This window comes from Asticcacaulis currens, from assembly GCF_028550395.1.
GTDB classification, from domain to species: Bacteria; Pseudomonadota; Alphaproteobacteria; order Caulobacterales; family Caulobacteraceae; genus Asticcacaulis; species Asticcacaulis currens.
Window position 1 is genome coordinate 288,357 of sequence record NZ_JAQQKW010000002.1, and the last position, 111,698, is coordinate 400,054.

Annotated in this window: 117 protein-coding genes, 4 tRNA genes and 1 riboswitch (1 of these 122 only partly in view); of the genes, 53 read left to right on the forward strand and 68 right to left on the reverse strand. The window is 61.0% G+C overall.

What is annotated here, in order from left to right; genetic code table 11:
* Positions 1-2: 2 nt before the first annotated feature.
* Complete coding sequence (locus PQU94_RS04420; RefSeq protein WP_272740285.1) at positions 3-242, forward strand: helix-turn-helix domain-containing protein; 240 nt, start codon at positions 3-5, stop codon at positions 240-242.
* 76 nt (positions 243-318) lie between these two features.
* Complete coding sequence (locus tag PQU94_RS04425) at positions 319-588, forward strand: helix-turn-helix domain-containing protein (protein WP_272740286.1); 270 nt, start codon at positions 319-321, stop codon at positions 586-588.
* 143 nt (positions 589-731) lie between these two features.
* Here PQU94_RS04425 and PQU94_RS04430 read toward each other — a convergent pair whose 3' ends face one another.
* The 16 genes from PQU94_RS04430 to PQU94_RS04505 all read right to left on the reverse strand — a co-directional run bounded on the left by PQU94_RS04430 (position 732) and on the right by PQU94_RS04505 (position 12,944).
* Positions 732-2,492, reverse strand: a complete 1,761-nt coding sequence (locus PQU94_RS04430; protein ID WP_272740287.1) for an ATP-binding cassette domain-containing protein — start codon at positions 2,490-2,492, stop codon at positions 732-734.
* Positions 2,464-2,922, reverse strand: a complete 459-nt coding sequence (locus tag PQU94_RS18150) for a DUF2285 domain-containing protein (protein WP_272740288.1) — start codon at positions 2,920-2,922, stop codon at positions 2,464-2,466. The genes PQU94_RS04430 and PQU94_RS18150 overlap by 29 nt, the downstream gene beginning before the upstream one ends.
* A 433-nt stretch (positions 2,923-3,355) precedes the next feature.
* The gene (locus tag PQU94_RS04440; protein ID WP_272740289.1) at positions 3,356-3,490 is read right to left on the reverse strand and encodes a hypothetical protein; all 135 of its coding nucleotides are present in this window, start codon (positions 3,488-3,490) and stop codon (positions 3,356-3,358) included.
* Positions 3,491-3,572: 82 nt separating this feature from the next.
* Positions 3,573-4,205: an acyl-homoserine-lactone synthase gene (locus tag PQU94_RS04445; protein ID WP_272740290.1), complete on the reverse strand. Its 633-nt coding sequence runs from the start codon at positions 4,203-4,205 to the stop codon at positions 3,573-3,575.
* Positions 4,206-4,326: 121 nt separating this feature from the next.
* Entirely contained in the window at positions 4,327-5,073 is a 747-nt protein-coding gene (locus PQU94_RS04450; RefSeq protein ID WP_272740291.1) for a helix-turn-helix transcriptional regulator, read from the reverse strand.
* Between the two features lie 660 nt (positions 5,074-5,733).
* Complete coding sequence (locus PQU94_RS04455; protein WP_272740292.1) at positions 5,734-6,948, reverse strand: tyrosine-type recombinase/integrase; 1,215 nt, start codon at positions 6,946-6,948, stop codon at positions 5,734-5,736.
* A 163-nt stretch (positions 6,949-7,111) separates the two neighbouring features.
* A tRNA-Phe gene (locus PQU94_RS04460) sits at positions 7,112-7,187 on the reverse strand.
* A 109-nt stretch (positions 7,188-7,296) separates the two neighbouring features.
* Positions 7,297-7,545: a DNA gyrase inhibitor YacG gene (locus tag PQU94_RS04465; protein ID WP_272740293.1), complete on the reverse strand. Its 249-nt coding sequence runs from the start codon at positions 7,543-7,545 to the stop codon at positions 7,297-7,299.
* Between the two features lie 18 nt (positions 7,546-7,563).
* On the reverse strand, positions 7,564-8,574 hold the full coding sequence (locus tag PQU94_RS04470) for a ribonuclease E/G (protein WP_272740294.1): 1,011 nt from the start codon (positions 8,572-8,574) through the stop codon (positions 7,564-7,566).
* Positions 8,571-9,143: a Maf family nucleotide pyrophosphatase gene (locus PQU94_RS04475; RefSeq protein ID WP_272740295.1), complete on the reverse strand. Its 573-nt coding sequence runs from the start codon at positions 9,141-9,143 to the stop codon at positions 8,571-8,573. Before PQU94_RS04475 ends, PQU94_RS04470 begins: the two co-directional genes overlap by 4 nt.
* A gap of 32 nt (positions 9,144-9,175) precedes the next feature.
* Positions 9,176-9,397: a translation initiation factor IF-1 gene (gene infA / locus PQU94_RS04480; RefSeq protein ID WP_041658556.1), complete on the reverse strand. Its 222-nt coding sequence runs from the start codon at positions 9,395-9,397 to the stop codon at positions 9,176-9,178.
* Between the two features lie 243 nt (positions 9,398-9,640).
* The gene (locus PQU94_RS04485) at positions 9,641-10,168 is read right to left on the reverse strand and encodes a porin family protein (RefSeq protein ID WP_272740296.1); all 528 of its coding nucleotides are present in this window, start codon (positions 10,166-10,168) and stop codon (positions 9,641-9,643) included.
* Positions 10,169-10,460: 292 nt separating this feature from the next.
* Positions 10,461-10,916 carry a UPF0262 family protein gene (locus PQU94_RS04490; protein ID WP_272740297.1) on the reverse strand — a complete coding sequence of 152 codons (456 nt, stop codon included), beginning with the start codon at positions 10,914-10,916 and terminating at the stop codon, positions 10,461-10,463.
* 2 nt (positions 10,917-10,918) lie between these two features.
* The gene (locus PQU94_RS04495; RefSeq protein WP_272740298.1) at positions 10,919-11,371 is read right to left on the reverse strand and encodes a DUF2948 family protein; all 453 of its coding nucleotides are present in this window, start codon (positions 11,369-11,371) and stop codon (positions 10,919-10,921) included.
* A gap of 5 nt (positions 11,372-11,376) precedes the next feature.
* The gene (murA, locus tag PQU94_RS04500) at positions 11,377-12,678 is read right to left on the reverse strand and encodes a UDP-N-acetylglucosamine 1-carboxyvinyltransferase (protein WP_272740299.1); all 1,302 of its coding nucleotides are present in this window, start codon (positions 12,676-12,678) and stop codon (positions 11,377-11,379) included.
* 122 nt (positions 12,679-12,800) lie between these two features.
* Positions 12,801-12,944, reverse strand: coding sequence for a hypothetical protein (locus tag PQU94_RS04505; protein WP_272740300.1), 144 nt, complete (start codon positions 12,942-12,944; stop codon positions 12,801-12,803).
* A 117-nt stretch (positions 12,945-13,061) separates the two neighbouring features.
* Here PQU94_RS04505 and PQU94_RS04510 point away from each other — a divergent pair.
* A tRNA-Thr gene (locus PQU94_RS04510) sits at positions 13,062-13,136 on the forward strand.
* A 44-nt stretch (positions 13,137-13,180) separates the two neighbouring features.
* On the opposite strand, the gene PQU94_RS04515 is transcribed toward PQU94_RS04510, so the two are convergent.
* Both PQU94_RS04515 and PQU94_RS04520 read right to left on the reverse strand, forming a co-directional pair.
* Positions 13,181-13,645 (reverse strand): hypothetical protein, encoded by a 465-nt coding sequence (locus tag PQU94_RS04515; protein ID WP_272740301.1) that lies wholly within the window; start codon positions 13,643-13,645, stop codon positions 13,181-13,183.
* 61 nt (positions 13,646-13,706) lie between these two features.
* Positions 13,707-14,195 carry a DUF4112 domain-containing protein gene (locus tag PQU94_RS04520; protein ID WP_272740302.1) on the reverse strand — a complete coding sequence of 163 codons (489 nt, stop codon included), beginning with the start codon at positions 14,193-14,195 and terminating at the stop codon, positions 13,707-13,709.
* Positions 14,196-14,282: 87 nt separating this feature from the next.
* On the opposite strand from PQU94_RS04520, the gene PQU94_RS04525 reads away from it, so the two are divergent.
* Both PQU94_RS04525 and PQU94_RS04530 read left to right on the forward strand, forming a co-directional pair.
* Positions 14,283-14,600, forward strand: a complete 318-nt coding sequence (locus PQU94_RS04525) for a heavy metal-binding domain-containing protein (protein WP_272740303.1) — start codon at positions 14,283-14,285, stop codon at positions 14,598-14,600.
* A gap of 3 nt (positions 14,601-14,603) precedes the next feature.
* On the forward strand, positions 14,604-15,527 hold the full coding sequence (locus tag PQU94_RS04530) for an endonuclease/exonuclease/phosphatase family protein (protein ID WP_272740304.1): 924 nt from the start codon (positions 14,604-14,606) through the stop codon (positions 15,525-15,527).
* A 37-nt stretch (positions 15,528-15,564) separates the two neighbouring features.
* On the opposite strand, the gene PQU94_RS04535 is transcribed toward PQU94_RS04530, so the two are convergent.
* The 4 genes from PQU94_RS04535 to PQU94_RS04550 all read right to left on the reverse strand — a co-directional run bounded on the left by PQU94_RS04535 (position 15,565) and on the right by PQU94_RS04550 (position 19,162).
* The gene (locus PQU94_RS04535) at positions 15,565-16,104 is read right to left on the reverse strand and encodes a hypothetical protein (protein WP_272740305.1); all 540 of its coding nucleotides are present in this window, start codon (positions 16,102-16,104) and stop codon (positions 15,565-15,567) included.
* A gap of 121 nt (positions 16,105-16,225) precedes the next feature.
* Positions 16,226-17,080, reverse strand: coding sequence for a 23S rRNA (adenine(2030)-N(6))-methyltransferase RlmJ (gene rlmJ / locus PQU94_RS04540; RefSeq protein WP_272740306.1), 855 nt, complete (start codon positions 17,078-17,080; stop codon positions 16,226-16,228).
* A complete protein-coding gene (locus PQU94_RS04545; protein ID WP_272740307.1) occupies positions 17,077-17,433 on the reverse strand; it encodes an MmcQ/YjbR family DNA-binding protein in 357 nt (118 codons plus the stop codon). The genes rlmJ and PQU94_RS04545 overlap by 4 nt, the downstream gene beginning before the upstream one ends.
* Before the next feature lie 49 nt (positions 17,434-17,482).
* Positions 17,483-19,162: an amino acid kinase family protein gene (locus tag PQU94_RS04550; RefSeq protein ID WP_272740308.1), complete on the reverse strand. Its 1,680-nt coding sequence runs from the start codon at positions 19,160-19,162 to the stop codon at positions 17,483-17,485.
* A 163-nt stretch (positions 19,163-19,325) separates the two neighbouring features.
* Here PQU94_RS04550 and PQU94_RS04555 point away from each other — a divergent pair, with 163 nt between their 5' ends.
* Positions 19,326-20,222 (forward strand): DMT family transporter, encoded by an 897-nt coding sequence (locus tag PQU94_RS04555; RefSeq protein WP_272740309.1) that lies wholly within the window; start codon positions 19,326-19,328, stop codon positions 20,220-20,222.
* On the opposite strand, the gene PQU94_RS04560 is transcribed toward PQU94_RS04555, so the two are convergent.
* A complete protein-coding gene (locus PQU94_RS04560; RefSeq protein WP_272740310.1) occupies positions 20,219-20,968 on the reverse strand; it encodes an SDR family NAD(P)-dependent oxidoreductase in 750 nt (249 codons plus the stop codon). The two genes, PQU94_RS04555 and PQU94_RS04560, sit on opposite strands and share 4 nt — an antisense overlap.
* Positions 20,965-21,495, reverse strand: a complete 531-nt coding sequence (locus tag PQU94_RS04565; protein WP_272740311.1) for a chalcone isomerase family protein — start codon at positions 21,493-21,495, stop codon at positions 20,965-20,967. The genes PQU94_RS04560 and PQU94_RS04565 overlap by 4 nt, the downstream gene beginning before the upstream one ends.
* Before the next feature lie 118 nt (positions 21,496-21,613).
* Positions 21,614-21,719: riboswitch (SAM riboswitch) on the forward strand.
* A gap of 86 nt (positions 21,720-21,805) precedes the next feature.
* Here PQU94_RS04565 and metX point away from each other — a divergent pair.
* Positions 21,806-22,789, forward strand: a complete 984-nt coding sequence (metX, locus tag PQU94_RS04570; RefSeq protein ID WP_272740312.1) for a homoserine O-succinyltransferase MetX — start codon at positions 21,806-21,808, stop codon at positions 22,787-22,789.
* Positions 22,790-22,825: 36 nt separating this feature from the next.
* Entirely contained in the window at positions 22,826-23,992 is a 1,167-nt protein-coding gene (gene metB, locus PQU94_RS04575; RefSeq protein WP_272740313.1) for a cystathionine gamma-synthase, read from the forward strand.
* Between the two features lie 4 nt (positions 23,993-23,996).
* Here metB and sigJ read toward each other — a convergent pair whose 3' ends face one another.
* From sigJ to PQU94_RS04590, 3 genes are all read right to left on the reverse strand, one after another.
* Positions 23,997-24,875 (reverse strand): RNA polymerase sigma factor SigJ, encoded by an 879-nt coding sequence (gene sigJ / locus PQU94_RS04580; protein WP_272740314.1) that lies wholly within the window; start codon positions 24,873-24,875, stop codon positions 23,997-23,999.
* A 9-nt stretch (positions 24,876-24,884) separates the two neighbouring features.
* Positions 24,885-25,337: a carboxymuconolactone decarboxylase family protein gene (locus PQU94_RS04585; RefSeq protein WP_272740315.1), complete on the reverse strand. Its 453-nt coding sequence runs from the start codon at positions 25,335-25,337 to the stop codon at positions 24,885-24,887.
* An 84-nt stretch (positions 25,338-25,421) separates the two neighbouring features.
* Positions 25,422-26,081 (reverse strand): GNAT family N-acetyltransferase, encoded by a 660-nt coding sequence (locus tag PQU94_RS04590; RefSeq protein WP_272740316.1) that lies wholly within the window; start codon positions 26,079-26,081, stop codon positions 25,422-25,424.
* A gap of 70 nt (positions 26,082-26,151) precedes the next feature.
* Between PQU94_RS04590 and mgrA the strand changes: the two genes are divergently transcribed.
* The gene (gene mgrA, locus PQU94_RS04595; protein WP_272740317.1) at positions 26,152-27,216 is read left to right on the forward strand and encodes an L-glyceraldehyde 3-phosphate reductase; all 1,065 of its coding nucleotides are present in this window, start codon (positions 26,152-26,154) and stop codon (positions 27,214-27,216) included.
* A 61-nt stretch (positions 27,217-27,277) separates the two neighbouring features.
* Here the strand turns inward: mgrA and PQU94_RS04600 are convergent, their stop codons facing one another.
* Positions 27,278-27,736, reverse strand: a complete 459-nt coding sequence (locus PQU94_RS04600) for an organic hydroperoxide resistance protein (RefSeq protein WP_272740318.1) — start codon at positions 27,734-27,736, stop codon at positions 27,278-27,280.
* 159 nt (positions 27,737-27,895) lie between these two features.
* Between PQU94_RS04600 and PQU94_RS04605 the strand changes: the two genes are divergently transcribed.
* Together PQU94_RS04605 and PQU94_RS04610 are read left to right on the forward strand one after the other, a co-directional pair.
* Positions 27,896-28,345: a MarR family winged helix-turn-helix transcriptional regulator gene (locus PQU94_RS04605; RefSeq protein ID WP_272740319.1), complete on the forward strand. Its 450-nt coding sequence runs from the start codon at positions 27,896-27,898 to the stop codon at positions 28,343-28,345.
* Between the two features lie 205 nt (positions 28,346-28,550).
* Entirely contained in the window at positions 28,551-29,426 is an 876-nt protein-coding gene (locus PQU94_RS04610; protein ID WP_272740320.1) for a DUF4349 domain-containing protein, read from the forward strand.
* A gap of 90 nt (positions 29,427-29,516) precedes the next feature.
* On the opposite strand, the gene PQU94_RS04615 is transcribed toward PQU94_RS04610, so the two are convergent.
* Positions 29,517-32,279: a TonB-dependent receptor gene (locus tag PQU94_RS04615; protein WP_272740321.1), complete on the reverse strand. Its 2,763-nt coding sequence runs from the start codon at positions 32,277-32,279 to the stop codon at positions 29,517-29,519.
* Between the two features lie 326 nt (positions 32,280-32,605).
* Between PQU94_RS04615 and PQU94_RS04620 the strand changes: the two genes are divergently transcribed.
* Positions 32,606-33,703 carry a phytase gene (locus PQU94_RS04620; protein WP_272740322.1) on the forward strand — a complete coding sequence of 366 codons (1,098 nt, stop codon included), beginning with the start codon at positions 32,606-32,608 and terminating at the stop codon, positions 33,701-33,703.
* Positions 33,704-33,817: 114 nt separating this feature from the next.
* Here PQU94_RS04620 and proC read toward each other — a convergent pair whose 3' ends face one another.
* The 3 genes from proC to PQU94_RS04635 all read right to left on the reverse strand — a co-directional run bounded on the left by proC (position 33,818) and on the right by PQU94_RS04635 (position 35,546).
* A complete protein-coding gene (gene proC / locus PQU94_RS04625; RefSeq protein ID WP_272740323.1) occupies positions 33,818-34,618 on the reverse strand; it encodes a pyrroline-5-carboxylate reductase in 801 nt (266 codons plus the stop codon).
* Between the two features lie 117 nt (positions 34,619-34,735).
* A complete protein-coding gene (locus PQU94_RS04630; RefSeq protein WP_126419956.1) occupies positions 34,736-35,269 on the reverse strand; it encodes a type III secretion system chaperone family protein in 534 nt (177 codons plus the stop codon).
* A 40-nt stretch (positions 35,270-35,309) separates the two neighbouring features.
* On the reverse strand, positions 35,310-35,546 hold the full coding sequence (locus PQU94_RS04635; RefSeq protein ID WP_013478665.1) for an accessory factor UbiK family protein: 237 nt from the start codon (positions 35,544-35,546) through the stop codon (positions 35,310-35,312).
* Between the two features lie 160 nt (positions 35,547-35,706).
* Here PQU94_RS04635 and lgt point away from each other — a divergent pair, with 160 nt between their 5' ends.
* The 8 genes from lgt (at position 35,707) to PQU94_RS04675 (ending at position 44,350) form a co-directional block, all read left to right on the forward strand.
* Positions 35,707-36,603 (forward strand): prolipoprotein diacylglyceryl transferase, encoded by an 897-nt coding sequence (gene lgt, locus PQU94_RS04640; protein WP_272740324.1) that lies wholly within the window; start codon positions 35,707-35,709, stop codon positions 36,601-36,603.
* Positions 36,590-37,663 carry a class I SAM-dependent methyltransferase gene (locus tag PQU94_RS04645; RefSeq protein WP_272740325.1) on the forward strand — a complete coding sequence of 358 codons (1,074 nt, stop codon included), beginning with the start codon at positions 36,590-36,592 and terminating at the stop codon, positions 37,661-37,663. The genes lgt and PQU94_RS04645 overlap by 14 nt, the downstream gene beginning before the upstream one ends.
* Before the next feature lie 101 nt (positions 37,664-37,764).
* Positions 37,765-38,541, forward strand: a complete 777-nt coding sequence (pgeF, locus tag PQU94_RS04650) for a peptidoglycan editing factor PgeF (RefSeq protein ID WP_272740326.1) — start codon at positions 37,765-37,767, stop codon at positions 38,539-38,541.
* A 191-nt stretch (positions 38,542-38,732) separates the two neighbouring features.
* The gene (locus tag PQU94_RS04655) at positions 38,733-39,668 is read left to right on the forward strand and encodes a ribose-phosphate pyrophosphokinase (RefSeq protein WP_272740327.1); all 936 of its coding nucleotides are present in this window, start codon (positions 38,733-38,735) and stop codon (positions 39,666-39,668) included.
* A gap of 414 nt (positions 39,669-40,082) precedes the next feature.
* Positions 40,083-41,333 carry a hypothetical protein gene (locus PQU94_RS04660; protein ID WP_272740328.1) on the forward strand — a complete coding sequence of 417 codons (1,251 nt, stop codon included), beginning with the start codon at positions 40,083-40,085 and terminating at the stop codon, positions 41,331-41,333.
* Positions 41,334-41,656: 323 nt separating this feature from the next.
* On the forward strand, positions 41,657-42,250 hold the full coding sequence (locus tag PQU94_RS04665; protein WP_272740329.1) for a 50S ribosomal protein L25/general stress protein Ctc: 594 nt from the start codon (positions 41,657-41,659) through the stop codon (positions 42,248-42,250).
* A gap of 183 nt (positions 42,251-42,433) precedes the next feature.
* Positions 42,434-43,042, forward strand: a complete 609-nt coding sequence (gene pth / locus PQU94_RS04670) for an aminoacyl-tRNA hydrolase (protein WP_272740330.1) — start codon at positions 42,434-42,436, stop codon at positions 43,040-43,042.
* An 18-nt stretch (positions 43,043-43,060) separates the two neighbouring features.
* The gene (locus PQU94_RS04675; RefSeq protein ID WP_272740331.1) at positions 43,061-44,350 is read left to right on the forward strand and encodes a glycosyltransferase; all 1,290 of its coding nucleotides are present in this window, start codon (positions 43,061-43,063) and stop codon (positions 44,348-44,350) included.
* Positions 44,351-44,447: 97 nt separating this feature from the next.
* On the opposite strand, the gene PQU94_RS04680 is transcribed toward PQU94_RS04675, so the two are convergent.
* A complete protein-coding gene (locus PQU94_RS04680; protein ID WP_272740332.1) occupies positions 44,448-46,019 on the reverse strand; it encodes a serine hydrolase in 1,572 nt (523 codons plus the stop codon).
* A gap of 141 nt (positions 46,020-46,160) precedes the next feature.
* Between PQU94_RS04680 and ychF the strand changes: the two genes are divergently transcribed.
* Positions 46,161-47,273 carry a redox-regulated ATPase YchF gene (ychF, locus tag PQU94_RS04685; protein WP_126419933.1) on the forward strand — a complete coding sequence of 371 codons (1,113 nt, stop codon included), beginning with the start codon at positions 46,161-46,163 and terminating at the stop codon, positions 47,271-47,273.
* A gap of 87 nt (positions 47,274-47,360) precedes the next feature.
* Here the strand turns inward: ychF and PQU94_RS04690 are convergent, their stop codons facing one another.
* The 4 genes from PQU94_RS04690 to petA all read right to left on the reverse strand — a co-directional run bounded on the left by PQU94_RS04690 (position 47,361) and on the right by petA (position 51,068).
* Positions 47,361-48,086, reverse strand: coding sequence for an HD domain-containing protein (locus tag PQU94_RS04690; RefSeq protein WP_272740333.1), 726 nt, complete (start codon positions 48,084-48,086; stop codon positions 47,361-47,363).
* 261 nt (positions 48,087-48,347) lie between these two features.
* Positions 48,348-49,217: a cytochrome c1 gene (locus tag PQU94_RS04695; RefSeq protein ID WP_272740334.1), complete on the reverse strand. Its 870-nt coding sequence runs from the start codon at positions 49,215-49,217 to the stop codon at positions 48,348-48,350.
* 5 nt (positions 49,218-49,222) lie between these two features.
* Complete coding sequence (locus tag PQU94_RS04700) at positions 49,223-50,518, reverse strand: cytochrome b (protein ID WP_272740335.1); 1,296 nt, start codon at positions 50,516-50,518, stop codon at positions 49,223-49,225.
* Positions 50,519-50,528: 10 nt separating this feature from the next.
* Complete coding sequence (gene petA, locus PQU94_RS04705) at positions 50,529-51,068, reverse strand: ubiquinol-cytochrome c reductase iron-sulfur subunit (protein WP_272740336.1); 540 nt, start codon at positions 51,066-51,068, stop codon at positions 50,529-50,531.
* A 227-nt stretch (positions 51,069-51,295) separates the two neighbouring features.
* On the opposite strand from petA, the gene PQU94_RS04710 reads away from it, so the two are divergent.
* Both PQU94_RS04710 and hemF read left to right on the forward strand, forming a co-directional pair.
* Entirely contained in the window at positions 51,296-51,775 is a 480-nt protein-coding gene (locus PQU94_RS04710; protein ID WP_272740337.1) for a tRNA (cytidine(34)-2'-O)-methyltransferase, read from the forward strand.
* Between the two features lie 9 nt (positions 51,776-51,784).
* Positions 51,785-52,699: an oxygen-dependent coproporphyrinogen oxidase gene (gene hemF / locus PQU94_RS04715; RefSeq protein WP_272740338.1), complete on the forward strand. Its 915-nt coding sequence runs from the start codon at positions 51,785-51,787 to the stop codon at positions 52,697-52,699.
* A 29-nt stretch (positions 52,700-52,728) separates the two neighbouring features.
* On the opposite strand, the gene PQU94_RS04720 is transcribed toward hemF, so the two are convergent.
* The 6 genes from PQU94_RS04720 to PQU94_RS04745 form a co-directional block, all read right to left on the reverse strand.
* The gene (locus PQU94_RS04720; RefSeq protein WP_272740339.1) at positions 52,729-53,112 is read right to left on the reverse strand and encodes a hypothetical protein; all 384 of its coding nucleotides are present in this window, start codon (positions 53,110-53,112) and stop codon (positions 52,729-52,731) included.
* On the reverse strand, positions 53,109-53,819 hold the full coding sequence (locus tag PQU94_RS04725; protein WP_272740340.1) for a type 1 glutamine amidotransferase: 711 nt from the start codon (positions 53,817-53,819) through the stop codon (positions 53,109-53,111). Before PQU94_RS04725 ends, PQU94_RS04720 begins: the two co-directional genes overlap by 4 nt.
* 22 nt (positions 53,820-53,841) lie before the next feature.
* Positions 53,842-55,032, reverse strand: a complete 1,191-nt coding sequence (locus tag PQU94_RS04730; protein ID WP_272740341.1) for a CCA tRNA nucleotidyltransferase — start codon at positions 55,030-55,032, stop codon at positions 53,842-53,844.
* Positions 55,033-55,106: 74 nt separating this feature from the next.
* Positions 55,107-55,613, reverse strand: a complete 507-nt coding sequence (locus tag PQU94_RS04735; RefSeq protein WP_272740342.1) for a DUF1285 domain-containing protein — start codon at positions 55,611-55,613, stop codon at positions 55,107-55,109.
* Positions 55,610-56,155 (reverse strand): GNAT family N-acetyltransferase, encoded by a 546-nt coding sequence (locus PQU94_RS04740; protein WP_272740343.1) that lies wholly within the window; start codon positions 56,153-56,155, stop codon positions 55,610-55,612. Before PQU94_RS04740 ends, PQU94_RS04735 begins: the two co-directional genes overlap by 4 nt.
* Positions 56,156-56,254: 99 nt before the next feature.
* On the reverse strand, positions 56,255-56,983 hold the full coding sequence (locus PQU94_RS04745; protein WP_272740344.1) for an enoyl-CoA hydratase-related protein: 729 nt from the start codon (positions 56,981-56,983) through the stop codon (positions 56,255-56,257).
* 351 nt (positions 56,984-57,334) lie between these two features.
* Here PQU94_RS04745 and PQU94_RS04750 point away from each other — a divergent pair, with 351 nt between their 5' ends.
* Complete coding sequence (locus tag PQU94_RS04750; protein ID WP_272740345.1) at positions 57,335-58,720, forward strand: hypothetical protein; 1,386 nt, start codon at positions 57,335-57,337, stop codon at positions 58,718-58,720.
* A gap of 174 nt (positions 58,721-58,894) precedes the next feature.
* On the opposite strand, the gene PQU94_RS04755 is transcribed toward PQU94_RS04750, so the two are convergent.
* Positions 58,895-60,220, reverse strand: a complete 1,326-nt coding sequence (locus tag PQU94_RS04755) for a dihydroorotase (protein WP_272740346.1) — start codon at positions 60,218-60,220, stop codon at positions 58,895-58,897.
* Between the two features lie 171 nt (positions 60,221-60,391).
* Complete coding sequence (locus PQU94_RS04760) at positions 60,392-61,357, reverse strand: glycosyltransferase family 9 protein (protein WP_272740347.1); 966 nt, start codon at positions 61,355-61,357, stop codon at positions 60,392-60,394.
* A 39-nt stretch (positions 61,358-61,396) separates the two neighbouring features.
* On the opposite strand from PQU94_RS04760, the gene ygfZ reads away from it, so the two are divergent.
* From ygfZ to PQU94_RS04785, 5 genes are all read left to right on the forward strand, one after another.
* Entirely contained in the window at positions 61,397-62,206 is an 810-nt protein-coding gene (gene ygfZ, locus PQU94_RS04765; protein ID WP_272740348.1) for a CAF17-like 4Fe-4S cluster assembly/insertion protein YgfZ, read from the forward strand.
* Positions 62,207-62,491: 285 nt separating this feature from the next.
* Complete coding sequence (locus tag PQU94_RS04770; protein ID WP_272740349.1) at positions 62,492-63,262, forward strand: DUF805 domain-containing protein; 771 nt, start codon at positions 62,492-62,494, stop codon at positions 63,260-63,262.
* A 28-nt stretch (positions 63,263-63,290) separates the two neighbouring features.
* On the forward strand, positions 63,291-63,914 hold the full coding sequence (gene rnhB, locus PQU94_RS04775; protein ID WP_272740350.1) for a ribonuclease HII: 624 nt from the start codon (positions 63,291-63,293) through the stop codon (positions 63,912-63,914).
* 168 nt (positions 63,915-64,082) lie between these two features.
* Entirely contained in the window at positions 64,083-65,198 is a 1,116-nt protein-coding gene (locus PQU94_RS04780) for a site-specific DNA-methyltransferase (RefSeq protein WP_272740351.1), read from the forward strand.
* Between the two features lie 196 nt (positions 65,199-65,394).
* The gene (locus tag PQU94_RS04785) at positions 65,395-66,813 is read left to right on the forward strand and encodes a hypothetical protein (protein ID WP_272740352.1); all 1,419 of its coding nucleotides are present in this window, start codon (positions 65,395-65,397) and stop codon (positions 66,811-66,813) included.
* A 69-nt stretch (positions 66,814-66,882) separates the two neighbouring features.
* On the opposite strand, the gene mutY is transcribed toward PQU94_RS04785, so the two are convergent.
* Positions 66,883-67,977 carry an A/G-specific adenine glycosylase gene (gene mutY / locus PQU94_RS04790; RefSeq protein ID WP_272740353.1) on the reverse strand — a complete coding sequence of 365 codons (1,095 nt, stop codon included), beginning with the start codon at positions 67,975-67,977 and terminating at the stop codon, positions 66,883-66,885.
* A 43-nt stretch (positions 67,978-68,020) separates the two neighbouring features.
* Between mutY and PQU94_RS04795 the strand changes: the two genes are divergently transcribed.
* From PQU94_RS04795 to PQU94_RS04835, 9 genes are all read left to right on the forward strand, one after another.
* On the forward strand, positions 68,021-68,581 hold the full coding sequence (locus PQU94_RS04795) for a DUF721 domain-containing protein (protein WP_272740354.1): 561 nt from the start codon (positions 68,021-68,023) through the stop codon (positions 68,579-68,581).
* Between the two features lie 87 nt (positions 68,582-68,668).
* Positions 68,669-69,304 carry a DsbA family protein gene (locus PQU94_RS04800; protein ID WP_272740355.1) on the forward strand — a complete coding sequence of 212 codons (636 nt, stop codon included), beginning with the start codon at positions 68,669-68,671 and terminating at the stop codon, positions 69,302-69,304.
* A gap of 31 nt (positions 69,305-69,335) precedes the next feature.
* Positions 69,336-70,031, forward strand: a complete 696-nt coding sequence (locus PQU94_RS04805) for a thioredoxin domain-containing protein (protein ID WP_272740356.1) — start codon at positions 69,336-69,338, stop codon at positions 70,029-70,031.
* A gap of 73 nt (positions 70,032-70,104) precedes the next feature.
* Complete coding sequence (gene smc, locus PQU94_RS04810; RefSeq protein ID WP_272740357.1) at positions 70,105-73,569, forward strand: chromosome segregation protein SMC; 3,465 nt, start codon at positions 70,105-70,107, stop codon at positions 73,567-73,569.
* 253 nt (positions 73,570-73,822) lie between these two features.
* A complete protein-coding gene (locus tag PQU94_RS04815) occupies positions 73,823-74,116 on the forward strand; it encodes an AtpZ/AtpI family protein (protein WP_272740358.1) in 294 nt (97 codons plus the stop codon).
* A 52-nt stretch (positions 74,117-74,168) separates the two neighbouring features.
* Positions 74,169-74,930, forward strand: coding sequence for a F0F1 ATP synthase subunit A (locus PQU94_RS04820; RefSeq protein ID WP_272740359.1), 762 nt, complete (start codon positions 74,169-74,171; stop codon positions 74,928-74,930).
* A 51-nt stretch (positions 74,931-74,981) separates the two neighbouring features.
* The gene (locus PQU94_RS04825) at positions 74,982-75,206 is read left to right on the forward strand and encodes a F0F1 ATP synthase subunit C (protein ID WP_013478623.1); all 225 of its coding nucleotides are present in this window, start codon (positions 74,982-74,984) and stop codon (positions 75,204-75,206) included.
* Between the two features lie 178 nt (positions 75,207-75,384).
* A complete protein-coding gene (locus tag PQU94_RS04830) occupies positions 75,385-76,029 on the forward strand; it encodes a F0F1 ATP synthase subunit B family protein (RefSeq protein WP_272740360.1) in 645 nt (214 codons plus the stop codon).
* Between the two features lie 10 nt (positions 76,030-76,039).
* The gene (locus PQU94_RS04835; RefSeq protein ID WP_272740361.1) at positions 76,040-76,546 is read left to right on the forward strand and encodes a F0F1 ATP synthase subunit B family protein; all 507 of its coding nucleotides are present in this window, start codon (positions 76,040-76,042) and stop codon (positions 76,544-76,546) included.
* A 93-nt stretch (positions 76,547-76,639) separates the two neighbouring features.
* Here PQU94_RS04835 and PQU94_RS04840 read toward each other — a convergent pair whose 3' ends face one another.
* The 12 genes from PQU94_RS04840 to PQU94_RS04895 form a co-directional block, all read right to left on the reverse strand.
* Entirely contained in the window at positions 76,640-79,174 is a 2,535-nt protein-coding gene (locus PQU94_RS04840) for a lysozyme (protein WP_272740362.1), read from the reverse strand.
* Between the two features lie 178 nt (positions 79,175-79,352).
* Positions 79,353-80,777, reverse strand: coding sequence for a magnesium transporter (gene mgtE / locus PQU94_RS04845; RefSeq protein ID WP_409646797.1), 1,425 nt, complete (start codon positions 80,775-80,777; stop codon positions 79,353-79,355).
* A gap of 247 nt (positions 80,778-81,024) precedes the next feature.
* Positions 81,025-81,109: transfer RNA gene (locus PQU94_RS04850), tRNA-Leu, on the reverse strand.
* Positions 81,110-81,227: 118 nt separating this feature from the next.
* Complete coding sequence (locus PQU94_RS04855; RefSeq protein ID WP_272740364.1) at positions 81,228-81,401, reverse strand: hypothetical protein; 174 nt, start codon at positions 81,399-81,401, stop codon at positions 81,228-81,230.
* A 15-nt stretch (positions 81,402-81,416) separates the two neighbouring features.
* Positions 81,417-81,824 (reverse strand): hypothetical protein, encoded by a 408-nt coding sequence (locus PQU94_RS04860; protein WP_272740365.1) that lies wholly within the window; start codon positions 81,822-81,824, stop codon positions 81,417-81,419.
* A 167-nt stretch (positions 81,825-81,991) separates the two neighbouring features.
* Positions 81,992-82,672 (reverse strand): response regulator, encoded by a 681-nt coding sequence (locus PQU94_RS04865; protein ID WP_272740366.1) that lies wholly within the window; start codon positions 82,670-82,672, stop codon positions 81,992-81,994.
* The gene (locus tag PQU94_RS04870; protein ID WP_272740367.1) at positions 82,669-85,359 is read right to left on the reverse strand and encodes a DUF4118 domain-containing protein; all 2,691 of its coding nucleotides are present in this window, start codon (positions 85,357-85,359) and stop codon (positions 82,669-82,671) included. The genes PQU94_RS04865 and PQU94_RS04870 overlap by 4 nt, the downstream gene beginning before the upstream one ends.
* On the reverse strand, positions 85,356-85,922 hold the full coding sequence (gene kdpC / locus PQU94_RS04875) for a potassium-transporting ATPase subunit KdpC (RefSeq protein ID WP_272740368.1): 567 nt from the start codon (positions 85,920-85,922) through the stop codon (positions 85,356-85,358). The genes PQU94_RS04870 and kdpC overlap by 4 nt, the downstream gene beginning before the upstream one ends.
* A gap of 26 nt (positions 85,923-85,948) precedes the next feature.
* Entirely contained in the window at positions 85,949-88,018 is a 2,070-nt protein-coding gene (kdpB, locus tag PQU94_RS04880; RefSeq protein ID WP_272740369.1) for a potassium-transporting ATPase subunit KdpB, read from the reverse strand.
* A 5-nt stretch (positions 88,019-88,023) separates the two neighbouring features.
* Positions 88,024-89,781: a potassium-transporting ATPase subunit KdpA gene (gene kdpA, locus PQU94_RS04885; protein WP_272740370.1), complete on the reverse strand. Its 1,758-nt coding sequence runs from the start codon at positions 89,779-89,781 to the stop codon at positions 88,024-88,026.
* Positions 89,782-89,800: 19 nt separating this feature from the next.
* Positions 89,801-89,893, reverse strand: a complete 93-nt coding sequence (locus PQU94_RS04890) for a potassium-transporting ATPase subunit F (protein ID WP_272740371.1) — start codon at positions 89,891-89,893, stop codon at positions 89,801-89,803.
* Positions 89,894-90,098: 205 nt separating this feature from the next.
* Positions 90,099-90,175, reverse strand: a tRNA-Arg gene (locus tag PQU94_RS04895).
* 324 nt (positions 90,176-90,499) lie between these two features.
* Between PQU94_RS04895 and PQU94_RS04900 the strand changes: the two genes are divergently transcribed.
* The 3 genes from PQU94_RS04900 to PQU94_RS04910 are packed head-to-tail and all read left to right on the forward strand — an operon-like array spanning position 90,500 to position 93,525.
* Positions 90,500-92,935 (forward strand): helicase-related protein, encoded by a 2,436-nt coding sequence (locus PQU94_RS04900; RefSeq protein WP_272740372.1) that lies wholly within the window; start codon positions 90,500-90,502, stop codon positions 92,933-92,935.
* Between the two features lie 45 nt (positions 92,936-92,980).
* Entirely contained in the window at positions 92,981-93,238 is a 258-nt protein-coding gene (locus PQU94_RS04905) for a type II toxin-antitoxin system ParD family antitoxin (RefSeq protein ID WP_272740373.1), read from the forward strand.
* Complete coding sequence (locus PQU94_RS04910; RefSeq protein ID WP_272740374.1) at positions 93,235-93,525, forward strand: type II toxin-antitoxin system RelE/ParE family toxin; 291 nt, start codon at positions 93,235-93,237, stop codon at positions 93,523-93,525. The genes PQU94_RS04905 and PQU94_RS04910 overlap by 4 nt, the downstream gene beginning before the upstream one ends.
* On the opposite strand, the gene PQU94_RS04915 is transcribed toward PQU94_RS04910, so the two are convergent.
* Positions 93,526-94,602, reverse strand: coding sequence for a calcium:cation antiporter (locus tag PQU94_RS04915; RefSeq protein ID WP_272740375.1), 1,077 nt, complete (start codon positions 94,600-94,602; stop codon positions 93,526-93,528).
* Between the two features lie 223 nt (positions 94,603-94,825).
* Between PQU94_RS04915 and PQU94_RS04920 the strand changes: the two genes are divergently transcribed.
* The 8 genes from PQU94_RS04920 to PQU94_RS04955 all read left to right on the forward strand — a co-directional run bounded on the left by PQU94_RS04920 (position 94,826) and on the right by PQU94_RS04955 (position 99,515).
* Positions 94,826-95,107: an RNA-binding S4 domain-containing protein gene (locus tag PQU94_RS04920; protein WP_272740376.1), complete on the forward strand. Its 282-nt coding sequence runs from the start codon at positions 94,826-94,828 to the stop codon at positions 95,105-95,107.
* A 187-nt stretch (positions 95,108-95,294) separates the two neighbouring features.
* Entirely contained in the window at positions 95,295-95,636 is a 342-nt protein-coding gene (fdxA, locus tag PQU94_RS04925) for a ferredoxin FdxA (protein WP_013478606.1), read from the forward strand.
* A gap of 94 nt (positions 95,637-95,730) precedes the next feature.
* On the forward strand, positions 95,731-96,063 hold the full coding sequence (locus PQU94_RS04930) for an ArsR/SmtB family transcription factor (RefSeq protein WP_272740377.1): 333 nt from the start codon (positions 95,731-95,733) through the stop codon (positions 96,061-96,063).
* Positions 96,064-96,079: 16 nt separating this feature from the next.
* Positions 96,080-96,784: an aquaporin gene (locus tag PQU94_RS04935; RefSeq protein ID WP_272740378.1), complete on the forward strand. Its 705-nt coding sequence runs from the start codon at positions 96,080-96,082 to the stop codon at positions 96,782-96,784.
* Entirely contained in the window at positions 96,781-97,206 is a 426-nt protein-coding gene (arsC, locus tag PQU94_RS04940) for an arsenate reductase (glutaredoxin) (RefSeq protein ID WP_272740379.1), read from the forward strand. The genes PQU94_RS04935 and arsC overlap by 4 nt, the downstream gene beginning before the upstream one ends.
* 19 nt (positions 97,207-97,225) lie before the next feature.
* Positions 97,226-97,918, forward strand: coding sequence for a trimeric intracellular cation channel family protein (locus PQU94_RS04945; RefSeq protein WP_272740380.1), 693 nt, complete (start codon positions 97,226-97,228; stop codon positions 97,916-97,918).
* 648 nt (positions 97,919-98,566) lie between these two features.
* Complete coding sequence (locus PQU94_RS04950; protein ID WP_013478601.1) at positions 98,567-99,076, forward strand: CarD family transcriptional regulator; 510 nt, start codon at positions 98,567-98,569, stop codon at positions 99,074-99,076.
* A gap of 70 nt (positions 99,077-99,146) precedes the next feature.
* Complete coding sequence (locus PQU94_RS04955; RefSeq protein WP_272740381.1) at positions 99,147-99,515, forward strand: hypothetical protein; 369 nt, start codon at positions 99,147-99,149, stop codon at positions 99,513-99,515.
* Between the two features lie 6 nt (positions 99,516-99,521).
* Here PQU94_RS04955 and PQU94_RS04960 read toward each other — a convergent pair whose 3' ends face one another.
* On the reverse strand, positions 99,522-101,615 hold the full coding sequence (locus PQU94_RS04960) for a catalase (protein ID WP_272740468.1): 2,094 nt from the start codon (positions 101,613-101,615) through the stop codon (positions 99,522-99,524).
* A gap of 319 nt (positions 101,616-101,934) precedes the next feature.
* Here PQU94_RS04960 and PQU94_RS04965 point away from each other — a divergent pair, with 319 nt between their 5' ends.
* Together PQU94_RS04965 and rpmB are read left to right on the forward strand one after the other, a co-directional pair.
* Positions 101,935-102,339: a hypothetical protein gene (locus PQU94_RS04965; RefSeq protein WP_272740382.1), complete on the forward strand. Its 405-nt coding sequence runs from the start codon at positions 101,935-101,937 to the stop codon at positions 102,337-102,339.
* Between the two features lie 112 nt (positions 102,340-102,451).
* Entirely contained in the window at positions 102,452-102,748 is a 297-nt protein-coding gene (rpmB, locus tag PQU94_RS04970) for a 50S ribosomal protein L28 (protein ID WP_013478599.1), read from the forward strand.
* 74 nt (positions 102,749-102,822) lie between these two features.
* Here the strand turns inward: rpmB and PQU94_RS04975 are convergent, their stop codons facing one another.
* The 3 genes from PQU94_RS04975 to cobS form a co-directional block, all read right to left on the reverse strand.
* Positions 102,823-103,770: an esterase-like activity of phytase family protein gene (locus PQU94_RS04975; RefSeq protein WP_272740383.1), complete on the reverse strand. Its 948-nt coding sequence runs from the start codon at positions 103,768-103,770 to the stop codon at positions 102,823-102,825.
* Positions 103,771-103,816: 46 nt separating this feature from the next.
* Complete coding sequence (gene cobT, locus PQU94_RS04980) at positions 103,817-105,679, reverse strand: cobaltochelatase subunit CobT (protein WP_272740384.1); 1,863 nt, start codon at positions 105,677-105,679, stop codon at positions 103,817-103,819.
* A 132-nt stretch (positions 105,680-105,811) separates the two neighbouring features.
* Positions 105,812-106,819, reverse strand: coding sequence for a cobaltochelatase subunit CobS (cobS, locus tag PQU94_RS04985; RefSeq protein ID WP_272740385.1), 1,008 nt, complete (start codon positions 106,817-106,819; stop codon positions 105,812-105,814).
* Positions 106,820-106,981: 162 nt separating this feature from the next.
* Here cobS and PQU94_RS04990 point away from each other — a divergent pair, with 162 nt between their 5' ends.
* Positions 106,982-107,281: a hypothetical protein gene (locus PQU94_RS04990; RefSeq protein WP_272740386.1), complete on the forward strand. Its 300-nt coding sequence runs from the start codon at positions 106,982-106,984 to the stop codon at positions 107,279-107,281.
* On the opposite strand, the gene PQU94_RS04995 is transcribed toward PQU94_RS04990, so the two are convergent.
* Positions 107,278-107,727 (reverse strand): GFA family protein, encoded by a 450-nt coding sequence (locus PQU94_RS04995; protein ID WP_272740387.1) that lies wholly within the window; start codon positions 107,725-107,727, stop codon positions 107,278-107,280. The two genes, PQU94_RS04990 and PQU94_RS04995, sit on opposite strands and share 4 nt — an antisense overlap.
* A gap of 157 nt (positions 107,728-107,884) precedes the next feature.
* A complete protein-coding gene (locus PQU94_RS05000) occupies positions 107,885-108,553 on the reverse strand; it encodes a J domain-containing protein (protein WP_126420606.1) in 669 nt (222 codons plus the stop codon).
* 87 nt (positions 108,554-108,640) lie between these two features.
* Between PQU94_RS05000 and PQU94_RS05005 the strand changes: the two genes are divergently transcribed.
* On the forward strand, positions 108,641-108,913 hold the full coding sequence (locus PQU94_RS05005) for a BolA family protein (RefSeq protein WP_126420608.1): 273 nt from the start codon (positions 108,641-108,643) through the stop codon (positions 108,911-108,913).
* Here the strand turns inward: PQU94_RS05005 and PQU94_RS05010 are convergent.
* The 3 genes from PQU94_RS05010 to PQU94_RS05020 all read right to left on the reverse strand — a co-directional run.
* Positions 108,910-110,544, reverse strand: a complete 1,635-nt coding sequence (locus PQU94_RS05010) for a hypothetical protein (RefSeq protein WP_272740388.1) — start codon at positions 110,542-110,544, stop codon at positions 108,910-108,912. The two genes, PQU94_RS05005 and PQU94_RS05010, sit on opposite strands and share 4 nt — an antisense overlap.
* A 75-nt stretch (positions 110,545-110,619) precedes the next feature.
* Positions 110,620-111,228 (reverse strand): alpha/beta hydrolase, encoded by a 609-nt coding sequence (locus PQU94_RS05015; RefSeq protein WP_272740389.1) that lies wholly within the window; start codon positions 111,226-111,228, stop codon positions 110,620-110,622.
* 175 nt (positions 111,229-111,403) lie between these two features.
* Positions 111,404-111,698 carry the end of an FAD-dependent oxidoreductase gene (locus PQU94_RS05020; RefSeq protein ID WP_272740390.1) on the reverse strand. The gene runs 1,928 nt beyond the window's last position, so 295 of the gene's 2,223 nt are visible here — the last part of the coding sequence; the start codon falls outside the window, past its right edge; it ends in the stop codon at positions 111,404-111,406.

Below are 111,698 nucleotides of genomic sequence, written 5' to 3' on the forward strand. Positions count from 1 at the left end.
CTATGGATCACGACCTTTACTCCGCCCCACAACAGAAGATGAGGCTGTTGTTAAAAAGAGCACGCATTCGGAAAGGTCAAACTCAGAAATCGCTTGCCGCTGAATTGGGTGAACATCAATCCTTTATCTCGAAATATGAAAGAGGAGAACGGACTCTAAACTCGACTGAGTGGATTGAAATCCTGTTGACGCTCGGTGGCGACCCTATGAAAGTCTCGAAAATCATCTCAGAAATGTTCTAAGGACAGCGCTCATCCCAATACGGGATTATCCCGCATTGGGATTAGCTCTTTTTGCTCACTTTTACGAAGTCGAGCGATGAAGAAGATACTGCGTTCTCCTGAACAATTGGCGCTTCAAGAATTACTGAAAGCGTCCCGCCACTCGGCGCAACTGACGCAGGAGAGCCTTGCTGGCAAACTCGGGAAGCCCCAGTCATTCGTGGCAAAATATGAAGCCGGCGAACGCTTATTAAATGTCATTGAGTTCATTTATGTGGTCGAAGCTCTCGGGAAGAGCCCCACTGAGTTTATGGGGGAGCTTCATCAACGGATAGCGGGTATTCAGGCTACCGAGAATGGCAAGTGACCTCTTGCGCATCTTCGCAATGATCGTGGCCGCGTCAGGGACTTAGGCCAAAGGCTGGAGACCCGCAGGGGCTCCATTTACGACAGGCCCGGTTCGCGCGGACGCGCGAAGACGCCCTTCCCCTAACCTCAAACCCAAGCCCCTCACTCCGCCCCCTGCGCCCAGAGCTGGGCATAGGCGGGTACGCTCTCCACGAGATCGAGGTGACGTCCGAATGCTTCCAACCTCCCCCCTTTCATAAACAGCACGTGGTCAGCCGTTTGCGCCAACCGCAGACGGTGGGTGACCATGACGAGGGTTGTGCGCCCTTCAAAGCTTTGGCGCAGGTCGGACAGGATGCGCGCTTCACTCGCTGGATCGAGCGCTGAGGTGCTTTCATCGAGGATCAGAACGGGAACCTTTATGCCGGCAACGCGCGCCAGTTCCAGCTTCTGGATCTGACCGCCTGAGAGGCGCTCCCCCAGTTCGCCTACGGGGGTGGCGAGATCCAACTTGCGCCCGGCCTCATAGAAGCACCACTGGGCCAGAAGCGCAACGAGATCGGCTTCGGTGGTGGTGGTCGGCGGATAAAGCGCATTGTCGCGCAGGGTGCGGTTTAAGAAGGTGATGAATTGAGGGACGTAGAGGACGTGGCGATAGCGGGCGCCGGCATCGACCTCAGCCAGATCGACTTCGCCTATACGCACCTGGCCTTGTGAGGGTGCAAACACCCCGGCCATGATCTGTGCCAGGGTCGATTTTCCGGAGCCATTTGGCCCGACGATCACGGCGAAGGCCCCGGCGGGGATACGCACCGACACATCTTCGACGCCTGCGGTCGTGTCGGCATAACGGAAAGACACGTCTCGCAGTTCAATCCCGGCCGCGCCCGACGGAACGGGTCCGGCCTCAACCGTACCTGCACCGCTCCGACGCAAGGTCAGCACATCGCGAATATTGGCGATCGCCCCGGCCGACTGACTGAGCAGGAAGCCGATCCCGCTCAAGGGCAGAGCCAGACGCAGGGCATAGGTTTCGAGCATGATGAAATCCCCCACGCTCAGGCGTCCCGCCCATACATCTCCTGCGCCGGCTACGAGGAGCCCCACGAGCCCCATGCCCAGCCAGCCGTATTGAGCAAGAGCTGTATGAACAAGCGACCCGGTCATCTTCTGATTGGCGAGGGCTTTCTGGCCGATCCCAGCGCGAATGCCGCCGACTTCTGCACTCAGGGTGCCATTGAGGACGATGCGGCGGGCATTGCGTAAGACGTCGCCTAAGCCTTGCGAGACGGCGGTGGCGGCCAGATTGGCGAGACTGGCGTGCGGACGATGACGCACCGCGCCCCACCAGGACAGGACGGCATACCCGGCCAGGGTGAGAAAGAGCCCGATGGCGTAGGACGCGGGGATGACGCCTGCAATCACCCACAGACTGGCGGCGATTTGCAAGGCGAGTGGCAGGCTTCGCCAGATCAGACCATCGACGACGATCAGCAGGCTGAAGGGCAACCGCTCGATCAGGCCAAGGGTGCGCCCGCTGTCACCGTCGCGGCTGGCCGCAACGCGCGGCAATTCACCGGCGAGCGCGGCGGCGGCCAGATCGGCGCTCAGGGTGTCAATCACCCGCGTCGATGGCACCAGACGCCACGTGGAGAGGATACCCCCACCCGCCCAGGCGCCCACAAAGACCAGACCGAGGCCCAACACCAGAGACGAGGCGCCGGGGGAACGGCTCAGGGCATCAATGAGAGATTTGAGGGCGAAGGGTCCGATGACGCCGAGAGCCACGGCCACGCCTTCCAAAAAGAGCCCCCAGAGCAGGTCACGACGCACGCCGGGACCCAACGCAAAAAGACGGCGCACCAGGGCCCAGACGACGGCCGGGTCGGACGTGTCATTGCAGGAGGGATTTGTAGCCGCCATCGACCATTTTCCTTGCATAAATGAGGAGCCGGCGTACCTGGGAGTGAAGATAGTCGGAGCGGCCGTTCCATTCTTCGCGCACGCGCTTTTCACCAAAGAGCGCGGCACCGATCTCACGATGACTGGCACCGGCGCACATGCCGTCATAGGCTTGCAGGGCGCGCGCCCATTTGGCAGTGCCGGTCTCGGGTGGAAACAGGGCGCGCGGGAAGCGGCCGATACGGTGCAGGGCTTCGAGACGCGCCAAGGTTTTCAGCTTGGCTGAAAAGGTCCGAAACCCGGTGAGGTCGAAGTGCAGGAGGACGGGCCCTTCGGTCAGGGTGCCCTGGGTTATGTCCAACTGCACCTGACCGACCTCATCGGCGAGGATCAGCCATTCATGACCGAAGGCGTCGCGAAGCAGATCGCGCTTTGCGGACACCTCATTCACGTCGAAGGCACCGACGGTGGCGCGGGATACCCGTTCGGCCTGAACCTGAACGATGGAGGCGTCGAGGTCCGGGGCCCAGAAGAGCCATTCGTGCTGTGGCGTGTCGGAGGCCGGCTCAGCATGAACAAATACCCCATGAGAAAAAGGTCATTTAACTCCCCTCGGAGGAGGGTGTGTGCCCCCTGCCCTTGCGTTGCCCAGTGATCCCCCGTTGCCCACGAACCCATGGCCTGCAGCCCCGGTTTGCGCTGTAGCCACAGCCAGGCCCAGCGGCGTTTGTCGTAGGAGAGATACGGCTGATAGGCGGCCGTATCTCTCCAGACCTCATCCGATAGGGTGAGGCTTTCCACATGTCCGTTTTTCATCGGCACGCTCCCCGCGAGCCTTCTGCTCGCGACACAGGTTGGGCTTCAGCGACAAAGGCCAGAGATCCCTACTCGGCCTGGCCCTGAGGCTCATCATCAACATGGGGTCGCACCCGCCCCCAGCGTTCGACATAGGCCTTGAGACAGGTCACAAAGGCCTCATCGAGCAGTTCGGCGCATTCGATCAGTCCTGCGCGGCGCATATCTTTGCGAAGGCGGTCAAGGCTATCAATGCCATCCGCAATCGTCTGATCGTGTCTATCGGCGCATGCATGACCCCACCGCTCACGCGACATGCTCTTCCACGGACCGAAAGTTGGCCGTCAGAAGATCGCGCAGGCCTGTGGCCTCATAGACCCGATCACGCTGCCACGGTCGGATGGGAATGGCGGCGGCCTGTATGCGGGCGTGTGCGCCAATCGCGCGGGGCGACCCTAGTCGGTCAAGGGTGAGCCCCGCGCGCTCGAAGACTGAGCGCAGGATCAGGGTCGGCATCAGCCCGATGATCTGGTCGACGCCGTGCGCGAGCCCAAACTCGATATAGCCGACAGCCAGAGACTGGCAGATCAACCGTCGCCTCTCGGACGGCAACCGGCTATCGATGCAAAAGCGCGTCCCTTCCCACACGCGCGGTGCGGTGAAGATCGATTTGTCCTCGACAAGATCGGGAAAGTGGTCGGCGAGCATACAGCCGAGATCAATGGGCGTGAGGCGACTGCAGCCCAGGACGGTGCGTCCGTCTTCGGTAAAGACGAGGTACTGGGCTGCCAGAGAGTCGTATTCATCGAACTCCATGCCGTCGATCGATTTCACCGCATAGCTCTGACGCTCGATGAACTCGCGATGACGCAGCTGAAACTGGTTGAAAAACAGGTCACTGTGCGTGGATATGTCTTTATAGGAAATGAGCTTTAGCATCCCCAAACCCTCCTTCTACGGATGGTTAACAGTTATCCACAGCCTTCCACAGGTTACCACTAGGCGGATTCCTAGGGTTTCGCGAAATTGAAGAAAATCCACCCCTCTCCGCCCAGAAAAATCAAAGCTCGATATACCCCCCCATCAGCCCCTTCGTGGCGGCTGCGGTCCGGTTGTTGACCCTCAATTTGCGGAAGATGTTCTGCACATGAAAGTCGACCGATCCGGCCTTGATGCCCAGACGGTCAGCGATGACTTCATTCGACAGGCCGTGGGCGATGCGCATCAGTACGTCCTGCTCGGTGCGGGTCAGTGCGGCAGCGGCCGGAGACAGCCTGAGCCCAGGCGGGACGAGGCGCTTATAGACGACGTAAAACTGATGGCAGTAGGCGGCGAGCACATCGAGGTTTTCCATCTGTCTCGCCCGCCTGACGGACGTCGCCAGGGCGATACCCCCCCGAAGGGTCCTCGGTCCCGGGAATGGCACCCCGATCCCATTGTACAATCCGCCCTCTTCGGCCTCGCGCAGGAAATGTCTTTGCCGACGGGTGAGTTCAGTTTGGTGTTCGATGTCATTCCAGCGGAAGGGGCGGACTGAACCCACGGCCCATTTAACGACCGGATCGATGCGCGCGAGCCCATTATGTGCATAGTAGTCCTGCCAGACGGCGGGATAGGTGCTGATCAGCCCGAAGCCCTGCGCGGACGCGTCGAGATCGAGGTCGCGCATGACTGAGAAGTTCACCCGGTCAAAACCGAGGTTGGCCATAGCCTCGATAAACACCTCGAACAAACGCTCAACGGATCTGACACGGCTGGTGTCTTCAATGAACTGCTCAAGGGAATACTCACCGTTTGCATAAAGCATGACCGTCTCCGTAGCCATTGGATGTCCAACGCAACTGTCCGGAGTGGCTTGTTCGGTCTCCCACGCCCCGGCGCACTACCGGCGGTATCAACGAGAGCGTACGCGCTTTGATTGAAAATGAGAAGCGCGATCAAAAATAAACGCAAGGATTGTGAAAGGTGTGCGGTATTCAGGATACACAAAAGAGATGGGTCTGGTCGCCCAGCTACCCTCTCGCCGTCGACCTTAAGACGTTCTGCATTGCGAACGTTTCGCCAGCAACGACAAAATCGACAAGCCTCTATGGGAAACTATGTCCGTTTATTCTGTTCTATTTGTGGTCATGGGTGCCGTCATATCACTGACCCCATGGCTGCCCTTGGTCCTGCGCCGACGGTCTCTCAACCTCGCTATCTTCTGCACAGCTTTCGGTGTTCTCTTCTCATGGTGGGCCAGTCATACAGCACCCGATTAATTCCACGCAAATCTTGCGAGTGCGTTACACGTTGCGAGGTTTTATCAACGGCGTCCGGATTGAGCGCGCGCGGAAAATCACTCGGCGTCAATACCGTTCCCAACGGGGCCTGATTCACGACATCTATGACAGTCCGCTTCAAATTCAGATTCTTCACGTCCGAAATTTGTATGATTTTTTTCGGACAGCCGAAACAGATCGACCAGTCAAGCTACCCGACGCTCCCGATCACCTTTGGATACCTTCAACTGGTCGAGGTAATCGGACCACCATTGGGCCATCTCGACCCGTTCATCCCAGTATCGCCCACGGTTATATGTACCCCGAACCTTGTTCTTATCCTTGTGAGCCAAGGCGACCTCGATAGCGTCTGGTTGCCAGAGACGGCTTTCGTTTAGGAGCGTGCTTGCCGTGCTCCTGAACCCATGGCCGGTCATTTCATCGGAACCATATCCTAGGCGGCGCAGGGCGACATTCACCGCGTTCTCGGACATCGGTCGCTGCCATGTCCGTATCGAAGGGAAGAGATAGGCGTGGTTGCCGGTAATCTCGTTCAATTCTCGCAGAAGAGTGACTGACTGGCGAGATAGCGGCACCCAGTGCTCACGCCCCATCTTCATTCTATTTGCGGGAATGCGCCAGTAGGCCTCCTCCAGATTGAACTCCGTCCATTCCGCTCTGCGCAGTTCTGACGGACGCACAAAGACGTGGGGTGAGAGCTTGAGTGCGTATCCGATGGGCTTGTAGCCTTCAAAGCCATCGATAGCCCTTAGGAGCCCGCCCAATGGCTTCTCTTCCACGATCGCGGCGTGATTAGTCACCTTCGGGGTGCGAAGAGCGCCGGCCAGCATAGCCGTCGGATCTGTTTTGGCGCGGCTCGTCCAGATGGCATACCTGAAGACCCGCCCAGCAAAGGAACGAAGCCTGTGGGCGGTCTCCAGATTGCCTTTCTTCTCCACCTTCCTAAGCACATGCAGAACTTCGAATGGCTCTATGTCGGAGATCGGGCGCGGGCCAAGGTTGTCAGCGAATTGCTTCAGGAGCCAAAGAGTTTTCTTTTCCGTTGCGGGAGCCATGCCATCGTCCCGCAGTTTCTGAATGTATTCCTCGGCGACGATGTTGAACGTGCTCGCTGCAGCGATTGAGGCGGCCACCGCCTGGCGCTTCTTTTCTGTGCCAGGGTCACCACCTTTTTCTAGGAGCTCTTTAGCTTCGTCACGCGCCTTACGCGCCGCCTTGAGACTGGTTGCAGGATAGCTTCCGAGTGCTAAAGCGCGGTCCTTGCCGTGGATGCGATATTTGAACCGCCAAAGCTTCGATCCCGAGGGCTTAATCAGCAGGTAAAGCCCGCCCTCATCGAACAGTTTGAATTCCTGATTTTTGCTTTTAACACAACGGATTGCGGCGTCCGAAAGTGACATTTGGGGGTCTCGTTTTTGAGGTTCGTCGCGAGACCCCAAAAAAGACCCCCAAAACGCCCGGATGCGGGCGGAACTGGTCGGACTTCGGCGGACCTCACTGAGGCCCTAAACTATCAATTTTAAAGGATTTTCTCAATGCGACGTACGCCGCCGGAAGGTGCAATGGTGCCTGGAGCCGGAATCGAACCAGCGACACGCGGATTTTCAATCCGCTGCTCTACCAACTGAGCTATCCAGGCACTCATAACATCGGAACGACCTTGGTGCGCCGCGCCGGGAGGCCGCTCTAATAAGCGAGCCATTCGGGCTTGGCAAGCGCGCAAAGCCTGAATTTCGCAAAAAACCCGCCTAAACCGCGTCTTTATCGTCAAAAGGTGAGGATAAGTCCGTGGGCGGCGCAATCCCCTCCTCCTCCTGAGCTTCGGCGGCCAGAGCGCCTGTGCCGCCGATGACGTATTCGCCTTTCAGCCAGTGCATGAGGTCGGTATCGGCGCAGCGTTTGGAACAAAAGGGAGAATAGTCCTTCGCCGCATTGGGAAGGCTTTGGTCAGCCACCTGATAGGGCTGCCGGCAATAGGCGCATTTGCGTTCGGTCATGGGGCCCATATAGGACGACTATCGCAGCGGAACAACCTCGCTGAGAGACGCCGTTTCGACGCTGAGGCGCGGTGTCAGCGGATCGAGACTGTCTTTCAGGCACTGCCGTACCTGATCAGCCACCGGCCCTGGGGCGCGCAGGATCAGCCGCCCCCCCGCATCCGATCGGGCCTCGGCCACGGCGCGCCACAGGAGTTGCCGGGCCGCCCTCAGTGGCGTATCTTCGGTGTGCGGCCGGGCGCCCCACGGCCGGCTGAATTCCAGCGTGCCGAAGCGCGTGATCGGCCCGCAGGCAATGGCGCGGCCTTCCGCCGCAAAGGCCGACTGCACCAGCCCGGTCAGCTTCTCGCCATTGTGCTTGTTGCCGATCAGATCGACCACCACCAGCCCCGCCAGATTGGACAGGCGCAGGCGGCGCACCACCTCTTCCACCGCCACCTCGTTGAGGCGCTTGGCGGCCTGACGCGGCGTGTGGATCATCCCCTCCCCCGCACGACCCATGTCGATGTCGCAGGCGATCAGGGCACGGGTCGGCTCGATAGACAGATAGCCACCGCCGGGCAGGTCAAAGCTGGGCTGGGTCGCCTGCGCCTCGGCGATATCGAGGGCGTCGGGGTCTTCGCAAGGCTCAAACCGGAGCTGTGGGTTGATCAGACGCCGCGCCTGTTGCTTCAGGCGTTCGATGAGCGTCAGCGTGTCCGACAGGCGACGTGGCGGCCCTTCGCTGACACCCAACAGGCGGGCGCGCGCCAATTTATCGGCACGGGCTTCGGCGGCGATTTCGACCTCCACTGCCGTGCCTTCGTTCAACGCATCCGGATCGCTGAGGTCGGCCATGGAGTCTTGCCCATCGGCCAGCCTGAGAAAGCCGATGCGCCCCGACTTTGCGGTCAGTCGCGCCACCGAGCGCGTCCCCCACAGGGTCAGCGAGGGATCGAGCACCGGGCCTTCGGCATAGAGCAGCGGCTGACCCTCACGCGCCACACAGGCGCGCACCAGACCAAACCGCTGTTCACTATACAGTTTCAACCCGCGTAACCCGCGCCGCGCAGCAATTGCAGGGTCTCATAGGTGGGCAGCCCCACCACCGACGGGAAGGAGCCGATCAGGTGGATGACAAAGGCGCTGGCGCGACCCTGAATGCCGTAGCCACCGGCCTTGCCCAGACCTTCGCCGGAAGCCATATAGGCGTCAATCTCTTCGGCGCTCAGCCGTTTGAATTGCAGGCGCGTTTCCACCACGCGCGCCGACAGGCCCTTAGGCGAGACCAGCGCGACGCCGGTATAGACGCGGTGGCTGCGGCCGGACATCAGCTCCAGGCAGGCGCGCACTTCGGCATCCGTTTCAGCCTTGGGGAGGATGCGCCTGCCCACACCGACCACCGTATCGGCGGCCAGAATATAGGCAGGGTCTTCGACCAGTGCCGCCACGGCTTCGGCCTTGGCGCGCGACAAACGCCCTGCCAATTCGCGCGGCGTCTCACCTTTCAGTGGCGTTTCATCAATGTCGGAGGGGAGGATACGATCGGGTTTCAGACCGATCTGGGCCAGCAGGTCCACACGGCGGGGACTGGCACTGGCCAGAATAAGGGGCAGCATCAGGCACGCCCCTTACGTAAAGCGGCCAACACTTATTTGAACCGGTAAGTGATGCGGCCCTTGGTCAGGTCATAGGGCGTCATTTCGACCATGATACGGTCACCGGCCAGCACGCGGATGCGGTTCTTGCGCATCTTGCCCGCGGTGTGCGCGATGATTTCATGACCCGAGTCTTCGAGCGTCACGCGGAATGTCGCGTTCGGCAAAAGCTCGACAACGGTACCCGCAAACTCCAACAGTTCTTCTTTTGCCATTCGGCCCCACAGGGAAAGGGAAAAGGGCGAATCGTCATGCGATGTCGCCCATGAAAATCAGTGGCGCTCCCTTTATACCCAAACGGGTTCAGAGGAAAGAGGGAAAGCGCGCGTGAAAAGGCGGAGCCCCTTTCGGAACTCCGCCGATCCAGTACACACTCCCGGAGCGAAGCGACTAGCGACCGAGCGGGAGCGCAGGTTGCGCGCCGCTAAGAGGCCAAGCCTCTGAGCGCAAGTTAAGGATTAAAACTTGCGTACCACGCTGACCGACAGGTTGTCGGCATTACCCCGGTCATCCTTGAAGGCCGAGCGGGTATAGTCGCCGCGGATGGTATAGGCGTCATTGAGCTTCATCTGCGCGCCCACACCGACATCCAGCGCCGTGCCGTCTTCGGCGATCGGCGAGTTGTTATAATTCTTCAACTGAGTGTCCGAGACACCCACGCGGCCGATCAGTTCCACGCGATCCGACACCGGCAGGAAGCCCACAGCATAGGCGGCCTTCTTGTTGGTCAGCTTATAGCGGCCATTATTGGTCGTATCGCCATTGGTGCCGGCGGCCAGTTCACCTTCGACACCGAAGTGCGGGGTCAGCTTGGCGCCGAGGCGCGCATTCATCGAGTTGAGGCTGGAATCAGACTTGTTGTTATTCGTAGCGGTCGCACCGATCGAGCCATACACTTCGGGCTGCGACAGGGACTGCGCGGAAGCCGTGGACGCGCCGAAAGCCGCAGCGGCCAGAGCGGCGGTAGCCATGAGCATGGTCTTCATAGTGAACTCCTATTGTCTTCGTGTGCCGTGCGGTTTTCGTGAACCGCACTCATTGTTACTCGCCGGAGCTGATGCCCCAGCGACCAGACAACAATCGCTCTGCAAAGGGGCCGCAATGGGCCGCCTCAAAGGCCATTTCTGGGCGTTTTTACAAGAAAAACATCAATTTAGGTAGAGATTGCGGCAAAACCGCCATCTTGATGAACTCAAAATGAACGACCATTCATTTCGGGAAAAATACGCATAAAGCGGCTTTTGCGCCACACCTGCATTTTATCCCCACACGGAGCAATTAACCCCGCAGGTGCAGGGCGTGGATCAGGGTGAACAGACGCCGCGCCGTTTCATGATCAATTTCGATCTTGCCGGTCAGACGCTCGGTCAGGAGGTCCGCACCGTCATTGTGAATACCGCGACGCCCCATGTCGATGGACTCGATCTGCCCCACCGTGGCGTTTTTCAACGCCTCGTAATAGCTTTCGCAGATCATGGCATAGTCCTTCATGATCGGCTTGAGCGGTGTGAAGGACAGCATGAACTTCTTGGCATAGCCGTCGCCCGACACGTCAAACACCAGACGCCCGTCTTCATAGGCCAGTCGCAGATCGTATTTTTCCGCTGTGCCGCCTTCGGGTTTGAAGCTGTTTTTTTCGATCAGGTCGAACATGGCGACCTGACGCTCATGCTCCACCTCCGGCGACGGCGAAGCCAGGCTGTCGGAGTCGATGTCGATACGGGCCAGTTTCATAATTACACCGGGTGGCTGGGGGTCGAACGGGCGCGATGCGGCGCGGCGAGGTCCATAAGCAGAAGATCGACGGCCTCAACCTCGATCTTCAGTTCGGCGGCGGCCTTGCCCGCAAAGCGCAGATAGAGGTGGCAGGCCGGGGCTTCGAGCGGTTCGGTGGCCAGATGCAGGATGGTCATGCCTTGCGGCGGCCGATGCACGTCGAAGCCACGCGACTGAAGGCCGGTGATCGAGCCGATCTGCAAGGCACAGGCGGCGCGCAACGGCGTGCGGCTCTTGTGTTCATGGCAAAAGCGATTGAAGCGCAGAGTCAGGGCACGGGCACGGGCATCATAACGCACGTCTTCGCCGCGCAGGGCCGCATCCTGCAGCAGCGCGCTCAGCGGCACCACGTCCTCTTCGCTCTGGGCGAGAAGACGGAGCGGTTTCGGCTTATTTTGAAACCACCCAAACATGAGGCTTATTCTTCCTCAATCGGGTCATTGCCCTTGATACGGCGAATATTGGCGCCGCAGGCCGACAGCTTGCCTTCAAGGTTTTCAAAGCCGCGATCCAGATGATAGACGCGATTGACGATGGTTTCGCCGCGCGCCGCCAGACCGGCAATGATCAGACAGGCCGAAGCGCGCAGATCGGTGGCCATGACCTGTGCCCCGCGCAGTTCCTCAACGCCCGTTACTTTCGCTTCGCCGCCGTGCTGGACCGAGATACTGGCCCCCAGACGCCCCAGTTCCGGCACGTGCATAAAGCGATTTTCAAAAATCGTCTCGCGCACCGTGGACTCGCCTTCGGCCAGCGTCATCAGCGCCATGAACTGCGCCTGAAGGTCGGTGGCAAAGCCCGGATAGACTTCGGTGGTGATATCGACCGCTTTCAGGCGGCCCTGACCGCGACGGATGGTCACCGTATCGGCGGTCGTTTCGATCTCGCAACCCGCCTCACGCATCTTGTCGAGCAGAATACCGATCAGTTCCGGGCGCACCTTGGTGAGGCGCACCTCGCTGCCCGGCATGGCCGCCCCGGCCAGCGCGTAGGTGCCGGCTTCGATACGGTCGCAGATCACCGCCCAGTCGGTGCCCTTCAACGAGGTGACGCCATCGACGACGATGGTCGGCGTCCCCGCCCCGCTGATCTTTGCGCCCATGGCGTTCAGACATTCGGCCAGATCGACGATTTCGGGTTCACAGGCCGCGTTTTTGAACACCGTCGTACCCTGCGCCAGAGCGGCCGCCATCAGGGCGTGCTCGGTCGCGCCAACCGAAACGAAGGGGAACTCGATCTCCGTCCCCTTAAGGCCGCGCGGTGCCTGAGCGAAAACATAGCCTTCGTGCATGTCAATATGAGCCCCCAGCGCCTCCAGCGCCTTGAGGTGCAGATCGACCGGACGTGCGCCGATGGTGCAGCCGCCGGGCAGCGACACCTTGGCATGACCCGTGCGCGCCAGAAGCGGCCCCAGCACGTTGAACGAGGCGCGCATCTGACGCACCAGATCATAGGGGGCAAAGGCCGAGGTGATTTCCGGCGTATGCAGGAGGGTTTCCTGATGCCCGTCCGGTCCGTTGGCCTCAGTGATCTGCGTACCGAAGCGTTGCAGCAGACGCCCCAGCAGGCGCGTATCGGCCAGACGCGGCATATTGGTCAGGCGCACCGGGTCTGAGGTCAGCAGGGACGCCGCCATCAGTTTGATCGCGGAATTTTTGGCTCCGCTGACGGGAATATCCCCCTTGAGCGGCACGCCGCCTTCCAACGCAATACGATCCATTGAGTACGCCTGATCCAGATGTTCTTGAGCTTTCGTTTCATGCCCGGTCCGGGCGCGCCGACTCCGGCGGATGAAACAAAATGGATTTGGCGTTCTACATCACCGGGCCGCAGGTGCAACAGCTAGTTTTTCGTCTCGTCTTGCGGCGCTGGCGTCGGTTCGGGGCGGCGTGCGGCGGCCTTGCGGCGCTGGAGATTGGCGCGCAGGGCGGCATTGAGGCGCTCGGCCTTCTCATCCCTGGGGTTTTTATTCGGAGAGTCGCTCATAAGGCGGTGATTTAGCGTTCCATCCACAAAAAGCGAGCGAAAAATGCACTTTTCGCTTTGCGTTTCGCGCCGGTTTGGGTATTAGCCCCGTCCTCAGCCGGTGTTAACACCGGTTCAGCCGTATTAGCTCAGTGGTAGAGCGCATCCTTGGTAAGGCTGAGGTCGGCAGTTCAATCCTGCCATACGGCACCATGAAGGCCCGGTTCGGAAACGACCGGGCCTTCGCCATTTTCAGCCTACCATGCGCCGAACGTACCTGGCACCGCCCGTCCTCTCGTTGAACGGATGTCCCTTTGCGCCCGGATCGCCGAAGTGGTCGTGGTGTAATAGCCGATACTGCCGGAAGGCATGTTGAAACTGACTATATCGGTCCAGATGTGCGCCGTGTCGTAGGCACCGATGGCAATGGTATCCACCCCGTCGCCGCTCAACTTATCCCCCGTATCGCCTTCGACGTGGGTGGCCGCCAGAAGCTGCTCAGAGGTGTCGATATTACGAACCGGGCCGCCCTTACCGTTAAAATAATGTAGGCGTCGCCCCGCTGTGGGGTTGCCGGTTGCGCGGTGACCGCACGGGTCTTGCCCTTCGCCTGACTGAGGGCGTCGAGCCGCCAGAGACTTTAATTCAATGAGATATGTTTTGTGCCTGTCCCGCTTGCAGCAGGGGCAGCCCGAGCGCAGGTGTGTTTTGCAGCGACACATTCGGGCCTCATCAGGCTGACGCCAGTCAGTGTCCGCTCAAAAAAGAGACCGGGGACGAAAGTCAGGGCAAAAGATAGACGAGACGCTTCTTGCCCCTGGTAGACTTCAGGGTAGCCAAATGGTCTTTATGGCGGCCCGATGCATAGGCCTCACGGCCACTCTCTTCGATATAAAGGGTTTTTTCGATTTCCTTTTGCACGATGTGCGCGGCGTAGAGGTGCCCCTGAAACAGTGTGTCCGCCAGACCGGATACCGGCAGAAGGGGGATAATGCCGTCAAAACCGCTAATTCCCGCATCAATCGAAAGAACGATCAGGGTCTGCACAAAGGTGATAGGGCTGATGCGCACCCGCACCGCGTTAATCAGGATAAACAGGCTGGCGATGATTGAGTAACCGGCGGCAACGCCCGGCACGGGCACCCACGACAACAATCCGTCCAGACCGATGATATTGATGGGGCCGATACCGACGATACGATCCGAGAGGCGTTTAATCGTGCCTATGGAGTCATAGGTCTTCTGAACCTCGTATGCCGATCTGACGAACATGTCACTTGCTCCCCTTCGCCCGTTATGGCTACAGAGATTGCCTGTAGCGGGGTTATGCGTCAATCAGATGAGCGAGGGGAATTAACCATGATCGTCACAACCACACCGAATGTCGAAGGCCGCAGCATCGACACCTATATCGGCGTCGTTACCGGTGAGGCTATTCTGGGGGCAAATATCTTCCGTGACCTGTTTGCGGGTATCCGCGACATTATCGGCGGCCGTTCGGGCTCTTACGAAAAAGTGCTGCGCGCCGCACGCGAAGCCGCCTTGAAGGAAATGCAGGAAGAAGCCGCGCAACACGGCGCCAATGCCATTGTCGGCGTCGATCTCGATTATGAAACCGTCTCTCAGGGCACCATGCTGATGGTGACCTGCTCCGGCACCGCTGTCATCCTGCGCTGATCCGTGCTGGTTCTGCGTGTGTTTTCGTTTCTGGGCTTTGTGCTCAGCCTGGCGCTGCTGGGCATGGGGGCCGTGTGCCTGCTCGATCCGCATGAAGCGCGTGGGTACCTGATCGACATCTTCACGGCCCCCCTCCTCACTGTGGCGGTGGCGGCGAGCTTTGTGCTGATCCAGTTGCGGCAGCGGGCCTCGGCGCTGATGAGCCTTATGGCAGCTGGTCTTTTGGGGGTGAGTTTCTGGTCGCAGATCAGCCCGCCCCACCCGCCAACGGAAACGAAGGCGACCCCGGTGCGGCTCATGTTCGCCAACCTGTACGCCAAGAACGAGACGCCGGAGCGACTGCTTGAGTGGGTCAGAGCAGAAAACCCCGATGTCGTGGCCATGGTCGAAGCCGGGCCTCTGGCCGAAGCAACCTTGGCGGCAAAATTACGCCAGACCTATCCCCACGTGGCTCGCCGCTATGACACTTTCGTCTTTTCGCGCTACCCCCTGACGCGGCCGCGCGCCCGCCCCATTGGTTACAGCCTGCTAACCGTAGAGGTCGCGGCACCTGCGGGAGCGTTTCATCTGGCCGTGGCGCATCTGACGCGTCCATGGCCATTCAGTGCACCGGGCGACCAACCGCGCCAACTGGAGCGGCTTGGCGCGGACCTGCGCGACGAACAGCCGGAGCGCACGGTGCTGGTCGGGGATTTCAACACCACCCCCTCAGCCTCAGGCCTTATGGATATCAGTCGCCACCTGCACCTGTTCGCTGCCCCGGCCCCGGTCGGCACATGGCCGGCGGTGCTGCCCGCGCCTTTGCGCATTGGCATAGACAACGGCTTTGCGGGTAAGGACCTGACCCTGCGCAATCGCAAGTCCGGGCCCTATTACGGTTCCGACCACCGACCGATTGTTTTCGACATCTATCCGGCGAAGTCATGACGGCTGGATGCGGTTCGCGCATCCGGCCGTTCCATAATTACTTACGCGGCGCCGGACGGCGCTTGGGAGCGGCCTTGACCGCCGACAGGGGCTCAAACACCGGGGTGACCACCGGCTCTGACTCTACCTCTTCACTGACCCCGGTCTCGACGGTAGGGGCCTCAAATGTCGGCAAGGGTTCGATGTGCACCGGTGCCGATACCTCCGTCAAGGCGTCCACAACCGCGTCTTCAACCTCGATCGCGGCTATGACGGGGGCAACGGCGGCTTCGCGCACCGCCTCATTGACCTCTTCCAGCACATGCGCCGCGTCTTCGCTGGCCTTGAACCAACTCTGTCGCAGGCTCATCATATCGACAAAGCCGTGCGGCAGGTCCTTATAGAGGTCACTGCCGCCCGCGCGGCGGGCCGTCGCTCCGGACAACATCCAGGCGGAGACACCAAAGCTGGTAGCCGCAAAAAACGGCACCCACATGGGCGAGCAGGCCCCGATCCAGAAATGGGTCAGGCGCTCCGTCGCGCTCTTCATCTCTTCGGAGGTGGGCAGCGAAAAGGGGGGCAGATCGGATTGCGTCATGGTCAACATCTCGGGGCCTCGTGCGCTCGAAAAATATTGCAGCGCACAAAATCTAACACAGAAATCCACAGCCGCCTATGCGACCCATCGCCCTAAGCAGGCAAATTCGCGTGATCGGCGATTAATCCAACCTCCACACCGAGGCCTTACCCCCCGGCTCGGCAAAGACCTGAGCCAGATCGCCGGCAATGTCGCGCATGGCCCCGACCACCGACGCCGGCGCATTGACCGTCACCAGCGCGCAGCCGTTCATCTTCAACGGATGGGTCAGCGGGCGCAGGCGCAGTTCGGCCACGGCAATGTCCGGCCCGCCCTCGCCCGTCTGGTCCTCCAGAAGCTCGCATTCCATATGGCGCAGGAAGCGATCGAAGGTTTCAAGGTCTTTCAGCGGCAACCACACCAGCGCCTTGGCGGCGGGCTGTTTTTTCAGCACGTCACGCAGGCACAGATTGATGCGTTCATAATCCTCGAACTGCTCGAACGGCGGGTCGATCAGCAGAAAGAAATCCTTGTCCGGTTCGGCCATTTCGACCGCCGCCTCATAGCCATCCGTATGGCGGGCCTTGCCGCGCGGCGTCACCGTCTCCCTCAAGCGCTCGTAATCGTCCTTGCGCAACTCGCAGCCCATATAGCGGCCTTCCGCCGTCAGATGGTCAAGTACCAGAAGCGGCGAGCCGGGATAGAGGCCGATGCGCGTTTTGAACCCGGCCGCGCGGTTCTTGGCCCACACATAGTCCGACAAGGGGATTAGACTTGGCGGCACGTCACGCCCCAGCAGATAGCCGATCCCGGCCTCGGCCTCCTTGGAGCGCGAAAAGGTCGGATCGGACAGGTCGTATTGACCGGCTCCGGCGTGGCTGTCCACCACCTGAAGCGGTTGCCCCGTCTCGCGCAGGGCGCGCAGAAAGTTCAGCAGGACCGCGTGCTTGAACAGGTCGGCGAAGTTCCCGGCGTGGAAGCCGTGGCGATAGTTCAAAGCCCTAATTCCTTCTGTTTCTTTTTCGACAGGCCATCCGCGACCAGACGATGCGAGTCAGCAATCAAGCCACGCAGTTCGTCGTCGGACATCTGGTGGCCGGTATAATACTGTATCCAGCTCATGCCGCGTGAGGCCAGATAGGGGGCCGGGCGGCAATCGGGATGATCGCGCAGGATTTCAAAGGTCATGGGTGTCACCTTGACGCTGAACGACAGGTGCCCGTCGGGTTGCGTGCCCGCAACGACGAAGACCTTACCACCGACCTTCCACACATCGGACTGCCCCCACTGCACCACATGGGTGGTGGCGGGGAGCGACCGGCAGAAGGCATTGAGGTCGTCGAGGGTCATGGCGTTACCTATAGCACCTACCCGTAAATGGGGGGAGGCACCTGAGATGTCACCCCTTCAGACCGCGGGCGATCTCCAGCGTGTCGGCCAGCAGCGATTCCGACGTCGGCCAGGCCCCGGCCCCCTTGCCCGTCACATACCAGAAGTCTCCGTTTTCCAGCTCGATAATGGCGCGGTTCTGCTCGCCCTTGGCCCCCACCAGATAGTGATCGGCGGGAAGCTCCTCCAGCTTCATCGACACCTCAAGACCCTTAGACGTCATCATGGCGCGCGCCACGTAGCGCAAGCCCTTGCCCTTGGGGATGACCAGCGATTCCGCCGTGATGGCCCCGACCTCAACGTGCACGGGCGTCACGCCGGGGAAGGCGATTTCGCGCAGCAGGCGCAGCTTGGCCCCCACATCCGTGCCATCAAGATCGGCCGTAGAATCTGGCTCGGCAAAGCCCAGACGGCGCGCCTCATCCATGGCCGCATCGAAGGTCTTACCCGCTTCGACCTGGTCAATCACGAAGTTGGAGGTGCCGTTGACCACCCCGGCAATGCTCTTGATCTTGTGCGACTTGACGGCGCGCAGCAGGGCTTCGATGACCGGGGCCCCGCCTCCGACCGAAGCCGAATAGGTCAGCGCCGCGCCCGACGCTTTCGCCGCGTCCTTCAGCTTGCCCTGAACAGCGGCCACCGCCTGCTTATTGGCAGAGGTGACGCCGACGCCCAGTTTGAGAAACTGCTCCAGCAGTTCCGCCGAGGGCGACACGCCGGTGCCGATATCGACGAACACATCGACATCAGCGCGGGCAAAGTTACGTGCATCCGAGGTAAACTTACCCGCCAGCGGATGGTCGCGGCGCTTCGACGGATCACGCACCAGTACGCGATCGACCTCGATCAGGTCCGACCATTCAAGGCAGCGTTGCAGGAACATCGAGCCGACGCCCCCCGCCCCCATCACCGCTACACGGATCTTGCGCGCAAAGCCCGGCGTCCTGCGTTCCGCCGTCTTGGCCCCCAGCACGGTCTCATACCCGCGCGCCATGCCCGCGACCTCGACCTCCAGCCCGTGCTCGTGGGCGTATTTCATGGCCTTGGCCTGCACGACGGGGAAGGCGATCTTTTCGGCCTCCTCCCACGACAGGGCGGCGTAGGGCTTGGCTGTATCGGGATAGGTATTGGGGTCGATATCATAGACCGCATCGACGTCCTTATTGAGACGCACGCGCGCCTCGACACCGGCCACGCGCAGGGCCTTGCCGATAAAGACGGCGGTCAGGTCCGAGCCGCCCCGCCCCAGAAGCACAGGCTCACCGGCGGCGTTTTCAGCCACATACCCCGGCACCACCACCAGATCGGAGGCTTTCAGGTCGTTGATCAGCACTTCGGTCTTCAGGCTGACCGGCTGAGCATTGAAATGATCCCCTTCAGCGGTCAGACCGATTTCGGCCACCGAACGAAAGCGCGTCACGATCCCCGACCGCTCGCAGGCCATGGCGAACAGGGTCGAGGCCTTCATTTCACCGGTCGCCAGCAGGTGCGGCGTCGCCGAAGAGGCCGAGGCCTGCGTATAGCCAACGGCCAGACGCATAAGCTGGTCTGTCTCACCCTTGAAGGCCGAAATAACGGCAATCACCTTGTGCGCGTCGCGCACATAGCGATAAACCTCGGACACGGCGCGGTGCAGGGCCGCTTCGGAGGTCAGAACCGAACCACCGAATTTCACGACAAGGGTAGACATGTTTTTCAGATCCTTATTCCGATCGCCCTTACGGCAGGCGGGTAAGCATGGCGTTATAAGTCTTTTCAACGAATTCAAAGAAAAAAGATAAGGCGCGCTCCGTTTTTCGTGTTAAGCGCGCGACGACGGAGAGAAGTCGTTGCAACAGTATCTAAAATCATCCGTGAGCCTGAAGGCCTATGCCTGCCTGCTGATCGCCTCGATACTGTGGGCGGGCAATATGGTGTCGGGCAAGCTGGCCGTGGGGCACATCAGCCCGGCCATGCTGTCGGCCGCACGCTGGATACTGGCGGCGCTGGTGATCTTTGCCCTCTCTGTCAAGCCTTTGCGCCGCGACTGGCCCGTCATCCGTCAGCACCTGCCGCTCCTTCTGGCCTATGGCTTCTTCGGTTTCGCGTCGTTCAATATCCTGCTCTACACCGCGCTTGAGCACACCAGCGCCATCAATGTGGTGATCGAAGACGCCGGTATTCCTCTGGTGATTATGGGGCTGAACTACGCGCTTTATCGCATCACAGCGTCGTGGGCGCAGGTCGCGGGCTTTGGCGTTACCGCCATCGGCGTCATGCTGACGGCCACGCATGGCGATCTGCGCAATATTGTGCGGCTGGACCTCAATCTCGGCGATGCTCTGATGCTGCTGGCCGTCATCAATTACGGGGCCTATACGATCGCCCTGCGCTATAAGCCGGCGATCCACTGGCAAAGCCTGATGGCCATTCCGACCATTGGGGCCATAGGGGCCGCCCTGCCCTATCTGCTGTGGATGTCGCGCGATACCGGTATCGTCTGGCCCGATACCACCGGCTGGCAGATCGTGCTCTATACCGGCCTTCTGCCATCATTGGTGGCACAGGTCTGCTATGTGTGGGGCGTCGAGCTGATCGGGGCCAACCGGGCCGGCCTGTTCATCAACACCATCCCGCTGTTCGGGGTGATCCTGTCGGTGCTGATCCTGCGCGAGCCTTTGCACGGGTTTCACTTCTGGGCACTGGCTCTGGTCATTGCCGGTATCGTGCTGGCCGAATGGGGCCGGCCTAAAGCCTCACAACCTACCTAACGCATCCCTTTGACGGCGTTGAAATAAAGTCCGTCGGGCAGCAAGGCCAGAAGTTTGACCATCCGCGTAAAGCCCTTGGGAAAGTGGATTTCGAAGCGTTTGCTGTCCAGTTCGCGGGCAATGGCGCGGGCGGCCTTTTCCGGCGTAATCATCATCGGCATCTCAAAACCGTTCTTGTCCGTCAGGCGCGTTTTGACAAAGCCCGGATTGATGACCTTTATATCCAGGCGGTCGCCATGTTCGGCGCGCAAAGAGGTCGCCAGAGAAATCACCCCCGCCTTGGTGGCCGCATAGGGCTGACCATTCGGCAGGCCGCGATAACCCGCCACAGACGCGCAAAGGGCGATCTGCCCCTTTTCCGCCATGACCGGCAGGGCGGCCTCCACGACATAGAAGGCCCCTTTGAGGTTGGTATCTATAATGCGGCCCATGTCACCGAGGTCGATCTGCCCCAGCTTCATCGGCGTGTAGGCCCCGGCAAAAAACAGCACACGATCAAGCGGCCCCACCGTGTCCCTCAACCATATGGCTGAGCGCGCCACCGCCGGACCGTCCGATACATCCAGCGGCAGGACGCGATGCCCGCGGCCCTTCAGACGTTTGCAGATCGTGTCCAGCGCCTCGGTATTGCGCGCCGACAGGATGATTTCCTCACCCCGCGCCGCCAGCCGTTCGGCCAGTGCCTCACCAATGCCGCTCGAGGCCCCGATGATCCAGGTACGTTTGGGTGTCTTTCGCGGGCTCATGCTTCCCCCAGGAGTTTGGCGCGCAGTGCTTTCGAGGAGGTCCGGCTGCCCAGCCAGATATCGAAGAACAGGCGCGTAAATTGCTTATCGCGGATAGTGCCGATGGAACGGCCATTGTGAATGAACTGGGCGTAACCATCGGCGTTGCGCACACCCGCAATATAGGCCCCCGAAAGGATGTCCGGAAAGATAGCGCTCATTTGCTGCCGCCACTCTTCCAGCCTGGCCCTGTCCGAAAAGCCCTGTTTGCGGATTTCGGCCACCGAATGATCGACGATATGCTTCGCGGTGATGTTTCGGAGGTAGTCCAGCCGCAGGGCAAACGGCTTTTGCGGGTCATAGCGGCCATTGGGCGCGTAGAGGCTGGCGTCAAAAATCGACAGGCCCAGCACACTGTAGCGGCCCTTACCGACCAGCTTGCCGTCAGGCACGCCTGCTGGAACCTCGGCATACACGGCAAAGGAAGTAATCGAGAGGGGCAGAGCACCCAGAGAGGCCAGAACGGCGCGACGTTTGATTTGGGTCATAACGTCATTACGCACCAAGGTCGCAGCCGGATGACCTGTTTATGCGCGTCTTATGCGATACGCGTCATCTCTATCCCCCTCTTGACGACAAAGCCGGCTTGGGCGCATAAGCGCACGTAACTCATCGAGACCAGCCGAGGGACAGGCCCGACGACGCTGGGGCAACCGCCGAATCTTCGGAATGGTGCCAACTCCTGCGGAAGTGCGCTTCCGACAGATGAGAGAAGCGACAGCGGCTGTGTGGCCGTGCCTTCTCCCGACTGGTCCGTTGAGCCCCTGTTTCGCACCGGACCACTGAGCTTTTACCGATATGAGCTTTCTCCAACCCTTGTCCATGCCCGATCTGACCGGTACCGATATCCGCGTCGATATTCCGGACGAATTCCGTTTGCAAAGCGGACAGAAACTCGAACAGACCGACGTGGTCGCACGTCTTTATGGCCCCGCCGATGGCCGCGTCGTGGTGGCTGCCGGCGGCATTTCGGCCGGGCGTATCCTGTTTGCCAAGGAAGATTCCACCGACACTGCCCCCGGCTGGTGGGAGGGCGTGGCGGGCCCCGGTGAGGCGCTGGATCTCAACAGGTTTCGCGTCCTGTCTATTGAATTTGCCCCGCGCCTGCCCGCCTCTCAGGTCTATACCATCACCACGCACGATCAGGCACGTTTGGTGAAGCTGATCCTCGATCACCTTGAGGTCGCTCATGTTTTTGCCTTTATCGGCGCGTCTTACGGGGCGATGATCGGGCTGGCCTTTGCCGAGCTTTATCCCGACTATATCGACCGCGTCTGCTGCATTTCGGCGGCGCACAGGGCGCACCCGATGGCCACAGCGATGCGCGGCCTGCAACGCCGCCTGCTGAAGTTCGGTCTCGATACAGGCCGTGAGCAGGAAGGGATTTCACTGGCGCGGCAACTGGCCATGACCACCTATCGTTCCGAAGCCGAATTTTCCGAGCGTTTTGATGGCCCGGCCCCCGACTGGGCCGGCGAAAACTACACGGTTTGCGGCTATCTGCGGGCGCGCGGCGATGCCTATGCGTCGAACGCCAATCGCTGGATATCCATGTCGGACTCGCTGGATCGTCACCGCGTTGACCCGGCAAAGATCAAAGCGAAGGTGTTTCTGGCCGCCGTCCCGACCGACCGGCTGGTGCCCTATTCCGACATGCAGACCCTACATGAGACGCTGAGAGACAGCGTCTTTATCGACTTCCCCTCACTTTACGGACACGACGCTTTCCTCAAAGAAATCCGTCTGGTGTCCGATATTGTTCGCACATCCCTCAACGATTAGCCCGTCTCCCTTTAGGGAGAACGGGCAGGAATGAACATGTCCAGAAAAGACTATCTCAAAGACGCCAAACCCGGCACCAAGGTCATCAATATCGGCATCGACACGGACCGCGCGCATGGGGCGGTCATGCCGCCGATCTACCTGTCGTCCAACTATTCCTTCGCCGGTTTCGGGCAAAAGCGCGGTTATGACTACGCCCGTTCCGGCAATCCGACGCGTGACATCATCGCCGATGTGATCGCCGACCTGGAAGGTGGCGCAGGTGCGGTGATGACCGCGTCCGGCCTCGCGGCGCTGGACCTTCTGTGGCAGGACCTGCCCAACAAACGTGTTATCGTCCCCCACGACTGTTATGGTGGTACGCAACGACTGCTCAACGCACGCCGTCGTCAAGGATTGATCGAAGTCGTCTATGTCGATCAGGGCGACGATGCGGCTATGGAGTCTGCTCTGTCGCAGCCGGCGGGTCTGTTGCTGCTGGAGACGCCGTCCAACCCGCTGATGCGCGTTATCGACCTCGAAAAGCTGATCGCGCTCGGCCACGCGGCCGGGGCGAAGGTCGCCGTGGATAATACCTTCCTGTCACCTGCCCTGCAAAACCCCATCGCGTTCGGGGCCGATTTCGTCATCCATTCGACGACCAAATATATCAATGGCCATTCGGACGTTATAGGCGGGGCGCTGGTCTGCACCACGGCAGAGGACGTCACCACCTATCGCTGGTGGGCCAATTGCCTCGGTTCGACACCGGGCGCGTTTGACTCCTATATGACGCTGCGCGGCGTGCGCACGCTTCTGGTGCGGGTAAAGCAGCAGCAGGAGTCAGCGCAGGCCATTGCCGAATTCCTCGACGCTCACCCAGCCGTATCGCGCGTCTTCTATCCCGGCCTGCCGTCACACCCGCAGCACGCACTGGCGAAACGTCAGCAAAAGGGGTTCGGAGCCATGATGAGTTTCGAACTGTCGGGCGGACTTGAGGCCGTCAAGCGCGTGCTCGAAGTCGTTGACCTGTTCAGCCTAGCCGAAAGTCTGGGCGGGGTCGAAAGCCTGATCGTGCATCCGGGGTCGATGACCCATGCGGCCATGTCGCCGGAAGCGCAGGCTACGGCGGGGATTACCGAGGGCCTGCTGCGTTTGTCGATTGGCCTCGAAGACCCGACGGACCTGATCGCTGCGCTCGACCGGGCCTTGCAGGTGGCCTGACCCTTCAGCGACCCAGACCCTGAAACCGCTTCAGCTTGTCCGGGTTGCGCACGAAATAGATGGCCCTGGCGCGCCCGTCGTGAGTTTCGATAGTGAGCAGATCGCGGGTGCCATCGGTGTGGTGACTGAGCACCGAAAGGGCCCCATTGGCCTGTACATACTCGACCCGCACCACCGTGTGTTGGCGGAATTTCTGGTAGATACCGACCATGAATTTCAGCACCCGGTCGCGGCCTTCCAGCACATTGAGGGCGGCCGACACCTTGCCACCGCCATCGGAATGGAGCGTCACGTCGCGCGTCAGCAGGGCTTCCAGAGCGCTTACGTCTCCGGACTGCGACGCCTCCAGAAAGGCCTCAAGGAAGGCGCGTTCATCATCGGGCGTAACCGCAAACCGTGCGGCAGGTGTTTTGTCGCGCCGCACCGCCTTGCGCGCCCTTGCCGCCAATTGCCGACAGGCGGCGTCGGAGCGCTCCAAAGTGGCCGCTATGTCGGCAAACCCCACGCCGAACACGTCGTGCAGTAGGAAGGCCGCACGCTCCAGGGGGCTAAGCCTTTCCAGCGCGTAAAGCAGCCCGATTGACAGGTCGTCCGACAGTCCCTCTACGGCCCTTGCGCCCGTGAAATCGCTGATATCGTGCAGAGGCTCGGGGAGCCACGGTCCGACATAGGTCACGCGCTGACGATGCGCCGATTTGAGGACATCGAGGCTGAGCCGCGTCACCACCCGCGTCAGGAAGGCCCGTGGATGTACGACGGTTTCGGTATCGCGGGTACGGATATAGGCCTCCTGCACCACGTCCTCAGCCTCAGCGACGGTGCCCAACATGCGGTAGGCGACGCCGATCAGATAGCGGCGATGACTCTCGAAATCGGCGATCATCCCGCGCTCCTATCTGGCCCGGTCCTGCGGATGGACCTGCCGCAATGGCACAGCGATGCGGTTCCAGCCATTGATCTGCGCGATCAGAAAGGTCAGGTCAACCGCGTCCTTTTCGTTAAATTCAAACCGCATGGCCTCATAATCGGCGTCCGGCGCTTCGGTGGTCGAGATCAAGGTCACGCTCTCAGCCCAGGCCAGGGCGGCGCGTTCACGGGGGGTGAACAGGCCCGACTCGCGCCACGCATCGAGCAGCAGGAGCCGCTTTTCCGTATCGCCATCCTTGAGCGCCTCTTCGCGGTGCATGTGCAGACAGTAGGCGCAATGATTGATTTGCGACACCCGCACCTTGATCAGGTGCATCAGCGACGGCTCGATAGCGGTAGTTTTGAAATAGTCTTCGAGCGCCGCTTTGGCCTTATAGGCTTCGGGGGCGACGGCATAGCCATTGATCCGTTGCGACATAACACGTCTCCTTTTCACCGCCGCTTGGGTGCGGCCTTGAAGGCAAGACGAGCCAGCCGAAGCGGTTGTGACAGGACGCCGAAATTATCTGGTCTTCAGGCGGAAAATCTGACGGCCCGTGCCATCGAAATTAGCCGGGTCGAGCCAAGCCTCATAGGCGGAGCGGATGCGCGGCCACTCAGAATCAACTATTGAAAACCATGCCGTGTCGCGGTTTTCGCCCTTCATCACCATGTCCTGGCGAAAGGTGCCCTCGTAAGTAAAACCGAAGCGTTCCGCCGCCCGCACCGAGGCCAGATTGGCCGCGTTGCACTTCCATTCAAAACGGCGATAGCCCAGTTCGTCAAACAGATAGCACCCCATCAGAAACACAGCTTCGGTGGCCAGTGCCGTGCGTTGCAACGCGCGCCCAAACAGCACGGCGCCGATTTCAGCGCTTCCCTGCGCCTCGCGGATACGCATGAAAGAGGCCATGCCCATGACCACCCCGTGGGCATTGAGGATAACCTGTGTTTCCCAGCCTTCCTGCGCGCGCTTGGCTTCGAAGTCGCGCTCAAAGGCCGCTTCGCCCATATAGGGACCGAGCGGCATATAGCGCCACAAATCGCCATTCCCCTCACCACCGGCGACCGCATAGAGCCCCGCCCGATGACGCGCCCATTCGAGCGGTTCCAGACGGCCATACCGGCCCACAATCGTCTTCGCCGCCGGTCGGGGACGCGGCGTCCAGTTTTCAAGACTCATGGCTTATCCCTACTTCCCTTGCCGCCTAAATCATTTTAGCCATATCGACAACGAAAACCGGGAGCGTTTCATGACCTATTCTGCCGCCACTAAGCGTTACGACGCCATGCCCTATCGCCGCTGCGGGGCTTCGGGCCTGAAACTGCCGGCGATTTCGCTGGGCCTGTGGCATAATTTCGGAGATATTGACGCTCTGGCAACGCAACGCGCCCTGCTGCGCGCGGCTTTTGATCGCGGCGTCACCCATTTCGACCTGGCCAATAATTACGGTCCGCCACCGGGCTCAGCCGAGGTAAACTTCGGGCGCATTTTCGCCGAAGATTTCAAGGCTTATCGTGATGAGCTGATCATTTCATCAAAGGCCGGCTGGCAGATGTGGGACGGCCCCTACGGCTCCATGACCGGTACGCGCAAGCACCTGATCGCGTCCTGCGACCAGAGCCTGAAGCGCATGGGTCTCGACTATGTCGATATTTTCTATTCGCACCGCCCGGACCCGCATACGCCGCTGGAAGAAACCATGGGCGCGCTGGCGACGCTGGTCCAGCAGGGCAAGGCGCTCTATGTCGGTATTTCCAACTACGGCCCGGACCTGACGCAAAAGGCCGCCGATATTCTCAAATCACTGGGGGTGCCCCTGCTGATCAGCCAGCCGAACTACAGCCTGCTGGATCGCTGGATCGAACCGGCACTGCTGGAGACTAACGCGCGCAACGGTGTCGGCACCATCGTCTTTTCACCTCTGGCGCAGGGTTTTCTGAGCGACAAATACCTGAGCGGTCTGCCCGAAGACTCGCGCGCCGCCCGCCTCGACTGGGTGCGCGCCGGACTGACCGACGCCAAGCTGGCCCTGATCCGTCAGCTCAATGAGCTGGCAAAGGCGCGCGGGCAATCTCTAGCGCGCCTGGCTCTGGCCTGGACGCTGAAGGATGAGCGCGTCACCTCGACCCTGATCGGGGCACGTACTGTCGAGCAACTGACCGACAGCCTTGGCGCGCTGGACAACCTCGCTTTCAGTGATGACGAACTGGTGCGGTTGGACCAACTGACGCGCGACGCCCTGCCCGGCATTTTCACGGCTCCGCCGAAGTCCACGGGTCAGGATCTGATCGACAATCCGCATTTCAGAGCCTGAAAAAAAGCGCCGGAGATTCGTTCCGGCGCTCCCTTGTTTTCAATCGGTTAGGCACAAAAATCTATTGCGCGACGATGACTTCGCCCGAAGTGGCCTTGTGGATCAGGGTGACGTTGATATTGCCGCGCGTTGCGTTCGAATAGGGGCAGACGACGTGTGCGGCTTCGATCAGGTCGCGCGCCGCTTCGTCCGGGACGCCCGGCAGGTTGACCTTCAGCGTCACTTCGAGGCCGAAACCGTTAGGGATCTGCCCGATACCGACCGATGCGTCGATCGAGGCGTCGGCGGGAACGGCGACCTTCTTCTGACCGCCGACAAATTTCAGGGCACCGATAAAGCAGGCGGCGTAGCCAGAGGCAAACAGTTGCTCCGGATTGGTGCCTTCCCCGCCGCCACCGCCCAATTCCTTCGGCGTCGAAAGCTTGACCGACAGACGGCCATCGTTGGTGGAGGCGGTACCTTCGCGGCCGCCGGTGGCCGTAGCGTGAGCGGTGTAGAGCGCGGTGATCGAGGTGGTCATGGTCAGGTTTCCTTTGCGGTTGAGGTCGATGAAGAACAGCCAGCGGCGTGTCTGAAACCTAGATAGATTGCGCACAATCTTTTGCCAATTGCATTGCGCGCAATTTAATTGATTTTAAGCGATTATTGTGTTATCCCTTTGCCAAGTCAGGAGAAAATCATGTCCTCGCCTCTCATCCCTGCGGAAATGCGGCTTGAAAATCAAATCTGCTTTGCCGTCCACAGCGCCGCCCACGCCTTTGCACAGGCCTATAAGCCCCTGCTGGAACCCTTGGGCCTGACCTATCCGCAGTATCTGGTCATGCTGCTGCTGTGGGAGAAGGACGACCGGTCGGTGAGTGAACTGGGGACGCCGCTGTTTCTGGATTCCGGCACGCTGACGCCGCTGCTGAAACGCCTTCAGACGCAAGGGCTAATCGACCGCACCCGCGACCCAAAGGATGAGCGCGTCACCCGCATCACCCTGACGGATAAGGGCAAGGCACTGGCTAAACAAGGGCAATCCATTCCGCAGGCCATGCTGTGCGCCATGGGCAATATGGACCTGCCGCACCTGATCGCCCTGCGTGATCAGGTTAAGGCCTTGGGCCAGACCCTGCGCGCCGCCTGACGGAGATTTGGCCGCATTGGCGACACAATGCGACCTGTGGGCAAGCCTCCCTTTTCGACAAACCCGAAACAGATCAATGTAATCACGGTCTAATCACGCAACTATCACGGAACCGTGATTACGCCGTGAAAATGACGTGATTTCAGCGCGACATGAAGGCCGCCGCACTCGACTGCGGCGTCAACCTTCGTTTGGGGAGCCCCTCATGTCACCGCGTTGTTCCGGCCGTCTGGCCGTCGTTTTGCTGTTTGCGTCACTGCTCACTCTGTCGGCCTGTTCCAAACCCGCAGAGGAAGCCGCTCTTACCGAAGAAGCCGCCCCCGCTGACGCCGGTGGCGATATAGCCAAATCAACGCGCGTCGATCCGGCCTCTGTTCCGCAACTGGCCTATGATTATCGCTTTGATCTCAGCGCGCCCGACAAAACGGTCAGCGGCATGATGGAGGGCCATCGTGAGGCCTGCGCCGTGGCCGGCCTTACCACCTGTCAGCTTCTCTCACTGAGCAGTCAGAATACGGGTAAGGAGGGGCAGCTTCACACGCTGACCCTGCGCGCCACGCCGCAATGGATCGGCCTCTTCCGCAAAAATCTCAACAACGAACTGAAGGCCACCGGCGCGAAAATCGAGAGCCAGAGCATTGCCACCGAAGACGTCAGCCTGAGCCTCATTGACGCTGAGGCCCATATCAAAAACCAGATGGCCTTACGCGACAATCTTCAAGCGACGCTGCGCAGCCATAAGGGAAAGATGAGCGAAGTCATCGAGTTAAAGCAGCAACTGGCCACGATTCAGTCGGATATCGACAGCGCGCAAACCGCCGTGGCTACAATGAAAAAGCGCGTGGCCATGTCAAAGCTGACCCTGACCTATCGCCCGGCCTCGGCGGTGGCCGTCGATGGCACTTGGGCGCCTCTGAAATCCGCGCTGTCGGATGTGGGGCCTAACATGATCTCGGTGCTGACCGTGATGGTCGCCGTGGCGGGTTACCTGCTGCCTCTAGGGCTTATCGCCGCGCCGGTCATCTGGTGGATGCGGCGCGACCGTAAAGCGGCGAAACCCACGCGCCCCGAACAGATCTGATTTTGAAAAAAAGCACCGCATCGAAACCGATGCGGTGCCTTTCTTTCCGGGATCGAGACTGCGGCCACCCGCAGCCTCCCCTCCCCCCGATTAGAAGTTGAAGCGCAGACCGGCGACGTAGCGCGGGCCGAACTTTTCGAACTCGATAGGATAGATGGACGTGCCACCGTAACGACGGGCCCCCTGATTGCGCAGGTTCGAACCGTCGAAGAACCATTCGAGATTGTTGTTGATCTGATAACGCACCGACAGATCGACTTCTTCGTCTTCATCCCAGTAGATGTCGCCGTTGTCGGCCGGCATGGCCACACCGTTGACAATTGTGCTGCTGCCGATGTCCTGAATCCAGGCCGTGCGGTACTGATAGGCCAGACGCACGGTCAGACCGTACTTTTCATAGATCAGTTGCAGGTTGTAAACGCCGTCCGAGGTGCCCGGCAGGTCGGCCTTGCGCTCAGGCACGATCACCGGAACTGCCTTGGTGCCGATATTGTAGGCCGGGATGGTGATTTCGGAGTCCGCCAGCGTGGCCGAGGCCTTCACACCGAAACCGCCCATCCATTCCGGCCAGCCCAGACCTTCGACCAGCTTTTCGGCGCTTTGCGACGCGAACAGTTCAACGCCCGACAGCTTGCCCTTACCGCCGTTACGCAGGGTGGTGAGAATGTAGGATGAACGATCCGTGTTGCCGGAGTTCAGGATGTCAGAGCCGAAAGTGCCCGATTGGTTGAACAGCACGTCTTCCAGATCCTTGTGGAAGAAGCCCGCCGACAGGAAACCCGTCTCGCCGTAATATTCGAGATAGGCGTCAAAGCCGGTCTGCTTTTCCGGTTTGGCGTTCGGGTTACCGCCCGAGATCGTCTGATCGCCATCCTTATAGGTAAAGCTCGGACGCAGATCGTCATAGTCCGGACGAGAGGCGGTGCGGTTCAGCGAGAAGCGCGCCTTCAGACGGTCAGTGACGTTCCAGTTCAGGTGCACGCTCGGATAGACAAGCGTGTTATCGCTCGACGTATTCACAAACTTCGACAGGGCGCTGGAATAGGCCTGGCCCTTGTTCTCAATGGACTCGACGCGGGTACCATAGACGATATTACCCCAGTCGAACTGGGTGGTGGCCATGATGTAACCGGCGGTCAGGAACTCCTTGACCATCCAGTAGTTATCCGCCGAGTAACCAGCCTGACGGGTGGCCGCACCTTTGTTGATATAGCTGTCCATCAGCGCGTTGGTGTACGGCTGGTTGGTGTAGCGGAAGGTATAGCCCAGCGGCTGACGGCCCTTATAGGGATCGTCGATGGCCAGATCCCCCCACGACGGGATGGCGATGCCGTTGGCGCAGAAGGAGTTGGCGGGGGCACCCGAGGCCGGGCAGACGCCCGAAGAGTTGAGGCCCGACACGATTTCGTAGCGCTCGACATTGTTCTTCTTGGTGCGCGACGTCGTCAGGGCACCGAACTCCAGCTTGGTGCTGTGACCGAAGACATCCGTTTGACGATCAAAGTCGATCTTGGCGGTCAGGGCCTGCGTATCCTCGCCGCCGGTGTCGCGACGGAACTGCTGAAGCAGCATGGGAAACTGTTCAGCGCTAAGAATGCGCTCGCCCTGGGTGCGAGCGGAGGTCGTGCCCGTGGTGCGGAACAGGCGCACCATGTTCTGATCACCGTTGCGGAAGTCATAAACGGCGGTCGGACGATCGGTGAAGGTCGAGGGGCTCTGATAGGCCGCCGACACCGGGGTGTCGCCACCGTTCTTGCCCAGCGTGTAGTTCAGGCGCCACGACACGTCGAAGCCGTACCAGTCGCGGTGCTCGCCGCCGATGGTCGAGGTAGCCAGGATTTCTTCGGAGTCACGATAGTCGATACGTGAGTTCAGACGCGCGCCGTAGGAGATGCCCGACTTGGGATCGGACGCGTTCTGAACCGCGGCCGTGTCGTAACGCACGCCGGCAGCATTGGTGCCCTGATCGAGACGCACGATCCAGTTGTCGCGCAGTTCGTCATCCTTGAACACAGTGGCGATCAGCGAGGCGAAGATGGTGTTCTTGTCGTCGAACCTGTAGTCGGCGCGGGTCGAGAAGGACGAGTTGTAGCGGGTCAGGCGATAGTTCTTGTATTCGAACTCACGCGCGAAACGGCGGCCCTGATCCGCAACCACCGCCGGCAGGTAGGGATCGGTTTCCCAGTTTTCCGTCGCCATGTTGCGGCGATAGTAGGACCCCTGAGCCACGATGCCCAGCTTGCCGCCCAGGAAGATGTTGGAATAGACGAGGTTGGAGTCGATCTCTTCCCCCCCGCCCAGCGTCACATGGCCGAGCCCCAGCTTTCCGGTGATCTTCTGACCCTTATAGTCGAAGGCGCGGCGCGTGCGGATGTCGATATTGCCGGCGACGGTATCGCCCGGCATGGACGGCACGATGGCCTTCTGGATCGTTACCTGAGAGGCGATAGCCGACGGGATGTTATCGAAACGCGAGTCGCGGCCTTCGGCGGACACAACCGACAGACCGTCGAAAGAGATGGTCGCCCAGCGGCGCGGCATGCCGCGCAGGTTGACGTAACGGGCCTGACCCTGATCGCGCTCCAGACCGACGCCCGGCAGACGGCCGATGGCGAAAGCAATATTCTGATCCGGCAGGTTACCGGCATCGTCCGCCGACAGAACGCTGACCAGCGAGTCCGACTGACGCTGCGCCTTCAAAGCGGCCGCATCGGATTCCGCCAGCGGCTTGCGGGCCTTAACGACGACTTCGGTGACCTCTTCAGCTTCAGCGGCCTGCACGACGACCGGAACGGCCACAGCGGCGATCGGCGCCATGGCAGCCGTCAGCGCGAGAAACTTTTCCAATTTCATAATCTATCCCCAGATTGTCCGCACGACATAGATGTATCGCGCCCGTGACGCAGCCAGTAGGCGCCGGGGATGACGAATGAGATACAGTTTTGCAAAGGTTTTGCGACACCGTCACATTCGTGGCTGAAGTGTGGCATTCCTGCATAGCCCATAGGACGGCATGTATTACATCAGCCCTTTGGGTTTAAAAGAGCAATCCCATCTGAACTCGCATTGACGACCCTCAATGCAATCGTTTTAATTCTTGAAACAGACCTAAAAACGGGCTGCGCTTTTTCAAAAATCGGCTACAAGGCAGCGCATGAATTGTTAAAGGGGATAACTGTATGCTGCCGACCCGGAAATTTAAACTTTTTGCGACAATCTCAACGCTTTGTCTTTTATCCACCGGGTTGTCGGCCTGCCTGCACCCTGAACTGATCTCCGACTCCACCAAGATGACGCAGGGCACGGGGACCCCCGTTCTGGCGGCCGCGGAAACCACTGCGGTCGGCACCGTCAATCTGGACTCGGCGGACGATCCCGAAATCTGGGTCGATCCGTCCGACTCCAACCGCGTTGTGATCTATGGCACCGACAAGAAGGCGGGGCTTTATAGCTACGACCTGAATGGCAAGGTGATCGACTTCCTGACCGTGGGCCCGATGAACAATGTCGATCTGCGTAATAACGCATTGGGCCTGCCGGTTGTCGTCGCCGCCTCTGACCGCGTCGGCAATGGCGTGCGTTTCTTCAAGCTCGATCCGGCCACGCTGAAAACGACGGACTGGGGCTTTGCGCCGCTGGCTACGTCTGAGGCCTATGGTTTCTGCCTCGGCAAAACGACGGCGGGCGATCTGGTCGCCATCATGGTGGGCAAGAACGGCGACGTGGCTCAGGCCACGGTTGGCGTCGCTGCGGGCAAGCCGGTCCTGAGCGAAACCCGCCGCTTCAATGTCGGCACGCAATCCGAAGGCTGCGTGGTCGATGATGCCACACAGACGCTTTACATCGCCGAAGAAAACACGGCCATCTGGATGTACAGCCTCGATCCGGCAACGGGGGCTCAACGCAAGGCCCTGATCAGCCTGCCGTCGGACGTGCTCAAAGCCGATATCGAAGGCCTGACCCTGCTGCGTGACGGCCAAAAAACCTATCTGATCGCTTCGTCGCAGGGCGACTCGGCCTTTGCCGTCTGGCGCGTAGAGGGTGAACCCGCCTATCAGGGCCGCTTCTCGGTCTTCCCCGGTAATGGCATCGACGCCGTGACGGGTACGGATGGCGTCGCGGCCTTGGGCGGGCAGGTCGGTCCCTATGCCAAGGGTATCGTCGTCATGCAGGACGACATGGACACCGAAGGCGAAGCGCTTTCGACCCAGCGTTCACGTCAGAATTTCAAGATCGTGGACTGGAAAGAGATCGAAGCGAAACTCGGCCTGAAATAAAACACAAAGCCCCGCCAACCGGCGGGGCTTTTCTTATACCAACGGCCGAAGATGCTGACCGCATCCGGCCGTTGAAGGAACGATACCAAGAGTCATTTTCAATGACCCTTGGTATTATCCGAGTTCTTTGGAGCGTTTTTGTGCCGCCATCACCGCAGCCGTGACAAGTTCGGTCAGCCCCTGCCCCTCCCGCCGCAGTACCTTCAGCGCCGCTTCGGTGGTGCCGCCGGGTGAGGCGACCTTGCGGATCAGGTCTTCGGGGTCTTCGCCCGTCTGATCGAGCAGATTGGCCGCCGAAATCAGGGTGGCGCGTGCCAGTGTTTTGGCATCCGCCGCCGTCAGACCGGTTTCCAGCGCCGCCTGCTCCAGCGCCGCGACAAAGGCATAGACATAGGCCGGCCCCGAACCGGAAACGGCGGTCGCCGCGTCGATCAGGTCTTCGTTGTCCAGCACCACCGTCGCCGCCATCGGTGAGAAGAGATCGGAGGCCGCCTGCAAGGCCACGCCCTCCGACGCATAGAGGCTTGCTACGCCCTTACCGGTCGCGACACCGGTGGTCGGCATAACGCGCGCGACTTTCAGCGGCGCAAACACGCTGCTGAGGTCTTCGGTCCGCACCCCGGCCATCACCGAAATCAACGTCGCATTCGGGTTGAGGTTGCCGTCAAGAATTTGCGCCGCCCCGCGCCAGCTTTGCGGCTTGACGGCGATGATGACGGTGAAGGCGTCGCGCCACACTTCCGGCGACGGGTTAAGCCGCGCCCCCAGACCCGCATAGGCGTGGGCTTCTTCGCCGGGATTGAGGTCGAGAATGATCAGGTCGGACGGCGCGATATGCCCGGCCGCACGCATCCCCTTGAGCATGGCCGACCCCAGCGCCCCCGCGCCAATTAGAAGTATGGGTTTCGCCAGCATTGATGGACCTCAATAAATCTTGAATAAAATGCGAAAAATGCCGACGGGCCGCCCCGAGGCATTTTTCACCGTACAGACCACACAAAAGTACCCGAAGGGCAACTTTTGTGTGAGCGATTAGGCCTCTCCGATTGTCTCAAACAAGCAGGCTTCCAGCGCCGCTTCGGCCGTGGGCGCGCCCTTGAACAGGAAGTCGAAGGCCGGATAAAAGCGATCCACGGCTTCGGCGGCAACATTGATCATGTGCGCCGTCTGCACCTGACCGGGGCGTTCCATCGGGCTCGACAACAGGGTATGGCGGAAGACGATATCGGCGGGCAGACGCCCCGCTTCGCGCATTCCTTCTTCGTCCTCATAGATTTCAAAGTGGCCGAACCAGACACGCTGATTAACCAGCGACAGCAACTGATGGATCGGCGCCACCTTTGCCGGATCGAAGCGCAGGTCGAGCGACGAACACAGTTGCAGGCACTCCCCTTCCGGACGGCAGGAGAACCACATGTCGTGCGACTTCCACAAGCCCGCCAGCGAGAACAGCACCTCGCCATCGGGCGTCCGCTCAAAGGTCAGGCCTTCGTCGGTGAGGATGGCTTCGACCAGTTCGAGCGGGTCGGAAGTCGTGTCGGTATAATCAGCCTGAGGCAGGTCCATGAGAGATACGGGTGTCCTGAGAGAGGTCCAGAGGGCGGGATTACTCGGCCTTGGATTTGAGGCTCTGGATTTCCAGCTTCAATGCGGCGATTTCGGCCAGCATGACCTCCTTCATCGCCTCGAATTCATCGCGGCGGATAAGGTCCATATCGGCGACGAAGCGGTCGCCCTGGGCGCGGAAGGCGGCCTTGGCCTCGTCACCGGCGGCCTGAGCCAGAGACATGGCGCTGGTCGAGAGCTTGGCGAATTCGTCGAGGAAGGGGTTTTTCGACTGCATGGGAAAATCCTTGCGGATAAAGGCCCGGAAAGAGCCTCAAATGAGTTGTCACACTGTGCGCATATAGTGCGAATGGCGACTGAAAGAAAGTTTTTCACGATTCTTGCCCCCCTTCGATGATTCCTTTAGGTCATTGAATACAGTTCACAGGTTTCTGAGCATGACCCTGCCCGACATTGATCCCGTCCTTTTGCACATAGGGCCGCTGGCCCTGCGCTGGTACGCTCTGGCCTATGTTGCGGGTATAGCGGTGGGCTGGTGGTACCTGACGCAACTGATCCGCAAGGAGTCTTTGTGGGCGCCCTACCCCGCGCCCCTGTCGCGCGAAAACCTCGAAGACCTGATTATCTGGATGGCGCTCGGTATCATTCTGGGCGGTCGCATTGGCTATGTGCTGTTCTACGATCTGGCGCCCATCCTGAAAAACCCGCTGCAATTCTTCAAGGTATGGGAAGGCGGCATGTCCTTCCACGGTGGCTTTATCGGGGTCTGTATCGCGGGCGTGCTTTATAGTCGGCGTCACCGCATCAACCCGTGGACCCTGGGCGATCTTCTCTCCTGCGCCGCGCCCATCGGTCTGTTCTTTGGCCGCATTGCCAATTTTATCAATGGCGAACTGTGGGGCCGTACCACAGACGCCCCATGGGGTATGGTCTTCTGTAACAAATATCTCCTTCAGCAATATGGCGGTGTCTGCCCGGCTGGCTATCTGCCGCGCCACCCCAGCCAGCTATACGAGGCCGTACTGGAAGGGATCGTGCTGTTTGTCGTCGGCTATCTGCTGGTGCACGTCTGGCGCAGGCTGCGTCAGCCCGGCCTGATCATGGGCGTATTCGTTGCGGGTTACGGCCTTGCCCGCGTGCTCGTCGAATTTGTGCGCGAACCCGACGCCCAGATGCTGCCCTTCTTCAAACACGTCATCACCATGGGGCAGACCTTGTCGCTGCTGATGATCATTGGCGGCGGCATCGCCATCTGGCTGGCCCTGCGCGGCAAGACCCTGCCCGCCGGATTTACGGCGACACTTGAGACGAAAGCGCCTGATGGCCTCGCTTAAGACACGCCTGATCGAGCAGATAAGGCTCGAAGGCCCGCTGACCATCGCCGACTATATGTGGGCCTGCCTGTTCGATCCGCAGGAAGGCTATTACGCCACGCGCCCGGCTCTGGGTGAAGAGGGCGACTTTATCACCGCGCCCCTGGTGTCGCAGATGTTCGGTGAACGCCTCGCCCTGTGGGCCATGCAGGCGTGGCAGGATATGGGCGCGCCCGCCAAGATTCGCGTCCTTGAAATCGGCCCTGGCGACGGCACGCTGATGAGCGACCTGCTGAGGACTTTTCGCGCCCTGCCCGCCTTTGCGCAGGCCGTCGAGATCGGTCTGATCGAGCCTTCGCAGCCTCTGCGCGCCGTACAGACGGCCAGACTGGGTGAGGTGCGCCACTACGACAGCCTCGACCAAGTGCCGACCGACGCGCCTCTGCTGATCATCGCTAATGAGGTGCTCGACTGCCTGCCGGCGCGGCAATTTCAATTGACGCCCGACGGCTGGTATGAGCGCTGCGTTGGCCTGCACGAGGGCGAGCTGGTCATCGGCCTTGTCCCCGCACCGCAGGATTTCACCGCCCCCTTCGCCGCCGAAGTGGGTCAGGTCTGCGAAGTCTCTCTGGCACAAAACCGCCTGATCGAGGCGGTGGGCGCGCTGATCCACGAGGCGACCGGAGCAGCGCTGTTTATCGACTACGGCCGCGACCGCCCCGAACCCGGCGACACGCTTCAGGCCCTCTATCGCCACCAAAAGACCGATCCGCTGGCCGACCCCGGCGCGCACGACCTGACCCAGTGGGCGGATTTTCCGTCACTGGCGGTGACGGCGCTGAATATGGGACTGGGGGTCAGCCAGATCACACCTCAGGGTGTTTTCCTGCAACGCCTCGGCATTATCGAGCGCTTTGACGAATTGCGCGCAAAAAACCCGGAAGACACCGACCGGCTGGCGCGGCAGGTGCATCGCCTGATCGCGGCGGAGGAGATGGGCGAACTGTTCAAGGTGCTGGCCATCCATTACCCCCGCGACCTGCCGCTGGCAGGCCTTGCGCCCATTCACGCCGAGGCCTAGTACAGCTTAGCCTTCATACCTCCCCAGTTTACTGGGGAGGGGACCGCACGAAACGAAGCGGAGATGCGGTGGTGGGGGCTCTTAATTTCACAGGCACTATAATGACCCTGCCCCGTATCCTGCACCCGCTCCTTGACCTGCCGAATATCCAGCACGGCTTTTTCACGCGGCTGGGCGGCGTTTCACCCTTCCCCTACGAGTCGCTGAATGTCGGGCAAGGCTCCAAGGACACTCGCGACAATATCCTTGAGAACCGCCGTCGCGTCGCCGCCAGCTTTGGCCAGCCGGAGGCGCGTCTGCTCAACTGTTATCAGGTGCACTCCAAAATCGCCGTGACGGTCGATGGCCCGTGGCCAACGGAAGACCGTCCGGAAGCCGATGGTCTGGTCACCACCACCCCCGGCCTGATTTTGGGGGCTTTGTCAGCCGATTGCGCCCCCATCCTGTGGGCCGATCCGGTCAATGGCGTCGTCGGAGCCTGCCACGCGGGCTGGAAGGGCGCGCTGGGCGGCATGATCGAAGCCGAATACGCAGCACTTCTGGCAAAAGGGGCCGAAGCCCGGCACCTGCGCGCCGTCATCGGCCCCTGCATCGCGCAGGCCTCCTATGAGGTGTCGGCCGATTACGAAGAGACCTTCTGCGCACAAGACGCCGACAGTGCCGCCTTCTTTATTGCGGGTAAGACCGCCGACAAGCGCTATTTCGACCTGCCGGGCTTCTGCATGATGCGGCTGAAGCGGCTGGGCCTGACGCAGGTTGCGACCACGGGCCACGACACCTGCGCCGAAGAGGCCCTGTTCCATTCCAACCGCCGGGGCTTCCTGCGGCAGGAGCCGGACTATGGCCGCCTGATCAGCGCCATCATGCTGCGCCCCTGAGACTATGACCCGAGCCTGTGAAACGATTAAGCGTCGTCGCCCTGTGGACGCAGGACCGCAACCCCGCTCAATCCAGTCAGAATTTTAAGGATTTACGACGAATCGGGCTTGCCCCACGGATCGCACCTGTTAAAAGCCGCCGCATGTAAAACACGCACGTGTTTCCCACCCTGCCGCCCCACAGGTTCCCCATGAAATTGCTATCGGCCAATTCCAACCGACTGCTGGCTCAGGCCATCGGCGACTATCTCGACATGCCCCTGACCAAGGCGCGCATCGAACGCTTCGCCGACAAGGAAATCTTCGTCACCATCGACGAAAACGTGCGCGGTGAGGATGTGTTTGTCATTCAGTCCACCAGCTATCCGGCCAATGACAACCTGATGGAGTTGCTGATCTGCATCGACGCCCTGACGCGGGCTTCGGCCAAGCGCATCACCGCTGTCATCCCCTATTTCGGCTACGCCCGTCAGGACCGCAAGACCGGCGGCCGCACCCCCATTTCGGCCAAGCTGGTGGCCAATCTGATCGTGCGCGCCGGCGCGCACCGCGTCCTGACCATGGACCTGCACGCCGGTCAGATTCAGGGGTTTTTCGACATCCCGACTGATAATCTGGTGGCTATTCCCTTCATGGCCAAGGACATCAAGGCCAACTATCCCAATGCCCATGAAATCATGGTCGTATCGCCGGATGTCGGCGGCGTGGTGCGCGCCCGCGCTCTGGCCGACCGTCTGGGCGGTGATCTGGCTATCGTGGACAAGCGTCGTCCGCGCGCCGGCGAATCCGAAGTGATGAACATCATCGGGGACGTGACCGGCCGCAACTGTATCCTGTTCGACGATATCGTCGATTCCGGCGGCACACTGGTTAATGCGGCCAAGGCGCTGATCGACCGTGGGGCGACCTCGGTTTCCGCCTATATCAGCCATGGCGTCCTGTCCGGCAAGGCCATGGAGCGCGTCGAAACTTCGGTGCTCAAGGAACTGGTCATCACAGACTCCATCGAAGCGCCGGAACATGTGCGCAACCACCCCAAGGTCCGCATTGTGGGCGTTGCCCCGCTGATCGGCGAAGCGATCCGCCGCATCGCCAACGAAGAGTCCGTTTCCAAACTTTTCGACTGATCGCACGGTCCATTGCCCACCGCCAAAAGGGCGTCTTTTCAGACGCCCTTTTTATTTTAAATTAGGGCGATATTAACCCTGTCGCGCAGCGCGCGTCTCACAGAAATGTTATTTCCATTTTCCGGCGACTCACGGACGTGCACGGTTAAAAAAGCCATATTTTTGGCGCTTTTATGAGGACTTCTGCTGTCAGTTGAATTATTCCTGACAGCCTTGTGGTCGGCCGTTTTGCCGGTATCATGCCCTCGCCGTCCGGGTGGGGCAAATGGTCCGACCCGTAGCACCTGACATAAAGAACAGATGTGCAGACGCTTTGGCGCAGCCTCTGTTTTTCTGCGCCCGGGGGCCCAGCCCCGACAACCGACGTCTCGCATTTCGCCCGCCGCTTCGGGCATCCGTTTTGGGGAGTTTAGTATGAAATTCACGACCGGAACCGGCCGCAGGCCGATCTTCTTGGCCGTCACTGCGTCGATTATGGCGCTCAGCCTGGCCGCCTGTCAGACCGATGCACCGCCTCCCGCGCCTCCCCCGCCACCGCCCGCATCCGCTGGCCCGCCGGTGTCGCTGGCCCCGGCCATTTCGGATGCCGCTTCGGTCTATGTCGCCTATGTCGAACAGGCGCGCGGCATGAGCCCCGATTTCAACGACGCCTCCATGGTTCAGGCCAAGCTGAGCCAGGGTGCCTCCTATGAGCCCAAGCAACTGGCGCGGGGCGCGATCGCCTATGCCGCCATCGTCGCCATGCAGGAACCGGCCTTCCGCTCACAACTGCGCGCCTATGCCGCCGACGCGACCGCCCGTCAGGAACTGGTGACCAAGCTGTTCAGCAACCCCGGCTATGCGGCGGGCATACCCGGTGCCAATATTGCCGCGCGACGCGTGATCCTTGCCCTCTCTTCGGACGGCGAAATGCTCTACACCAAGGGCACGGCGATGAAGCAGGCGGCCTACGCGATCCAGAAGCAGGCCTGGTCCAAGGGCGTGCTGAGCGATCCGGCGGGCCGTCTGGCCGCCACCAAGCTGTCGTCCTCAACCAGCCGCGGCGTCGTTTCCGATCAAAGTGCGAAGCTGCTGACGGCCGCCCTGACGGGTGAAGGCCTGACGACCCGCGCCAATACGGGCGGGGCGACGGCAGATGCGGCCGCCTATAATGCCACAGCTTCGTCCGGTTCGGCCGCACAACCGCTGAGCAGCACCGGCACCGCTGCGGGGTCTTTCGATCACGAGGCCCTGTTCAACACGCCCTATACCTACGGCGTCAACCGTGCCCTGGCCATCGCGGCCATCTCCATTCTGGGCGAAGGCACTGGTCCCAATGAAGAGGCCGTCATAGCCCTGCTCAACGAACAGAAGGCCCCGCGCTGCCTTGGCGAATCAAAGCTGAACCTCAACCAGTGCCTGGCGGCGTCGCGCTTTCACTTCGACGACGTCTTCTGTGTCGGTCAGCACATCATGATGGACACCGGCAACTGCATCGGCGAACTGTCCTCCAATGCCCTCAACCTGTCGCCGGACCGCGAGGTCACGCTGAAGGCTGACGGCACCGAGGAACTGAAATACGCCAATGCCAAGCCGTATCTGAAGCCGGAGCCAGTCAAGAAAACGGCCTCAAAGAAGACCTCCGGCAAAAAGGCATCCACGCCGGCCAAGAAGAAGTCGTCTTAGGCGTCATGAGGGAAACCCGTTTCCCTCATGAGCGGCTGTCTTTAATATATCGAGGAAAAATCCCTCAGGGCGACCACAGAAAGCCCTTGAGGGATTTTTCGGCTTTCGGGCAGCCGCGACGCGCCGTTTTGCTATCAAAACCACAAATTTGATGGTTTTCGGCGGTTGCGTATCGGGACGTTAGCGTGTATCTACGCGCCCTCTTGAGATTTTCGGGGTCTCCCCCACGCCGTGTCCATTGTGTTGCCCGCGCCTCCCTTACGGAGGTTTCAGAGGGCGGGCATTGAAACCGACGCGGCGCATTTTGTTTGAGGAACAGGCTAATGGCCGATATCGTACTAGACGTTGAAATCCGTGAGCGCACCGGCACCGGCGGCGCCCGCGCCACCCGCAATGAAGGCAAGGTTCCGGGCATCCTGTACGGTGGTGACAAGGCTCCGGTGGCCATCGCCGTGAAGCTCAATGAATTCCGCAAGGCGCTCTACACGGGCAAGCTGGCCGGTCACCTCGTCACGCTGAAGTACGGCGAAGAGACCCAGAAGGTCATCGCCAAGGCGATCGACTTCCACCCGGTCACCGATGTGCCGGTTCACTTCGACCTCTATCGCGTCGATGAAACCCAGACCATCAAGATCAACGTGCCGGTTCACTTCAAGAACCACGACGCCTCGCCGGGCCTGAAAAAGGGCGGTGCCCTGACTGTGGCTTTCCACGAGCTGGAAATTCAGGTGCCCGCCGGTCACATTCCGGAAGACGTGATCGTGGACCTGTCGGGTCTCGACATCGGCGCTTCGGTCCACGTCGGCGATCTGAGCCTGCCGTCGGACGTCACCGCCGTTCAGGGCAAGGACGTCGTGATCGCCTCGATCACCGCCTCGGCCGCTGAAAAGAGCGAAGAAGCTTCCGCCGAAGCCTGATAAGGGCTTTTACACGGAATAGGATAAAGCCCTGTCCTTACCCTAAGGACAGGGCTTATTTCTGTGTGCAACCCGACGAATCCGCTCCGGGTCTGTGCATTTCGGCATGTTCGTTCTGCCATTTTTTTGATTAGATCACCGTTCATTGAGTACGGAATCGATTTGAGCTGATCGGAGCCCGCCTTGTTTCTTGTCGTTGGTCTTGGCAATCCAGGCACGCAATATGCGAAGAACCGGCACAATATCGGCTTCATGTTTATTGACCGCCTGATCGACAGCCCCGACTTCGGTCCGGTGCGCAAGAAGTTTCAGTCCGAAGTCGCCGAAGGGTCGGTCGATACGCCCAAGGGGCCGGCGAAGATACTGGCCATGAAACCGCAAACCTTCATGAATCTTTCGGGTAATGCGGTACTGGAAGCGGCGACCTTTTATAAGATCAAACCCGACCACATCCTTGTATTCCATGACGAACTGGACCTGGCACCGGGACGCTTCCGGCTGAAAATGGGCGGTGGCCATGCGGGCCATAATGGTTTACGTTCCATTATGGGACATCTGGGGCCGAATTTCGTGCGCGGGCGCATGGGAATCGGGCACCCCGGACAAAAGGAACTGGTACATAGCTGGGTCTTGTCGGACTTCTACAAGGCCGAGGACTGGGTTGAGCGTTTGTGTGACGCCTGCGTCAAGGCGCTACCTCTGGCGCTCTTGGGGGAAAGTGAAAAATACATGACCGAAGTGATGCGTTTGAGCCCGGCTCCGAAATTCGATCCTAAAAAAGTCGTTCAGTAGGACTTAGAAGGTTAGACGATGCCGACCGCGCCTCAAATCGTTCTGACGACCTTTGGTTCGCTGGGGGATCTGCATCCCTTCATGGCGTTGGGCCTTGCGCTGAAACGCCGTGGGGTGTCTGTCGTCCTGGCCTCGCACCCCGACTATGAAGGCAAGGTCGAAGCCGCCGGATTGAAATTCCTTGCCTGCGGCCCCAGCATGGAAACCTATCGCCAGAATCTGGGCATAGATGCCGCGCAGATCATCCGCCATTTTTCGCAAGACCACGGCTTCATGCTGAAGCATCTCGTGGCCCCCTATATCGAGCAGGGACTGTCGGAGTTGCGGCCCATTGTGCGGCAGGCCGATCTGGTCGTTTCCTCCTCCTATGCCTATACGGCGCATCTGGCGGCGCGCCTCGAAGGCCGCCCCTTCTCGACCGTCGCCCTGCAACCGGCTGTCATGTTGTCGGCCTATGATCCGCCCAAGCTGAAGGACGCGCCTCTGGTGCTGTCGCCGCGTACCGAACTGGGGCGGCAATATAACCGCGCCATCTTCTGGATCGGCGAAAAGAAGCTGGCGGGCTGCCTCGCGCCCATCCGCGCCATCTACGCCAAATACGGCATCGACATGGAGATCGGCCTCGGCGGGGTACAGTCGGATCAGATGACGCTGGGCCTCTATTCGCCCCTCATCGGCGATGTGGCGCCGGACTTCCCGCCGCATACCGAGATCGTCGGCTTCCCCTTCTTCGACTCGGAAGACGGTCGTCGTAGCGAACTGCCGCCGCAGTTGGAAGCCTTCCTGTCCGCCGGTCAGGCACCACTGGTTTTCAGTCTGGGCTCTACGGCGGTCTATGATGGCGAGGACTTCTACCGCACAGCGGTCAAGGCGGCAAAGGCGCTGCGTCAGCGCGCCGTGCTGCTGGTCGGCGGTCAAAGCCCGCTGCTCAATGACGACTTCGGACCGGATATTCTCTGCGTCCCCTATGCGCCGCATTCGCTGCTGATGCCGCGCGCCCGCGTCAATATCCATCATGGCGGCATCGGCTCCACCGCTCAGGCCCTGCGCGCCGGGCGGCCGCAACTGGTCACGCCGGTTTTTGGCGATCAGTTTGACAATGGCCGCCGCATCGAGCGTCTGGGGGCTGGCCTGTCGATCACCTTTGACCGCTGGCATAAGCACTCGGCCATTCGTCTGCTGGATCGCCTGCTCTCGGACACCGCCTTCGCCGGCAAGGCCGCCTCTGCGGCCGCCGTCGTGGCGCAGGAAGACGGGGCCGAACGCGCCGCCGAGCGCCTTATGCAAAGCCTGTCGGTGACGGTTTAATTATACCTCCCCAACTTGTTGGGGAGGGGGACCGCACGAAGCGAAGCTGAGATGCGGTGGTGGGGGTTTTTAAGTCAATGACTTGTTACCCACCTGCTCATATCTTCCGCAGATCGAGATCCTGATAGTCGAAGCTGAAATCGGCCAGCGGCGAATAGGCCACCAGCTTCATGCCTGCGACCTTGCCGTCCTTTACCTCGAACGTCACCACGGCGTCCTCGCCCCAGCCGACAGGGAAGCGCGTGCGGAAGACGTCCGGCCCGAACACCTCCAGCGACCCTTTCAGGCGCGGCGTGCGGGTGAAATCCAGCATCAGGCGCGCCGTCTTGCCCTTGCCGCTCACCGCCACCGTCACATCGCCGTACCAGGCATCCCGATAGGTGCCGGCATAGGCCGACAACGGCAGGGACGGTCCGCCCGGCTGGACTTTCGGCGCATCGGCCAGCGCCTTATCCGCCGCCTTGGCCGTGCCTTCGACGGCCGCCTTCAGCCAGTCGTAGGCGGGCGCCCCGATCAGCAGGTCGAGAATGGCGTTGCGAATCTGCCCGCTCGCCCCATCCTCGACATTGGTATAGACGGCGACCGCTATGCCCTTTTCCGGCAGCAAGGCCTGCTGCGTTACCTGCCCGACCAGCCCGCCGGAGTGCGAGACCAGCCGCAGCCCGCGATAATCCTGAATGAACCAGCCCAGACCATAGGTACGAAACAAAGCTGCGGTCGGCATCTCCGGCGTCGGCCCCGCTCCGGCCCCGACCATCGTGTTGGGCTTCCACATTTCGCGCGACGAGGCCTCGGAAAACAGCCGCTGACCGTTGGGCATCACGCCCTTTTTCAGTTGCGTATGCAGCCACGGCAATATGCCCGCCACGCTGGTGACCAGCCCCGCCGCCGGTGAAAAGGACAGGGTCTCTTCGGGTAACACCACCTTATAGTCGCCCATGCCGCGCAGCGGGCCGGTCAGGCGCGCGTGACGCCCGGCCACATTGTTCCTGGTCACATTGGGCCAGCCCAGCACCGTATCGGCCATGCCCAAGGGCGTCAGCAGACGCTCGGTCACAAAGCGCTCATAGGTCTGACCCGACACCCGCTCGATGACCAGACCGGCGATGGTGAACATGACATTGTTATAGGCATAGCCCGAACGGAACGGGTATTGCGGCTTGAGGAACGACACGCCCTTGAGCTGATCCTCTCGCGTGTGGTCCGACTCCGGGAACAGCATCAGATCGCCCTGCCCCAGACCCAGTCCGGCCCGGTGCGACAGCAAATCCCGCACCGTCACCAGCGGTGTCAGGGCCGGGTCGTACATCTTGAATTCGGGGATATAGCGCACGACCGGCGCGTCCCATTCGACCTTTTTCTCTTCGACCAGCAGGGCCAGAGCCGCCGCCGTAAAGGCCTTGGTATTCGACGCGATGCCGAACTGTGTATGCTCATCGACCTCGTCAGGCTTGCCGAGCGTGCGAACACCATAGCCCTTAACATAGTCGGGCTGACCGGGCCGGATGACGGCGACGGCCACGCCCGGCAGGGCAAACTTCGCCATAAAGGCTTCGACAATGGCGTCGATCTGCGCCGTGTCGGAGGTCTGCGCAACGGCCGGCAGGGCCGTCGCCGCGGCAAGGCCCGCGCTAAGGGTGAGGAACGAACGGCGGTCGGTGCGCAGCATGGTCATATCCTTGCAATAGATACGACAGCCTACTCCGCGTCATTTCGGTTACGCAAGCATATCCGCCTCTAAACCACTGGCCATTACCGGGAAAATGCGTTAGGCAGCGGGCCAATTTCTCTCTTTTCCGCTTGGAATCCCATGGCCCTGAAAGTCGCAATCGTCGGTCTGCCCAATGTCGGCAAGTCCACCCTGTTCAACGCCCTGACCCAGACCGCTTCGGCCCAGGCTGCCAACTACCCCTTCTGCACCATCGAACCGAACACAGGCGAAGTGGCCGTGCCGGAGCCGCGCCTTGAGGTGCTGGCCAAGATCGTCGGCTCGAAGGAAATCATCCCAGCACGCATCAACTTCGTCGATATTGCCGGCTTGGTGCGCGGCGCGTCGAAGGGCGAAGGCCTCGGCAACCAGTTCCTCGCCAATATCCGCGACTGCGACGCCATCGCCTTTGTGGCCCGCTGCTTCGTCGATACGGACATCACCCATGTCGAAGGCCGCATTGACCCGCTGGCTGATCTGGAAATCATCGAAACCGAACTGATGATCGCCGATCTGGAATCCCTGGAAAAGCGCCTGCCACAGCTTGAAAAGCGCGCCAAGTCAGGCGGCGACAAAGACGCAGCCCTCACGGTGTCGCTGATCCATGCCGCTCTGGCCGAACTGCGCGATGGCCGCCCGGCCCGCGTCGCCTACGAGAAAGGTAAGATCAGCAAGGAAGACACCAAGGCGTGGGAGATGCTGCAACTGCTGACCTCCAAGCCCGCCCTGTACGTCTGTAACGTCGATGAGGCCTCGGCTTCGACGGGCAACGACCTGTCGGAAATCGTCTCCAAACGCGCCGCTGCCGATCACGCCAAGTCGGTGGTCATTTCGGCGCAGATCGAATCGGAAATCGCGCTGCTCGATGCCGATGAGCGTCAGGAGTTTCTGGAAACCCTTGGCCTCGAAGAACCGGGCCTCAACCGCCTGATCCGCGAAGCCTATGCGCTGCTGGGTCTGCAATCCTACTTCACCGTCGGCCCCAAGGAAGCGCGCGCCTGGACCATCCATGTCGGCGATACCGCGCCGCAGGCCGCCGGCGTCATCCATACGGACTTTGAAAAGGGCTTCATCCGCGCCGAAACCATCGCCTATGAGGACTTCGTGAAGTTCAACGGCGAAGCCGGCGCCAAGGAAAACGGCAAGTTCCGTCAGGAAGGCAAGGAATACATCGTCAAGGATGGCGATGTGATGAACTTCCGCTTTAACGTATAGCAGGGGCACGGCCCCTGCACCCGTTACGGGGAGTAGATGGAGACGTCTCGGTGAGGTATCGGGGTTTGGGGCCTGCGGCCCCAAGTCTTAGATTTCTTCGTGAAGATATTCTATAAACGCCTTCATGCGGGCGTGGCGCAGGTCGGCCATATCGCGGCCAGCGGCGGTCTGAAACCCGGATTTCAGCTTGAACAGCTTGGTTTCAAAGTGGTCGAGCGCGAAGCTGAGGTCGTCCAGTTCGCGCTCCTCGGCCTTGGGGTCGAAAGGATCGTAAAGGGCGCTGTTCATGCGCCCGGCCGTGTAGAAACAGCGTGCAATACCGACAAAGCCGATGGCGTCCAGACGGTCGGCGTCCTGCACGATTTTGGCTTCCAGCGTTTCCGACGCGACATTGGCACTGAATGAATGGGTCAGGATGGCGTGGGTGGCGGCCTCTCTGCGGGCGGGTTCCCAGCCCAGAGCTGCCAGTATCTCGCCGGCCTTTTCCGCAGAGAGGCGCGAGGCTTCGGCGCGCAGCGGGGAATTTTTCTCGACCTGAACGCAGTCGTGCAGCAGGACCGCCGCCGCCACGATTTCGGCCTCACCGTTTTCGGCGGCACACAGGGTCATGGCGACCTTGAACACGCGCTGGAGGTGTGACACGTCGTGCGAACCGTCGTCACTGCTGCCCAGAACGTGCGGCAACAAGGCCTCGGCCAGAGCCTCATGCGGCGCAAAGGACGGTGCCAGACGCGCGGCCATCATCTTTTGCAGGGCCTGCGCATCAGGAAACCGGCTGGTGCCTTTGGAAACGGGTTGGGTCTGACAATCCATGGACGACTCGATACTGTCCCCTGCCTCGGCCTGATCTGTAGCACGCGATCATAAAGGAATGTGCCCTTTTACACCCGATGAGCGATCACTTTTTGAATCCCCCAACAGAAAAAGCCCCCGGCGAACCGAGGGCTTTGTCGTCAAGCGTCGTCATGACGAGTCGAAAATGACTGGCTTCCGAGAACCGAAGCGGAGCGTACATCAGTACGTGAGCATCGGATCGCAGGAAGACGGTCGTTTGCAGACCGTCAGGGCGGCGCGTCAGTGTTTGCCGTGCCAGAGCTTGCGGTACGCCGCATAGGTCACGCCGGCGAACAGCAGCAGATAGATCAGCACACCTACGCCGGTCTTCTTGCGAAGCGTCGCGTGCGGATCACCGGCCCACTCCAAGAAGGCCGCGACGTCGGCAGCCATCTGATGCGTGGTGGCCTTGGTGCCGTCGTCATAGGTGACCAGATCGTCCTTCAGCGGCGGGGCCATGGCCAGCACGCCACCGACCGGCACCTTGTGCGGGTCGCCCGACCATTGCGTGGCCAGAGAGCCCGCCATGAAGGGGTTATAGTGCTGGCCTTCCTTGACTTCGAGGCCCTTGGGCGGGGCAACGTAGCCGGTCAGCAGCGAATAGACGTAGCGGGCACCGCCGTGGCGCGCCTTGGTGATCACCGAGAGGTCCGGCGGGATGGCCCCACCGTTGGAGGCCGCCGCCGCGTAAGAGTTGGCGAACTTCTTGGGGAAGTGATCGGAAGGCGTCGCCGGACGGGTGATGGTGTCACCCGTTTCGGTGTCGATATCCGGCACTTCGAACTCCGATGCGATCTGCTTGACGATCGGGTTGTCGTTCGGGTTCTTGTACTTCTCGTCGTAGAAGGGACCGTCCTTCTGACCGAGGTTACGGAACGACAGCAGCGTCGCGGCGTGACAGTTGGAGCAGACTTCGCGGAACACCTTGTAGCCGCGCTGGAGCTGGCCCTGATCGAAGGTACCGAACGGCCCTTCGAAGCTGAAGCCTTCCTTGGGCGCGTGCGGATGCTTGGCCCCACCGGCTGCAAAGGCCGGTGCCGACAGAGCGAGGGTGGCGGCAATAGCGGCCAGTCCCAGAGCCTTAAGGCCTTTTGTCATAATAGCGGACATGTGACTTAAGCCCCCTTCTTCTTCGCGTGTTCGGCGAGGATGGCCTCGCTGATGGATGCCGGAACCGGCAACGGATCTTCCTTCAGGCCGACCCACGGCATGATGAGCAGGAAGAAGGCGAAGTAGTAGAGCGTCAGCGCGCGCGTCAGCCACAGGTAAGAGTTAAACTCACCATCGAACAGAGTGAAGCTGGGCAGACCCGGCACCACAGGCGCGTCCGGAAGCTGCGCCCCGCACCAGCCGAGACCAAGGCAGACGACAACAAAGATAACGAAGAACCAGCGCATCACCGGGCGGTAACGCATGGAGCGCACCTTCGAGGTGTCGAGCCAAGGCAGGACGAACAGCACGGCGATGGCCCCGAACATCGCGATCACGCCGCCGAACTTGTCCGGAATAGCGCGCAGGATGGCGTAGAAGGGCAGCAGGTACCATTCCGGCACGATGTGCGCCGGGGTCACCAGCGGGTTGGCCGGGATATAGTTGTCGGCGTGGCCCAGGGCGTTTGGCAGGAAGAAGACGAAGATCGAGAAGAGGATCAGGAAGAAGATCATCCCCAGACCGTCCTTCACCGTCGCATACGGCGTGAAAGGTACGGTGTCTTCCTTCGATTTAATGTCTACACCAGCCGGGTTGTTCTGCCCGACCACGTGCAGGGCCCAGATGTGCAGGATAACCACACCGGCGATCACGAAAGGCAGCAGATAGTGCAGCGAGAAGAAGCGGTTAAGCGTCGCCTGATCCACCGCGAACCCGCCTTGCAGCCAGGTGAGGATGGGGCCGCCGATCACAGGGATCGAGCCGATCAGGTTGGTGATAACGACTGCCCCGTGGAAGGACATCTGTCCCCAGGGGAGGACGTAGCCCATGAAGGCCGTGGCTATCATCAGGAAGAAGATAAGGCAACCAAGGATCCACAGCACTTCGCGCGGGGCCTTGTAGGACCCGTAATAGAGGCCGCGGAACATATGGATGAACACGGCGAAGAAGAACATCGACGCGCCGTTGGCGTGCACGTAACGGATCAGCCAGCCATAATTGACGTCGCGCATGATGCGTTCGACGGAATTGAAGGCCAGATCAATATGCGGCGTGTAGTGCATCGCCAGAATGATGCCGGTCACAATCTGGATCATCAGGCAGACGGACAGGATGCCGCCGAAGGTCCACCAGTAGTTCAGATTGCGCGGTGTCGGATAATCGACAAACGAATCATAGGCGAGACGAACGATCGGCAGTCGCTGGTCGAGCCACTTCTCGACGCCGGTCTTCGGCTCATAGGTTGACGGATGGTCGCTCATGATGCCCCTCTTAACCGATCTTCACTTTGGTGTCGGACAGGAACTGGAAGTCCGGCACGGCCAGATTCTTCGGGGCCGGTCCTTTGCGGATGCGCCCGGAGGTATCGTAGTGCGAACCGTGGCAGGGGCAGAACCACCCGCCGTAATCGCCTGCCCCGAATGTCGGCACACACCCCAGGTGCGTGCACGACCCCACGAGAATCAGAAACTGTTCCTTCCCTTTTTTGACGCGGTCGGAATCGAGCTGCGGGTCCTTGAGATCCGTCAGCTTGACGTCCTGCGCTTCTTTAATTTCCTTGGGTGTGCGATAGCGGACGAACAAGGGCTTACCGCGCCACTTGATCACCACCTGCATCCCTTCCTGAACCTTCGACAGGTCGAATTCGGTCGAAGCCAGAGCCAAGGTGTCGGCGGCCGGATTCATCTGATCGACCAGCGGCGGAATAACCATCGCCACCGCGCCTACGGCGGCCGCGCCGGCGGCTATGTAAATGAAATCGCGGCGGTTCGGGTCCCCATGACCGCCATGATCCGTAGCAGGTTCGCTCACCTTGACACCTCTTCGTCTTGCGCTCAATGCGCCGACCCGACCTTGCGGGCGGGACGCTTACCTCAATGCTTACCGCCACAGGACGGCCATAATTCTTATTGACCTGCGAATGCGCCGGTGGTTTTCCCCGACAAGACGCAGATAGCTCCTCTTACCTGTCAGAGGTCTTTCCGTCTATAGCGGCATTTGCGCGCCGAAAAAATCCTCTGTCCAAAATATGGCATAAAATGCGTCTGGCCCTTTTTCAACCGGATATTCCACAGAATCTCGGCAGTGCGTTACGTTTATGCGCCTGTCTTGATGTCGCACTGGACGTCATCGAACCCTGCGGCTTCCCCCTCAGCGACCGCGCCATCCGTCGCGCGGCCATGGACTATGGTGGACAGGCTGACGTCACGCGACATGATTCGTGGGCGGCCTTCCTGAGCGGGCGCGACGATTGGCCGCAGGCCGCCCGTCTTGTCCTCTTTACCACCAAGGGCGCCGAGCCCTACCAGAACTTTCAGTTCGGGCCGCACGACATCCTGCTGATGGGGCGCGAAAGCGCGGGGGTGCCGGATGAAGTCCACAACGCCGCCGATGCGCGCCTGCTGATCCCCATGCGACCCGGTATGCGCTCGATCAACGTCATCAATGCCGCCGCCATGGCGCTGGGCGAGGCGCTTCGCCAGACGCAAGGGTTTGCCCCAACCCCGCCAATAGCCTAAAAGACCATCATGACCGCCACCGCCCCCCTCTCCGCCCCGCTTTCCGCCGATACCCTGAGCAAGCGCCAGCAGGCCGCCGCCGTCTGGTTCCGTGCCTTGCGCGACCGCATCTGCGCCGCATTTGAAGCGCTTGAGGACGCGGCCCCTGAGACGTTGTACGGACCGACGCCGGGGCGCTTTACACGCAAAGCATGGACGCGCGCCGACAGAGATCAGGGCGATGGCGGCGGCGGTGAAATGTCGATGATGCACGGACGTTTGTTTGAAAAAGTCGGCGTGCAAATCTCGACCGTGCACGGCACCTTCAGCCCGGACTTCGCCAAAACCATACCGGGGGCGGCCGAAGACCCGCGCTTTTTCGCCACAGGCATAAGCCTGATCGCACACATGTGGAGTCCCCACGTCCCGGCGGTGCACATGAATACGCGGTTTATCACCACAACACAGAGCTGGTTCGGTGGCGGGGCCGACCTGACGCCGCTTCTGGCCACCGATCGTCGCGAAGACGCCCCGCAGGCCAAAGCCTTCCACGCGGCGTTCGAAGCGACCTGCGATCATTTTGCGCCGGACTATTATGCGCGTTTCAAAAAGTGGTGCGATGAATACTTCTTCCTGCCTCACCGCAACGAACCGCGCGGCATTGGCGGTATCTTCTATGATCATCTCAACACCGGTGATCATGAAGCGGATTTTGCTTTCACCCGCGCAGTGGGCGAGACGTTTCTCGATATCTATCCGCGACTTGTGAGCGAACGCTCAGAGCAGAGCTGGACAGAGGATGAGCGCGATCAACAGTTGATACAGCGCGGCCGCTATGTCGAATTCAACCTGCTCTATGATCGCGGGACGCTGTTCGGCCTGAAAACCGGCGGCAATGTCGAGTCCATCCTGTCGTCGATGCCACCAGCGGTGAAGTGGCCGTAAGTGGTGCAAGGGCAGAGGACTAAAAAGTCTTAAGGCTCCAGATATTCGACCGTAATTCGGGAAAAGGTGAGTTCCACCTCACCCCAACTGCCTTGAATGTGAGCGCTGTTGCCTGTTAAAAGAAGCGTGTCGATGTTGCCGTAATCGACTTCACCATCTGCGTCCGCAGAGAAGGCCTTTCTTAAGCGCAGGGCTCTCCAGTCCAAATCAGCAATAGCTTCAAACCTCAACGCCAAACGCTTGAAGCAATTGTAGCTTTCAGAAGGAGGCGGCTCGTAAGCGGGATAGCTTTCGGTCAGGACCGCATCCAGCAGGAAGATCAGATCGGGATCCTGCTCAGCAATTCCCAAGACATAGCTGTCTTCCAGATAAATGTCTTGCAGAGCTACACAGGTTTCAAAATATGGCTTCACGCCGCCAGAAACCGTGAAATCGCCGCCAACACATGGTCGCGCGTCGTCCCGGCCTTGAGGCTGTCCATCGCCTGATCGACCAGATGCTCGGAAATGCGCCAGCCGCGGCGGCTCATCCACAGATCACCGGCGAAGTTTTCGCAGAATTCCGGATGGCACTGGAATGAAATCGCCTTGCGGTCCGTGTAGGCCAGTGCACCGTAGGGCGTGAAGTCCGACCCGGCCAGCACCACTGCCGTGTCGGGCTTTCTGACCACCTGATCCTGATGGCTGACCGCGACGCGGATCGACGACAGGTCCGTAGTCGCCAGTTCGCGCCATAAGGTGTTGTCATGGATAGTGTATTCGTGAAGGCCGACGCCCCAGCCCCTGTCGGACTTTTCGACATGGCCACCCCAGGCTTGCGCCATCACCTGGTGGCCGAAGCAGATACCCACCACCGGCACCTGCGCATCCAGCCCCCTCAGCCAGCCAATCAACTCCGAAATCCACGCATGATCCTCATAAACACCCGCCGGCGAGCCGGTAATCACGACGCCGCTGAGCGTGTCGTCCGGCCCCGGCAACTCGCCCTCCATGGTGCGGAATACGCGAAATTGACGCTCCGGTGCCGCCAGATGGCTACGGAACATATCGGCATAGGTACCGTAGGTTTCACTGAGTTCTTCCGGCGGCACGCCGGTTTCGAGGATAGCGATGTAGGACATAGGGCAGAAACAAGGGCGGGTTTTACTCGCGTCTCATGTTGGTCTGTTTGAGCACTGCGTCAATGGCCGCCTCTATCACGATTGATGAGAAATCGTGTGCGATCCATTCCGTTTCTACGCGACGCAGGGTCTGCCCCAGTTCCGGGCCGGGCCTCAGGCCCGCCGCGATCAATCGCGCCGATTTCAGCGGAAAAACCGGCACATCCATGTGGCTCAGCGCCTCATCAAGCACCTGCCACGCCGGTGCCCTCAGGCCCGCCTCAGCCGCACGCAGCACAAGGGCATCGCGCGTCGCCTGACGGCCATAGCAATAAAGGTGACGGCGCAGGTCCGCCGGTGACGCCGTAATGTCCGCTTCGGGGTAGGCGACGGCCGCCTCGGTCAGACGGTCGGCCACCCGGTTCGAAAGGCGTAGACGTTGCGTGAGCCGAGACAGTACATCATCCCATCCACGGCCACCGATCAATATAATCAACCGTTGAATTTCATCTGCCGTCAGCGGGAAACCTGCCGCCACGCGTTCGGCATTCACGGGGGCACCCGGCACAACGTGCGCCATGACCCCGGTTTCGATCATGCGCTGTACGACGTTTACTGGGTCGGCAATAGCGAGCAGCTTGAACAATTCCTGCTGGATACGCTCACCCGACAGGCTGTCTATCCCTTCCCGCAAGGCCACGCAGGCGTTTAAGGACGCCTCGTCCAGGCCGTGTCCGTGACTGGCGCTAAAGCGGAAAAAACGCAATATTCTCAGATAGTCTTCACGAAGTCTTGTCGCAGCGTCTCCGATAAGGCGGACCCGCCCGGCGCGCGCATCGTCAAGCCCCTTCCCGGTGGGGTCAAACACATCTCCCCGGATGTCGGCATAGAGGGCATTGAGGTAAAAATCGCGGCGCTGCGCATCACAACGCCAGTCGCTCGTATAGCTGACCACTGCCCGACGGCCATCGGTTTCGACGTCTTCGCGCAGCGAGGTGACTTCGAACGGCTGCCCCTCAATCACCGCGGTAATGGTGCCAAAGGCCTTGCCGGTCGGGACGTGGTGGATACCCGCCGCCGACAGGGCCGCTTCGGTGGCGTCGGGTGTCAGTTGCGTCGAAAGGTCGAGATCGCACGGCGCGCGGCCCATGACCACGTCACGCACGCAGCCCCCGACAAAGCGCACACATCCCGCACCACCTGCGGATTCGAGCGCAGCAAATACGCGTGCCACGGCGGCACCGGTCATTTGGGGAGGAAGCGCGATATGCACCCGGACGGCCTTACCTGTGTTGGACGGATCAAAGCCTATGCCGAAACCACCGGAATTTCAAACCGCTGCCCGCCAAGTTCGACCCGTACCGCGCCGCCATCCATTTCTGCCGTCTCGAACAGGCGGGCAGTGCAGGCGCGCGTCAGGCGTCCCCATAAATCACCGCGAACCCGCAACCGGGGCAACCAGGCCTCGCCCTGCACATCAATGACCAGCGGATGATCTGCCGACAAAGGCAGAGGATCGTCCTGATCGCTGCGGAAAACGCTGCCCTCGAAATCGACGATGCGAAACGGCAGATCCTCGACACGGAGGGTCAGCTTTTCTGCCGGGGTGACGAGCACATAGCCCTCAGCATCGCGGCGCAGCAGCTTCGAAAATAGCCGGACAAGCGCTGGACGCGTAATGGGCCGACCTTCGTGCAGCCATACCCCGTCACGGCGGATAAGGATGTCGATGGCCCCGCACAGGGACGGCTGCCATGACTCAACAGGGTAGTCTTTATCCGGAAAACGCGCGGCTTCGTTCAGCCAGCCGTTCATTTGTCCACCGCCCCCGTAAGGGCCTCACCCCTATAGGCCGGGTTATAAAGGACCATCAGGCGCTTGTAATCCACCGGTCCCGGAAGGGTCAGCCCCTCGGCCCGTGTAAAGCCAAAGCTCTGAAAATAAGCTGGGGTACCGACCAGCAGGACGGCGGTGATGCCGGAGTCGAAGGCCGCCTTGAGCGCCAGTCGGATCAAGGCACGCCCGATACCCAGGCTCTGATGCGCTTCATCGACGGCAATGGGCCCCAGAAAGGCCATTTCGCCGCGGACATTGTGCGCGTCACGTATCTTGACCGGCCACAGGCGCACCGACCCTATGATGCTCCTGTCGGTCTCATCGCCCTGCCCCAGCCGGTGCATGACAAAAGACAGATTGGGGATAGGCTGGTTGCCTTCGCGCAGCCGTTCCGCCGTCTTGGCATAGCGGCCCGGTCCAAACACACGGTTGACCAGCGCATCGGCGGCTTCACGCTCAACCGGCGCTTCGACGGTGATCAGACGATCAAAGGCATAGCTATCCACGGCCAGACCTGACAACTAACGGGCACCATATGCCGGAAACCGGCCAAAACGGGCGCATCCTTTAGTCGCAAAGCCCCGCCCCGTCAAATAAACAAGTCAGATGAGTGTAACAGGTCAGGCCTTTTTCAAAAACGCCGCAAAGGCCGCCGCCGCCTCCGGACTTTTCAGCCGCGCCAGGAAGATTTCGCCTTCGCGCACAATCTGCGCCCAGACGAGATTGGGTTGACGCATCAGGGCCTTGGCCTCAATCAGGGCCGAAAGCGGCAGGGCCACCAGTTGCGAGGCCACGCGCAGAGCCTCGGCTTCGAGCGCCTCGCGCGCCACAATCCGATTGGCGATACCCGTGCTCAGAGCCTCACTGGCGGGTATGGCGCGTCCGGACGTCAGCCATTCAAAGGCCCGCGCATGGCCGATACGCTGTGTCAGCAAAAGACTCGATCCGCCCTCCGGCGTCAGGCCGAGTTTGAGGAAGGGCAGGCTGAGGCGCGCCTCCTCCGACATCAGAACCTGATCGCAATGCAGCAGAAGCGTGGTGCCTACCCCCACGGCCTGCCCCTGAACGGCGGCCACAATGGGCATCTGTGCGTAGGTCAGGGCCTTCAGGAAACGAAAGACCGGCAAATCTTCGACAGCCCCCTCATGCGAGGCCAGAGAAACGAAATCGACAATATCGTTACCGGCGCAAAAATCACCGCCATCGGCCTCCAGCAGGATCACCCCCGGCGAAGTCTCTATGGCCTCGGACAGGGTCGTGTACATGTGATGATCGAGCGCATTTTTCTTGGCCGCCCGATCCAGCCTGATGCGCCTGAGGCCTTCCGTATCCGTCACCTTTACCGACATGCCGTTCCGTTCCTGCCCTGTGTCCTGAGGGTTAGAGCGGGACTCGTTCACTTAATCGAAATTCCGCTCTAACGTTTTGTCTGGTCGCGCAATTGGCTCCGAAACGGCGTTCGGCTTAGCTAAAACCGTTATACCCACTTCGGAATACGCTCCCGCCTATATGACACCTGTGCCGCTGGGGCAGGCAAGCCTCAAAATCAAACCGTTTTTTTACACGCGCAGGGGTCTGCACCGCACAGGTCCCATTGCCTTCAAGCCGCCACATCCTGTAGAGACAATCCTGTTATAAAGAGCCGCTAAAATCCGGCCGTTCTCGTCTTCACAGGTTCGCATTCAAGGAAAACGCAACCGATGTCTCTTTCCACCTTTTTCAGAGGCGCGGCTCTGGCCGTGGCCGCCCTTGCGCTGGGGTGCAGCGCGGCCTCGGCGGCCGAGGCGGTCAAGCTGAATGACAAGCAGCGCGCCAAAGGCATCGCCGAAGCCCCGGCCCTGCTCATGACCGCGGGCGTACCCTGCGAACCCGCTGATGCCTACTATGTCGGTGAATCGACACAAAAAGGCGCTGACGGTAAGACCGTCAAGTTTCAGGTCACCGAAGTGGCCTGTAAGGCTGGCATCGGTTACATCCTGAACAAGAACACCGTCACCAATGCGGTGGAAAAGTTCAACTGTACGCAGGCCTTTTCGCAAAACGCGGCCAATAACAAGCAGATCAAGTGCAACCTGCCCGCCAATGAAAAGCACTACACTTGGCTGACCCCGCTCGTTCAGCAGTATGATGCCGCCTGCACCGTCAGCAATGCCCGCTGGATGGGCACGGTGACCGAGCAGAAGTTCGACCGCTATGAAGCCGCCTGCGAAGGCCGCGCCGGCGTCGTGCTGGACGTCCCCTATGCCGACTCGGCCACCAAGCTGACCTTCTCCAACTGCCTCGCGGTGAAGGGAAATTCGGCCTGTCAGTACACCACTCAGGAACAGGCGGTTCAGTCGCTTCAAGCACCTGCCAAGCAGGCGCAGGCCGCGTGCACCGTCGAAAAGGCGCGCTGGATCGGTCGCGTCACCAGCGATGGCCATGACTTTTTCGAAATCGGCTGCGCCGGAAGGCCCGGCTTCATCCTGCAAACCACGACGGCCCTGAAATATGTGGCGAACTTCGGCTGTGACAAGGCCGGTACGCTCGGCCCCTGTCAGTACACCGACGCGGCCAGCCTGAGCGCCGAAGCGCGCGCCGAATACAGCCAGAAGCTCAAGGCGGCGGGCATCACCTGCACCGTGACCGAATATAACCTCATTGGTACGGAAACCGCGACCAAGCGCGATCTGGTCGAATTCAAGTGCCCGGAACAGAAGCTCGGCCTGGCCGCCTTCATTCCGAACACCGGTTCGACGGCCAAGTTCGAGGCTATGGACTGCTTCACCATGATCTCGCGCCGCAAGGAATGCGGCTTCGTGCCGCGTGCCACGCTGGACCAGCATCTGAACACCCTGATCAAGGCGGCCAAGAAGGACTGCGAAATTCAGGAAGTGACCTATCTGGGCCGTGGCGACGACGATACGGCGCTGGTGGAAATCGCCTGCACCAACAAGCGCGGCTATGTCGGCGCGGTGGCCAAGGCCCGCACCGGCTTCGAAGAAGTCGTGTCGTGCAGCATCGCCAAGAGCCGCAAGTATCCGATCCAGTGTGAAATCCCCGGCAACGGCACCTACGTGCCCCCGGCGGGTGGTTCCAACGACTGATTGGACGCTAAGCCAGACAAAAAGCCCCGCCGAGTGTTCGGCGGGGCTTTTTTGCATTCAATAGACGTCCCTGCGTAAATCGTCAGCCTTGAGTCGAATAATAGCCGGCAAGCGCCGCAGCTACAAAAGTAGCTGCAAGCGCAGACTGCGTATTAGTCGGCCAAGGATGGCGATTTACAATATTTCCATGAAGCGGCAGGCTTCTCCCTGCGACGGCAGGACGATTTCGTCATCGCGCATGACCACCTTGCCGCGGATGATGGTGGCCTTGGGCCAGCCGTGGGCTTCGAAGCCGTCAAACGGCGTCCAGCCACAGCGCGACCGCATCTGATCGTGAGTAATGATCCGCTTGTGGTTCAGATCGACCAGCGTCACGTCGGCATCATAGCCTTCGGCCATCCGCCCCTTGCCTGCCACGCCGAACACGCGCTGCGCCCCGGCAGAGGTCAGGTCCACCAGCCGCTCCAGCGACAGCTTGCCTTGGGCCACGTGGGTCAGCATGACCGGCAGCAGGGTCTGCACGCCCGGCATGCCCGATGGCGAGGCCGGATAGGGCTTTTGCTTCTCTTCGATGGTGTGCGGAGCGTGATCGGAGCCCAGCACATCGGCCACGCCGTCGCTGATGCCGCGCCACAGACCATCGACATGGTACTGATCGCGTATCGGCGGGTTCATCTGGGCATAGCCCTTCAGGCGCTGATAGGCTTCCGGGGCCACCAGTGTCAGGTGCTGTGGCGTAATCTCGACGGTCGCTATGTCCTTGTTGTGCGACAGGAATTCGATTTCCTCAGCGGTGGTGACGTGCAGGACGTGGATACGCTTGCCCGCCTCACGTGCCAGACGCACCAGACGATGCGTGGACTGGATAGCCGACTGGGCATCGCGCACGAAGTCGTGGCTGGTCCAGTCGCCTTCACGGGCCAGGGCGCGGCGCTCGGCCAGCCGGTATTCGTCCTCGGAATGGAAGGTGGCGCGGCGGTTGACGCTGGCCAGCACCTTGGCCACGCCTTCGTCATCGGCGATCAGCAGGGTGCCGGTCGAAGCCCCCATGAAGACCTTGACGCCGCAGCAGCCCTTCATGCGCTCAAGCTCGCCCAGATGGGCGGCGTTTTCGTGCGTGCCGCCCACATAGAAGGCGTGGTCGCAATGCATACGGTGATGCGCGCGCTTCAGCTTGTCTTCAAAGGTTACCGGATCGGTGGTGTTGGGATTGGTGTTCGGCATTTCGAACACGGCCACGACCCCGCCCATGACGGCGGCCTGCGAACCGGTTTCGAGGTCTTCCTTCCACTCCAGTCCCGGCTCGCGGAAGTGGACCTGGGTGTCGATGACACCCGGCATGGCCAGAAGCCCGGTGGCGTCGAACACTTCGCCCGCCGAAGCCTGAGACAGGTCGCCAAAGGCCACGAATTTGCCGGCAGTGATGCCGATATCGCCCTGCCCCCGACCGGCGTGGTTGATAATGTCAGCATTGCGGATGATGAGATCATAGGTGGGCATAGGCGTCCTTTCAAAAAGCGAGGAACGCGTGAAACCGATTCTGCCCTGATTTCGCTACGCCGAACGGGCGTTTCAGGAAAGAAACCGGGTTGAGCCGGAGGGGGGTTAAGCGGCGGCTTTAACCCCACCACCGCTACGCGGTCCGCCTCCCCAGTCATCAGGGGGAGCTGCTCAGGTGGTTAGAGTCGTCTGGACGGCCTCATACACCCGGTTCAGGCTCAGGTCGAGCATGTGACACAGTGCCTGATCAAGATTCGGGTCCTGAGCGCGGATTTCCTCAAAATGGCGGGGCGTGCGCAGAATATGCACATTGTTGCCCAACGGCGCTTCAACCCGATCATCCGAAGGGCCATACAGGCCGAAACTCAGCACATTGGCTGCGGCCGCCAGATGCAGCCAGATATCGTCATTGCCGATAAACACATCGGCCTGACGCAGGCAGGCATAGGCCGTCAGCGGATCGAGCTTGCCGGTCAGTTCGATCACGCGCGCCTTGGGCGCGGCCATGCGCAACGCCGTCGCCGCTTCACGATCGCCTTCGTTTCCGAGTATCAGCAGACGCGCCCCTTTCAGCGGCCCGTCCTCATTCATCAGCCGCGTCGCCAGTACCGAGAAACGTTCGGCGGGCCATTGCGCCCCCTGCCAGCGCGCACCGGGAGCGATAGCCAGCAGCGGCCCTTCTTCTCCCGCCGTATCTTCCAGGAACGAGGCCGCCCCCACGGCGCGGGCCTCGGCCACATGCAGCCACGGCAGTTCCGGGGCGTCGAGCTTCAGCAGGTGCGAAGCGGTCACCACCGGGTGTTCATCGGCGTGATGCCCCGGCGCAATGGCACGGGTCTTGGCACTGAGAAAGCGCGACCACAGGGTTGGCCCGGTATCGAGGAGCAGACCCCATTCACGCTGCCGCAAACGCCACCACAGTTTCAGACCGGCCACCGACACGACCGCGCTGTCAAAGGGAATGATCGTCTCGATGTGACTGAAGTCGGCAAACAGGGCAGCGCTGTCGCTGCGGGTCACCAAAGTCACAGCCGCATTGGGCACTTCTTGCAGCAGGCGCGCCAGAACCCCACCTAGAGCCAGCGCCCTTTTCGGTTCATCCAGCGCCAGAACAAGGATCGGAAACGGACGGCTCATGCTAAACACCCTATCCCGAATCTATGGCTCACAGCAAACATGACCGACCTCATTGCCCTTCCGCACCGCGCCCTGATTGCCCTGAGCGGGCCTGACTGGGGAAAATTCCTGAATGGCCAGACGACCATCGACGTGGAAACCATCTTCGATGCCGTCGCGCATGGCGGGCATAGTCCCTTATATTATGGTGCCTTCCTCACCCCGCAAGGTAAGCTGAGCGCCGATGTCTTCGTCTGTCCACGGGATTCGGATACCGTGTGGATAGATGTGGACGCAACGATCAGGGATGACCTCTTCACCCGTCTGAACCTGTTCAAACTACGGGCGAAGGTGACCTTGTCCAAACCGCCCGCGCAGGTCTATGCCTCTCTCTCGGATGGGTTGCCCGACCCGCGCGCGCCCGGCCTTTTTCGCGTCTACGGGACCTATGAGGCCCAGGGCAATATCGCTGACTATAGTGATTTTCGCCTGACGCAGGGGCTGGCGGAACCGGGGCTCGACTTCCCCAAAGACTATCTCTACCCCATTGACATCAATATGGACCTGATGGACGCCATCGACTTCAAAAAAGGCTGCTTTGTCGGGCAGGAAACCACGTCACGCATGAAGCGGCGCGGCACGATCAAGAACCGCCTCAGTCCCCTGACCCATGCCGGGCACCTCGCCTTTGGGGCCGAAGTCCTGCAAGGCGACCGTCGCGCCGGTGAAATTCTCGCGTCAGCCAATGGCAAGTCGCTGGCCCTGATGCGGCTCGACCGGCTGGACGGTGAACTGACCTGTGACGGTCGTCCGGTCACCCTCGCCGCGCCCGACTGGCTTGCCCCGCACCTCAAACCGGCGGAAACCTGACGGGGGTTTCATTTGCCAGCCAAAAGGACAGGCGCTATCGTCAGGCACCCACCATAGCCAAAGGGACACGCATATTCAGTTTCGATCTGATGTTTCAACCGCTTCGGCCCTGATCCCAAGGGCCGTGGCGAAGCTGGGCCGGTATCGGCCACCTTTGGCTGATAGCCTTTTTTAGACTCGGATAAGTCGGACACAACCTTGGGGAGTATTAACCGTCTCGGTTAGGCGGAATTTTAGTGTTGTGCGTTACGCTTCCTGACGACACCCAAGGACACGGATGCCGTCATGCTGATGTTGCGCCCTCTGCTTCGTTACGCCGATTTTCAGGGCCGCGCCCACAGAGCCGAATACTGGCAGTTTACCTTTGCGCAACTGATCGTCTATGTGCTGCTGGTGGCGATGGTCATAGGGGCAGTCGCCTCAGGTAAGCCGCTGGCGGCGACCGGCGGCCTGACGGTGGTTCTGCTTCTGGCGGTCGTGGTCGCCTTGGGGTGCTTTATACCCAATCTGGCCGTAACGGTTCGGCGACTGCACGATTCCGGAAAGTCCGGCTGGTGGATCTTGCTGTATGCGCCGGGCCTGCTGGCCCATATGAGCTTGTGGCCAATCGCCGTCACCTCAGCGCTTGCCGGTAAAAACGGCTTGTCCGCCGGGGGTCTTGAAGCCGCGGCGGCTAACAGTATGCTTTTCAGCCTGACCTCTGCGGCCTGCAACCTGGTCATGCTCCTCTTCATGGTCCTGCCGGGGCAGACGGGTAGCAATCGCTTCGGCCCCGATCCGAAACACTCAGAGCCGGACATCAGCGTCTTCGATGACGAACGCCGCAATGCCCGCATTGACGACGCCATCGCGCGTGCCAAAAGCGCGCCCGGACAGACGCGCCAGTCGCATGTCCCCGTATTTGACTTCGACCCCCGCTCAAACGGGCCGATGATCACACCCTATGGCCGCGAAACGCAAGGCGGGGCGTCTCCGGCATCTTCGTCAAGCCCTGCGGGATGGGCTCAACCGGCTCCATCAGCTAACGCCCCCCGAAAATCCTTTGGACGTCGATAAAGGTCGGGGAATCGGCTAATAGCCATCCATGCCCGATTTCGCCTTTGAGTTTCAGTTTGATGGTCTGGTCTGCGGTGTCGATGAGGCCGGACGCGGCCCCTGCGCCGGGCCCCTGTGCGTGGCCGCCGTCATCCTTGATCCGGCGCGCATTCCACCCGGCATAGCCGACTCCAAAAAGCTCAGCGAAAAGCAGCGCTTCGCGCTGGAGCCCGACATCAAGGCGGCCGCTCTGGCGTGGTCAGTGATCGAAATTTCCGCCGCCGATATCGACTGCCACAACATCCTTAAGGCGACGATGATGGGTATGACGCAGGCCGTCGAAGCCCTCAGCCCGCAGCCGATCCACGCCCTGATCGACGGCAATCGCTGCCCGCCACTGGCCATCCCCGCCACGGCGGTGGTCAAGGGCGACGACAAATCCCTGTCCATCGCCGCCGCTTCGATCCTCGCCAAGACGGCGCGCGACCGCATCATGATCGAGATGGATGCCCTCTATCCCGTCTATGGCTTCAAATCGCACAAGGGCTATCAGGCGGAAGCCCATATCACCGCCATCCGCCTGCACGGCCCCTCGCCCATCCATCGGATGAGTTGGGCGACGGTGCGCTCGGTCCTCTCTCTTGCCACTGAAACGGCCGTTGTGGACGCCTGAGAGAACAAAACGAATCCAAAACTGAGTCTCAAAAGACTCACCCCCAGAAAATTGAATCGCCCGATTCGCCGCGAGTCAAGTTGTAACTTTTTATTAACCCCACAGGATTCTAACCTGTCTTTTCTTACCGGCCCACAGAAGCGGGCCGCCACGATCCGGGGTTAAGACATGACACGCCACATGCCGCAAAAAGCCATCATGCAGCGCACCGCGCTGGAGCTGGACACCATCCATGTCGGTGAGTGCGTGGACATCCTCAAATCCCTGCCGGACAAGTCGGTCGATCTGGTCTTCGCCGACCCGCCCTATAACCTGCAACTGGGCGGGGACCTGCACCGTCCGGACAATTCCAAGGTCGATGCGGTGGACGACGAGTGGGATCAGTTCGCCAGCTTCGAAGCCTATGACCGCTTTACGCGCGAATGGATGCGCGAATGTCAGCGCGTGCTTAAGGACGACGGGGCCATCTGGGTCATCGGCTCCTATCACAACGTCTTTCGTCTCGGCGTCGCGCTTCAGGACCTGGGCTTCTGGGTGATGAACGACGTCATCTGGCGCAAGGCCAATCCCATGCCCAATTTCAAGGGTACCCGCTTTACTAATGCCCACGAAACCCTGATCTGGGCCACCAAGGCCAAGAGCCAGAAGCGCTATACGTTTAACTACGACGCCCTCAAGGCCTTCAACGAAGACACGCAGATGCGCTCCGACTGGGCCATCCCGCTGTGCACCGGTGAAGAACGCCTGAAAGACGCAGACGGCAACAAGGTCCATCCGACCCAGAAGCCGGAAAGCCTGCTCTATCGCGTCCTGCTGGCCTGCTCCAAGCCCGGCCACGTCGTGCTTGATCCGTTTTTTGGCACAGGCACCACCGGCGCCGCAGCCAAGCGTCTGGGCCGCCATTTCATCGGCATCGAGCGCGACGAAACCTATGCGAAGCACGCGCGTGAGCGCATTGCCCGCGTGCAACGCGCCAATGAGTCCGACCTTGCCACCATGGGCTCCAAAAAAGCCGAACCGCGTGTCCCCTTCGGCGCGCTGGTCGAAGCCGGCCTGCTGCAACCCGGCGACACTCTCTATTGTCCCAAGGGGCAACGCACCGCCCGCGTCCGGGCCGACGGCTCGCTGGTGCACGGCGAACTGACCGGCTCGATCCACAAGGTCGGAGCCATGCTTGAGCAAGCGCCTTCCTGCAACGGCTGGACCTACTGGCGCTTCAAGACCGATGCCGGGTTCAAGCCCATCGACGATCTGCGCGCCCGCATCCGGCAGCAGGGTCATTGACCCTGCACCCGGAACGTACCGCGGCAGGCGGGATCGTCCTTTACAATCACCAGCAGAACCCGGTCGAAAGGCCGGGTTTTGCGTATTTACGACTAAAGTCGCAATATTGATCGTTTTCGCTTGATTTTGAAACAATCTGCGCGTTTAATCATCTGACAAATAAACGGCGCAAAGCCGTAACCACGGGAACGTCAGGATGATTACGCACACTCTTCGCCGTTGGGCGGTGGCCTTGACTGTCTGCGCCGGTCTGGGGCTGATTACCTCATCGGCCAATGCGCAGCAAAGCCGTAAGGAAATGCTGGCCGCCGAAGCCGCCGCCGAAAACGTCAAGACGGTCAGCAAGCTGGTGCAGACCTTTGGCCTGCCCTGCGACGTAACCGAGGCCTCAGTCCCCGTTGCCGCCGAAGCCACCGTCGATGGCAAAGAGGTCGCTATCGACAGCTTCGAAGTGGTGTGCAAGGACCAGCGCGGCTACCTTCTTTACATGGCCAAAAACGCGCCGTTTGGCGATCCGATGGGCTGTCTTCAGGCGGCCGCCATAGCCAAGGCCGCACCCGGCAGTCCGGTGTGCAAGCTTAAAGGCAACCGCGCGGCGCACTACTGGCTGACCGACACTGCCAAGTCGAAGATCCCGGCCTGCCAGATCGCGGGCGCGCGCTTTATCCGCGCCGACGCCGCGAAAAACAACGAAATCTATGAAATTGGCTGTAAAAATACGGCGGGTGGCATCTTTACGGTGCCGACCTGGAAGGCTGCCGACAAGACCGTGGGTTTCCTCAACTGCCTGAAAACTGCCGACACGGCGCTGAAATGCGAACTGACAACGCCGGAGCTGTTGCCGCAAACCGTCGGCGCGCTGGTGCGCAAGAATGCCCCGGACTGCACGTTGAACAATGCGCGGTTTATCGGTGCCACCAAGGACGCCGAATACTACGAGGTGGGTTGCGAAGGTAAGCCGGGCTTCGTGCTGGTCACCGATCTCGACACCCAGTTCAACGGCAAGGTTGGCTGCGACAAGGCGGTCAATATCGGCGGCTGCAAATTCACCGACGCCGCCGCTCTGGCTGCTGCGGGCAAGGCCAAACAGGACGAGGCCAAGGCCAAATATAAGGACGCCTATGCGCAGGCCCTGAGCACAGCCGGCATTGCCTGCACCATCGAAGATTTCCGCCGCATCGGCCGCGACACCACCACCAACCGTGACTTGGCCGAATTCAAATGCCCGGAAGCCAAGACCGGCCTGATCGCCCTGATCCCCGATGCGGGCAAGGAGGGCAAGCTTGAAACCTTCGACTGCTTCGGGGCCGCCGTACAAAAGACCGACTGCGCCTATATGAGCCGTGATCAACTCAAGGCACACCTGCAAACCCTCAGCGCCAATCACAAGTCGATCAAGGCCGACTGCGTGATCGGCGAGGCCCGCTACGCCTTTGAAAACAACGGGCAGGTGGTGCTGGAAATCGCCTGTACCAACAAGCGCGGCTACATTGCCGTCCTCAACAAGGCCCGCACGGCCCTCAATCCCGCCGTGCCCTGCCATGTCGCCGCCACCAATCCCGGCGTGCCTGAAAAGTGCACGATCGCCGGCAATGGCAGCAACACCGCGGGATAACCACTCCGGTTTCAGTAAGCGTACCTCGTGAACCCTCCCCTTGCCCCGCCTTCACCGGCGGGGCATTTTTTATCTGAGCTTCAACGCCTTGCCAAAAACAGTGGGCAGCGATTTCGCCTCAGCCCAACTCAAGCGCTGCCAGGCATTGTGCTGGCGCAGAAAGGCCGCCATTTCGTCCGGGGTCAGTTTGATCCGCCAGACCTGTTGGTTCAAGGCAAAGTGCGTAAACACGTGCGCATAGGTGCCGAGTTTTTCCCACGCCGCATTTCCGTGGTGGACGGATGGGAAGACGATTTCCCCCTCGCTCCACACCTCTGAACGCCACTCCAGATGCGGCAGGCCCAGCATCCCGCCCAGCAGGCCCTTGTCCGGGCGACGTTCGACCACAAACCCGTCTTCTGACGTGATCAGAAAGGCCACACCGTGCCGCACAGGCTTCGGGGCCTTGGCGGCCTTCAGCGGATAGGCCTCCGGCTGGCCTTCGGCAAAGGCGTCGCAATCCTCACGTAACGGGCATATCAGGCAGGACGGCGATTTGGGGCGACAGACACTGGCCGACAGGTCCATCAGCGCCTGTGGCCAGTCGCGCGCGCGGTCTTCGCGTACCCAACGCGCCGCCAGTTCGCGCAACAGAGGCCGCGCCTGCGGCACGGGTGTTTTGACGGCATAGAGGCGGCTCATCACCCGTTCGATATTGCCATCGACCACATTGGCGGCCTTTCCGAACGCAAAGGCCATCACCGCCGCCGCCGTATAGGGCCCAAAACCCGGCAGTTTCAACAAGGCCGCCTCATCCGCCGGAAAGACGCCGCCATGTTCGCTGACCACGGCCCGCGCGCATTTGAGCAGGTTGCGCGCCCGCGAATAATAGCCCAGCCCCGCCCATTCGGCCATCACCCGCTCATCGGGTGCGGCGGCCAGCGCGCTTACGTTTGGCCACAGGGCAGTGAATTTTTCAAAATAGGGCGTGGCGTGCGACACTGTGGTCTGCTGAAGCATCACCTCCGACATCCACACCCGGTACGGATCGGCCTTAAGCGCAGCCCCCGGCCCCTCGCGCCACGGCAGGACGCGCGCATTGCGGTCGTACCAGTCCAGCAATCTCTGACGCGCAGGCGAGACATCGGCCTCAGTACGCTCTTCCTGTCGCGCATCTGATTCCAAAAACCGCTGCACTCTTTCTGGGATGCGCTTTATACTCAACACCATGAAACGTGACCTGCCGTCCTATGAAGAAGCCGTGCGCATCCTGCGGACCACACGAACGCGCCGCGCGCCGCAGCCGACGCCGCCCGTCAACCGACAGATAGCGCCGATGATGAAGGCACTCAATGAACGATTTGAGGCCTATGACACCGGGGCGGGCCGTCTCAAAAGCCGTTGGCCGGAGATTGTCGGCGATACAGTGGCGCGCGTCACAGAGCCGGTGAAGGTGATCCGCGCCCGTCCCGGCGCCAGGGCGGGTGGCACGCTCGATCTGCGCGTCGAAGGGTCGTTTGCTTCGGTCATCCAGCATCAGAGCCGCGTTATTCTCGATCGCGTCAATCTGTTCCTGGGGGCGGGCACGGTCGAGCGCCTGCGCCTCATTCAGGGGCCGGTGCAGAAGACCGCGCGTCCGGTGCCGCCACCCGCCCCCAAGCCCCTTAGCGCCGCCGAGGAACTGGCGTTACAGGAAAGCGTGAAGGCCGTAGCGGATGAAAAGCTGAGGCGTGAACTGCTGCGGCTGGGCCGTTCTGTGCTCCTCAAGGATCGCGTTCGACGGAAGTAACTTGCCAAAGGCCTCGCTCTCGCCGTAGGAAGGCCACACAGGGCGTAAACACCGCCTGACACAGATTCTCAGATAAGGGCCCGATCCATGCACCTGACCCGTCACACCCTCGTTCGCGGCGCGCTTGTGGCTGCCGCTGCCTTCGGTACGCTCGCCCTCGCTGCCTGCGGCGGCAACAAGACGGAAGCCGGGGCCGATGACATGGTTCTGGGTAAGGCCGATGCCCCCATCACCCTCGTCGAATATGCCTCGGTGACATGCGTGCACTGCGCCGCCTTCAACGAAAAGGTCTTCCCGACGGTGAAGGCCAAATATATCGACACCGGCAAGGTGCGCTACATCTACCGCGAATTCCTCACCCCCCCGGCGGACGTTTCGGCGGCGGGCGTTCTGGTGGCGCGCTGCGCCGGCAAGGACAAGTATTTTGAGGTGATCGACGCCATCATGCGCTCGCAGCAGGAACTGTTCACCACGGGCGACGCCAAGGGTATCCTCAAGCGCGTGGCCAATTCGGCCGGCCTGTCCGACGACGCCTTTGCCAAGTGCGTCAACGATCCGAAGGGTCTGGAGCGCATCCAGACCAATATGGAAAAATACGCCAAGGCTGACAATATCACCGGCACCCCGACCCTGATCATCAATGGTCAGAAGTTCGAAGGCGACTACACCAGTGTCGAAGCCTTCACGGCCGCCCTCGACAAAGCGCCTGCCGCCAAGAAGTAAGTTTTTCAGAATAGACGCCCAGAGTATCGCCATGACCACCACTGTTCGTCGCCTTTATGATCGTGCCCGCCGCGCGCCCTTCTGGCAGCAGGCCGTGGTGGTCTTTCTGCTGGCCGTTCTCACAACCGCCCTGTTCAGCGTGGCCGCCGACGCTCAGGGCACGGGAAAAGCCAAGGTCGCCCCTCTGAAAGAGATGACCAAGGGCGCGCCCAATGCCCGTGTGACCGTGATCGAATATGGCTCGGTCACCTGCACCCACTGCGCCCACTGGTACACCACCAACTGGCCCAAGTTCGAGCGCGACTATATCAAGACCGGCAAGGTGAAGTACGTCTATCGCGAAGTCGCCACCAATCCGGCTCAGATGGCCTTTGGCGTCTATATGCTGGGCCATTGCGCGGCGAATAAGTCCAACTGGCTGGGCCAGAAGGGCGGCACAAAGGCCTATTTCACCGTCATCGACGGCTTCTTCGCCGCTCAGTCGAAAATCTACGAGACGGGTGAAGCCGAACCGGTCTTCCGCTCTCTGGCGGCCAAGGCAGGCCTCAACCAGAGCGAAGCCGACAACTGCCTGAAAAACGAGGACCTGTTCAAGGCGATTTCCGCCCGCATGGAGACCAATATGGCCAAGGACGGCGTCGAGGGCACCCCGACCTTCTTCGTCAATGGCAAGCGCGTCGAAAGCGACTACGCCGCCATCGAAGCCGCCATCAAGGCCGTGAAGTAAGCGGATTAGGCAAAAGCGTTAAAGCCCGTTAACCTTTGCATCTTATCTGATTCGTTCTTTCTTCGGTCCCTACTTGCAATTCCAACGGCTGAAACTTTCCGGCTTCAAGTCCTTCGTCGATGCGTCCGAATTTCGCATCGAACCCGGACTGACGGGTATTGTCGGCCCCAATGGCTGCGGCAAGTCGAACCTGCTGGAGGCGCTGCGCTGGGTGATGGGGGCGACCTCGGCCAAGGCCATGCGCGGCGCCGGCATGGAAGACGTGATCTTTGCCGGATCGGACAAACGCCCGGCGCGCAACTGGGCCGAAGTCACGCTCACCATCGACAATTCGGCCCGCCTCGCCCCTCAGCCCTTCACCGATCAGCCCGTACTCGACATTGCCCGGCGCATAGATCGCGGTCAGGGTTCGACCTATAAGGTCAATGGCAAGGAGGTCCGCGCCCGCGACGTGCAGCTTCTGTTTGCCGATGCTTCGACCGGGGCCAACTCCCCCGCCCTGGTGCGTCAGGGGCAAATTTCCGAGCTGATCGCCGCCAAGCCGCAAAACCGCCGCCGCGTACTCGAAGAAGCCGGGGGCGTGTCAGGCCTGCACACCCGCCGTCATGAGGCCGAACTGCGCCTGCGTGCCGCCGAAGCCAATCTGGCGCGGCTGGACGATATTTCACGCGAGTTGGACAGCGCCCTGTCGCGCCTGAAACGTGAGGCGCGTCAGGCCGACAAGTACAAGAAGATTTCCGCCGAAATCCGTGCCCTGCAAAAGGCGATCCTCCATGCCCGATGGCTGGAAGCGCTGACCCTATTCCAGTCCGCCACCTCCGATATGCAGACCCTGTCGCAGGCGGTCGAAGAAACGACGCGCGAAGCCGCCGCCGCACAGGTTCAGGCCCTGAAAGCCGCCGAGGCCATCCCGCCACTGCGCGAAGAGGAAGCCATCGCAGCGACGGTCAACCACCGTCTTAGCATCGAGAAAGAACGCCTCGACCTCGAAGCCCAGCAGGCGCAGGCCGAGATCGAGCGCCTGAAAACCGACCTGCGCCGTCAGCAGGCCGACCATGCGCGCGAGCTGGAGCTGGCGCGCGACGGTCAGGCGCAGATCGAACGCCTTACCGAAATGCTGGCGCGTGTGCGCGAAGAGATCAAAGAGGCCCCGTCGCGCGAACCAGAACTGAAGGCCGCCGTGCTGATGGCAGAGGGCGAGCGCGTCGAAGCCGATCAGCGTATCGAAGAACTGGCCGCCGAACTGGCCGCCCTGAGCGAGCGGCAAAGGCTGGAGGCCACGCGCCTGAAAGAGGCGCAGACCCGCTTTGAACGCCTGCTGGCCCAGACCAATCAGGCGGAGCGCGAAAAGCAGGCGCTGGGTGTGTTTGATCATGCGGCGCTGGAGACCGCGCGTCTGGCGGCCGACACCGCGCAACAGACGCTGGACGCTGCGCGTGCCGAGGCTGAGGCGCTGGAAGGCGAGCGGATGGCGGTGGTCAATGCCGAGGCACAGGCGCGCAAGAGTGCCCGCGACCTCGAAGACCGGCTGGGGCGTCTGACGGCCGAATCGCGCGGTCTGGCGCAGATACTGAACGCCAATACCGCCAAGGGCAAAAGCCCGGTTCTCGACGCCGTGCGCGCCGAAAAAGGCTATGAACTGGCCTTGGCGGCGGCCCTGGGCGACGATCTCAATCTCGGCCTGTCGAAGCGCGGAGCGCTCGATGCGCTGGCCTTCTGGGCTGAGGATTTCGATTCGCAGGCCGTGCTGAGCGATCTGTCGGCGCTCGGGGTCACGCCGCTGACGCAATATGTCAGTGCTCCGCCCGCCCTGTCCTTGCGCCTGTCAACCATTGGCGTGGTCGATCAGGCCGAGGGCGACCGGCTTCAGGCACACCTGCCCGTGGGCGCGCGGCTGGTGTCGAAAGAGGGCGATCTGTGGCGTTGGGATGGGCTGATCGTGCGCGCCAAGGCCCCCAAGCCCGCCGCCGTGCGTCTGGCCCAACGCACCCGCTTTGACGAGCTTGAGGCCGAAATCGACGCGCTGAAGCCGGAGCTTGAGGCCGCGCAAACCGCGCTGAAAACCGCCACAGACATCCAACGCGGCTTTGAGGAGCGGCTGCGTCAGGCGCGCACCCGTCTGCCGGAACTGGAGCGCGACCTGCGCCACAAGACAGCGCAGGCCGATGAGTTAGGCCGTCGCCAGACGCAGTACGAAACGCGAATGGAGGCGCTGGACGGCACGATCAAACGTCTGCGCAACGATCTCGGCGAGGCCAAGATTGCCTATGAGGCGCTGGCTGATGCGCAATCGACGCCGGAAACGCTCGAAGCGCTGAACGACGCCCTGGTTGAGGCGCGCAATCTTGCCAATGATCGGCGTCAGGCCGTGCTGGCGGCACGGTCGGCGCTGGACGAAGACGCGCGCAACCGGCAGCAACGCGAATCGCGCGAACGCAATCTGAGCCGCGACCTCATCGACTGGACGCGCCGCCACGGCGAATCAGGCGGCCGCGTCGAAAAGCTGACGCGCGAGCAGGAATCCACGCTGGCGGCTTTGGCCACCGCCGAGGCCGCGCCCGCAACGTTTGAAACCCGCCGCCTGAGCCTGCTCGATTCGCTCGCCGCCGCCGAAAAGCGGCTGTCCGAGGCGCGCGATGCGCTGGCCTTGGCCGAAACCGCCAAGCGCGAGGCCGATGCCGAGGAAAAGGCACGCGAACAGGCGGCGGCGCAGGCACGGGAAAGACGCGCCGGAGCGCTGGCCCGGCTGGAAGCCACAACCGAGCGCAAGGCGGAGATCGAAGCACAGATCCTCGACCAGACGCAGGATACGCCGGAGGCTCTGGGGCAACGCCTGAAAGAAGAGGCCATCGCGACACCGTCCGACGCGGCCGGGGCTGAAGCCCTTTTGTCGGGGCTTGAGAAGGAGCGTGATCTGCTGGGCGCGGTCAATCTGCGCGCCGAAGAAGAGGCGAGCGAGTATCAGGAACGGCTGGAAGGCATCAGCCGTGAACGGCTTGACCTCACCACGGCCATTGGCAAGCTGCGCGACGGGATCGACGAACTGAACGCCGAAGGCCGTGAACGCCTGCTGGCGGCGTTTGACGTGATCAATGAACACTTCAAGACGCTGTTTGTCGCCTTGTTCGGCGGGGGTTCGGCGGAGTTGCGACTGGTCGAATCAGACGACCCTCTTGAGGCCGGGTTGGAAATCTATGCCTGCCCGCCGGGCAAGCGGCTCTCGACCATGAGCCTGATGTCCGGCGGCGAACAGGCCCTGACGGCCACCGCGCTGATCTTCGGCGTCTTTCTGGCCAATCCGGCCCCGGTCTGTGTGCTGGACGAAGTCGATGCGCCGCTCGATGACGCCAATGTCGATCGCTATTGCCGCCTGCTCGATGAAATGCGCACCCGCACCCAGACGCGCTTTATCGCCATCACCCACAATCCGGTGACCATGGCGCGCATGGACCGCCTGTTTGGCGTGACCATGGCCGAACGCGGCGTCTCGCAACTGGTCAGCGTCGATCTGAAGGCCGCCGAAGCGCTGGTCGCCTAAGGCAACCGACCAAAGTCTTAAGGGACGCAAATACCCTCTCTGCAAACCATTGTTACAAGGGTTTGCCGCGATAAGGGCCCGCGCAGGAAACGAATTTTCGCAAATAGTGATACCGGGCGGCGTTTGCACGAGGCAATTAGATCAACTTTATGTCATCGGCTTGCTTGACCTTTGCGGTCTGTCCGATTAGGTTCCGCGCCGTCCGAAGGGGGATATTTGTCAGTGTGCGAATGTCCTTCCGAAAGGTCCGAATATGAATAATGACCCCGATCATGAGACTTCGTCGAAGCTGGACGACCTCGAACGGCGGCTTGATGCCATTGAGCAGAAGAAGCGCCGCAAAGAGAGCGATCACGCCGAAACCGAAGCGGGCGCCGGAAAGGGCTATCAGGCTCTGGGCGAACTTCTCGGCGGCATTTTCATCGGACTGGGGGCTGGCTGGCTGAGTGACGAATACCTGCATACGCGCCCGTTCGGCATTATTGTCGGCGCGATTGTCGGTCTGGTCGCCGGGGTCTATGCCGTCGCCCGCAGCGGACGTCGTTGAGATTTTCAGGGCCCTTCGGTCCATCGCTATTTGAATTGATGAGGTAGGGCTTATGGCCGATCCGTTGCACCAGTTTCAGATCCAGAAGGTCGTCGAACTGCCGACCATCGACGTCGCTGGTGTCCCCGTTGACCTGTCGATCACCAATTCCGTTCTGGCCATGCTGATCGGCGTGGGCTGCGTGGTCCTGTTCTTCGCTTTGACGACCGCACGCGCCTCGATCATTCCCGGTCGTTTTCAGGTGATGGCTGAGGGCCTGTTCGGCCTGATCGACGACCTGTCGGAATCCATCATCGGCCATGATGGGCGCGCCTTCTTCCCGTTTGTGTTCACGCTCTTCCTGTTTATCCTGAGCTGTAACCTTGTGGGGATGACCACCTATTTCACGGCGACGTCGCAACTGGCGGTCACCGCCATGCTGGCCATCCTGACCATCGGTACGGTGATCGTCGTCGGCTTCGTCCGCAATGGCCTCGGCTTCTTCAAGTTGTTCATGCCCTCGGGCGTGCCGCTGCTGATCCTGCCGATCCTCATCCCTATCGAAATCATCTCCTTCCTGATGCGCCCCATCACCCTGACGCTGCGTCTGTTCGGCAACATGGTCGGCGGTCACATCGTGATGAAGGTGTTCGCGGGCTTCATCGTGGCTCTGGCTTCGGCGGGTGTGCTCGGCTATCTCGGCGGCTTTGTGTCGCTGACGGCGGTCGTGGCCCTGACGGCGCTGGAATTCCTGGTGGCCTATCTGCAAGCCTTCGTCTTCGCGGTGCTGGCCTGCGTGTACCTCAATGACGTGGTGAACCTGCATCACCACTAAGTCATCACCTTATCTTACGTTTATCCTCTTCTTCCTACGGAGTTAAAGTCTATGGACGCTTCTGCTTACAAGTTCCTCGGCGCGGGTCTGGCCATGCTGGGTATGATCGGTGCCGGTATCGGTCTCGGCCTGCTGTTCGGCAACTTCTTCCAGGGCGCGCTGCGCAACCCGTCGGCGGCCAAGTCGCAACAGACCAACCTCTTCATCGGTATGGCCCTGACCGAAGCCCTCGGCATTCTGGCGTTCGTTATCGCCATCATGATCCTGAACGGCTAATCCTGCTTTCGCGGGCTGTATCGCCGCAGGCGTTCGCCCGACGAAGACCGGACTTTCGACGGATCAGGCTGGCGTCACAGTCTGATCCGTTCGTTTTTACGCGCATCCTCAAACGCTGCGCGCCCGTCAAAACAGACCCATAGTCCGTGGCTCCGGCCCGGATCAAAAGGATCAAATCATGAGCGTAACCGCAAGCCCCGCGGCCAGCGAGACGAGTGCCGAGGCACCCGTGACCACGGTGGCCACGCTTGAGCCCATCGCCGAAGCCCCCGCTTCTGCCGAAGCGGCCCACGGCGACGCGCACACCACCTCTACCGGCCACGGCGAAGACCACGCTTCCGGCGGCCTGCCGCAGTTCCAGACGGAACACTGGGCGGGTCAGATGGTGTGGCTGGTCGTTATCTTCACCGTCCTGTTCATCCTGATCGCCAAGGTGTTCGCCCCTCGCCTGCGCAACGTCATCGACACGCGCGGCGCGACGATCGCCGAAGATCTCGCCAATGCCCGCGCTATCCGCGACGAGGCCGAAGCTCAGGCCAAGGACGCGGCCGCCGAAACCGCAGCGGCCCATGCGGCGGCCCGCAAGCTGGCGGCTGATGCCAAGTCGAAGGCAACGGCTGAAATGGCCGCCGCTCAGGCCAAGGAAGACGCCCGTCTGAACGGTATTCTGGCCGAGGCCGAAGCCTCGATCCGCGCCAAGCGCGACGAAGCCCTGGCCCACGTCACCGAGATCGCCACCGACACCGCGTCGGCGCTGGTCGAAAAGCTGACGGGCAAGGCCCCGACCAAGACGGCCCTGACGGCCGCCCTTAAGAAGAGCTGAGGAGCACCCGATGGAACACGCTGAACCGTCCTTCTGGGCCAATCCGGAAACCTGGGTCCGTATCGGTCTGGGTTGCTTCTTCCTGCTTTTAATCGTCATGAAGGTGCCGCAAAAGCTGTGGGCCTCTCTGGCCGACACTGGCAATGCCGTGCGCGCCGAACTGGATGAGGCCGTGCGCATCCGTCAGGAAGCGCAGGCCCTGCTCAACCAGATCAAGGCCGAGCGCCTTGAGGCCGAGCAAAAGGCCAAGGAACTGATCGCCTTTGCCGAGGAAGAGGCGCAACGCCTCGCCGCCGAGGCCAAGGCGAAACTCGACGAGTCGATCAAGCGCCGTCAGGCGCAGGCCGAAGCCAAGATCGCTCAGGCCGAGGCCAAGGCCGCGTCTGAGGTCAAGGCCGCAGCCGCCGATCTGGCAACGCAGATTGCGGAAAACATCCTCATCAGCCGCGCCGACGGTCTGAAGAGCGATCCGCTGGTCGATCAGGCCATCACGCAGGTGGCGACCCGCCTGTCGTAAGACACGGCGATCGCGCAAAAATAATGGCCCTGCCGGTTTCGGCAGGGCCTTTTCTGTTTCCGTTGGATCAACTCTATCAGGCCGTATGCGGCTTCAGTCCTTCAACCCACCCAGACGGCGGAAGATCAGCCACACCGAGACGCAGACGCAGACTATGCCCACCACGGCCAGCGTAATCGACATGGTGGTGAAGACATCGGCATTGCCGGGCTCGGTCATTTCGAGATTGATGGCCTTCTGATAGGCCCCGGCCGCCCCGCCCAGCGCCGCCAGACCGATCACCGAAATGAATATCCATTGCAGGGTTGAGGCGATCATCTGCCACAGGCTGCGCTCATTGGCTTCGGCCTCTTCGGTCGAAACCGCGATGCGGCCATCCTCGGCCAGCCACTCATCATCTTCGACGACCTCTTCGGTATGGACATAGGTCTGAGGCGCAGCCTGAGCATTGAGGCTAAGGGCATCGGTGTGGACGGCAGCGGCCGCAGCCATCCCGGTCAGACCGGACGCGGGATGCTGCAACTGCTCGCGCCAGTGCAGGGGGGCTTCTCTGGAAGCCTCTCTGGGAACGTCTCTGGCCGGTTCGGGCACAGGTTGCGGCTGCGACGCAAGGGGTGCCGGCGCCGCGGCCACAGCCGCTGCGGTGTCCGTCTTTATACTGACCGGAGAGGCCACCACCGTCGGGGGCGCGACCAGCGACGGATTAGGGCGTACCCCCGGCTCGACCTTACTATGCAGCCGCATGACCAGCGGCGCGTCGTCCTCGTCCTCGGCATCGGTCTCAGCGACCACAGGCGGTTCCGGGTCAGGTCGGGACGACAGGTCGAACGGTGCTGCCGTCGGCGTCGGCGTCGGATTAGCGACCGCCGCCAGCGGAGGCGGGTTATGCGGGGACGCCTGAACCGGCGCAGGGGCCGGTGCGGGGGCTGGCGTTGTCGCCGGCTTTGGCTTGACCAGAGGCCCGGCCATGGTCGCATAGGGCGAGTAGAGCCGCATCAGGGCGGCGGCGGCTTCGGCCTTGCGCGCTGCCTCGGCATCGCTATCTACGGGCTTCGGTGCCGATGGCTCCGGCGTCAGCGGCGGCTGAGCCGTGCGCGCCTGCTCGGCACGGGCCGCAGCCTCGGCCTGTTCGCGGGCTTGTCGCTCAGCTTCCAGCCTTTCGCGCTCAAGTCGCCCCTGCTCCTGACGCTCACGTTCCAGACGCTCACGTTCTTGGCGTTCACGTTCCTGGCGCTCTTGCTCCAGTCTAACCTGCTCCTGACGCGCCGCCTCTTCGCGCTCAATCCGTTCGCGCTCGAGGCGTTCACGCTCCAGACGCTCTTGCTCAAGCCTGGCCTGTTCCAACCGAGCCTGTTCAAGTCGGGCCTGCTCCTGACGCATCTGCTCCAGACGCGCCGCCTCTTCGCGGACCCGCGCCTCATCCTCAAGCCGCTGCCGCTCAAGGCGCTGCTGTTCCAGACGCGCATCTTCCAGACGACGCAATTCGCTGAGCCGCGCCTCCTCAGCCACACGCGCCGCCGCCAGAGCCTGCGCCTGGCGCATCGCCTCCTGACGCAGAGCATCCTCGCGAATACGCGCCTCTTCACGCAGGCGGATTTCCTCACGCAGCTTGGCTTCTTCACGCAGACGCGCTTCCTCGCGCTGCCTCAGTTCCTCGCGCAGGCGGGCTTCTTCGCGCAACCGCGCCTCTTCGCGGAGACGGGCTTCCTCACGCACCCGCGTTTCCTCAGCCAGACGGATGGCTTCCAGACGGCGGGCCTCTTCGCGGAGACGTTCATCCTCACGCGCACGCGCTTCGTCGGCCAGCCGCCGCGCTTCAGCCTGACGTGCGGCTTCGGCACGCCGGGCCTCCTCAGCGCGTTCGGCTTCGCGCTTGCGGGCCTCTTCGGCGGCGGCCCGTTCGGCATCACGGCGCTGGGTTTCTTCGAGACGAACCTGCTCCAGACGTCGGAACTCGGCCTGAATACGCGCCTCCTGCTCCGCCTTGAGCAGAGCCGCCTGTACATCCATGGACGGAGTGGCGGGTGTCGGGGTCTCAGCGACATCGGCGACGCGGGTAATGACGGGCTTGGGGGCCGCAGGCGCGACCGGGGTGGGTTGCGCCACCGGAGTTTCGGCAGGACGGATGACCATGCCGGGGGTCAGCAGTTGCGGATCAAGCTCCATCCCCTCCATATCGGGGGTCAGGAACAGGCTCTTTTCCGAGGCGCGGCGGCGGATCAGCGGGGCCAGTACATAGGTTTGGCCGTTGAACTCTGCGCTGGTCCAGTTGTCCATGGCCTGCGCCGCTTCGGTGACGCGGCCTTCATTGACACGGCGCAGTACGTCCGACTGACCGAAGGCCTCGATGCCGACATTGAAGCAGAACGACACCAGAGCATCGAACTGGTTTTGCGTCAGCGGCGTGTGGACAAGATTATTGACCGCCTCGACAATGGGCAGAAGGTCAAAGCGCAGAAGCGCATCGGCATCCTCTGCCGTGACGCGCGCCCCTTCGCGGGCGGAAAAGGTATGGCCATAGCCGATCATCCAGCGCCCGTCGGGCAACTGCGAAGCCTGCTGGCGCAAGCCTTCGAAACTCTTGATCAGCTCGACTCCGGCGCGGGAGATCTTATGACGCGCTCTCATCACTTTTCCTGAACCAAAACGGTACACTTACGGAGATAGGTAGAAGGCCCAGCAAGCATCGCGCCGCTACGGACACCCCCACCCGCTTTTTCAATACGATTCGACAACTTCCGCCGCCGACAAGATTAAGAAAAAAGATTAATACCGCCTGATTAGCTATCCATAGGCTCTAACGTTTTTACAACAGAATTATCGCCGCCAGCCCGAGGAAACTAAAAAATCCGATGCAGTCGGTCACCATGGTGACGAAAATGGGCGACGCCACCGCCGGATCGCGGTCGAGCTTCGACAGGGTGAGCGGCACCAGCGTCCCGGCCAGAGCCGCCGCCGTCAGATTGATCAGTACCGCCAAAGCAATCGTGACCCCCAGCATGGGGTTCTGCCAAACCGTGCCCGCGACGCAGCCCAGTATGCAGGCGATCACCGCACCATTAAACCACCCCACCCGCACCTCACGCCAGACGGTGCGCAAGGCATTGGCCGTGGTCAGTTCGCGCGCCGACAGGGCACGCACCGACACGGTCAGGGCCTGAGTGCCGGAATTGCCGCCGATGGAGGCGACCATCGGCATCAGCACGGCCAGCGCCACCAGCTTTTCGATTTCGCTCTGGAACATGCCGATCAGCGACGAAGCCACAAAGGCTGTCAGCAGGTTGACGCACAGCCAAGGCAGGCGCGAGCGCACCACCTCAAACACCGTGGAGTCACGCCCCTCCTCATCCGACACACCGGCGAGGGCCAGAATATCCTCGCGGTTTTCTTCCTGAATGATGTTAACGATGTCATCGACCGTGATCTGACCGACCAGCCGCCCGCCCTGATCGACGACCGGGGCCGAGATCAGGTGGTATTTTTCAAAGATATAGGCCACCTCTTCCTGATCCATATGGACCTCGATCTCGGTGATCGGTTCCATAATGGCCGACAGGCGGACTTCGCGCGGCGTGCGCATCAGAAGCGAAACGGGCAGCGCGCCGATCGGCTTATGCGTCGGGGAAATCACATAGACGTCGAAGAACAGTTCCGGCAGGTCGGCCCCGTGCGCCCGCATATGGTCGATGGCGTCGCCGACATTCCAGAAATCGGGCGCCGCGACCACTTCGCGCTGCATCAGGCGCCCGGCGGTTTCTTCCTCAAAGGCCAGAGAGGTGACCATGGCCTCGCGGTCTTCGGGGTCCATGGCCGCCAGAACCGCCTGCTGCTGCTCGGCCTCCATGTCCTCGAAGACGGCCGCCGCATCGTCGGAATCGAGTTCCTGAAGCACTTCGGCCAGATCGACCGGGCGCAGGTTCTCAACGATCTCCTCACGGATGCCGTCATCGAGCTCCGGCAGCACGTCCGGCAGGGCATCGGCGGGGATCCAGGGAATGACCTGTTCGCGGTAATCTTCGGACAGGAAGCCCAGCAGGTCGGCGACATCGGCCGGGTGCAGGGCGTCCAGAAGATCACGCAGACGCAGGCCGTCATTGCGATCCGCAGCGTCGATAACGAGCTGAATATATTCCGGATTAAGGGCGTAGTCGTCCTGAAGCGCGAAGTCTTCGATCTGTTCCGGGGTGATCAGTTCGGGGCGATCGTCGGCCTCGGCGGTCTCACGCGCCACGGCATCGGCCAGAGCCTTCAGCGAGCCGCGCAGTTCATCGGGCGGTGTGGCCAGGGTATCGAGTTCAGGTTCGGGCTTTTGTGACAACTCTCCCCCTCCCTGTCCATGGCGACTTCCCCTGTGGCATACGTCTTTTGCCGGAGCCAGACACTGGGCCGAATCCCTAGGGATTGCAACCGGTTTCGCCAGACTGCGGACACAAAAAAAGGTTCTGAGGTTTGCGCCTCAAAACCTTTTTTGACCCGGATGGTGCGGTCGAGAAGACTCGAACTTCCACGCCTTGCGGCACAGCGACCTCAACGCTGCGCGTCTACCAATTCCGCCACGACCGCACACATCAGGAGGCGCGCCACTTAGCAAGCCTTAGCGGTTTTGTGAAGCGACAAAAGTGCATTATCCCCTGATTTTGCCAAAAAAGCGCCGATCAGGCCCCAGCGTGCGGCGTATGGCCTATCGCTTCGCCGCAATGGCATGCGCCATCTGGCCTTCCAGCCAGACGTCGATCCGGGCGTAAATGTCCGCAATCGACGCATTTCCGGCCGTCTGATTGACGTCCCGGAGCCGACGCGCCCGGATACGCAAACGGTGAAGAAGGATAACGGCCTGATAATTGGGAACGGGCATTGTCTGTGTTTCGCCTCAGTTCGCCAGTCGCAGGGAATAGGCAATGGTCAGAAGAACGACGAGCAGCCCCACCAGCGCCAGGTCCATACGCAGGGTTTCTACCGAAAACAGGGACACCCTTTCTTCGCCCTCGCCGTTCAGGCTATAGGCGGCCACAACGACAATGTATCCAGCCAGACCCATAGCCGCAGGCAACAGGGCCAAGCCGGTGACAATCGCCGTCACTGCCAGTCCTTCGGTCAGCAGGGCCATGCCCAGCCCCAGACGCTCGTAGCGGGCGAAAAAATCCGTCTTGCCTCGGGTCGCCTTGCGCAGACGCATCACCTTATCGACAGCCCCCAGAATGAAGACGATCACCGCCGCACCGCAAACGGTGAGATACGGAAGTCCATAGTGAAGAGGCAAAGAGTCGGAGGTAATCATGGAGATAACGGGTAAGGTGATTACCGGGATTTACAGGCTGCGTACCGTAAATCCTAAACAGATTTACTGGACAAAGCGTAAATTTCCCACTGCGTGACCCTTTGGATACGCTTCAACAAGGCGTAACCCAAGCCTGGGAGGTGGCGTGGTGGCGGATAATAGCCGCTCTAGGGGCGAAACCGATAGCCGATCCCCGGTTCAGTGAAGATAAAACGCGGACTTAACGGGTCATCGTTCAGTTTTTCGCGCAGGTGCTGAACGTGGATGCGCAGATAATGGCTCTGTTCCGTCGTGTGCCGCCCCCAGACGGCTTTGAGAAGCTGAAGATGAGTCAGAACCTTGCCCGCATGATCGGTCAGGGTCGTCAGCAGCTTGTATTCAATAGGAGTCAGACGCAGGTCTTCGCCCTGAAGCGTCACGCGGCGCGCCGCCTGATCGACACAGAGGCCGTCACGCTCGAAAACTTTCGGCGCTTCGGTGCCGGCCTGTGCCGCATGGCGCAGGGCGACCTTGATGCGTGCCAGCAGTTCGCCCGGCGCAAAGGGCTTGGTCAGGTAGTCGTCGGCACCGTTTTCAAGGGCCTCGACCTTATCCGTTTCCTGCTCGCGCGCCGACAGCACGATCACGGGCGTCTGGGACCATTCGCGGAGGCTGCGGATCAGGTCCTGGCCATCCTGATCCGGCAGGCCGAGATCGAGCAGAACGAGATCAGGCCGGTTGAGCGTCAGCTTCTGCATCCCCTCCTTCGCCGTGGCCGCTTCCAGCACCTCGTAATCCTGTGCCGTCAGTGTGGCGCGCAGGTAGCGGCGTATATCGGCCTCGTCTTCGATGATCAGTATGCGGGTCATGCGCCGCTTGTAACCACAGGCAGGGTAAAGATAAAGCTGGCCCCGCCACCGACGCCGTCTTTTAACGGATTGGTCTTGGCGTAGATCAGGCCGCCATGCGCTTCGACAATAGCCTTGCAGATGGCGAGGCCAAGACCGCTGCTTTCGGTCTGACGATCCGAAATCTGCTGGCCGTAGGTATAGAACTTATCGAAAATGCGATCCTCCTCCCCCGGCCTCAGTCCTGGCCCGTTGTCGCTGACGCGCACACGCACACGATCGGCGTCGGTTTCGAACGACAGGGTGATCTGCCCGTCCTCCGCCGTATGAGCGATGGCGTTTTCCAGCAGGTTGATCAGCACCTGCTCGATCAGGGCTCCGTCGATGCGCACCATAGGCAAGGTGCCGCTGATCAGGGTCCGGATCTGACGGTCTCCACGCATGGCCTCGATACGATTGAGCGCCGCTCCGGCCACTTCCTGTATCAGATAGGGCTCAAAGCTGAGGTGCAGTTGTCCGGACGTGATAGCGGCCATGCGCAGCAGATTGCCGACAAATTTTTGCAGGCGCGCCAGATGGCTCCACAGGGCCGTCAGTTCATCCACCGCTTCCCGGGGCAGCTTTTTGCGCATTTTCAGGAGCGAGCCCACGGCCCCGTTCATGACGGTCAGCGGCGTCTTCAGGTCGTGCGACAGGGAGGCCAGCAGGACATTGCGCAGCTTTTCATTCTCGCTTTCAACGCGGGTGGCCTCGGCCAAAGCCGTCTGGCGGGTCCGTTGCAACGCGCCGGCGATCAGGGTGGCCACGGTCTCGAACACCAGAAGCTCCGCCCCGCTGAACTGCCGCGTCGTTTCGGTCGGCGTCAGGCACATGACGCCGATGACACTTTGTTCGGCGCTCACGGGCAGGTAAAGCCCCTGCGCTGTGGGCAGGGTATCGGTATCGCGGCCAGCCATCTGACGGTTCTGAGCCACCCACTGCACCGCTGCCAGCTCCTTGGGGTCGTGCTCCGCCTTCCCGGCAACCTGCTGGCCTTCGTACCACAGCCCCAGTTCGACCTCGAATACCGTTTGAAGGTGGCGCTCGATCACCTGCCCGATGTCGGCGGCGTCACGCGCCCCCCCCAGTTGCCGCGAAATATCGTAGAGGAGCCGCGTTTCCACCTCCCCCTTGCGCGCCAGTCGCGCATGGAGAGACAGGCGCGCCGTCAGCGAACCGACGATCAGTGAGGTGATCAGCATGACCACAAAGGTGACGGCATAGCCTACCCGGTCGAAGGTCAGGCTGTAATAGGGTTCGACATAGAACCAGTTGAAGGTCAGGACCGACAGGACCGAGGTAAAGACCGCCGGACCGATCCCATAGCGTGCCGCCACCGCCACCACGGCGGTCATATAAAGCATGATAAAGCTGTCGGGATCGACCACGTCCCGGAAAGGCAGGCCCAGCGCGGTCACCAGCGCCGTAGCAGCAACCGCCATCAGATAGGGAAGCGGCCTCAGGGCCTGAGCCACCGTGCGACCGTCCGCCTCTGCCTTATCTTCGGCGCTGTCGGCGCTTAGCGTGGTGATTTCAAGACCGGCACCCTGACTGATCAGCTTTTGCGACAGGCTGCGTCCGCCCATCAGCGCGCGCCACCACGGCTGCGGGCTGTGGCCCAGCACAAGGCGCGTAAAGCCGTTCTGACGCGCATAGGTGAGGACCGCCGAGGCGGCGCGCCCGGCATTGAGGCGCACCACCCGCGCCCCCAGCTTTTCGGCCAGCCGCAGATTGTGCTCGACGCGGCGGCGCGCCTTGTCCGGCAGGGCTTCGTGGCGGTCGGTATGCAGGTAGAGGGCAAACCAGGCGGCGCGGGCCCGGTCAGCCATGCGCTTGGTATGGCGGATCAGGCGTGCCGACAGGGCGTCCGGCCCGACCAGCACCAGAATCTTGTCGCCTGTCGCCGATTCGGCCTGCCCCATGGCGGCACTCAGGGCGTCATTCTGGGCGTCGATGCGCTCGGCCGTGCGTCGCAGGGCGATTTCTCGCAGACGCCCCAGATTGGCTTTTTTAAAGAAGTTGTCGGCGGCACGGGTCTGCGCCCCTTCGGCCACATAGACCTTGCCTTCGGCCAGCCGTTTCAGAAGCTCGTCCGGCGACAGGTCGATAAGCGCAATCTCGTCCGCCGCATCGAAAGCGGCATCGGGCACCGTTTCACGCACCCACACGCCGGTCAGGCGCGCCACCACATCGTTCAGGCTTTCGAGATGCTGCACATTGAGCGTCGTATAGACGTCTATGCCCGCCGCCAGCAGTTCCTCCACATCCTGCCAGCGTTTGGGATGACGCGACCCGGGCGCATTGGTATGGGCGTATTCGTCGATCAGGATCAGGTGGGGACGCCGCTCAAGCGCCAAGTCGATGTCAAACTCGGTCAGGCGAATGTCGCGATGGCTGACCTCGCGCAACGGCAGCAGCGGCAGACCGTCGATCAGGGCCAGGGTCTCGGGACGACCATGATGTTCGACCACCCCGATCACCACGTCCCGCCCTTCGGCAAACAGACGGCGCGCCTCGCTGAGCATGGCGTAGGTCTTGCCCACGCCGGCATTGGCACCAAAAAAGATTTTCAGCCGCCCGCGACGGGGGGTATCCGGCGCGCCGTCGCCTCTGTCCTTGCTGACAAGGGCGAGCAGTTTATCAGGGTCGGGTCTTTGGTCCGCGGTCACTTGATCTTGCCATCCAGCCTCAGATTGACCTCTAGCACGTTCACGCGCGGTTCGCCGAGGATTCCGAAGCTGCGGCCCTCAGTGGCGGCGTGAATAGCGGCGCGCACCTGCTCTGGCGTCACCCCACGCGCGGAGGCAATACGCGGCACCTGAATCTCCGCCGCCGCCGGGCTGATGTGCGGGTCGAGGCCTGAGCCTGAGGCAGTGATCAGATCGACAGGCACCGGGCCCGTGACGCCCAGGGCTTCAATACGGCCTTGCGCCGCGGTAACAAGCGCCGGGTTGTTGACCCCATAGTTAGAGCCCGACGACGCACCGGCATTATAAGGGGCGGGGCCGGTGGCCGAGAGACGCCCCCACAAATAGCCGGGCTGGGTGAAGTTCTGACCAATCAGGCGCGATCCGATCACGGTCTGACCGTCACGGATCAGCGAACCCTTGGCCTTGTCGGCAAACAGGCCCTGAACGATACCCGTCGTGGCCAGTGGGTAGAGGCCACCGCACAGCAGAGTAAACAGGCCCATGGAAACCAGAGCGGGACGAAGGTGTGTGATGAGTAACATAGTAGTACCTCGCAAGCCTGACGTGCTTAAACCAGACCCACGGCGGTCAGGCCGAGGTCGATGAGTTTGATACCGATGAACGGGGTGACGATCCCGCCCAGACCGTAGAGGAAGGCGTGGCGCGACAGCATGGCCGAGGCCGATTCCGCGCGATATTTGACGCCTTTCAGCGCCAGCGGGATCAGAGCGATAATGATCAGGGCGTTGAAGATGACCGCCGACAGGATGGCGCTTTGCGGCGAGGACAGGCCCATGATGTTGAGGAGCCCCAGCGCCGGATAGGTGGTGGCAAAGGCGGCCGGGATAATGGCAAAATACTTGGCCAGATCGTTGGCGATACTGAAGGTGGTCAGAGCCCCGCGCGTCATCAGAAGCTGTTTGCCGATTTCGACAATTTCGATCAGCTTGGTCGGATCGGAATCGAGATCGACCATGTTTCCGGCCTCCTTGGCCGCCTGCGTGCCGGAATTCATGGCCACCGCCACGTCCGATTGCGCCAGCGCCGGAGCGTCATTGGTGCCATCACCAACCATGGCCACCATCTCACCGCCTTCCTGCATCTTGCGGATATATTTGAGCTTCGTCTCGGGCGTTGCCTCGGCCACAAAGTCATCGACGCCGGCCTCTGACGCGATAGCCGCCGCGGTCAGCGGGTTGTCTCCGGTGATCATCACCGACTTGATGCCCATCTTGCGCAATTCGCCCAGACGCACCTTGATATCGGGCTTGACGATGTCCTTGAGGTAGATCACCCCCAGAACTTTCGGACCTTCGGCCACGATCAGCGGTGTGCCGCCCTTGCGGGCAATGTCTTCCACGGCAGCGGCCACTTCGGCCGGCATGGCCCCGCCCCGCTTGGCCACCAGCTTGCCAATGGCGTCGCCCGCCCCCTTGAAGATATGGCGTTCGTTGATCACCACGCCGGACACGCGCTGTTCCGCCGAAAAGGGGATGAATTCCGCCTCGATATCGCTGGCCTTGCGCTCAGCCAGACCAAACTGGCCACGCGCCAGAGCCACAATCGAGCGGCCCTCCGGGGTTTCATCGGCCAGCGACGATAGCTCTGCCGCCTCGGCCAGTTGCTGCGCCGAAACCTGGCTGGAAGGGATGAATTCGACCGCCTGACGGTTGCCAAAGGTGATGGTGCCGGTCTTGTCCAGCAGCAGCACATTGACATCGCCCGCCGCCTCGACCGCCCGCCCCGACGTGGCGATGACATTGGCCTTGATCAGGCGCTGCATCCCGGAAATGCCGATGGCCGACAACAGCCCGCCGATCGTCGTCGGGATCAGACAGACCAGCAGGGCGATCAGCACGACGATTGAAATCACCGTACCCGACCCGGCACGCGCGACGCTGAACAGCGAGAAGGGCAAGAGCGTCGCACAGGCCATCAGGAAGACGAGGCTCAGCGCCGCCAGCAGGATCGACAGGGCAATCTCGTTCGGGGTCTTCTGACGCTTGGCCGACTCGACAAGGCCGATCATGCGATCCAGAAAGCTCTCGCCCGGATCGGCCGTCACCCTGACGATCAGCCAGTCCGACAGGACGCGCGTCCCGCCGGTCACGGCGTCGCGGTCGCCGCCGGATTCGCGGATCACCGGGGCGGACTCACCGGTTATGGCGCTTTCATCGACACTGGCAATGCCTTCAATGACCTGACCATCGGCGGGCACCACGTCCCCGGCATCAATGCGGATCACATCGCCCTTGCGCAGGCTGTTGGCGGCGACGACCGTCTGCTTCTTTGATTTGTCGAGCTTTTTGGCCGAGACGTCGCGGCGGGTCTTTTTCAGGCTGTCAGCCTGCGCCTTGCCACGCCCCTCCGCCACGGTCTCAGCGAAGTTGGCAAACAGGACGGTGAACCACAGCCAGAAACAGATCAGACCGACAAACCAGATGGGCTGATGGAATTCGGGCAGGCGGGCGCCCGTGCCTGTGAGCATGACTCCCAGAACAAGGGTGGTCACGACCGAGCCTACCCAGACGAGGAACATGACCGGATTGCGGATCTGATAGCGCGGGTCGAGGCGGCGCAGGGCCTGAAGTGCCGCGGCACCGATGTCGGTTTTGTAGGTCACAGTTAAGGAGGACATGTTGATTAGCCCTTGATCATATTGAGGTGTTCGATTACCGGTCCAAGCGCCAGAGCCGGCGCATAGGTCAGGACGCCGATCAGCAGAATGACGCCGATCAGTATGGCCACGAACAAAGGAGTATGGGTTGGCAGCGTACCGGCAGACACCGGAACCGCTTTTTTGGCGGCCAGCGATCCGGCTATGGCCAGCACGGGCAGCAGAACGAAGAAGCGCCCGAACAACATACACAGTGCCAACAGTGTGTTGTAAAAAGGCGTATTGGCGCTCAGGCCCGCAAAGGCCGATCCGTTATTATTGGCCGCCGAGGTGAAGGCATAGAGCACCTCCGAAAAGCCCTGCGCACCGGGGTTGAATATCCCCGCCTTGCCCAGAGGCGTCACCACGGCCAGGGCGGTGGCCCCCAGCACCAGCGCACAGGGCAAAAGCACAGCGATCGAGGCCATCTTGATCTCATAGCCGCCAATCTTCTTGCCCAGATATTCCGGCGTGCGCCCGACCATCAGCCCGGCAATGAAGACGGTCAGGATGACGAAGACCAGCATTCCGTAAAGACCGGACCCGGCACCGCCATAGATGACTTCGCCGAACTTCATCAGCAGCATGGGCACAAGGCCGCCCAGCGGGGTAAAACTGTCGTGCATGGCATTGACCGAGCCGTTCGACGCCGCCGTCGTGGCCGCTGCCCAGATAGCGGAATTGACGATACCGAAGCGCGTTTCTTTGCCTTCCATATTGCCACCGGCTTGCGCGGTGGCGGGGGCCATATTGCCACCGGCTTGCGCGGTCGTCGGGTCAGCCCCCGCTGCCACCAGATGCGGATTGCCGGCCTGTTCAAAGCCGATGGCTGCGGCGGCGAACGGCACGAAGACCAGGGTCATGGCCGCAAAGATCGCCACGCCCTGCCGCCGGTCGCCCACCATCTTTCCGAAGGTGAAGCACAGGGCCGCCGGGATCAGCAGGATCGACACCATCTCGATCAGGTTCGAAAACGGAGTAGGGTTTTCAAACGGATGCGCCGAGTTGGTATTGAAGAAGCCGCCCCCATTGGTGCCCAGCATCTTGATCGCTTCCTGTGAGGCGACGGGCCCCAGCGCGATGACCTGATCGCGGCCCTCCAGCGTTCTGGCTGTGGCATAGCTGTCGAAGGTCTGGATGACGCCCAGCCCGCCCAGCGCCACGGCCACGATCAGCGACAGAGGCAGCAGGATGTAGAGATTGGCCCGCACGAGATCGGTCCAGAAATTTCCCAGGCGGTCGGTTGAATGGCGCGTCAGACCGCGGATCAGTGCCACCAGCACCGCCATGCCGACGGCCGCAGACACGAAATTCTGTACGGTCAGGCCGACCATCTGGCTGAAATAGCTTAGCGTCGTTTCGCCGCCATAGGATTGCCAGTTGGTATTGGTGATAAAGCTGACGGCTGTGTTAAAGGCCAGATCGGGTGTCAGTCCGGGCAGGTGCTGTGGATTGAGCGGCAGCACGCCCTGCCCCACCAGCAGCCCGAAGAGAAGCACAAACCCCGTCAGCGAAAACAGGATAACGGCGACCGCATAGGTCTTCCACGTCATCTCTTCGACGGAGTTGACGCCGCACAGACGATGAATCAGGCGCTCCACCGGCCCAAAGATCGCGGTCAGGACGGTACGCTCACCCGAGAAGACGCGCGCCATATACCCGCCCAGCGGGACGGCCAGAGCCGTAAGCACGCACATATAAAGCGCAAGCTGCACCCAGGCGCTTGCGGTGATACCGAGCCACATGCCGGTTCTCCAGATAAGATTACGGGAAAATTTCCGGTTTGATCAGCGCGACCACCAGATAGGCCGCCAATACCAGCACAAGGACAGCGGCGGCGACATAGAGGACGGTCATGGCCGATCCTCCCGCAGGCGGTCTGCGCCATGGACAAACCCCAGGCACAGGGCGAAAAAACCGCACCCGGCCATCAGATACACAAAGGTCATAAGAGGCTCCAATTCCAGTCAGGAAGCTGGATCGTCTCCTAAACCCCGACGCATATAGGGCGTGTAGAGATCACGCCGTGGGGCGTATATTTTGTGTATAGAGATTTGGAAAATGGTGACCCCTGCAGGACTCGAACCTGCGACCTCTGCTTTAGGAAAGCCTTGCTCTATCCGGCTGAGCTAAGGGGCCACGCGTCTCGGGTTTAGCACGCCGTTCGCGCCTTTGAGAAGCCGTTTCAAGCTCGGTTTGGTCTAAAAACCTGTGTGAGAACAGAGCCGACTCGACTCAAAGCGCGACTCGGCCCATTGAGCTATACGAGTATGGTTAATACGTTATCGCGCTACTATATCTGGTATAGAACAAATCAGGCATCGGGCGATGTCACTGATTCGGTCATGATTCGTTTTCATGGCGTTCACGGCGTTTGACGCAAGCCGTTAACCTCTGCATTTGCGCGCTTTTGACACCGTCTTCTACCTTTTCAATGCCGCTTTAAGCGGCTAAAACAGCCACGTGCCAGATCATTCGCATCCCGTTGCCGCCTTCGCCGCCCCAAGCCCGGACTCGCGGCTGGTGGCCGTCCTGGGGCCGACCAATACCGGCAAGACCCATTATGCGCTGGAGCGGATGATGGCCCATGCTACCGGAATGATCGGCCTGCCCCTGCGGCTTCTGGCGCGCGAGGTCTATGACCGTATGGTGAAGGAAAAGGGAATCAATGCCGTCGCTCTGATCACCGGCGAAGAGAAGATCATCCCGCGTCTTCCCTCCTATTTCATCTGCACGGTCGAGGCGATGCCACTGGAGCGGCGCGTCGATTTCCTAGCCGTCGATGAGATTCAACTGTGCGCGGATACGGAGCGCGGCCACGTCTTCACCGACCGGCTTTTGCACGCGCGCGGTCGCTATGAGACGCTGTTTATGGGGGCCGCGACCTTTGCGCCCCTGTTCCGCTCGCTGTTTCCCTATGCCGAGGTGCAGTTCCGTGAGCGCCTGTCGCAACTGAGCTATGCCGGGTCGAAGAAGCTCACCCGCCTGCCCAAGCGCACGGCCATCGTCGCCTTTTCGACGGAGCAGGTCTATGCCATTGCCGAACTGATCCGGCGCCAGCGCGGTGGAGCGGCTGTGGTGATGGGCTCGCTCAGCCCCAAGACGCGCAACGCTCAGGTCGATCTGTTCCAGCGCGGCGAAGTCGATTTTCTGGTCGCCACCGACGCCATCGGCATGGGGCTCAACATGGATATCGACCATGTGGCCTTTGCCGGCCTGTCGAAATTCGACGGCCGCCGCACGCGGGCGCTCACAGCACAGGAGGCCGCACAGATCGCCGGGCGCGCCGGACGCAACCGCAGGGAAGGTACGTTTGGGGTCACCGGCGATGCCGATGAGATGGATGACGACCTGATCGCGGCCATTGAAAACCACCGCTTCCTCAGCCTGACGGCGGCGCAATGGCGCAATCATGAACTGGATTTTTCGTCGCTCGACAACCTGCTGCGCAGCCTGACGCGGCCTTCGCCCGCCCCGGCATTGCAACTGGCTCGCGAAGCGCTGGATGAGAAGGTCCTGCGCCATCTGAGCGCCGAAGACGACATCGCGCTGAAGGTGCGCAATCCGGTTAGTCTCCGCATCCTGTGGGAGGTGTGCCAGCTCCCTGATTTCCGCAAGGTGTCGCTGGACGAGCATCTGAAAACGGTCGGTTTCCTCTTCTGGTCGCGCCACCGCCCGGACGGGTTTGTGCCGCACGACTGGTTCGATGAGCAGTTGACCCACCTCGACCGCATGGACGGCGATATCGACACCCTGTCGGGGCGGTTGTCGGGCGTGCGCACCCTCTCCTACATCGCCAATCGCACCGGCTGGCTGAAGGCGGCGGAACACTGGCGCGAAGCGACGCGCGATCTGGAGGCGCGTCTGTCCGACCGGCTGCACGAGGCCCTGATGCAGCGCTTCGTCGATCAGCGCACCAGCGCCCTGTTGAAGGCGCTCAACGCCTTTGAGACGCCGAAGCCGGAGATTATGGAAAATGGCGACGTTTTCCTTGAAGGCCAGCGTGTGGGGCAGCTCAAGGGGCTGAACTTCATCCAGGCGGCCGGTGAAAGCCTGATCGAGGACAAGACGATCCGTCAGGCGGCGCATCGCGCCGTGACGCCCCTGATCCGTGAGCGGCTGCACGCCCTGGCGCAGGCACCGTCCAAAACCCTGCGCCTGAAAGGCAAGCACGTTCTGTGGCAGGGCGAAACGGTCGGCCACATCGCACCGTCAGACTATTTCAACCCCGTCATCCGTCTGGAATGTCAGTCCGATCAGGCCGCGCTGGAAGACCGTGCGCGTAAACGGCTGACCGATTTTGTGCGGCAGCAGGCCCTGCACCAGTTGAAGCCCCTGCACCGGGTCTATGAGGCCGCACACGATGAGACGACCCCTGCGGCGGTGCGCGCTGTGGCGTGGCAGATCTATGAAAACGGCGGCGTGACCTTGCGTGGCGAAGACAAGCTGACGGCGGATGAGCGCAAGTTGCTTAAAGGGCTGGGCATCCACGGCAATCGCTTCGTCTGGCGTTTACCGAAGTTATCACCACCTTTGATGCAGGCCTTTGGCGGAGCGAAGGACCATCCGCAGCGTGCCTTAAGCCTCAAAGGGCTGGTGGCCATTGCCGGGCACAAACCCGTCCGGCTGAAGACGCTCGATGCGCTGGATGCGGCCCTGAACGAAGGTGTGTGGCACAAGGGTGCCATCTATCTCAAGCCCGGGGCGACTGAGGGCGTCAGCGACAAGCTGATGGCCGCGCTGGGCTATGCCAAGGCCGGGACGCACCACTTTGGCGAAGGGGATGCCGCCGCCGAGTATCAGGGCTGGCGCAGCAAAACGACTGCCCCGAAAAAGGCCAAAGTGCCGCCCCTCTTCGTCAATCCCTACTCCCCCTTTGCGGTGCTGCGCGGTGGTTGACAAACCTTGCCATAGGCCGCACCCTCCTGCCCAAGGAGTGCGGCCATGGCGACCATGAACATATCCCTGCCCGAACAGATGAAATCCTGGGCGGAGTCGCAGGCAGAAACCGGTCGTTATGCCAACACCAGCGACTATGTTCGCGACCTCATTCGCCGCGATCAGGAACGGGAAGAGAAAATAGCCGCCTTGCAGGTGAAGATAGACGAAGGTCTTTCCAGCGGTATCAGCCCCCGCACTGTTGACGATATTCTCGATATGGCCCGCAAAAAGGCGGCGGACCTTGGGTTCGACAAGCCGTGACATTCCGGCTGACGTCCGCCGCCGAAACGGACCTGATCCAGCTTTATCTATTCGGTCGTGAGCGGTTCGGCTTTCAACAGGCGGAAGCCTATTATGACGACCTAAATCGCGCCTTCGGCTTGCTGGCGGAATACCCGGCCATGGGACGCTTGAGAAAAGAGCTGAACCCACCGATGCACACGCATCCCTTCAGGTCGCATATCATCTTCTATCAGGTCGAGGCACAGGGGCTGCTTATCGTGCGTGTCCGGCACGCTTCGGAAGACTGGAACGAATTCGACCTCTGATCACAGCCCCAGAAACGATAGCATGATAAAGGCGCAGAACAGCACAAAATGTGTGGTGCCCTCAATCGCGTTGGTCTGACCGTCATTGAGGTTGATCGCGGCCACCAGCAGAGTCAGGGCGGTCATGATGCTCTGGGTCGGGGTCAGGGCCATGTGGATCTTCTGATCGTTGAACAGTGAGATCAGTTCGATCACCGGCACGGTCAGGACCACGGTCGAGAGCGAAGCCCCCAGCGCGATATTGATGACCGGCTGCATGCGGTTGGCCAGCGCGGCGCGCAGGGCCGTCAGGATCTCAGGACTGGCCGAAATGGCCGCCACCACCAGCGCCGGAAAGACCGGCGGGATGCCCGTGCCTTCGAGGCCGGTGCCTAGCGTCTTCGACATGACCTCGGCCAACACGCCAATCAGCACCAGACCGGCGATGAGGATGGCCGCCGAATACGCGGTCTTGCCTCCGTGCGTATGGTTTTCGTCACCCGTCCCGGCATAGGTATAGCTGAAGAAATAGCTGTGTTTCGTCGTCTGAAGACGCAGGAACATGGCGTAGAGGAAGACCATGATGCCGATGGAGAACAGCGAATAGGCCTTCCAGTGCGCCACCGGGATAAATTCGGGGACCAGCATGGAGACGCCCATACCGGTCATGATCATGACGATATAGGTCTTGCCCGAGGCATCGTTATAGGGCTGCTCACCGTGTTTCAGGCCGCCCAGAATCGCTGCCACGCCGATAATGCCGTTGATGTCGAGCATCACCGCCGAATAGATGGTGTCGCGCGCTAAGGTAGGGTTGTGCGAATGGCCCAGCATGATCGCCAAGATAACCACCTCGACCAGCACGGCCGACAGGGTGAGGATCATGGTGCCATAGGGTTCACCGACCTTTTCGGCCAGCACCTCGGCATGGTGCGCCACGCGCAGCGACACCAGAACGATCACCCCGATCAGGGCGACAGAGGCGATCAGGGCAACGGTCTGCCCTGACCCGGCGAGGCTGTGTTCCAGTGGAATGGCAATCGCGGCTACGATCAGCGCGATCAGCAGATTACCCTCTGACTTCAACAGGCCTGTCATGACGAATCCCCCTTCGGCAGCATGGACACAATCGTTTGTCCGACTGCGGCATAAGCGCAAAATATGCAATGCTTTTTGCAATCTCAGGGTTAAAGCGCATTCCGAAAAGTGTGCAGCGGTTTTGGTTTTCACCGAACGCCGTTTCGGAATGAAATGCGCGACAGACAAAATGTTAGAGCGGAATTTCGCTGCAATCTGAACGAAATCCGCTCTAGAATGAGGGATGGATTCTGCCTCTGACACCTGCCGCATTGATGTCTGGCTGTGGCGCGCCCGGTTTTTCAAGACCCGCGCCCTGTCGGCGAAATTTGCCGAAAGCGGCCTCTTGCGTCTGGAACGCTTTAGCCAGACCGCTCGTATCCAGAAGGCCGGTCACACAGTGCGCATCGGCGACCGGCTGACCTTCGCTATCGGGGCTCGCCTGATCGACGTCCGCGTTCTGGGCATGGGCGAACGGCGCGGCCCGGCTAGCGAAGCCCAGGGGCTGTACGAAATCTGCGAATAGGTGTCACTGTCAGGGCAAGCGTTCAGGCTTAAGCCAAAGCCCTTGGGCGGTTTAGTAAAAATCGCGGGTGAGCGGCGGCTAAAGCCTTGACAGTGCGCGCCGCAAAAGTCATGACCCGCAAACCGTTTACAGACCCGTTTTAGGGCACCTGTCTGGTGTATGTCCCCACTGAAGGCACCTGAGTTCAATGACCTATATCGTCACCGACCCCTGCGTTAAGTGCAAGTTTATGGACTGCGTCGAAGTCTGTCCGGTGGACTGCTTCTACGAGGGTGAAAACTTCCTGGTCATCAATCCGGATGAGTGCATCGACTGCGGCGTCTGCGAGCCGGAATGCCCGGTGGACGCCATCAAGCCGGACACCGAGGACGAACCGGACGGCAAGTGGCTGGAGGTCAATTCCAAATACGCCCGCGTCTGGCCGAACATCTCGGTCAAGGGTACGCCACCCGCCGACCGAGAGGACTTTGAACGCGAAACCGGCAAGTTCGAAAAGTACTTCTCCGAAAAGCCCGGCGACGGTAAATAAAGACAAAGAGCGCCGCATCGGGCGCTCTTTTTGTATCTGAACCCGTACCACCGTCTCTCTTGACTCCGCCAAATATATCAATTAATCATGATATATGGATAAAAAGCAAAGCCTCGATGCCCTCGCTGCGCTCAGTCAGGAAACGCGCCTCGATGTCTTCCGTCTGCTGGTGCAGGTGGGGCGTCAGGGCCTGCCCGCGGGTGAAATCGGTGAACGTCTGGGGGTGCGTCAGAACACCATGTCCGCCAATCTGGCCATATTGACTCAGGCCGGCCTGATCCACAGCGTGCGCGAGGGGCGCAGCATCCGCTACTTCGCCAATATGGATGGCGTCAGCGGGCTTCTGGGATTTCTGATGGAAAACTGCTGCGGCGGCGCGCCCGAACTGTGTCAGCCCGTGATCGCCAAACTCACCTGTGCGTGTTGAGAAGCGGGGCATGGAGATGGCTTTACGCAAATTAGCCGCCGAGGCACTGGGCACCGCCTGGCTACTGGCGATTGTGATCGGGTCTGGCATCATGGGGCAGGCCCTGTCAGGCGGCAACAGCGCTCTGGCGCTTATGGCGAATGCCGTGGCAACGGGGACAGGCCTGATCGTGCTGATCACCCTGTTCGGGCCTCTGTCTGGCGCGCACTTCAACCCGCTGGTGACGCTGACCTTTATGATGCGCGGCGACATCAAACCGGCTCTGGCGGCGGCCTATATGGTCGCGCAGTTCGTCGGGGCGGTCATCGGCGTCGGGATCGCCCACGCCATGTTCGGCGAGGCCCTGATGCAGTCGGCCACAAGACTGCGGGACGGTTCCGGCCTTATGCTGTCCGAAGCCGTAGCCACTTTTGGCCTGATGGGTACAATTTTCGGCTGCCAACGCTTTAAACCCGATTTTACGCCCACCGCCGTAGGCCTTTACATCACCTCAGCCTACTGGTTCACAAGCTCCACCGCCTTTGCCAACCCCGCCCTCACTTTGGCCCGCAGCCTGACCGACAGCTTCGCGGGCATTGCCCTCGCCTCCGCGCCCGCCTTTATCGCCGCTCAGACTACCGGTGCGGTTATGGCTTTTCTCGTTTTTGGCTGGTTGCTAAACTCGCCCCCGCCCCAGACGTCCCCAGAAAGCAAAACCACCCCGGAGAGGATGGCCTCATGACGATCACCATCTATCACAATCCCGACTGCGGCACGTCGCGCAACGTGCTCGCCGTCATCGAAGCGGCGGGCTATACACCCCACGTCATTCCCTATCTCAGCGTCGGGTGGCAGCGCGACCACTTGCTGACCCTGTTTGCCGATGCCGGTCTGACGCCGCGTCAGGCCCTGCGCGAAAGCAAGTCGCCGGCCACCGAGCTGGGCCTGCTCGACCCCGGCGTCAGCGATGAAGACCTGATCGAGGCTATGCTGGCTCACCCCATACTGGTCAACCGACCCTTTGTGGTCACCGCCAAAGGGACGCGGTTGTGCCGCCCCTCGGAAAAGGTGCTCGATCTGCTAGAACGCTGGCCCTCCGGTCCCTTTCGCAAGGAGGACGGAGAATTGATGATCGACGCCAACGGGAATCGCATCGGCGGGTAAATTCAGATATGCAGGGCCAATGACCGTACCCGATCACGCCGTCAGCGCCCTGAGCACCGCCCTCTTCTGGCTGGACTACGCCGCCGTGGCCCTGTTCGGGGCCTCCGGCGCCATAGCGGCGGCGCGCGGGCGTCAGGACATCATCACCTTCACCTTTTTCGCCGCCATTACCGGCGTCGGCGGCGGGACGCTTCGGGACGTGCTGATCGGCGCCCCGGTCTTCTGGGTGCAGAGACCAGACTACATCCTGATCTGCGCGCTGGCCGGGCTGGCCGTGTGGGTGCTGGCCCCGCGCAATGCCTCACCGCGTCCGGACGGCAAGCCCGGCAAACGGATGCTGGCCATGCTGTGGCTGGACGCCATGGGCCTGGCGGCCTATGCGGTCGTGGGCGCGGCCAAGGCGCTGAACCTCGGTGTGGCCCCTGTCTCGGCCGTGGTGATGGGCGTGCTGACGGCGACCTTCGGCGGGATCATCCGCGATGTGCTGGCCGGAGAGCCCAACCTGTTGCTGCGCCGGGAAATCTATATCACCGCCGCGCTTTTGGGGGCGTCGGTCTTCGTTACCCTCAGCCTCTTCGGCCTGTCCTTCTGGCCCGCAGGCCTCTGCGGATTCGCCGCCGCTCTGGCGCTGCGCGGGGCGGCGATTCACTGGTCGCTGGCCCTGCCCGCTTTCGGCCCGCGCAATCACGACCACAGCAACAAATCTTCATAATTGTTGCCATCTGCGACCCGGCGTCTCAGATCGCTCGCTTAAGCCCCTATACTTTCATCCACAAGCTTTATGTACCTGCCCCTCAGCGCGCCCTCATTCACAGGTCCGAAAACATATGAGAAAATGGGCGCACCGGCTGACTATCACTAATTTAATCCCCATCTCGATTGAAAGCGACAAAGCTGTTTGTAATTCAGAGACGCACCTACGGCCCATTACCTCTGATTTACTTTAATAGTACAGATATGAAACTTAAATGCATTTGCGTCGGCGTGACGAATATAAACGCCGACACAATCCGACGCCTTAGCGACAGCCGGACTTTATTTTTATGTAATTTTGTGATAGAAACGGTTCCACTGATGCAAAGGGACGCGAAGCGTTTCGTCGGCATCTCCTAATCTTCACCTAAAATGCCGCCTGCGCGCCCCGCACATCCGGCATCTTCGACAAAGGTCGGATGACAGGCTTGTCTTAGTCCATTCATACACAGCAGCGATGCCCCGAACCAGATTGAGGGACGTCGTTGTTTTTTTGCGTCCGCGCCTCCCGGCCTCCTCCCTGATCGCCGGTCAGCCGTATGCGTCGCCTGAAGGGACTATCTCAGCGCCTTGCCTTCGCCCTCACTTACAAAGAAAGAGGACCGCAATGACGACTGTTGCAGCAGAACTCGAATTCAAGACGGGCGACAAGGTGGTGTATCCGGCGCATGGCGTCGGCACCGTGGCCGCCGTTGAGAGCCAGGAAGTGGCCGGCTATCAGCTCGAAGTCTATGTCGTCACCTTCGACCACGAGAAGATGACCCTGCGCGTCCCGACTAAGAAGGCTAAGACGGCCGGTCTGCGCCACCTCGCCCCCGCCGCCGTCATGTCGCAGGCGCTGGTCACGCTGAAAGGCCGTGCCCGCGTGAAGCGCACCATGTGGTCGCGTCGCGCGCAGGAATACGAAGCCAAGATCAATTCGGGCGATCTCGTTTCTATCGCCGAGGTGGTGCGCGACCTGCACCGCGCCGAAAACCAGCCGGAGCAGTCCTACTCCGAGCGTCAGCTTTACGAATCGGCTCTGGACCGCATGGCCCGCGAAGTCGCCGCCATCGAAAAGATCGACCGCGACGCCGCCGTGGCCCTGCTGAACAAATCTCTGATCAAGGCGGCCTAAGCTCAGCCTGACTTCGGTACTGCAAAAGGCGCTTTGGGAAACCAAAGCGCCTTTTATCTTGGAAACTATAGTGACACCCTTCCCGACAAGCGACAAACTAACCTTTTTGCTTCAAGGTGATGCTTGGATTACCCAGATAATCCTGAATGCGCATACCCTTACGTTTAGAATGGCAAATGGTTGCCGCATTGAGTCGGCTCAAACACTTATCTACGTGGCCGCAGATGGCAGCCACACAGTCCACAACAAACCATGGCGCGACGAACAACCCGTTCGTTTTCACAACCTATTGGAAAAGCCTCTGCTAGGCGTGACGACTTCGGGACTGTTGATGTCACTGAGTTTCGAAGGCGGTCATCAGCTGATTATTACATCAGATCCAGCCCCATACGAAGCCGGTGCCGTCCTCGATCCAGACGGCACCGGCTTCTACTTTTGAGTCGATCTATGCCAGCGTGCGCAGGCCCGGCTCGCGGTCAAAGTAGCGCTGTGCCGCTGCGGCGATAAAGCCGTCGGCCTCCACCACGCCCGCGTCCGGCACCACGCCCGCCTTATCGAGCAGGGGCTGAGATTCCGGCGTGTGGCCGATGGCCTTCAAGTGACCAAAGGCGTTCATCACCCATTCGACTGAGGCCGCTTCTTTGAGGTGGCGCTGCGTCCCCGCCTCCGACAGCAGGACAAACACCGCATCGAACAGTTGCGATGGCGCGCCCAGCAATTGCCCGTCAGCATCGGCCAGACTGCCGTCCGATAGCGGTATGCCGTGGATCTGCACCCCGACCACGAAGGGCGTAGCGCCCGCCGCCGTGATATCGGCCTTGAGCTGGCTTAAAATCGCCGCGTCGCTATCCTTGCAAATCAGGATACCCACCTTACGCCCTTGCAGGGTCGGCTTCAGGTTCTTCTGGATCGACAGAGCGTCGGACGGTGCCAGGTCGATGGGTTCGCGCGCCACCTGCGCTGCCTCGGGCAGGTCGATCCCCAGCCCCGTCGCCACGCGCGCCGCCAACTCGTCATCGACATTGCGCAGATTGGCCACCATGCGCGGCGCCACCCCCCGCAAATTGACCTTCGACAGTTCAAACACAAAGGCCGAGGCGATATGCGCCCGCTCGGACTCTGTCTGCGATTTCCAGAACAGGCGCGCCTGCGAATAGTGATCGGCAAACAGCTCCGGCCGCACGCGCAGCTTGTCACCCTGCTCGTCCGCGCCGTCCTGAGCCGCAACGGTGGTGAACCCCGTCACCGAGCATTCGCGCGGCCCGCCGTCTTCGCCGTGCGCCCCCAGACTGTTGGGCTCATAGTTGGCGCGCCCCTTGGGCACCTGCATCTGCATGTGGCCATCGCGCTGGAAGTTCTGGAAGGGACACTTCGGCGCGTTGATCGGCAACTGATGAAAGTTGGTGCTGCCCAGCCGCTTGAGCTGCGTATCGAGATAGGAGAACAGCCGCCCCTGCAACAGCGGGTCATTGCTGAAGTCGATGCCGGGGACGATGTTGGCCGGGCAATAGGCCACCTGCTCCACCTCGGCAAAGAAGTTGTCCGGGTTGCGGTCGAGCACCATGCGCCCGACTATAGTCACCGGCACCACCTCTTCCGGGATGATCTTGGTAGCGTCGAGCACATCATAGGGCAGGCTGTCGGCCAGCGCCTGATCGAACAGTTGCACCCCCAGCTCCCATTCAGGGAACGCCCCGCTGTCGATGGCCTCAAACAGGTCGCGGCGGTGGAAGTCGTTATCGGCGGCCTGAATCTTCAGCGATTCGTCCCACACCAGCGATTGCAGCCCCAGCTTCGGCTTCCAGTGAAACTTGACGAAGGTGGACTTCCCCTCGGCATTGACGAAGCGGAAGGTGTGGACGCCGAACCCCTCCATCGTGCGAAAGGCGCGCGGCAGGGTGCGATCGGACATAGCCCACATCAGCATGTGGGTCGATTCCGGCATCAGGGACACGAAGTCCCAGAAGGTGTCGTGCGCCGAAGCCGCCTGAGGATAGCCCCGGTCGGCCTCCATCTTCACCGCGTGCACAAGGTCGGGAAACTTTATGGCGTCCTGTATGAAGAAGACCGGGATGTTATTGCCCACAAGATCCCAGTTGCCTTCCTGCGTATAGAATTTCACCGCGAAGCCGCGCACATCGCGCGGGGTATCGACGCTGCCCGCTCCGCCGGCGACGGTCGAAAAGCGCACAAAGACCGGCACGCGCTCGCCCACTCGCTGGAACAGATCGGCCGTGGTGATGTCGGACAGGGACTGCGTCAGTTCGAAATAGCCATGCGCCGCCGAACCGCGAGCATGGACGATGCGTTCGGGGATGCGCTCATGGTCGAAGTGGAAGATTTTTTCGCGCAGGACAAAGTCTTCGATCAGGGTCGGGCCCCGCGTTCCGGACTTCAGGCTGTTCTGGTTGTCGGAGACGCGAATCCCCTGATTGGTGGTCAGATGCCCTTGCGGCGTGTGCGGACCAGAATGATGGACCTGCTGATGGGTTTCTCCGCCCTGACCGGCGACGGTATCGAACTTCGCGGTGTCGTCCATTTTATCCTCGTGATAGGTATGACCCGCCGCCAGAAGGACATTTCGGCCTGATGCCATAAAGAGTCACTGCGGATTCACCTGTGGCCGGTTTTCCACAGCAGATGATTTCATTTTTAACCATCTTGCCTGATCACCGCGAGGCAGGTATCAGGGCGCCTCTTTGACCTCACACCGGAGATTTCCGCATGCGCCAGATTAACCGGCCATCCGAACGCAATCTCCCTTCGGGCCTGAAATAGGCCCGAAGGGCCGTTTTCGCTTTCCCGTTCTCAGCCTACAGAAGGACCCCGCGCATGAACCTGCGCGGGCGTGTAAGGTCATGTCCTCGTCTCAATATGTGCGCTTTGTGACGCCGCTGATCCATCCGTGGAGCGGCGTCGAAAGCGGTTTCTTTCAGGCGTCGTGGTATCTGTATCGCAACGGCGCCCCGCGCTGGATTACCGACGAACTGTCTGAGCAGTTCGACTGGTACAACCGCTATCTGGCAGTGCCCGACCGAATCGGCCGTCACTTCAAGCGGCGGCGGTCAATCTGGGGCATCTGCTGGTTCGATCCGAAGGCGCTTGAAGCCATTGAGCGGGCGCGCTACTGCGCCTGGCTTATTGGCGAAGGTGGCCTGCCGGTGCGTGACATCAAGGCGCGCATCGCCAAGGAAATCATCTGGCGCGATTCCCAGCAGATCGTCGTCAAGCCGATGTCAGACCTGCCGAAGGCTTTCGCCTGAACACGGGGTTTTTCCGCTTGACGCTGTCGCTGGCTTTGCCTATAGAACGCGCCTCTTGCGCTGCCGTTCAAAGGCCGCGCCCTGTCTATTGTTTCTAACGAAGGTGGATATCATGTCGCGTCGTTGCGAACTCACCGGTGTCGGCCCGATGGTCGGCCACTCCGTGAGCCACTCAAACATCAAGACGAAGCGTCGCTTCCTGCCCTCGCTTCGTGAAACCGCGCTTCAATCCGAAGCTCTGGGTCAATCCTTCCGTCTGAAGATCTCCAACGCCGCCCTGCGCACGCTGGACTTCAAGGGCGGCCTGGACGCCTTCCTCGTCAAGGCTGACGATACCGAACTGTCTCTGCGCGCCCGTCGCCTGAAGAAGCAGATCAAGGCGAAGCTGGCTGAGAAGGCTGCGGCCTAATCTTTGAGGCATAAACCGAACACGCGAAAGACCCCGAGGCTCCGGCTTCGGGGTTTTTTGTTTATATCGACCGTTCAGGGCTGGTAATCGAACATCAGCAGGTGAGTCGGGTCATTGTCCCCGATAGGATCGCTGATCAGATAAAGCCGGTAGCCGTCGCGCGTTTTCACTGCCGACACGCCCTCATAATTGTCGATAGGCAGCGGCGGCTCGATTCGCAGGATCGTATCAACCAGCCTCAGGCGCTTGCCCTCAAGCCGCACGACCCGCAGCACACTGCGCGCCCCCACCATGGGCAGATAGAAGCGATAAAGCGCCAGCATCTCATCGGGTTTGGCCGGATCGAGCGGGGCCAGAGACACCAGCTTGTAACCGAAACCCGGCGTGGTCGGCCCGGCCAGCGTCTCGCATCGGTAGGTATCGAGTGCGCACTTCCAGAAGCCCCCCACCTCAGCCCCCAAAATCAGCGACGCCTCGCCCTTTGATGACAGGTGAAACGTAACCGCCTCAAGCCCTTCATTCGACGGTAGGGCGGGCAGGCCGGTCAGCGGCAGACGCTCCCCCGGCCCGCCCAGATCGGGGCCATAGCGCATCACGCGCGCATCGCCTTCAAACGAGACATAGACCGTGCCGTCGCGCGGATCGACCGCCATGTCCTCAGAGTCCGACAGCGACTTGTTGCCAAAGGGCTTGCCGTCGGCCCCGCGCAGCCAGTCGAGGCTCAGCGGGCCCTCGGTGCCGCGCACCGGCAGGGTGAAGCGCGCGCGGGTCCCATAATCCCCGATGGTGTCGATCATCACCCCGTCCTTACCCGGCGTGACGACCAGATCGGACAGGCCGGTCAGCCAGGCAGTGCCTTCCCCTTTCACGACATAGCCGCCGATGTAGCGGGCCTTTTGCGCAGGCGGGCCGCTGACCGCAGGCAAGGGAGTAAAAGTGACTCGCGTGCCGCCCTGATAGGGGACGGGACCCGCCACAGCCGTGGTGGTCAGCAGGGCGGAGAATAACAAGGCTAATCGCATGAGAACTCCGTTTGACCACCTCTCCACCAAAGCAGGGGTGGACGCATCACCGCCGTGCGGCGGTTTTTTCATCGAACAGTTCGGCCAGCTTTTCGATCAACGCCCCGCCCAGTTGCTCGACGTCAATCAGCGTCATGGCCCGACGGTAATAGCGCGTCACGTCGTGGCCAATGCCGATGGCCGCGAGCTCGACGCGCCCGGCTCCTTCGATGTCGGCAATGACCTTGCGCAGGTGGTTTTCGAGATAGTGGCCCGAGTTGACGCTGAGGGTCGAATCATCGACCGGCGCGCCGTCGGATATAACCATCAGAATACGGCGCGACTCCGGCCGCCCCAGGAGGCGCGTATAGGCCCATTGCAGGGCCTCCCCGTCGATATTCTCTTTCAACAGGCCCTCGCGCATCATCAGGCCGAGATTCTTGTTGGCCCGCCGCCAGGGATTATCCGCCGCCTTATAGATGATGTGTCTGAGGTCGTTGAGGCGACCCGGCGCTGCCGGCTTACCTTCGCGCACCCACTGTTCGCGCGACTGCCCGCCCTTCCACGCCTTGGTGGTGAAGCCCAGAATCTCGACCTTCACGCCGCAGCGTTCCAGCGTGCGCGCCAGCACGTCGGCGCAGATGGCCGCGACCATGATCGGCCGCCCGCGCATCGAGCCGGAATTGTCTAGCAGCAGCGTCACCACCGTGTCGCGGAACTCGGTGTCCTTTTCCTGCTTGAACGACAAGGGCGCGCTGGGGTCGATGATCACCCGCGTCAGCTTGGCGGCATCCAGCACGCCCTCTTCGAGGTCGAAATTCCACGAGCGGCTCTGCTGCGCCATCAGGCGGCGTTGCAGCCGGTTAGCCAGACGGGCCACAACGTTCGACAGATTGGCCAGTTGCTGATTGAGGAAGCCGCGCAGCCTCTCCAGTTCTTCGGGATCGCACAGGTCTTCGGCGTTGATGACCTCATCATAGGCCTTGGTGAAGACGTCATAGTCCTTGCGCTCACCGCCCGCATTGGGGGTCTGCATTTGGCTGGCCTCGGCGGCCTCGCCATCGACCACCTCATCGGCCGAACCCTCAGCCAGAGACTGAGGATCGCCCGACATCTGGGTGAAGTCCTCATCACCGGTCTGGGACTGATCGTCGCCGCCGTTGGGTTCCTCTTCCTGTTGCGGCTGCGAATCGTCCTGATCCTCGGCATCCTCTTCGGCCTCAGCCGACGGGTCATTGCCTTCGGATTGTTCGTCCTCGCCCTCGTCGTTTTTTTCTTCTTCCTTGGCGTCTTGCGAATCGTCGGTGAGGTCCAGCGCCCGCAACACTTCACGCGCCTTTTGCGTAAAGGCCTTCTGATCAGCGATCAGGTCCGCCAGTTCGTTCAGACCCTGCCCCGTCTTTTGTTCGATCTCGTCCCGCAGAAGATTGACCACCCGCTGCGCCTCGTTCGGCACAGGATCGCCGGTGAGGATTTCACGCGCGATCAGACCCAGAATGTCGGCCAGATTGAGTTCGGACTTTTCCTCCTTACGCCCCAAACCGCTGCGATCCAGATCGGACTGAAGCGCCGCGCGCAGGTTTTTGCGCACCCCGCCCATAGCATTGGCCCCGATGGCTTCAAGCCGTGCCTCTTCCAGCACGTCAAAGGCTTCGGCCCCCGCCGTATCGACAGGCCGGGCGCGGACATGGATAGCGGCATCGTGGTGCGCGACCTTTAGCGCCAGACGGTCGGCTTGCCCGCGCACCGTAGCCGACAGGCGGGCATTCAAATCGCGCGGCGGATTGGGCAGGACCAGCTTGCGGCCATCCAGACGCGGCCCGTCCGGCCCGAAGACGACTTCGAGTTCGGGATCTTCCGCCAGGGCGCGCGTCGAATGGATCAGCGCCTTGCGAAACGGATCGGACAGAACGGTAACGGGCTTGGCCATTGGTTTCCTCTTATCCTCCCCTTTGAAACGGGGAGGTGGCGAGCTTGTCTCGCCGGAGGGGGCAGTCTTTGCGTGGCTTGCCCCACCCACCACTTCGTGGTCCCCTCTCCCCGCAAGCAGGGAGGGATGCACCTAGATCACCTTCACCTTAAGCGCCGATTCCTTCACATCCGCGCCAAAGCTGCGCTGATAGAATTCCGCCAGAGTCGGGCGCTCCAGCTCATCGCACTTGTTGAGGAAGGTCAGGCGGAAAGCCACCTCCGGGTCATTGCCGAAGATCAGCGTATTCTGTGCCCAGGTGATGACGGTCCGCGGCGACATGACGGTCGAGATATCGCCATTGGCAAAGGCCGAGCGCGTCAGGTCGGCGACGCGCACCATAGCGTCGATCAGGCTCTTGCGCTCCGGCGTATCGAACTCCGGCAGCTTGGCCAGCACGATCTCCACCTCGGCCTCGTGGCTGAGATAGTTGAGCGTGGTGACGATCGACCAGCGGTCCATCTGACCCTGATTGATCTGCTGCGTGCCGTGATAAAGCCCGGTGGTGTCACCCAGACCGATGGTGTTGGTGGTGGCAAACAGGCGGAAGAAGCTGTTGGGGCGGATGACCTTGTTCTGATCCAGCAGCGTCAGGCGGCCCTGCGCCTCCAGCACGCGCTGGATGACGAACATCACATCCGGACGCCCGGCGTCGTATTCGTCGAAGACCAGCGCCACGGGCCGTTGCAGCGACCACGGCAGGATGCCTTCCTTGAACTCGGTGACTTGCTGGCCATCCTTGAGCACGATGGCGTCCTTACCGATCAGGTCGATCCGCGACACATGGCTGTCGAGATTGACGCGCACCAGCGGCCAGTTCAGCCGCGCGGCGATCTGCTCGATATGGGTGGACTTACCCGTGCCGTGGAAGCCCTGCACCATGACGCGGCGGTCATAGGCAAAGCCGGCGCAGATGGCGATGGTTGTCTGCGGGTCGAAGCGATAGGACGGGTCGATTTCCGGCACATGCTCATCACGCGTCGAAAAGGCAGGGACCAGCATGTCGGAATCGACGCCGAACACCTCACGCATCGATACCTTCTTGTCCGGCACAAGGCCCAGAAGCGGATCGGACAGGGTATCGGAGGTGAGTACGGGCATGGCAAAAACGCTTTCGGACGGACGAACGGATGCGTTTTTCAGCTAAGACCTATGCCCTCAAGACTCAACCCTAAAACACGCCGGAGACGGATTTTTTTGAGGCCTGCTCTCCTATGGTCATATTCGCTGAAAAGTCATACTCTGTCACAGAGGGAGAGGGCCATGACGAGAGATCAGTTCGCAGATTTTGCAGCCTGGGGCTTGCTGGCCTGTGGTTATATCTGTTCCGCGGTCTTCCTTTACATTTACGGTAGCCGCTTGGGCTGGCTTACCCTCCCTCCTGAAACCAAACACGCAATCTGGATGTTCGATATTGTTCTGTTCAGTCTTATACTGGGCATTGCGGCGACACGGCCCAAACGCCTTTGGTTATGTATCCCATTGATAATGCTTCTGGCTGTTCTGACCATAGACCTTACAAAAGCGGACTGCATTGGCGATGTCTGTGTGATCGCTATCTAATCCCGGTCCGGGTGCTGATAGCTGATGAGCTTATCGAGAAACGGCGCGGCCTCGATGTCTTCCAGCGTGGTGCGCTCCGGCAGGGCGTGCAGGCCATTTACCCACGGCAGACGGCCTTCGGTGCCGAACTGAATGACCGGAGCGATGTCAGCGGGATCATCAAAGGCGGCGATAGACAGCGCCACACCGTCCGGCGCTTCGTAGGTCAGGGGCGTCCCGCAGTCGGGGCAAAAACCGCGCTGAACGAGGTTTGAACTTTGGAAGCGTTTGGGCTCGGCCTTGCTCCATGTGAGCGTCGCCTCCCGCACGCTGACCAGCGGCGCGAAAACATTGCCATAGGCCTTTTGGCACATGCGGCAATGACAGATGGAGGCATGGCCCAGCTCGCCTTCAACGCGGAAACGCACGGCCCCGCACTGACACCCACCGGTTCTGACCTCGACCATAATCCCCTCCCTAACCCTCTTCCCTCAGGGGCGAGGGATTTAGCCTTGCATAACCCAAAAAGCCTTCAATTTGGATGAGATGGCAGGAGGCTAACGCAGCCCGTATATGAATACGGGCAAGTGACGCCGACGAACCAGATCGCCAAATTCAAGGCTTTTAAGCCAGGCCCATTTTTTTGAGAACTTTATAGGCCTTGATCACGCGCTGGAGCTTGTCCTCGGCCGAGCGGTCGCCGCCATTATTGTCCGGGTGGCAGCGCTTGAGCAGTTCGGTATAGGCGGCGCGCACCTTTTCCGGCTCGGCCCCGACCTCAAGGTCGAGGTCGGCATAGGCCCCGCGTTCGATCTTGCCAAATTGGCGCTGGATCGGTGCGTCTTCGCCGGGCTTGCGCGGGGCGGCACCGGCGCCAAAGACCGAATGCGGGTCATACATGCCCGCGCCCTTGGTGCGTCCGGCGCTGAAGGCCGCCGCTTCGCGCGACGCGGCCGAAGCACGGAAGGCCCAGGTGGGGCGGCCACCGGTCATGGTCGCTTCGCGGTGCGCCTTGGCCTCGCCTTCGGACATGCCGGCAAAGAAGTTCCAGTTCTTGTTGTACTCGCCCGCGTGCGCCTGACAGAAGTTATAGTATTCGTTCATCATTTCGCGCGACTTTGGGGCCTTGGCCGTGGCCGCACGATGGCATTCCGGCCATTCGCAGCGCACCTGCCCCGGCTTCAGCGACAGCACATCGTCTTCCGGACGCTTGCCATTCACCTCGCCCTCCTTGGGCGGGCGAATACGCATGTCCAGACCAAACTTCGGCTTGTACTTGAACCCTTCGCTCATGATTTCGAACGCGACCCTTTGAACTTTACGCAAACCGACCATATAGGTCGGAGTCGGGCCTCTATAAAGCCCTTATGAGGTTAAATTATGGGTAAAACACGCGAGACCATCGAGACCAAACTGACGGCGGCCTTCGCCCCGCTTCGTCTGGAGGTGACGGACGATAGCGACAAGCATAAAGGGCATTCGGGCGCGCGTGAAGGGGGCGAAAGTCACTTTTCCGTCCTGATCGTCTCCGAGGCGTTTCGCGGGCAGAGCCGCGTCGCCCGTCAACGCGCCGTCAATGCGGCCCTGCGTGAGGAACTGAGCGGCCCCGTCCACGCCCTGTCGATGCAGACCCTGACGCCGGAAGAGGCTTAGCGCTGTACCCAGTCCTCCCGGCGCAGGATGACCTTCTTGTCGTTGCGCACCTGATCGGCCAGCAGGTGATGCAGGTTGACGCTGTGGAAGCGGTCCCAGTTGGCGACGTCCAGATTTTGCTGGATCAGTTCCAGAGAGGTGTTCCATTCGTCGGTAGACAGGCGGCTGACCTTCAGATTGAAGCGCACCGCCAGCACCAGCGCAAACAGGCAGCACAGCAGGTAAAGGCCCAGCATGGTATTGTCATAGATGCCTTGCTCGCTCAGATAGGCCAAGACGCTATGGATATCCGGCAGGACCGATGTCTTAGCCGAGGTAGACGCAACATGCAGGGATAGTTCCGGCATTCGCCAGTGCCCCAGCCCCAACCTCTGCGCGATATCCGCCACTATAGCGGCCACCCACGCCCAGGCCGGGGCGACAATCGTATCTATCACGCCCTGCACGTCTACGCGCGAAAAGACGAGGCGTCCCGCCACGGCCGCCCCGCACAGGGCGATGACGCCCATGACCAGACCGGTGACCAGATGATTGCTGGTCGTCGCCACGATGCGGTAAAAGTAATGGGTGCGGCGCACCAGCCAGATTTGAAGCTGGGTGTAGCGTTCAACATTCTCCATCCGCCGCCCCAGCCAGTAGATCAGCAACGTCCAGCGGTATGCCAATTCCGGCCAGCGGGAATTGGTTTCTTCCGACCGCGCCGCGCCGCCCTTGAGCACCGAGGTCGAGTCCTTGCCCAGACGTGCGGCCATGGTGGTGATCAGATTTTTCAAATTCTTGGTGCGGAGCGCCGCCTGTTTGTCGAGCGTCTTACACGACTCCGTTTGGGAGTTATTATAGAAGTCGAACAGGTTGCGCGACTCCCGGATATAAAACCAGCGCCCGAAACGGTAAAATCCGATTATCAGGGCTGCTACAAGCAGCGGCGTTACCGGCGACATGTCGATCACATGGCCCTGGGGTAGCTGGTTTTGAAACGGAACCGTCACGAGTTGAGTAAGTAGCGCGTTGATGTTGCTGAAGAAAAACAGCAAAGAGGCTGAAGCAAGCGCAAAACAAACCGTGACGGCGAACTGATATTGCCGCTTTTTGAGAATATAGAAGGCGAGATTCTCACGAAAGCTCTGGCGAAAGGCCGCCAGCATGTCGCGGATATCACCATCGCCGGGGTCGCCGCTGGCACGCCCACCGGGGAAGCGATCCTCGATATTCAGGCGCGTAATGGCATAGTAGCGTTGCGGCAAGGAAATTGCGGTCAGCCGGAAGGCACGCAGGCACCACATCAGCAGATTGCTAATATGAGCCGTATAGCGCTCAATCCAGTTCTGGATATTCTGGCTCTTGTCGTCGAGACGTTCAGAAAACGGAAACATTTCCAGCGAATGGGTAAAATCCGCGTCCATACGTTCGCGCAGGCTTTGCCAGCGCGTATCGTCCTCGATGATCTGCTCGTACTGCCCCTCTTCCATGGTGCGCAACGTGGTGTTTTTCAGCTTGAAGAAGCCATAGCGATCGGCATCATCAATATAGGCCGACCACGACTTGCGCCGGTCGGTCTTACGCGCAGGCTTCGGCGTCTTAACCTTGGGTGGCACCTTGGTACTGTCGGTCTTTGTCTGCTTGCGCCTCATCATACCCCCCTGGCCAACGATCCGTAAGAAGAAGGTTAACGCAGGTTTATTGCAAAGCAAATACAGATCGGGCGATTAACTTAAGAGTGACAATCTCAGAAAATCGCGCCCCAGACGCGAACCCGGCGCATTGATACTGTGGCCTAGTCCTTTGAGAATGTGAGCGTCAGCGCTTACGCCCGCAGCGGTCAGGCGCTCAGCCGCCTCAAGGGTTTCGGCAAAAGGGATCACCTCGTCCTGATCGCCGTGCACCAGCCGGATCGGCGTGGGCGCAGGCGTCCACGGCACAGGTGACGACAGGCGACCGGAATAGGCGACCACCGCCGCCACGGGCCAACGTCCGCTGACCACGGCATCAAGCGCCATGATCGACCCTTGCGAAAAGCCAACCAGCACCACCTGCGCCGGATCGTCTATGCCGCGTTCGGCCATGACGGCGTGCAGGGTCGCATCAAAGGCCTCACGCGCCTCGACAAGGCGTTGCGCGCGGTTGTCCTCCGTCACGCCCTTGACCGAAAACCACTGCCGCCCGCTGGCCTGCGCATACATATCGAACGGATCAGGGCCGTCAGGCGCCGCAAACCCTGTGTCCGGCAGGGCCTCAGCCCAGTGCCGCCCCAGGCCGATCATGTCCGCACCGCACGAACCGACGCCGTGCAAAAAGATCACCAGATGTTTCAACACGCCTCTCCCAAAGCAAAAGAGGGAGCCTGAATGGCCCCCTCTTTCAACCAACTTTTTTGAGACCGCTTACGCCGCCTTCGCCGCATCTGTCTTTCAAAACCGGCCATAGAAGGTTTCGCCCCGCGCTCAAATAGCGAAGCGATAGCGCAACCAGAATGCGAAGGGCGACAGACGCTTACGCCGCCTTCGCCGCATCTGTCTTCCCAAACCGGCCATAGAAGGTTTCGCCCTTCGCCGCCATGTCGCGCAGCAATTGCGGCGGGGCAAAGCGGTCACCGTATTTGGCCGTCAGTTCGTCCAGTTCCTCGACAAACTTCGCCGTCCCGATGGCGTCGATCAGAGAGACGATCCCGCCCGACCACGGCGCAAAGCCCCAGCCGAGGATCGAGCCGACATCGGCTTCGCGCGGATCGCTGATGACGCCCTCTTCGAAGCAGCGCGCCGCCGTCACCGCCTGAATATACAGCAGG

Excerpts from the sequence above, each read along its gene's own strand:
- PQU94_RS04420 (WP_272740285.1), top strand. The coding sequence starts at position 3 with ATGGATCACGACCTTTACTCCGCCCCACAACAGAAGATGAGGCTGTTG.
- PQU94_RS04425 (WP_272740286.1), top strand. The coding sequence starts at position 319 with ATGAAGAAGATACTGCGTTCTCCTGAACAATTGGCGCTTCAAGAATTA.
- PQU94_RS04430 (WP_272740287.1), bottom strand. The coding sequence starts at position 2,492 with ATGGCGGCTACAAATCCCTCCTGCAATGACACGTCCGACCCGGCCGTC.
- PQU94_RS04440 (WP_272740289.1), bottom strand. The coding sequence starts at position 3,490 with ATGCGCCGCGCAGGACTGATCGAATGCGCCGAACTGCTCGATGAGGCC.
- PQU94_RS04445 (WP_272740290.1), bottom strand. The coding sequence starts at position 4,205 with ATGCTAAAGCTCATTTCCTATAAAGACATATCCACGCACAGTGACCTG.
- PQU94_RS04450 (WP_272740291.1), bottom strand. The coding sequence starts at position 5,073 with ATGCTTTATGCAAACGGTGAGTATTCCCTTGAGCAGTTCATTGAAGAC.
- PQU94_RS04455 (WP_272740292.1), bottom strand. The coding sequence starts at position 6,948 with ATGTCACTTTCGGACGCCGCAATCCGTTGTGTTAAAAGCAAAAATCAG.
- PQU94_RS04465 (WP_272740293.1), bottom strand. The coding sequence starts at position 7,545 with ATGACCGAACGCAAATGCGCCTATTGCCGGCAGCCCTATCAGGTGGCT.
- PQU94_RS04475 (WP_272740295.1), bottom strand. The coding sequence starts at position 9,143 with ATGCTGCCCCTTATTCTGGCCAGTGCCAGTCCCCGCCGTGTGGACCTG.
- infA (WP_041658556.1), bottom strand. The coding sequence starts at position 9,397 with ATGGCAAAAGAAGAACTGTTGGAGTTTGCGGGTACCGTTGTCGAGCTT.
- PQU94_RS04485 (WP_272740296.1), bottom strand. The coding sequence starts at position 10,168 with ATGAAGACCATGCTCATGGCTACCGCCGCTCTGGCCGCTGCGGCTTTC.
- PQU94_RS04490 (WP_272740297.1), bottom strand. The coding sequence starts at position 10,916 with ATGAAACTGGCCCGTATCGACATCGACTCCGACAGCCTGGCTTCGCCG.
- PQU94_RS04495 (WP_272740298.1), bottom strand. The coding sequence starts at position 11,371 with ATGTTTGGGTGGTTTCAAAATAAGCCGAAACCGCTCCGTCTTCTCGCC.
- murA (WP_272740299.1), bottom strand. The coding sequence starts at position 12,678 with ATGGATCGTATTGCGTTGGAAGGCGGCGTGCCGCTCAAGGGGGATATT.
- PQU94_RS04505 (WP_272740300.1), bottom strand. The coding sequence starts at position 12,944 with ATGAGCGACTCTCCGAATAAAAACCCCAGGGATGAGAAGGCCGAGCGC.
- PQU94_RS04515 (WP_272740301.1), bottom strand. The coding sequence starts at position 13,645 with ATGTGTCGCTGCAAAACACACCTGCGCTCGGGCTGCCCCTGCTGCAAG.
- PQU94_RS04520 (WP_272740302.1), bottom strand. The coding sequence starts at position 14,195 with ATGTTCGTCAGATCGGCATACGAGGTTCAGAAGACCTATGACTCCATA.
- PQU94_RS04525 (WP_272740303.1), top strand. The coding sequence starts at position 14,283 with ATGATCGTCACAACCACACCGAATGTCGAAGGCCGCAGCATCGACACC.
- PQU94_RS04535 (WP_272740305.1), bottom strand. The coding sequence starts at position 16,104 with ATGACGCAATCCGATCTGCCCCCCTTTTCGCTGCCCACCTCCGAAGAG.
- PQU94_RS04545 (WP_272740307.1), bottom strand. The coding sequence starts at position 17,433 with ATGACCCTCGACGACCTCAATGCCTTCTGCCGGTCGCTCCCCGCCACC.
- PQU94_RS04550 (WP_272740308.1), bottom strand. The coding sequence starts at position 19,162 with ATGTCTACCCTTGTCGTGAAATTCGGTGGTTCGGTTCTGACCTCCGAA.
- PQU94_RS04560 (WP_272740310.1), bottom strand. The coding sequence starts at position 20,968 with ATGAGCCCGCGAAAGACACCCAAACGTACCTGGATCATCGGGGCCTCG.
- PQU94_RS04565 (WP_272740311.1), bottom strand. The coding sequence starts at position 21,495 with ATGACCCAAATCAAACGTCGCGCCGTTCTGGCCTCTCTGGGTGCTCTG.
- metX (WP_272740312.1), top strand. The coding sequence starts at position 21,806 with ATGAGCTTTCTCCAACCCTTGTCCATGCCCGATCTGACCGGTACCGAT.
- metB (WP_272740313.1), top strand. The coding sequence starts at position 22,826 with ATGTCCAGAAAAGACTATCTCAAAGACGCCAAACCCGGCACCAAGGTC.
- sigJ (WP_272740314.1), bottom strand. The coding sequence starts at position 24,875 with ATGATCGCCGATTTCGAGAGTCATCGCCGCTATCTGATCGGCGTCGCC.
- PQU94_RS04585 (WP_272740315.1), bottom strand. The coding sequence starts at position 25,337 with ATGTCGCAACGGATCAATGGCTATGCCGTCGCCCCCGAAGCCTATAAG.
- PQU94_RS04590 (WP_272740316.1), bottom strand. The coding sequence starts at position 26,081 with ATGAGTCTTGAAAACTGGACGCCGCGTCCCCGACCGGCGGCGAAGACG.
- mgrA (WP_272740317.1), top strand. The coding sequence starts at position 26,152 with ATGACCTATTCTGCCGCCACTAAGCGTTACGACGCCATGCCCTATCGC.
- PQU94_RS04600 (WP_272740318.1), bottom strand. The coding sequence starts at position 27,736 with ATGACCACCTCGATCACCGCGCTCTACACCGCTCACGCTACGGCCACC.
- PQU94_RS04605 (WP_272740319.1), top strand. The coding sequence starts at position 27,896 with ATGTCCTCGCCTCTCATCCCTGCGGAAATGCGGCTTGAAAATCAAATC.
- PQU94_RS04610 (WP_272740320.1), top strand. The coding sequence starts at position 28,551 with ATGTCACCGCGTTGTTCCGGCCGTCTGGCCGTCGTTTTGCTGTTTGCG.
- PQU94_RS04615 (WP_272740321.1), bottom strand. The coding sequence starts at position 32,279 with ATGAAATTGGAAAAGTTTCTCGCGCTGACGGCTGCCATGGCGCCGATC.
- PQU94_RS04620 (WP_272740322.1), top strand. The coding sequence starts at position 32,606 with ATGCTGCCGACCCGGAAATTTAAACTTTTTGCGACAATCTCAACGCTT.
- proC (WP_272740323.1), bottom strand. The coding sequence starts at position 34,618 with ATGCTGGCGAAACCCATACTTCTAATTGGCGCGGGGGCGCTGGGGTCG.
- PQU94_RS04630 (WP_126419956.1), bottom strand. The coding sequence starts at position 35,269 with ATGGACCTGCCTCAGGCTGATTATACCGACACGACTTCCGACCCGCTC.
- PQU94_RS04635 (WP_013478665.1), bottom strand. The coding sequence starts at position 35,546 with ATGCAGTCGAAAAACCCCTTCCTCGACGAATTCGCCAAGCTCTCGACC.
- lgt (WP_272740324.1), top strand. The coding sequence starts at position 35,707 with ATGACCCTGCCCGACATTGATCCCGTCCTTTTGCACATAGGGCCGCTG.
- PQU94_RS04645 (WP_272740325.1), top strand. The coding sequence starts at position 36,590 with ATGGCCTCGCTTAAGACACGCCTGATCGAGCAGATAAGGCTCGAAGGC.
- pgeF (WP_272740326.1), top strand. The coding sequence starts at position 37,765 with ATGACCCTGCCCCGTATCCTGCACCCGCTCCTTGACCTGCCGAATATC.
- PQU94_RS04655 (WP_272740327.1), top strand. The coding sequence starts at position 38,733 with ATGAAATTGCTATCGGCCAATTCCAACCGACTGCTGGCTCAGGCCATC.
- PQU94_RS04660 (WP_272740328.1), top strand. The coding sequence starts at position 40,083 with ATGAAATTCACGACCGGAACCGGCCGCAGGCCGATCTTCTTGGCCGTC.
- PQU94_RS04665 (WP_272740329.1), top strand. The coding sequence starts at position 41,657 with ATGGCCGATATCGTACTAGACGTTGAAATCCGTGAGCGCACCGGCACC.
- PQU94_RS04675 (WP_272740331.1), top strand. The coding sequence starts at position 43,061 with ATGCCGACCGCGCCTCAAATCGTTCTGACGACCTTTGGTTCGCTGGGG.
- PQU94_RS04680 (WP_272740332.1), bottom strand. The coding sequence starts at position 46,019 with ATGCTGCGCACCGACCGCCGTTCGTTCCTCACCCTTAGCGCGGGCCTT.
- ychF (WP_126419933.1), top strand. The coding sequence starts at position 46,161 with ATGGCCCTGAAAGTCGCAATCGTCGGTCTGCCCAATGTCGGCAAGTCC.
- PQU94_RS04690 (WP_272740333.1), bottom strand. The coding sequence starts at position 48,086 with ATGGATTGTCAGACCCAACCCGTTTCCAAAGGCACCAGCCGGTTTCCT.
- PQU94_RS04695 (WP_272740334.1), bottom strand. The coding sequence starts at position 49,217 with ATGTCCGCTATTATGACAAAAGGCCTTAAGGCTCTGGGACTGGCCGCT.
- PQU94_RS04700 (WP_272740335.1), bottom strand. The coding sequence starts at position 50,518 with ATGAGCGACCATCCGTCAACCTATGAGCCGAAGACCGGCGTCGAGAAG.
- PQU94_RS04710 (WP_272740337.1), top strand. The coding sequence starts at position 51,296 with ATGCGTCTGGCCCTTTTTCAACCGGATATTCCACAGAATCTCGGCAGT.
- hemF (WP_272740338.1), top strand. The coding sequence starts at position 51,785 with ATGACCGCCACCGCCCCCCTCTCCGCCCCGCTTTCCGCCGATACCCTG.
- PQU94_RS04725 (WP_272740340.1), bottom strand. The coding sequence starts at position 53,819 with ATGTCCTACATCGCTATCCTCGAAACCGGCGTGCCGCCGGAAGAACTC.
- PQU94_RS04735 (WP_272740342.1), bottom strand. The coding sequence starts at position 55,613 with ATGAACGGCTGGCTGAACGAAGCCGCGCGTTTTCCGGATAAAGACTAC.
- PQU94_RS04745 (WP_272740344.1), bottom strand. The coding sequence starts at position 56,983 with ATGTCGGTAAAGGTGACGGATACGGAAGGCCTCAGGCGCATCAGGCTG.
- PQU94_RS04750 (WP_272740345.1), top strand. The coding sequence starts at position 57,335 with ATGTCTCTTTCCACCTTTTTCAGAGGCGCGGCTCTGGCCGTGGCCGCC.
- PQU94_RS04755 (WP_272740346.1), bottom strand. The coding sequence starts at position 60,220 with ATGCCCACCTATGATCTCATCATCCGCAATGCTGACATTATCAACCAC.
- PQU94_RS04760 (WP_272740347.1), bottom strand. The coding sequence starts at position 61,357 with ATGAGCCGTCCGTTTCCGATCCTTGTTCTGGCGCTGGATGAACCGAAA.
- ygfZ (WP_272740348.1), top strand. The coding sequence starts at position 61,397 with ATGACCGACCTCATTGCCCTTCCGCACCGCGCCCTGATTGCCCTGAGC.
- PQU94_RS04770 (WP_272740349.1), top strand. The coding sequence starts at position 62,492 with ATGCTGATGTTGCGCCCTCTGCTTCGTTACGCCGATTTTCAGGGCCGC.
- rnhB (WP_272740350.1), top strand. The coding sequence starts at position 63,291 with ATGCCCGATTTCGCCTTTGAGTTTCAGTTTGATGGTCTGGTCTGCGGT.
- PQU94_RS04780 (WP_272740351.1), top strand. The coding sequence starts at position 64,083 with ATGACACGCCACATGCCGCAAAAAGCCATCATGCAGCGCACCGCGCTG.
- PQU94_RS04785 (WP_272740352.1), top strand. The coding sequence starts at position 65,395 with ATGATTACGCACACTCTTCGCCGTTGGGCGGTGGCCTTGACTGTCTGC.
- PQU94_RS04795 (WP_272740354.1), top strand. The coding sequence starts at position 68,021 with ATGAAACGTGACCTGCCGTCCTATGAAGAAGCCGTGCGCATCCTGCGG.
- PQU94_RS04800 (WP_272740355.1), top strand. The coding sequence starts at position 68,669 with ATGCACCTGACCCGTCACACCCTCGTTCGCGGCGCGCTTGTGGCTGCC.
- PQU94_RS04805 (WP_272740356.1), top strand. The coding sequence starts at position 69,336 with ATGACCACCACTGTTCGTCGCCTTTATGATCGTGCCCGCCGCGCGCCC.
- PQU94_RS04815 (WP_272740358.1), top strand. The coding sequence starts at position 73,823 with ATGAATAATGACCCCGATCATGAGACTTCGTCGAAGCTGGACGACCTC.
- PQU94_RS04820 (WP_272740359.1), top strand. The coding sequence starts at position 74,169 with ATGGCCGATCCGTTGCACCAGTTTCAGATCCAGAAGGTCGTCGAACTG.
- PQU94_RS04825 (WP_013478623.1), top strand. The coding sequence starts at position 74,982 with ATGGACGCTTCTGCTTACAAGTTCCTCGGCGCGGGTCTGGCCATGCTG.
- PQU94_RS04830 (WP_272740360.1), top strand. The coding sequence starts at position 75,385 with ATGAGCGTAACCGCAAGCCCCGCGGCCAGCGAGACGAGTGCCGAGGCA.
- PQU94_RS04835 (WP_272740361.1), top strand. The coding sequence starts at position 76,040 with ATGGAACACGCTGAACCGTCCTTCTGGGCCAATCCGGAAACCTGGGTC.
- PQU94_RS04840 (WP_272740362.1), bottom strand. The coding sequence starts at position 79,174 with ATGAGAGCGCGTCATAAGATCTCCCGCGCCGGAGTCGAGCTGATCAAG.
- PQU94_RS04855 (WP_272740364.1), bottom strand. The coding sequence starts at position 81,401 with ATGCCCGTTCCCAATTATCAGGCCGTTATCCTTCTTCACCGTTTGCGT.
- PQU94_RS04860 (WP_272740365.1), bottom strand. The coding sequence starts at position 81,824 with ATGATTACCTCCGACTCTTTGCCTCTTCACTATGGACTTCCGTATCTC.
- PQU94_RS04865 (WP_272740366.1), bottom strand. The coding sequence starts at position 82,672 with ATGACCCGCATACTGATCATCGAAGACGAGGCCGATATACGCCGCTAC.
- kdpC (WP_272740368.1), bottom strand. The coding sequence starts at position 85,922 with ATGTTACTCATCACACACCTTCGTCCCGCTCTGGTTTCCATGGGCCTG.
- kdpB (WP_272740369.1), bottom strand. The coding sequence starts at position 88,018 with ATGTCCTCCTTAACTGTGACCTACAAAACCGACATCGGTGCCGCGGCA.
- kdpA (WP_272740370.1), bottom strand. The coding sequence starts at position 89,781 with ATGTGGCTCGGTATCACCGCAAGCGCCTGGGTGCAGCTTGCGCTTTAT.
- PQU94_RS04890 (WP_272740371.1), bottom strand. The coding sequence starts at position 89,893 with ATGACCGTCCTCTATGTCGCCGCCGCTGTCCTTGTGCTGGTATTGGCG.
- PQU94_RS04905 (WP_272740373.1), top strand. The coding sequence starts at position 92,981 with ATGGCGACCATGAACATATCCCTGCCCGAACAGATGAAATCCTGGGCG.
- PQU94_RS04915 (WP_272740375.1), bottom strand. The coding sequence starts at position 94,602 with ATGACAGGCCTGTTGAAGTCAGAGGGTAATCTGCTGATCGCGCTGATC.
- PQU94_RS04920 (WP_272740376.1), top strand. The coding sequence starts at position 94,826 with ATGGATTCTGCCTCTGACACCTGCCGCATTGATGTCTGGCTGTGGCGC.
- fdxA (WP_013478606.1), top strand. The coding sequence starts at position 95,295 with ATGACCTATATCGTCACCGACCCCTGCGTTAAGTGCAAGTTTATGGAC.
- PQU94_RS04930 (WP_272740377.1), top strand. The coding sequence starts at position 95,731 with ATGGATAAAAAGCAAAGCCTCGATGCCCTCGCTGCGCTCAGTCAGGAA.
- PQU94_RS04935 (WP_272740378.1), top strand. The coding sequence starts at position 96,080 with ATGGCTTTACGCAAATTAGCCGCCGAGGCACTGGGCACCGCCTGGCTA.
- arsC (WP_272740379.1), top strand. The coding sequence starts at position 96,781 with ATGACGATCACCATCTATCACAATCCCGACTGCGGCACGTCGCGCAAC.
- PQU94_RS04945 (WP_272740380.1), top strand. The coding sequence starts at position 97,226 with ATGACCGTACCCGATCACGCCGTCAGCGCCCTGAGCACCGCCCTCTTC.
- PQU94_RS04950 (WP_013478601.1), top strand. The coding sequence starts at position 98,567 with ATGACGACTGTTGCAGCAGAACTCGAATTCAAGACGGGCGACAAGGTG.
- PQU94_RS04960 (WP_272740468.1), bottom strand. The coding sequence starts at position 101,615 with ATGGACGACACCGCGAAGTTCGATACCGTCGCCGGTCAGGGCGGAGAA.
- PQU94_RS04965 (WP_272740382.1), top strand. The coding sequence starts at position 101,935 with ATGTCCTCGTCTCAATATGTGCGCTTTGTGACGCCGCTGATCCATCCG.
- rpmB (WP_013478599.1), top strand. The coding sequence starts at position 102,452 with ATGTCGCGTCGTTGCGAACTCACCGGTGTCGGCCCGATGGTCGGCCAC.
- PQU94_RS04975 (WP_272740383.1), bottom strand. The coding sequence starts at position 103,770 with ATGCGATTAGCCTTGTTATTCTCCGCCCTGCTGACCACCACGGCTGTG.
- cobT (WP_272740384.1), bottom strand. The coding sequence starts at position 105,679 with ATGGCCAAGCCCGTTACCGTTCTGTCCGATCCGTTTCGCAAGGCGCTG.
- cobS (WP_272740385.1), bottom strand. The coding sequence starts at position 106,819 with ATGCCCGTACTCACCTCCGATACCCTGTCCGATCCGCTTCTGGGCCTT.
- PQU94_RS04990 (WP_272740386.1), top strand. The coding sequence starts at position 106,982 with ATGACGAGAGATCAGTTCGCAGATTTTGCAGCCTGGGGCTTGCTGGCC.
- PQU94_RS04995 (WP_272740387.1), bottom strand. The coding sequence starts at position 107,727 with ATGGTCGAGGTCAGAACCGGTGGGTGTCAGTGCGGGGCCGTGCGTTTC.
- PQU94_RS05000 (WP_126420606.1), bottom strand. The coding sequence starts at position 108,553 with ATGAGCGAAGGGTTCAAGTACAAGCCGAAGTTTGGTCTGGACATGCGT.
- PQU94_RS05005 (WP_126420608.1), top strand. The coding sequence starts at position 108,641 with ATGGGTAAAACACGCGAGACCATCGAGACCAAACTGACGGCGGCCTTC.
- PQU94_RS05010 (WP_272740388.1), bottom strand. The coding sequence starts at position 110,544 with ATGAGGCGCAAGCAGACAAAGACCGACAGTACCAAGGTGCCACCCAAG.